General features: G+C 69.7%; 107 protein-coding genes and 4 tRNA genes (2 of these 111 only partly in view). 47 read left to right on the plus strand and 64 right to left on the minus strand.

The window, feature by feature from the left end:
* The 3 genes from thrS to ACQ7HM_RS19310 all read right to left on the minus strand — a co-directional run.
* A protein-coding gene (thrS, locus tag ACQ7HM_RS19300) for a threonine--tRNA ligase (protein WP_434217855.1) crosses the window boundary here: on the minus strand, positions 1 to 922 show its 5' portion. It extends 1,163 nt beyond the left edge of the window; the window shows 922 of its 2,085 coding nt (coding positions 1-922); it begins with the start codon at positions 920 to 922; its stop codon lies beyond the left edge, outside the window.
* A 101-nt stretch (positions 923 to 1,023) separates the two neighbouring features.
* Positions 1,024 to 1,497 (minus strand): TIGR02611 family protein, encoded by a 474-nt coding sequence (locus tag ACQ7HM_RS19305; RefSeq protein ID WP_434217856.1) that lies wholly within the window; start codon positions 1,495 to 1,497, stop codon positions 1,024 to 1,026.
* 121 nt (positions 1,498 to 1,618) lie between these two features.
* Positions 1,619 to 1,690: transfer RNA gene (locus tag ACQ7HM_RS19310), tRNA-Val, on the minus strand.
* 241 nt (positions 1,691 to 1,931) lie between these two features.
* On the opposite strand from ACQ7HM_RS19310, the gene ACQ7HM_RS19315 reads away from it, so the two are divergent.
* From ACQ7HM_RS19315 to ACQ7HM_RS19330, 4 genes are all read left to right on the plus strand, one after another.
* Positions 1,932 to 2,004 (plus strand) — tRNA-Gly (locus ACQ7HM_RS19315).
* A gap of 24 nt (positions 2,005 to 2,028) precedes the next feature.
* Positions 2,029 to 2,102, plus strand: a tRNA-Cys gene (locus tag ACQ7HM_RS19320).
* A 24-nt stretch (positions 2,103 to 2,126) separates the two neighbouring features.
* Positions 2,127 to 2,201: transfer RNA gene (locus ACQ7HM_RS19325), tRNA-Val, on the plus strand.
* A 116-nt stretch (positions 2,202 to 2,317) separates the two neighbouring features.
* Positions 2,318 to 2,836 (plus strand): protein-tyrosine phosphatase family protein, encoded by a 519-nt coding sequence (locus ACQ7HM_RS19330; protein ID WP_434217857.1) that lies wholly within the window; start codon positions 2,318 to 2,320, stop codon positions 2,834 to 2,836.
* Between the two features lie 8 nt (positions 2,837 to 2,844).
* On the opposite strand, the gene ACQ7HM_RS19335 is transcribed toward ACQ7HM_RS19330, so the two are convergent.
* Complete coding sequence (locus tag ACQ7HM_RS19335) at positions 2,845 to 3,306, minus strand: hypothetical protein (protein ID WP_434217858.1); 462 nt, start codon at positions 3,304 to 3,306, stop codon at positions 2,845 to 2,847.
* 172 nt (positions 3,307 to 3,478) lie between these two features.
* On the opposite strand from ACQ7HM_RS19335, the gene ACQ7HM_RS19340 reads away from it, so the two are divergent.
* A complete protein-coding gene (locus tag ACQ7HM_RS19340) occupies positions 3,479 to 4,630 on the plus strand; it encodes a GTP-binding protein (protein ID WP_434217859.1) in 1,152 nt (383 codons plus the stop codon).
* A 10-nt stretch (positions 4,631 to 4,640) separates the two neighbouring features.
* Here the strand turns inward: ACQ7HM_RS19340 and ACQ7HM_RS19345 are convergent, their stop codons facing one another.
* Positions 4,641 to 5,093, minus strand: coding sequence for a hypothetical protein (locus ACQ7HM_RS19345; RefSeq protein ID WP_434217860.1), 453 nt, complete (start codon positions 5,091 to 5,093; stop codon positions 4,641 to 4,643).
* A 150-nt stretch (positions 5,094 to 5,243) separates the two neighbouring features.
* On the opposite strand from ACQ7HM_RS19345, the gene ACQ7HM_RS19350 reads away from it, so the two are divergent.
* Complete coding sequence (locus ACQ7HM_RS19350; RefSeq protein ID WP_434217861.1) at positions 5,244 to 5,786, plus strand: GNAT family N-acetyltransferase; 543 nt, start codon at positions 5,244 to 5,246, stop codon at positions 5,784 to 5,786.
* A 21-nt stretch (positions 5,787 to 5,807) separates the two neighbouring features.
* Here the strand turns inward: ACQ7HM_RS19350 and zapE are convergent, their stop codons facing one another.
* On the minus strand, positions 5,808 to 6,821 hold the full coding sequence (zapE, locus tag ACQ7HM_RS19355) for a cell division protein ZapE (protein WP_434217862.1): 1,014 nt from the start codon (positions 6,819 to 6,821) through the stop codon (positions 5,808 to 5,810).
* 34 nt (positions 6,822 to 6,855) lie between these two features.
* Here zapE and ACQ7HM_RS19360 point away from each other — a divergent pair, with 34 nt between their 5' ends.
* The 4 genes from ACQ7HM_RS19360 to msrB all read left to right on the plus strand — a co-directional run bounded on the left by ACQ7HM_RS19360 (position 6,856) and on the right by msrB (position 10,973).
* Positions 6,856 to 7,611, plus strand: a complete 756-nt coding sequence (locus tag ACQ7HM_RS19360; protein WP_434217863.1) for a pyrimidine reductase family protein — start codon at positions 6,856 to 6,858, stop codon at positions 7,609 to 7,611.
* 31 nt (positions 7,612 to 7,642) lie between these two features.
* Complete coding sequence (locus tag ACQ7HM_RS19365; RefSeq protein WP_434217864.1) at positions 7,643 to 9,235, plus strand: alpha/beta fold hydrolase; 1,593 nt, start codon at positions 7,643 to 7,645, stop codon at positions 9,233 to 9,235.
* Positions 9,236 to 9,375: 140 nt separating this feature from the next.
* A complete protein-coding gene (locus ACQ7HM_RS19370; protein ID WP_434217984.1) occupies positions 9,376 to 10,536 on the plus strand; it encodes a glycosyltransferase family 87 protein in 1,161 nt (386 codons plus the stop codon).
* Positions 10,533 to 10,973, plus strand: coding sequence for a peptide-methionine (R)-S-oxide reductase MsrB (gene msrB, locus ACQ7HM_RS19375; protein ID WP_434217865.1), 441 nt, complete (start codon positions 10,533 to 10,535; stop codon positions 10,971 to 10,973). Before ACQ7HM_RS19370 ends, msrB begins: the two co-directional genes overlap by 4 nt.
* A gap of 24 nt (positions 10,974 to 10,997) precedes the next feature.
* On the opposite strand, the gene hemQ is transcribed toward msrB, so the two are convergent.
* From hemQ to hemE, 3 genes are read right to left on the minus strand one after another with little or no spacing between them, the layout of a single operon-like run.
* Positions 10,998 to 11,693 (minus strand): hydrogen peroxide-dependent heme synthase, encoded by a 696-nt coding sequence (gene hemQ, locus ACQ7HM_RS19380; protein WP_055788771.1) that lies wholly within the window; start codon positions 11,691 to 11,693, stop codon positions 10,998 to 11,000.
* Positions 11,690 to 13,132: an FAD-dependent oxidoreductase gene (locus ACQ7HM_RS19385; protein WP_434217866.1), complete on the minus strand. Its 1,443-nt coding sequence runs from the start codon at positions 13,130 to 13,132 to the stop codon at positions 11,690 to 11,692. Before ACQ7HM_RS19385 ends, hemQ begins: the two co-directional genes overlap by 4 nt.
* Positions 13,129 to 14,187: a uroporphyrinogen decarboxylase gene (gene hemE, locus ACQ7HM_RS19390; protein WP_434217985.1), complete on the minus strand. Its 1,059-nt coding sequence runs from the start codon at positions 14,185 to 14,187 to the stop codon at positions 13,129 to 13,131. The genes ACQ7HM_RS19385 and hemE overlap by 4 nt, the downstream gene beginning before the upstream one ends.
* A gap of 109 nt (positions 14,188 to 14,296) precedes the next feature.
* Here hemE and ACQ7HM_RS19395 point away from each other — a divergent pair, with 109 nt between their 5' ends.
* Positions 14,297 to 14,890, plus strand: a complete 594-nt coding sequence (locus ACQ7HM_RS19395; protein WP_434217867.1) for a DUF3000 domain-containing protein — start codon at positions 14,297 to 14,299, stop codon at positions 14,888 to 14,890.
* 10 nt (positions 14,891 to 14,900) lie between these two features.
* Complete coding sequence (locus ACQ7HM_RS19400) at positions 14,901 to 16,208, plus strand: HRDC domain-containing protein (protein ID WP_434217868.1); 1,308 nt, start codon at positions 14,901 to 14,903, stop codon at positions 16,206 to 16,208.
* 3 nt (positions 16,209 to 16,211) lie between these two features.
* Here ACQ7HM_RS19400 and dxs read toward each other — a convergent pair whose 3' ends face one another.
* The 3 genes from dxs to ACQ7HM_RS19415 are packed head-to-tail and all read right to left on the minus strand — an operon-like array spanning position 16,212 to position 21,608.
* The gene (gene dxs / locus ACQ7HM_RS19405; RefSeq protein ID WP_434217869.1) at positions 16,212 to 18,167 is read right to left on the minus strand and encodes a 1-deoxy-D-xylulose-5-phosphate synthase; all 1,956 of its coding nucleotides are present in this window, start codon (positions 18,165 to 18,167) and stop codon (positions 16,212 to 16,214) included.
* 31 nt (positions 18,168 to 18,198) lie between these two features.
* Complete coding sequence (locus tag ACQ7HM_RS19410; RefSeq protein ID WP_434217870.1) at positions 18,199 to 19,557, minus strand: class I SAM-dependent RNA methyltransferase; 1,359 nt, start codon at positions 19,555 to 19,557, stop codon at positions 18,199 to 18,201.
* Positions 19,554 to 21,608: an APC family permease gene (locus ACQ7HM_RS19415; protein ID WP_434217871.1), complete on the minus strand. Its 2,055-nt coding sequence runs from the start codon at positions 21,606 to 21,608 to the stop codon at positions 19,554 to 19,556. The genes ACQ7HM_RS19410 and ACQ7HM_RS19415 overlap by 4 nt, the downstream gene beginning before the upstream one ends.
* A 90-nt stretch (positions 21,609 to 21,698) precedes the next feature.
* Here ACQ7HM_RS19415 and ACQ7HM_RS19420 point away from each other — a divergent pair, with 90 nt between their 5' ends.
* Both ACQ7HM_RS19420 and ACQ7HM_RS19425 read left to right on the plus strand, forming a co-directional pair.
* Positions 21,699 to 22,361 carry a potassium channel family protein gene (locus ACQ7HM_RS19420; protein ID WP_434217872.1) on the plus strand — a complete coding sequence of 221 codons (663 nt, stop codon included), beginning with the start codon at positions 21,699 to 21,701 and terminating at the stop codon, positions 22,359 to 22,361.
* Between the two features lie 58 nt (positions 22,362 to 22,419).
* Positions 22,420 to 23,079, plus strand: coding sequence for a potassium channel family protein (locus ACQ7HM_RS19425; protein WP_434217873.1), 660 nt, complete (start codon positions 22,420 to 22,422; stop codon positions 23,077 to 23,079).
* Here ACQ7HM_RS19425 and ACQ7HM_RS19430 read toward each other — a convergent pair.
* The gene (locus ACQ7HM_RS19430; RefSeq protein ID WP_434217874.1) at positions 23,069 to 23,779 is read right to left on the minus strand and encodes a DUF3159 domain-containing protein; all 711 of its coding nucleotides are present in this window, start codon (positions 23,777 to 23,779) and stop codon (positions 23,069 to 23,071) included. The two genes, ACQ7HM_RS19425 and ACQ7HM_RS19430, sit on opposite strands and share 11 nt — an antisense overlap.
* Positions 23,769 to 24,143 (minus strand): OB-fold nucleic acid binding domain-containing protein, encoded by a 375-nt coding sequence (locus tag ACQ7HM_RS19435; RefSeq protein ID WP_045822558.1) that lies wholly within the window; start codon positions 24,141 to 24,143, stop codon positions 23,769 to 23,771. The genes ACQ7HM_RS19430 and ACQ7HM_RS19435 overlap by 11 nt, the downstream gene beginning before the upstream one ends.
* A gap of 103 nt (positions 24,144 to 24,246) precedes the next feature.
* On the opposite strand from ACQ7HM_RS19435, the gene ACQ7HM_RS19440 reads away from it, so the two are divergent.
* Positions 24,247 to 24,978, plus strand: coding sequence for an alpha/beta fold hydrolase (locus ACQ7HM_RS19440; protein WP_434217875.1), 732 nt, complete (start codon positions 24,247 to 24,249; stop codon positions 24,976 to 24,978).
* A 37-nt stretch (positions 24,979 to 25,015) separates the two neighbouring features.
* Here the strand turns inward: ACQ7HM_RS19440 and ACQ7HM_RS19445 are convergent, their stop codons facing one another.
* Together ACQ7HM_RS19445 and dut are read right to left on the minus strand one after the other, a co-directional pair.
* Positions 25,016 to 25,885, minus strand: coding sequence for a DUF3710 domain-containing protein (locus tag ACQ7HM_RS19445; protein WP_434217876.1), 870 nt, complete (start codon positions 25,883 to 25,885; stop codon positions 25,016 to 25,018).
* A gap of 5 nt (positions 25,886 to 25,890) precedes the next feature.
* Complete coding sequence (dut, locus tag ACQ7HM_RS19450) at positions 25,891 to 26,376, minus strand: dUTP diphosphatase (protein WP_434217877.1); 486 nt, start codon at positions 26,374 to 26,376, stop codon at positions 25,891 to 25,893.
* A 22-nt stretch (positions 26,377 to 26,398) separates the two neighbouring features.
* Here dut and ACQ7HM_RS19455 point away from each other — a divergent pair, with 22 nt between their 5' ends.
* Positions 26,399 to 26,914, plus strand: a complete 516-nt coding sequence (locus ACQ7HM_RS19455; protein ID WP_434217878.1) for a DUF3093 domain-containing protein — start codon at positions 26,399 to 26,401, stop codon at positions 26,912 to 26,914.
* Positions 26,915 to 27,052: 138 nt separating this feature from the next.
* Here ACQ7HM_RS19455 and ACQ7HM_RS19460 read toward each other — a convergent pair whose 3' ends face one another.
* Positions 27,053 to 27,352, minus strand: a complete 300-nt coding sequence (locus tag ACQ7HM_RS19460) for a DUF4193 domain-containing protein (RefSeq protein ID WP_434217879.1) — start codon at positions 27,350 to 27,352, stop codon at positions 27,053 to 27,055.
* Positions 27,353 to 27,727: 375 nt separating this feature from the next.
* Between ACQ7HM_RS19460 and cei the strand changes: the two genes are divergently transcribed.
* A complete protein-coding gene (gene cei / locus ACQ7HM_RS19465; RefSeq protein ID WP_434217880.1) occupies positions 27,728 to 28,414 on the plus strand; it encodes an envelope integrity protein Cei in 687 nt (228 codons plus the stop codon).
* Between the two features lie 18 nt (positions 28,415 to 28,432).
* On the opposite strand, the gene ACQ7HM_RS19470 is transcribed toward cei, so the two are convergent.
* Positions 28,433 to 29,281, minus strand: coding sequence for an inositol monophosphatase family protein (locus ACQ7HM_RS19470; protein WP_434217881.1), 849 nt, complete (start codon positions 29,279 to 29,281; stop codon positions 28,433 to 28,435).
* Positions 29,282 to 29,516: 235 nt separating this feature from the next.
* Between ACQ7HM_RS19470 and ppgK the strand changes: the two genes are divergently transcribed.
* Both ppgK and ACQ7HM_RS19480 read left to right on the plus strand, forming a co-directional pair.
* Positions 29,517 to 30,344 (plus strand): polyphosphate--glucose phosphotransferase, encoded by an 828-nt coding sequence (gene ppgK, locus ACQ7HM_RS19475; protein WP_434217882.1) that lies wholly within the window; start codon positions 29,517 to 29,519, stop codon positions 30,342 to 30,344.
* 160 nt (positions 30,345 to 30,504) lie between these two features.
* Entirely contained in the window at positions 30,505 to 31,881 is a 1,377-nt protein-coding gene (locus ACQ7HM_RS19480; protein ID WP_434217883.1) for an RNA polymerase sigma factor, read from the plus strand.
* A 67-nt stretch (positions 31,882 to 31,948) separates the two neighbouring features.
* On the opposite strand, the gene ACQ7HM_RS19485 is transcribed toward ACQ7HM_RS19480, so the two are convergent.
* The gene (locus ACQ7HM_RS19485; RefSeq protein WP_434217884.1) at positions 31,949 to 32,500 is read right to left on the minus strand and encodes a hypothetical protein; all 552 of its coding nucleotides are present in this window, start codon (positions 32,498 to 32,500) and stop codon (positions 31,949 to 31,951) included.
* A 125-nt stretch (positions 32,501 to 32,625) separates the two neighbouring features.
* Between ACQ7HM_RS19485 and ACQ7HM_RS19490 the strand changes: the two genes are divergently transcribed.
* Genes ACQ7HM_RS19490 through ACQ7HM_RS19500 form a run of 3 tightly spaced genes read left to right on the plus strand, consistent with a single transcriptional unit; the run spans position 32,626 to position 35,595 of the window.
* Positions 32,626 to 33,855, plus strand: coding sequence for a sensor histidine kinase (locus tag ACQ7HM_RS19490; RefSeq protein ID WP_434217885.1), 1,230 nt, complete (start codon positions 32,626 to 32,628; stop codon positions 33,853 to 33,855).
* Entirely contained in the window at positions 33,804 to 34,493 is a 690-nt protein-coding gene (locus tag ACQ7HM_RS19495) for a response regulator (protein WP_434217886.1), read from the plus strand. Before ACQ7HM_RS19490 ends, ACQ7HM_RS19495 begins: the two co-directional genes overlap by 52 nt.
* A 52-nt stretch (positions 34,494 to 34,545) precedes the next feature.
* Positions 34,546 to 35,595, plus strand: a complete 1,050-nt coding sequence (locus ACQ7HM_RS19500; RefSeq protein WP_434217887.1) for a DUF5685 family protein — start codon at positions 34,546 to 34,548, stop codon at positions 35,593 to 35,595.
* Between the two features lies 1 nt (position 35,596).
* On the opposite strand, the gene ACQ7HM_RS19505 is transcribed toward ACQ7HM_RS19500, so the two are convergent.
* Positions 35,597 to 36,955: a DUF952 domain-containing protein gene (locus ACQ7HM_RS19505; RefSeq protein ID WP_434217888.1), complete on the minus strand. Its 1,359-nt coding sequence runs from the start codon at positions 36,953 to 36,955 to the stop codon at positions 35,597 to 35,599.
* A gap of 159 nt (positions 36,956 to 37,114) precedes the next feature.
* On the opposite strand from ACQ7HM_RS19505, the gene ACQ7HM_RS19510 reads away from it, so the two are divergent.
* Positions 37,115 to 37,321 carry a DUF7455 domain-containing protein gene (locus ACQ7HM_RS19510; RefSeq protein WP_055788822.1) on the plus strand — a complete coding sequence of 69 codons (207 nt, stop codon included), beginning with the start codon at positions 37,115 to 37,117 and terminating at the stop codon, positions 37,319 to 37,321.
* A gap of 95 nt (positions 37,322 to 37,416) precedes the next feature.
* Here ACQ7HM_RS19510 and ACQ7HM_RS19515 read toward each other — a convergent pair whose 3' ends face one another.
* Positions 37,417 to 39,117, minus strand: a complete 1,701-nt coding sequence (locus ACQ7HM_RS19515; protein WP_434217889.1) for a DEAD/DEAH box helicase — start codon at positions 39,115 to 39,117, stop codon at positions 37,417 to 37,419.
* Positions 39,118 to 39,474: 357 nt separating this feature from the next.
* On the opposite strand from ACQ7HM_RS19515, the gene ACQ7HM_RS19520 reads away from it, so the two are divergent.
* Positions 39,475 to 40,476, plus strand: a complete 1,002-nt coding sequence (locus tag ACQ7HM_RS19520; protein ID WP_434217890.1) for a YihY/virulence factor BrkB family protein — start codon at positions 39,475 to 39,477, stop codon at positions 40,474 to 40,476.
* Here the strand turns inward: ACQ7HM_RS19520 and ACQ7HM_RS19525 are convergent, their stop codons facing one another.
* Entirely contained in the window at positions 40,477 to 40,719 is a 243-nt protein-coding gene (locus ACQ7HM_RS19525) for a DUF3039 domain-containing protein (RefSeq protein ID WP_045822545.1), read from the minus strand.
* Positions 40,720 to 40,809: 90 nt separating this feature from the next.
* Here ACQ7HM_RS19525 and ACQ7HM_RS19530 point away from each other — a divergent pair, with 90 nt between their 5' ends.
* The 3 genes from ACQ7HM_RS19530 (at position 40,810) to ACQ7HM_RS19540 (ending at position 43,841) form a co-directional block, all read left to right on the plus strand.
* Positions 40,810 to 41,151: a DUF3099 domain-containing protein gene (locus ACQ7HM_RS19530; protein ID WP_434217891.1), complete on the plus strand. Its 342-nt coding sequence runs from the start codon at positions 40,810 to 40,812 to the stop codon at positions 41,149 to 41,151.
* Between the two features lie 43 nt (positions 41,152 to 41,194).
* Positions 41,195 to 42,697 carry a DUF7782 domain-containing protein gene (locus tag ACQ7HM_RS19535; protein WP_434217892.1) on the plus strand — a complete coding sequence of 501 codons (1,503 nt, stop codon included), beginning with the start codon at positions 41,195 to 41,197 and terminating at the stop codon, positions 42,695 to 42,697.
* A gap of 151 nt (positions 42,698 to 42,848) precedes the next feature.
* On the plus strand, positions 42,849 to 43,841 hold the full coding sequence (locus tag ACQ7HM_RS19540; protein WP_045822634.1) for a sigma-70 family RNA polymerase sigma factor: 993 nt from the start codon (positions 42,849 to 42,851) through the stop codon (positions 43,839 to 43,841).
* Positions 43,842 to 43,873: 32 nt separating this feature from the next.
* Here the strand turns inward: ACQ7HM_RS19540 and ACQ7HM_RS19545 are convergent, their stop codons facing one another.
* Both ACQ7HM_RS19545 and ACQ7HM_RS19550 read right to left on the minus strand, forming a co-directional pair.
* A complete protein-coding gene (locus ACQ7HM_RS19545; protein ID WP_434217893.1) occupies positions 43,874 to 46,636 on the minus strand; it encodes a GNAT family N-acetyltransferase in 2,763 nt (920 codons plus the stop codon).
* Positions 46,629 to 47,912 (minus strand): acetoin utilization protein AcuC, encoded by a 1,284-nt coding sequence (locus ACQ7HM_RS19550; protein ID WP_434217894.1) that lies wholly within the window; start codon positions 47,910 to 47,912, stop codon positions 46,629 to 46,631. The genes ACQ7HM_RS19545 and ACQ7HM_RS19550 overlap by 8 nt, the downstream gene beginning before the upstream one ends.
* Before the next feature lie 124 nt (positions 47,913 to 48,036).
* Between ACQ7HM_RS19550 and ACQ7HM_RS19555 the strand changes: the two genes are divergently transcribed.
* Entirely contained in the window at positions 48,037 to 48,717 is a 681-nt protein-coding gene (locus ACQ7HM_RS19555) for an iron dependent repressor, metal binding and dimerization domain protein (protein ID WP_434217895.1), read from the plus strand.
* Positions 48,718 to 48,733: 16 nt separating this feature from the next.
* On the plus strand, positions 48,734 to 49,720 hold the full coding sequence (gene galE / locus ACQ7HM_RS19560) for a UDP-glucose 4-epimerase GalE (protein WP_434217896.1): 987 nt from the start codon (positions 48,734 to 48,736) through the stop codon (positions 49,718 to 49,720).
* 17 nt (positions 49,721 to 49,737) lie between these two features.
* Here galE and ACQ7HM_RS19565 read toward each other — a convergent pair whose 3' ends face one another.
* The 4 genes from ACQ7HM_RS19565 to ACQ7HM_RS19580 all read right to left on the minus strand — a co-directional run bounded on the left by ACQ7HM_RS19565 (position 49,738) and on the right by ACQ7HM_RS19580 (position 53,369).
* Positions 49,738 to 50,793: a DUF4192 domain-containing protein gene (locus tag ACQ7HM_RS19565; protein WP_434217897.1), complete on the minus strand. Its 1,056-nt coding sequence runs from the start codon at positions 50,791 to 50,793 to the stop codon at positions 49,738 to 49,740.
* An 88-nt stretch (positions 50,794 to 50,881) separates the two neighbouring features.
* The gene (locus ACQ7HM_RS19570) at positions 50,882 to 51,601 is read right to left on the minus strand and encodes a hypothetical protein (RefSeq protein ID WP_434217898.1); all 720 of its coding nucleotides are present in this window, start codon (positions 51,599 to 51,601) and stop codon (positions 50,882 to 50,884) included.
* A gap of 56 nt (positions 51,602 to 51,657) precedes the next feature.
* Positions 51,658 to 52,284 carry an MBL fold metallo-hydrolase gene (locus ACQ7HM_RS19575; RefSeq protein WP_434217899.1) on the minus strand — a complete coding sequence of 209 codons (627 nt, stop codon included), beginning with the start codon at positions 52,282 to 52,284 and terminating at the stop codon, positions 51,658 to 51,660.
* A complete protein-coding gene (locus ACQ7HM_RS19580) occupies positions 52,281 to 53,369 on the minus strand; it encodes an S-(hydroxymethyl)mycothiol dehydrogenase (protein ID WP_434217900.1) in 1,089 nt (362 codons plus the stop codon). Before ACQ7HM_RS19580 ends, ACQ7HM_RS19575 begins: the two co-directional genes overlap by 4 nt.
* A 261-nt stretch (positions 53,370 to 53,630) precedes the next feature.
* Here ACQ7HM_RS19580 and ACQ7HM_RS19585 point away from each other — a divergent pair, with 261 nt between their 5' ends.
* Genes ACQ7HM_RS19585 through ACQ7HM_RS19600 form a run of 4 tightly spaced genes read left to right on the plus strand, consistent with a single transcriptional unit; the run spans position 53,631 to position 58,346 of the window.
* Positions 53,631 to 54,647, plus strand: coding sequence for a proteasome assembly chaperone family protein (locus ACQ7HM_RS19585; RefSeq protein ID WP_434217901.1), 1,017 nt, complete (start codon positions 53,631 to 53,633; stop codon positions 54,645 to 54,647).
* Positions 54,647 to 57,181 (plus strand): DEAD/DEAH box helicase, encoded by a 2,535-nt coding sequence (locus ACQ7HM_RS19590; RefSeq protein ID WP_434217986.1) that lies wholly within the window; start codon positions 54,647 to 54,649, stop codon positions 57,179 to 57,181. The genes ACQ7HM_RS19585 and ACQ7HM_RS19590 overlap by 1 nt, the downstream gene beginning before the upstream one ends.
* 50 nt (positions 57,182 to 57,231) lie before the next feature.
* Positions 57,232 to 57,903, plus strand: a complete 672-nt coding sequence (locus ACQ7HM_RS19595; RefSeq protein WP_434217902.1) for a DJ-1/PfpI family protein — start codon at positions 57,232 to 57,234, stop codon at positions 57,901 to 57,903.
* A complete protein-coding gene (locus ACQ7HM_RS19600; RefSeq protein ID WP_434217903.1) occupies positions 57,900 to 58,346 on the plus strand; it encodes a MarR family winged helix-turn-helix transcriptional regulator in 447 nt (148 codons plus the stop codon). Before ACQ7HM_RS19595 ends, ACQ7HM_RS19600 begins: the two co-directional genes overlap by 4 nt.
* A 15-nt stretch (positions 58,347 to 58,361) precedes the next feature.
* Here ACQ7HM_RS19600 and ACQ7HM_RS19605 read toward each other — a convergent pair whose 3' ends face one another.
* Entirely contained in the window at positions 58,362 to 59,597 is a 1,236-nt protein-coding gene (locus ACQ7HM_RS19605) for an aspartate aminotransferase family protein (RefSeq protein WP_434217904.1), read from the minus strand.
* A 118-nt stretch (positions 59,598 to 59,715) separates the two neighbouring features.
* On the opposite strand from ACQ7HM_RS19605, the gene hrpA reads away from it, so the two are divergent.
* Entirely contained in the window at positions 59,716 to 63,759 is a 4,044-nt protein-coding gene (gene hrpA / locus ACQ7HM_RS19610) for an ATP-dependent RNA helicase HrpA (protein ID WP_434217905.1), read from the plus strand.
* On the opposite strand, the gene nrdR is transcribed toward hrpA, so the two are convergent.
* Together nrdR and ACQ7HM_RS19620 are read right to left on the minus strand one after the other, a co-directional pair.
* Positions 63,697 to 64,197 carry a transcriptional regulator NrdR gene (gene nrdR, locus ACQ7HM_RS19615; protein ID WP_434217906.1) on the minus strand — a complete coding sequence of 167 codons (501 nt, stop codon included), beginning with the start codon at positions 64,195 to 64,197 and terminating at the stop codon, positions 63,697 to 63,699. The two genes, hrpA and nrdR, sit on opposite strands and share 63 nt — an antisense overlap.
* 123 nt (positions 64,198 to 64,320) lie before the next feature.
* Entirely contained in the window at positions 64,321 to 64,812 is a 492-nt protein-coding gene (locus tag ACQ7HM_RS19620) for a LysM peptidoglycan-binding domain-containing protein (RefSeq protein WP_434217907.1), read from the minus strand.
* A 203-nt stretch (positions 64,813 to 65,015) separates the two neighbouring features.
* On the opposite strand from ACQ7HM_RS19620, the gene lexA reads away from it, so the two are divergent.
* Entirely contained in the window at positions 65,016 to 65,696 is a 681-nt protein-coding gene (gene lexA, locus ACQ7HM_RS19625) for a transcriptional repressor LexA (protein ID WP_434217908.1), read from the plus strand.
* A gap of 86 nt (positions 65,697 to 65,782) precedes the next feature.
* Positions 65,783 to 66,646 carry an SDR family NAD(P)-dependent oxidoreductase gene (locus tag ACQ7HM_RS19630; RefSeq protein WP_434217909.1) on the plus strand — a complete coding sequence of 288 codons (864 nt, stop codon included), beginning with the start codon at positions 65,783 to 65,785 and terminating at the stop codon, positions 66,644 to 66,646.
* A gap of 22 nt (positions 66,647 to 66,668) precedes the next feature.
* On the opposite strand, the gene ACQ7HM_RS19635 is transcribed toward ACQ7HM_RS19630, so the two are convergent.
* A complete protein-coding gene (locus tag ACQ7HM_RS19635) occupies positions 66,669 to 68,408 on the minus strand; it encodes a phosphoenolpyruvate--protein phosphotransferase (protein WP_434217910.1) in 1,740 nt (579 codons plus the stop codon).
* A gap of 195 nt (positions 68,409 to 68,603) precedes the next feature.
* On the opposite strand from ACQ7HM_RS19635, the gene ACQ7HM_RS19640 reads away from it, so the two are divergent.
* The 4 genes from ACQ7HM_RS19640 (at position 68,604) to ACQ7HM_RS19655 (ending at position 72,892) form a co-directional block, all read left to right on the plus strand.
* Entirely contained in the window at positions 68,604 to 69,371 is a 768-nt protein-coding gene (locus ACQ7HM_RS19640) for a DeoR/GlpR family DNA-binding transcription regulator (RefSeq protein WP_434217911.1), read from the plus strand.
* Entirely contained in the window at positions 69,368 to 70,342 is a 975-nt protein-coding gene (locus tag ACQ7HM_RS19645; RefSeq protein ID WP_434217912.1) for a 1-phosphofructokinase family hexose kinase, read from the plus strand. Before ACQ7HM_RS19640 ends, ACQ7HM_RS19645 begins: the two co-directional genes overlap by 4 nt.
* Positions 70,343 to 70,444: 102 nt before the next feature.
* Complete coding sequence (locus tag ACQ7HM_RS19650) at positions 70,445 to 72,577, plus strand: PTS fructose transporter subunit IIABC (RefSeq protein WP_434217913.1); 2,133 nt, start codon at positions 70,445 to 70,447, stop codon at positions 72,575 to 72,577.
* A gap of 54 nt (positions 72,578 to 72,631) precedes the next feature.
* Positions 72,632 to 72,892, plus strand: coding sequence for an HPr family phosphocarrier protein (locus tag ACQ7HM_RS19655; protein ID WP_045822527.1), 261 nt, complete (start codon positions 72,632 to 72,634; stop codon positions 72,890 to 72,892).
* Between the two features lie 104 nt (positions 72,893 to 72,996).
* Here the strand turns inward: ACQ7HM_RS19655 and hflX are convergent, their stop codons facing one another.
* The 4 genes from hflX to ACQ7HM_RS19675 all read right to left on the minus strand — a co-directional run bounded on the left by hflX (position 72,997) and on the right by ACQ7HM_RS19675 (position 77,326).
* The gene (hflX, locus tag ACQ7HM_RS19660; protein WP_434217987.1) at positions 72,997 to 74,403 is read right to left on the minus strand and encodes a GTPase HflX; all 1,407 of its coding nucleotides are present in this window, start codon (positions 74,401 to 74,403) and stop codon (positions 72,997 to 72,999) included.
* Between the two features lie 248 nt (positions 74,404 to 74,651).
* Positions 74,652 to 75,572 (minus strand): diaminopimelate epimerase, encoded by a 921-nt coding sequence (dapF, locus tag ACQ7HM_RS19665; RefSeq protein ID WP_434217914.1) that lies wholly within the window; start codon positions 75,570 to 75,572, stop codon positions 74,652 to 74,654.
* A gap of 9 nt (positions 75,573 to 75,581) precedes the next feature.
* Entirely contained in the window at positions 75,582 to 76,577 is a 996-nt protein-coding gene (miaA, locus tag ACQ7HM_RS19670; protein WP_434217915.1) for a tRNA (adenosine(37)-N6)-dimethylallyltransferase MiaA, read from the minus strand.
* Positions 76,574 to 77,326, minus strand: coding sequence for a hypothetical protein (locus ACQ7HM_RS19675; protein WP_434217916.1), 753 nt, complete (start codon positions 77,324 to 77,326; stop codon positions 76,574 to 76,576). The genes miaA and ACQ7HM_RS19675 overlap by 4 nt, the downstream gene beginning before the upstream one ends.
* A 192-nt stretch (positions 77,327 to 77,518) precedes the next feature.
* Here ACQ7HM_RS19675 and ACQ7HM_RS19680 point away from each other — a divergent pair, with 192 nt between their 5' ends.
* Entirely contained in the window at positions 77,519 to 79,093 is a 1,575-nt protein-coding gene (locus ACQ7HM_RS19680; protein WP_434217917.1) for a DUF349 domain-containing protein, read from the plus strand.
* A 30-nt stretch (positions 79,094 to 79,123) separates the two neighbouring features.
* Here ACQ7HM_RS19680 and ACQ7HM_RS19685 read toward each other — a convergent pair whose 3' ends face one another.
* Together ACQ7HM_RS19685 and miaB are read right to left on the minus strand one after the other, a co-directional pair.
* Positions 79,124 to 79,777 (minus strand): Rv2732c family membrane protein, encoded by a 654-nt coding sequence (locus ACQ7HM_RS19685; protein ID WP_434217918.1) that lies wholly within the window; start codon positions 79,775 to 79,777, stop codon positions 79,124 to 79,126.
* Positions 79,774 to 81,327 carry a tRNA (N6-isopentenyl adenosine(37)-C2)-methylthiotransferase MiaB gene (gene miaB / locus ACQ7HM_RS19690; protein WP_434217919.1) on the minus strand — a complete coding sequence of 518 codons (1,554 nt, stop codon included), beginning with the start codon at positions 81,325 to 81,327 and terminating at the stop codon, positions 79,774 to 79,776. The genes ACQ7HM_RS19685 and miaB overlap by 4 nt, the downstream gene beginning before the upstream one ends.
* Positions 81,328 to 81,523: 196 nt before the next feature.
* Here miaB and ACQ7HM_RS19695 point away from each other — a divergent pair, with 196 nt between their 5' ends.
* Genes ACQ7HM_RS19695 through ACQ7HM_RS19710 form a run of 4 tightly spaced genes read left to right on the plus strand, consistent with a single transcriptional unit; the run spans position 81,524 to position 84,874 of the window.
* Positions 81,524 to 82,252, plus strand: coding sequence for an amino acid ABC transporter ATP-binding protein (locus tag ACQ7HM_RS19695; protein WP_434217988.1), 729 nt, complete (start codon positions 81,524 to 81,526; stop codon positions 82,250 to 82,252).
* A gap of 23 nt (positions 82,253 to 82,275) precedes the next feature.
* Complete coding sequence (locus tag ACQ7HM_RS19700; protein ID WP_434217920.1) at positions 82,276 to 83,331, plus strand: glutamate ABC transporter substrate-binding protein; 1,056 nt, start codon at positions 82,276 to 82,278, stop codon at positions 83,329 to 83,331.
* Positions 83,328 to 84,011 carry an amino acid ABC transporter permease gene (locus ACQ7HM_RS19705; protein WP_434217921.1) on the plus strand — a complete coding sequence of 228 codons (684 nt, stop codon included), beginning with the start codon at positions 83,328 to 83,330 and terminating at the stop codon, positions 84,009 to 84,011. Before ACQ7HM_RS19700 ends, ACQ7HM_RS19705 begins: the two co-directional genes overlap by 4 nt.
* Complete coding sequence (locus ACQ7HM_RS19710) at positions 84,008 to 84,874, plus strand: amino acid ABC transporter permease (RefSeq protein WP_434217922.1); 867 nt, start codon at positions 84,008 to 84,010, stop codon at positions 84,872 to 84,874. Before ACQ7HM_RS19705 ends, ACQ7HM_RS19710 begins: the two co-directional genes overlap by 4 nt.
* Positions 84,875 to 84,902: 28 nt before the next feature.
* Here the strand turns inward: ACQ7HM_RS19710 and ACQ7HM_RS19715 are convergent, their stop codons facing one another.
* The 8 genes from ACQ7HM_RS19715 to pgsA all read right to left on the minus strand — a co-directional run bounded on the left by ACQ7HM_RS19715 (position 84,903) and on the right by pgsA (position 90,707).
* A complete protein-coding gene (locus ACQ7HM_RS19715) occupies positions 84,903 to 85,553 on the minus strand; it encodes a regulatory protein RecX (protein WP_434217923.1) in 651 nt (216 codons plus the stop codon).
* Positions 85,522 to 86,562 carry a recombinase RecA gene (gene recA / locus ACQ7HM_RS19720; RefSeq protein WP_434217924.1) on the minus strand — a complete coding sequence of 347 codons (1,041 nt, stop codon included), beginning with the start codon at positions 86,560 to 86,562 and terminating at the stop codon, positions 85,522 to 85,524. The genes ACQ7HM_RS19715 and recA overlap by 32 nt, the downstream gene beginning before the upstream one ends.
* 273 nt (positions 86,563 to 86,835) lie before the next feature.
* Positions 86,836 to 87,030 carry a DUF3046 domain-containing protein gene (locus ACQ7HM_RS19725; RefSeq protein WP_434217925.1) on the minus strand — a complete coding sequence of 65 codons (195 nt, stop codon included), beginning with the start codon at positions 87,028 to 87,030 and terminating at the stop codon, positions 86,836 to 86,838.
* 11 nt (positions 87,031 to 87,041) lie between these two features.
* Positions 87,042 to 88,250: a glycosyltransferase gene (locus tag ACQ7HM_RS19730; protein WP_434217926.1), complete on the minus strand. Its 1,209-nt coding sequence runs from the start codon at positions 88,248 to 88,250 to the stop codon at positions 87,042 to 87,044.
* A 43-nt stretch (positions 88,251 to 88,293) separates the two neighbouring features.
* On the minus strand, positions 88,294 to 88,476 hold the full coding sequence (locus ACQ7HM_RS19735) for a hypothetical protein (RefSeq protein ID WP_434217927.1): 183 nt from the start codon (positions 88,474 to 88,476) through the stop codon (positions 88,294 to 88,296).
* 172 nt (positions 88,477 to 88,648) lie between these two features.
* The gene (locus ACQ7HM_RS19740) at positions 88,649 to 89,452 is read right to left on the minus strand and encodes a PspA/IM30 family protein (RefSeq protein ID WP_434217928.1); all 804 of its coding nucleotides are present in this window, start codon (positions 89,450 to 89,452) and stop codon (positions 88,649 to 88,651) included.
* Positions 89,453 to 89,588: 136 nt separating this feature from the next.
* Positions 89,589 to 89,921, minus strand: a complete 333-nt coding sequence (locus tag ACQ7HM_RS19745) for a helix-turn-helix domain-containing protein (protein ID WP_434217929.1) — start codon at positions 89,919 to 89,921, stop codon at positions 89,589 to 89,591.
* A 162-nt stretch (positions 89,922 to 90,083) separates the two neighbouring features.
* Positions 90,084 to 90,707, minus strand: a complete 624-nt coding sequence (pgsA, locus tag ACQ7HM_RS19750; RefSeq protein WP_434217989.1) for a CDP-diacylglycerol--glycerol-3-phosphate 3-phosphatidyltransferase — start codon at positions 90,705 to 90,707, stop codon at positions 90,084 to 90,086.
* Positions 90,708 to 90,900: 193 nt separating this feature from the next.
* Between pgsA and ACQ7HM_RS19755 the strand changes: the two genes are divergently transcribed.
* Entirely contained in the window at positions 90,901 to 91,446 is a 546-nt protein-coding gene (locus ACQ7HM_RS19755; RefSeq protein WP_434217930.1) for an amino-acid N-acetyltransferase, read from the plus strand.
* A 29-nt stretch (positions 91,447 to 91,475) separates the two neighbouring features.
* A complete protein-coding gene (locus ACQ7HM_RS19760) occupies positions 91,476 to 91,760 on the plus strand; it encodes a YciI family protein (RefSeq protein ID WP_434217931.1) in 285 nt (94 codons plus the stop codon).
* A gap of 61 nt (positions 91,761 to 91,821) precedes the next feature.
* Here the strand turns inward: ACQ7HM_RS19760 and ACQ7HM_RS19765 are convergent, their stop codons facing one another.
* The 18 genes from ACQ7HM_RS19765 to ACQ7HM_RS19850 all read right to left on the minus strand — a co-directional run.
* Positions 91,822 to 92,826, minus strand: coding sequence for a TerC family protein (locus ACQ7HM_RS19765; protein WP_434217932.1), 1,005 nt, complete (start codon positions 92,824 to 92,826; stop codon positions 91,822 to 91,824).
* Between the two features lie 238 nt (positions 92,827 to 93,064).
* Complete coding sequence (locus ACQ7HM_RS19770; RefSeq protein ID WP_434217933.1) at positions 93,065 to 96,031, minus strand: DNA translocase FtsK; 2,967 nt, start codon at positions 96,029 to 96,031, stop codon at positions 93,065 to 93,067.
* 124 nt (positions 96,032 to 96,155) lie between these two features.
* The gene (locus ACQ7HM_RS19775; RefSeq protein WP_434217934.1) at positions 96,156 to 96,776 is read right to left on the minus strand and encodes a TIGR03085 family metal-binding protein; all 621 of its coding nucleotides are present in this window, start codon (positions 96,774 to 96,776) and stop codon (positions 96,156 to 96,158) included.
* A gap of 42 nt (positions 96,777 to 96,818) precedes the next feature.
* On the minus strand, positions 96,819 to 98,879 hold the full coding sequence (locus ACQ7HM_RS19780; RefSeq protein WP_434217935.1) for a ribonuclease J: 2,061 nt from the start codon (positions 98,877 to 98,879) through the stop codon (positions 96,819 to 96,821).
* Positions 98,876 to 99,781 carry a 4-hydroxy-tetrahydrodipicolinate synthase gene (gene dapA, locus ACQ7HM_RS19785; protein ID WP_434217936.1) on the minus strand — a complete coding sequence of 302 codons (906 nt, stop codon included), beginning with the start codon at positions 99,779 to 99,781 and terminating at the stop codon, positions 98,876 to 98,878. The genes ACQ7HM_RS19780 and dapA overlap by 4 nt, the downstream gene beginning before the upstream one ends.
* Positions 99,782 to 99,844: 63 nt before the next feature.
* Positions 99,845 to 100,597 (minus strand): FAD-dependent thymidylate synthase, encoded by a 753-nt coding sequence (gene thyX, locus ACQ7HM_RS19790; RefSeq protein ID WP_434217937.1) that lies wholly within the window; start codon positions 100,595 to 100,597, stop codon positions 99,845 to 99,847.
* A gap of 107 nt (positions 100,598 to 100,704) precedes the next feature.
* Positions 100,705 to 101,946, minus strand: coding sequence for a winged helix-turn-helix domain-containing protein (locus ACQ7HM_RS19795; RefSeq protein WP_434217938.1), 1,242 nt, complete (start codon positions 101,944 to 101,946; stop codon positions 100,705 to 100,707).
* Positions 101,943 to 102,473, minus strand: a complete 531-nt coding sequence (locus ACQ7HM_RS19800; protein WP_434217939.1) for a dihydrofolate reductase — start codon at positions 102,471 to 102,473, stop codon at positions 101,943 to 101,945. The genes ACQ7HM_RS19795 and ACQ7HM_RS19800 overlap by 4 nt, the downstream gene beginning before the upstream one ends.
* Positions 102,470 to 103,267, minus strand: a complete 798-nt coding sequence (locus ACQ7HM_RS19805; protein ID WP_434217940.1) for a thymidylate synthase — start codon at positions 103,265 to 103,267, stop codon at positions 102,470 to 102,472. Before ACQ7HM_RS19805 ends, ACQ7HM_RS19800 begins: the two co-directional genes overlap by 4 nt.
* A 44-nt stretch (positions 103,268 to 103,311) precedes the next feature.
* Complete coding sequence (locus ACQ7HM_RS19810) at positions 103,312 to 103,713, minus strand: flavodoxin family protein (RefSeq protein ID WP_434217990.1); 402 nt, start codon at positions 103,711 to 103,713, stop codon at positions 103,312 to 103,314.
* A gap of 50 nt (positions 103,714 to 103,763) precedes the next feature.
* Positions 103,764 to 104,267, minus strand: a complete 504-nt coding sequence (locus ACQ7HM_RS19815) for a hypothetical protein (RefSeq protein ID WP_434217941.1) — start codon at positions 104,265 to 104,267, stop codon at positions 103,764 to 103,766.
* Positions 104,268 to 104,276: 9 nt separating this feature from the next.
* Positions 104,277 to 105,035, minus strand: a complete 759-nt coding sequence (dapB, locus tag ACQ7HM_RS19820; protein ID WP_434217942.1) for a 4-hydroxy-tetrahydrodipicolinate reductase — start codon at positions 105,033 to 105,035, stop codon at positions 104,277 to 104,279.
* Between the two features lie 24 nt (positions 105,036 to 105,059).
* Complete coding sequence (locus tag ACQ7HM_RS19825) at positions 105,060 to 106,667, minus strand: GMC family oxidoreductase (protein ID WP_434217943.1); 1,608 nt, start codon at positions 106,665 to 106,667, stop codon at positions 105,060 to 105,062.
* Positions 106,668 to 106,671: 4 nt separating this feature from the next.
* On the minus strand, positions 106,672 to 108,231 hold the full coding sequence (locus ACQ7HM_RS19830; RefSeq protein ID WP_434217944.1) for an APC family permease: 1,560 nt from the start codon (positions 108,229 to 108,231) through the stop codon (positions 106,672 to 106,674).
* Positions 108,232 to 108,255: 24 nt separating this feature from the next.
* Complete coding sequence (locus tag ACQ7HM_RS19835) at positions 108,256 to 109,740, minus strand: aldehyde dehydrogenase family protein (RefSeq protein WP_434217945.1); 1,485 nt, start codon at positions 109,738 to 109,740, stop codon at positions 108,256 to 108,258.
* 10 nt (positions 109,741 to 109,750) lie between these two features.
* A complete protein-coding gene (locus ACQ7HM_RS19840) occupies positions 109,751 to 110,899 on the minus strand; it encodes an aromatic ring-hydroxylating oxygenase subunit alpha (protein WP_434217946.1) in 1,149 nt (382 codons plus the stop codon).
* A complete protein-coding gene (gene solA / locus ACQ7HM_RS19845; RefSeq protein WP_434217947.1) occupies positions 110,896 to 112,101 on the minus strand; it encodes an N-methyl-L-tryptophan oxidase in 1,206 nt (401 codons plus the stop codon). Before solA ends, ACQ7HM_RS19840 begins: the two co-directional genes overlap by 4 nt.
* Positions 112,098 to 113,103, minus strand: partial view of a GcvT family protein gene (locus tag ACQ7HM_RS19850; RefSeq protein ID WP_434217948.1) — the 3' portion only. Its footprint extends 1,472 nt past the window's final position; 1,006 of the gene's 2,478 nt are visible here — the last part of the coding sequence; its start codon lies off the right edge, out of view; it ends in the stop codon at positions 112,098 to 112,100. Before ACQ7HM_RS19850 ends, solA begins: the two co-directional genes overlap by 4 nt.

The raw sequence follows: 113,103 nt of genomic DNA on the forward strand, positions 1-113,103 counted from the left end.
CCGCCGAGTGCCGCACCCGCGAGTAGTCCTCGAGTTCCTTGCGGATGATGCCGCCCTTGGGGTGGAACACGGGCAGGCCCGAACCGAGTTCGTCGGGGAAGCTGAACAGGTCGAGCTCGACACCGAGACGGCGGTGATCGCGCTTCTCCGCCTCGGCCAGCAGCTCGAGGTAGGCGTCCTGGGCCTCGGTCGACTCCCACGCCGTGCCGTAGATGCGCTGCAGACCGGCGTTGGCCTGGTCGCCGCGCCAGTACGCGGCCGAGCTGCGGGTGATCTTGAAGGCGGCGATGTACTTCGTCGTCGGCACGTGCGGACCGCGGCACAGATCGCACCAGATCAGTTCACCGGTACGGGGATTGAGGTTGTCGTAGGCGGTGAGCTCTCCCCCGCCGACCTCCATCACCTCGGGGTCGTCGGCCGAACCCTTGTCGTCGACCAGCTCGAGTTTGTAGGGTTCGGAGGCGAGTTCGGCCTTCGCGGCGTCGAGGGAGTCGTAAACGCGACGCGAGAAGCGTTGTCCCGACTTGATGATCTGCTTCATCTTCTTCTCGAGCGCGACCAGATCGTCGGGAGTGAACGGATCGGCGACGTCGAAGTCGTAGTAGAAGCCGTCGGTGATCGGCGGACCGATACCGAGCTTCGCGTTCGGGAAGAGCTCCTGGACGGCCTGCGCCAGCACATGCGCCGCCGAATGCCGGATCACGCTGCGACCGGCCTCGCTGGCCGCGATCACCGGCTCGACGTCGGTGTCGGTGTCGGGTGCCCACGACAGATCGCGCAGGGCACCGCCGGGGTCGCGCACCACGACGACGGCCTCGGGACCCTTGTTCGGGGCGTCCGCCTCACGCAGCGCAGTGCCCGCCGTGGTCCCGGCCGGCACACGGATCGTGGCGGGGCTGGCGACCACAGAATTCTCAGGCACGGACTTGCACTCCTCGACATGGGTGGAGACAGGGGCGAACCCCGTGGGCCGGACGGCCACGGGGGGAACGCCTGTAGATGGTATCGGCGATGGCCGAGCGGTCAGAAGATCGGGCTGTCCAGCCACGACGGGTCGTAGCCGACCCACCCCCCGACCAGCGCGAGAGCGCCGAGCAGCCAGAGCGTGGCCACCACGATCGCGAACGTGAAGATCCCGAACAGTGCCTGCACCGACCAGTGCTGCACCTTGATCCAGTCGGCGAAGGCGTCGTATTTGCCGCGGGCGAAGATCAGGAGGCGATGCGCCCAGGAGAACTCGGTCGCGAGGATGCCGAGGCCGGCGAACACGATCAACCACCCCGGACCGGGGTACGGGATCGCGATGATGCCGACCACCAGGACCGCGGTCCCGATGACACCGACCGCGATGCGGTAGGCGAGGTTGAGGGTCGGCTTCTCGGCGATCTTGTCGCGGCGGCGCTGCAACGCGTCGGGCAGCAGGCCACCGGGGTCGGTCGAGTCGGTGCGCGACGGGTCCGCCGACTGGTCGGGCATCGCAGCAGGCTGGTCGGTCATCGCAGCGTCGTCCTCACTGACTCTTCCGGTGTGCACCACGACGGAACGGTGGCGTCGGGGACAACCCTACGGAATCGGACACTCGCGGTGTCCCGTCCGAAAGGACGAGATGAGACGGGCGTGGTCCCGGCTGGGATCGAACCAGCGACCTTCCCGGTGTGAACGGGACGCTCTTCCACTGAGCCACGGGACCGTGGTCGGCACTGTGTTCCTCGCCGACGACCGCAGAACGTTATCACGACGGCATGGTCGTTCCGCCAATCGACGTCGGACGCACCACGGGTGTCCGCGCGCTGTTTCCGACACCGGCTCGGTGGTGACACGGCGTCGGGGCGTTCCTCCGGACTCGCCGATGACCAGCGGATTTGTTGGGTCGACCGCGATTCGGATAGTGTTTCGCTTCGCACCGCGAGCCCACAAGGTTTGCGGCGCACGCGGACGTGGCGCAGCTGGTAGCGCACAACCTTGCCAAGGTTGGGGTCGCGGGTTCGAATCCCGTCGTCCGCTCGGAAGAGCGATTGAGTCCACCGTGGCGGTGTGGCCGAGTGGTGAGGCAACGGCCTGCAAAGCCGTGCACACGGGTTCGATTCCCGTCGCCGCCTCCACGAGCGTTTCCCAACTAAATACCCGCGCGATTAGCTCAGTGGGAGAGCGCTTCCCTGACACGGAAGAGGTCACTGGTTCAATCCCAGTATCGCGCACCAGAGTTCATCGAGTGAGGCATCCGATTCGGGTGCCTCACTTTTCGTTCGCCCGCTCCTCATGCAGGCGGCCGTCGAACCACCCTGCCTTGCCCCGCGATCGCCGAGCTGGAGACCTCATGACCGCCCTCCCGACCTGGCCGCACGACGCTCGATTACACGCCTGGTGGGTGACGCCTGCGCTGCTCGCGGGCGAGTATCCCGGTGACCCCGACCGTGACGCCGCTCGCGAGAAGGTCGGCCTTCTCGCCGAGGCCGGCGTGTCCACGATCGTCGACCTCACGACGCCCCGGGATCACCTGCGGCCGTACGAGGGTCTGCTTCCGGACACCATCACGCGGTCGGAGTTCCCGATTCCTGACCGCGGCGTCATCGACGATGCGGGCTACGACGACATCGTCGCGCACATCCGTGCCGAGATCGGGTCCGGTGGGCGGGTGTACGTGCACTGCTGGGGTGGTGTGGGGCGCACGAGCACGGTCATCGCCTGCGTTCTCGGGGCCGACGGACTCTCGCACGACCAGGCTCTCGAACGGATAGCCGAGGCGCGGGCGGGCACGCGCAAGGGTCATCGACGGTTCCTGGAGTCCGGACCACAGCGAGAACTGGTCGCGCGTCGACTCGCCACGACCGCCTGAGCCGCCGATCAGGCGACCGCGCGATGCGATACGGGTTGCGCAGGCACGAGGACCACATCGGTGGCGTTCGCGCGGAACACGGGCTCGATATCGACCCCGACGCGCACGGCGGCCGCGGCGAGCAGTCGGGACCACTCGCGATCGGCCGGCGTGGTCGCATCGGTCCCCGGTCGGGTGATGAGGAACGCCACACGCACCGACGACTGCGCGTCGATGATGTCCGCGAGCCGCTCCATCACCTGATCGACGAGTGCCCCGTTCGGCGCGCTCGGCAGAGGTAATTGGTTGAGCGCGGGAATGATCCGACCGTGGAGGTCGACGAACGCGAACCAGAGGACCTGATCGTCGAACCCCAACGGCCCGAGAAGCGCACGCCAGCGATCGCGGAGTTGGTCGGCCGACCCGAACGGGTCCAGTGCGGTGGTGATGTCGGGGATCGGATCGTGGGTGTCGTGCGCAGTCGATGTCATGACCGAAACTCTGCGATATCGCGGCCGGTCCGTCGAATGTGTTGTCCACAGGGCGATCTCCTGTGGACAGTGTGGTTGACGAATCATCGATCGAGGGTGTCCGATCGCGTGTTGCCCATCGATCCACCGTGCCGGTCGGCAGGTCCTTAACGACAATGATTATCATCAAGCGATGACCACTGACCCCCGCCTGCCCGTCACCGTGCTGTCCGGCTTCCTCGGTGCCGGCAAGACCACGTTGCTCAACCACGTCCTCGGCAACCGGGAGGGCCGACGGGTCGCGGTGATCGTCAACGACATGAGCGAGGTGAACATCGATGCCGCCCTGGTCGACGGTCCGCTGGGCGCAGTCGCACTCGATCGGACGGAGGAGAAGCTCGTCGAACTGACCAACGGATGCATCTGCTGCACCTTGCGCGAGGATCTCGTGGAGGCCGTCGGCGACCTGGCTGCGCAGGGCCGCTTCGATCAGATGATCATCGAGTCGACCGGAATCTCCGAACCCATGCCGGTGGCCGCGACCTTCGAATGGGAATTCGCCGGCGGCCGCAGCCTTTCCGACGTGGCGCGGCTCGACACCATGGTGACGGTGGTCGACGCATCGACCCTGCTGGGCGAGATCATGGATGGCGACACCCTCGCCGAACGCTCGCTGCGGGCCGCACCCGAGGACCACCGCACGATCGCCGATCTGCTCGTCGATCAGATCGAGTTCGCCGACGTGATCGTGGTGAACAAGACCGACCTCGTCTCCGAGACGGCCAGCGGCGCGGTGCAGGCCACCATTCGCCGGCTCAATCCCCACGCGAGCATCGTGACGACGTCGAACGGGGTCATCGGTCTGGACCAGGTTCTCGACACCGGGCGTTACGACGCCGATGCTGCGGCGGGACATCCGGACTGGGCGACCGAACTGGCCGTCGGGCACAACCCGGAGACCGAGGATTACGGCATCCGATCGGTGACCTATCGCGCCGACCGCCCCTTTCACCCACGGCGATTGTCCGAGGCGTTGGCGGGTCTCCGCGGAATCCTGCGCAGCAAGGGGTTCCTGTGGGTCGCGACGCGACCGGAGACCGTCGCCATCTGGTCGCAGGCCGGTCCGAACCTGGTGATGGAGCCTGCCGCGCTGTGGGCGTCGCTGCCCGACGAGACACCCGGGCAGGAGATCGTCTTCATCGGCGTCGCACTCGATCTCGACGCGCCCGCGAGAATTCTCGATCCGGCACTGCTCACCGACGACGAGATGGAGGCCGGGCCCCAGGCCTGGCGCCTCTTCGACGACCCGCTGCCCGAGTGGGCAGGGGTGCCCCACACCCACTGACGTGGCGCCGTCAGCATCTGCGTGTGACCGACGGAGGCACCTCGACGACATCGGCGGCATTGGCGCGGAACATCGGCTCCATCGTGAGTCCGAACCGCTCGGACGCGCCGTGGAGCAGGCGCGACCACCCGCGATCCCATGGGGCGATGCCGTCGACACCAGGGCGCGTGAGCAACATCGCCGACCCGGTGACGTCGTGCCTGCCGCAGATCTCGCTGAGTAGATGCACGAGGCCTTCTGCGAGATCAGGATCAGGTGGGCCGGGGACCTCGAGTTGCACCAGCGGACGGAGAAGTGCTCGGGCCCGGTCGACGAAGCCCACCCACACCAAACGTTCAGAAAACCCCAGCGGGCCCATCAGGGCCCGCCACCGGTCCCCCAATTCGGCGGCGGTGTGGAACGGGAGGCCGGCGGTCTCGATGGGTGGAAACGACGCGGGTCGCGCTGAGTTGTCAGTGGTCATCGCGCCACCATCCGGCGACCTGGGCGTTCGATCAAAGGCGTTGTCCACAGACCGATTCGCCTGTGGACGCCGTGTGTGCGGATCGCCGGCCGATCCTGTCCGATGAGGGGTTCGGACTTGCCTGCGACGGATGTGTTGTGATCTACAACCGTGCCTACTGCCGCCATCGTCACGATCGACACCTGCCTCGACGACGCCACCGAAGTCGCCGAGGTGGCGGCGGCGACGTTCCCCCTCGCCTGTCCCCCGGGCACCACCGAGGCCGACACCGCCGATTTCATCGGCAAGAACCTGACCGCAGCGCATTTCCGCGACCACCTCACCGCCGCCGATCGCGACGTCGTCGTCGCGCGGGTCGACGGTGCGATCGTCGGATACTGCCTCGTCGTGCACGGCGAACCCACCGATCCCGAGGTGCAGGCGGTCGTCACGCAGCGGCCCGTGTCGGAGCTGTCGAAGATGTACGTGCTGCCGCAGGCGCACGGGGCCGGGGCGGCGCACCAGCTCATGTCGACCGCGATCGCGGCCTGCGCGGACCGCGGCAGCATTGCGGTGTGGCTGGGCGTCAGCAACGTCAACCTGCGGGCGCAGCGGTTCTACGACAAGGCAGGCTTCACCGAGGTGGGCCGGAAGTCGTTCTGGCTCAACGGCGACGAGCAACGCGATTTCGTGATGGTCCGTTCGCTGCGCTGACCGTGCACCCCGGCCGCGAGGTCAGTTGGTGGTCTCGGCGAACCGCGACAGCGCGAGCAGCCGCGACGTCGCGCGCAGGTACTTCTTCTTGTACCCACCGGCGAGCATCTCCTCGGTGAAGATCTCGTCGAGTTTGGAGCCCGAGACCATCAACGGGATGTTCGCGTCGTAGAGACGGTCGGCGAGCACCACCATCCGCAGGGCCACCGTCTGGTCGGGCGCCGGGTGGACTCCCGACACGCAGACCAGGGTGACGCCGTCGACGAGAGCCTTGTACTTCGAGGGGTGCAACGTCGAGAGGTGCTTGCACAGCTCGTCGAAATCGTCGAGGGTCGCGCCCTCGGTCTTCGCCGCCAACTCGGCCAGCTCGGCGTCGGTGTGCGGCTCCGGCGCGGGCGGCAGGTCGCGGTGGCGGTAGTCGGGGCCGTCGACGCGGACGGTTTCGAAGACCGACGCGAGCTTGCGGATCTCCCGGAGGAAGTCCTGCGCGGCGAACCGGCCCTCGCCGAGCTGGCCGGGCAGGGTGTTCGACGTGGCGACGATGGACACGCCGCGTGCGGTGAGCTCGGTCAGCAGCCGCGACACCAACATGGTGTCGCCCGGGTCGTCGAGTTCGAACTCGTCGATGCAGATCACGCTGTGGTCGGCGAGGCGGTCGACGGCCGCGGTGAAGCCGAGCGCACCGACCACGTGGGTCACCTCGACGAAGGTGGCGAAGGCCTTCGGGCCGGGCATCTCGTGGTAGATCGACGCGAGCAGGTGGGTCTTGCCCACACCGAAGCCACCGTCGAGGTACAGACCGACGCCCTGACCGGGTGTCTTCTTGCCGAAAAGCTTCCGCTTCCCCGCCCGTGCCCCGCGCGCTCGCTCGACGAACTCCCGGCAGCTCGCCACCGCGGCGGACTGCGACGGCTCGTCGGGATCGGGGATGTAGCTGTCGAAGCTGACCTCGTCGAACATCGTCGGCGGGACCATCTCGTCCACCAGTTCCTCCGGGGGAACCTGGGGCGAGCGGTCGCTCAGACGTGCGGTCATGCGCCGACACTAGCGACGACGTAGAAATGACCTGGTGTACCTCTTGCAGAAAGCGACTCAGCTCACAGTCGACCGCGATGCCCTGAGCGACCTCTACGCCTATCCCGACGGTGACCCGTCGACCTCTCCCTGCCATGTGCGGGCGAACATGGTGACCTCGCTCGACGGTGCCGCGGCCGCCGACGGCGTGTCGGCGGGGTTGGGTGGCGACGGTGACAAGCAGGTGTTCGGGCTGCTGCGTGACCTCGCCGAGGTGGTCCTCGTCGGTTCGGCCACGGTCACCCAGGAGGGATACGGCCCGATCGATCCCGGGGGCGACGACCCGTCCACGACGACCCTGGCGATCGTGTCGGGATCGCTGCACCTCGACGCCGAGCAGGACGCGGTCACCGCGGCGAGCACCGTCGTCCTCACCCACGAGGGCGCACCGGCCGACCGGCGGACCCGGCTCGTCGACGCCGGCGCGACACTCCTCGACTGCGGGGAGGACGACGTCGACCTGCGTCGCGCGTTGGCGCATCTCGCCGATCGCGGCCGGACACGCGTCCTGTGTGAGGGCGGGCCCGGGCTGCTCGCCGCGTTGTTCGCCGAGGACCTCGTCGACGAGCTGTGCCTCACCACGGGCCCGACGCTGATCGGTGGCGACGCCGGGCGCATCACCCACGGTGACACCGGTGGCACCCGCCGCCTGCGCCGCGCACACGTGCTCGCCGACGACGAGGGCTTCCTCTTCACCCGGTGGGTCCGTGGCGTGGTCGCCGACGACCCCACCACGTCCGACGGCAACTGAGTGCCGCGCGGCGATGACTAGGCTCGCCCGTATGCGTCGCGTCCCCTTGCCCCGGTCCCCGCGTGCGGTGACCGTGGCCGTGGTCCTCGCGATCGTCGGGGCGCTGATGGCGGGATGTGCGGTGGGCCCCGACACCGGGCCGGGTCTGGTCATCGACAACGGCGGTGGCGGCGCCGGCCCCGCCGCGAGCACCGAGGCGCCCACGGCACCCGACCTGAGCGCACCCCGCACCGACCTCGCCTGGCGCGCCTGTCCCGACGACGTCGCGGGGCGCTATGGGTTGTCGGCGACGGCGGCCGACGTACGCGTCGAGTGTGCGGGCTTCCAGGCCAGCATCACCCCGGGGGTCGCGACCATCGACGCCGTCGACGTAGCGGCGGTCCGCGTGCGACTCACGAGCACCCCGGCGTCGGCCGCTCCGTTGGTGCTGACCTCGGGCAGCGACATCCCGTCGGCGATGACCGCCCTGCTCGTCGCGAACAGCCCGGGCCGCACCCTGCTCACCGCCCATCCCCTCGTCGCGATCGACCGACGCGGTACCGGCGCCAGTTCGCCGCTGGACTGCCTGACCGTTCGCGAACGCAACACCCTGTTGGACAACGGGTTCGACAGCAGCGACGCCGCCGGCGGTGTCGGGCCGCGACAGACCCGACTCGCGACCACCGCGGCCGAGGCCTCCGACGGGTGTTCGGAGACGATCAGTCCGTACCAGCTGGCCTACACCGCCGCCAACGCCGCCGGTGACCTCGAGCGTCTGCGGACGATCTGGGGCGTCGACCGGATCGGCATCGTCGGGGTCGGCGCCGGATCCGACGTCGCCCTGGCCTACGCCGGGCTGTACCGGAACCGGGTCGCGCGCCTGGTGCTCGACACTCCCCCCGCCTATCTGGCGTCGGCACGTGACCGCGCGCAACAGGTCGCCGCGGGCACCGACTCCGCGCTGACGACCTTCGCGACCGACTGTGCGGCGGCGAACTGTTCGCTCGGGACCGGTGCGCGTGCCGCGGTGCTGTCCCTGATCGACCGCGCCGCGGCCGGACGACTGGCCACACTCTCCGACGCCGATGTCCTGAGCGCGATCACCACCGAACTCGCGGTGACGACCACCGACCGGGCGAGCACCGTGACGCGGGTGTCGCGGTTGCTGTCGGCGGCCGCCGCCGGTGACGTCGGCGGGCTCACCCAGGCCGCCACCCGGGCCCGGGCACTGCGTGGGACCGACGGACAACTGCTGTCGCGGTGCAACGACACCTCGCAGCCGGTGGGCCAGAACGAGATCGGCGGCCTCGTCGCGTCGTGGAGCGGGCAGTACCGGTTCACCGGCACCGACACCGCGCTGTCGTTGCTGCGCTGCTCAGGATGGCCGGCCGGTCCCGCCGCGCCGCGACCGGAGGGATTCGACGTCCCCGTCCTGCTGCTCACCAGTGGATACGACACGATCAACGGCGGCACCGGTGCCGGTGCCCTCGAGCCGTTGTTCGTGTCGGCGGGTGCGAAGACCAGCACCGTCACGTGGGACGGTCTTGGCTTCTCGGTGGCCGCCCACTCCGACTGTGCCGCCGACATCGTCACGCGGTACGCCGAGTCCGGCGCCGTCCCCGACACCGGCGCCTGCCCCTCCTGAGCGCACGTCCGGCGACGGGTGCCGCGACGCGGTGGACCGCCCTCGTCCCCCTGCACCCCCGGCCGCCGACGTCGTAGTACGGTTCGTCGGTGCCGGTTGCCCACGAACCTGACCCGACCTCGCGGCGCCTGTTCCCGACGATGGACACCGCCCGGATCGTCTCACTGGTGCTGTGGCCGATCACCGTGTTGCTGGTCATCCACCGCTCACTGATCCTCGGCGTCAACGGCGACCGGACCGACGACTTCACCCCGGTGTACAACGCGGCCCTCGCCTTCCTCCGGGGCCAGGCGGTCTACGGCGAGAACTACAACACCGTCGACCCGCACTATCTCTACCCGCCGTCGGGCACGCTGCTGATGGCACCGCTCGCCTACATCGACCCCGAACGCGCCCGCTGGCTGTTCATCTTCGTGTCGGTGATCGTCCTGATCGCGGCGGCGTACTTCCTCGTGAAGCTGTTCGGCTTCTCCGCGTCGTCGGTGGCCTTCCCCGCGGTGCTCTTCTTCTTCTTCTGCACCGAGACCGTCTCGCACACGCTGATCTTCACGAACTTCAACTCGTTCGTCCTGCTCGGCGAGGTCCTCTTCATGACCCTCGCACTCCGACGCAAGGACCTGTGGGCCGGCGTGCCCATCGGCATCACCCTCGCCGTCAAACCCGTTCTGGCCGTGCTCCTCCTGCTGCCGCTGCTCTCGCGACAGTGGAAGGTCTTCGTCGGCGCCGTCGGGGTGCCGCTGGTGCTGACCGCGCTCGCGTGGCCGCTCACCGCCGATCCGATGGACTTCGTGAAGCGGACCGTGCCCTACCTCGGTGAGGCCCGCGACTACTACAACAGCTCGATCGCCGGCAACGGCGCGTATTTCGGTGTGCAGCCGTGGCTGCTGTACGTGCTGCGCATCGCGTTCGTGCTGATGGCGGCGTTCAGCCTGTGGTTCCTCTACACGCAGTACCGACGCACCGACGAGCTGCTGTGGATGGCGACCTCGTCGGGTGTCCTGCTGACGACGTCGTTCCTGGTGCTGTCGCTGGGCCAGGGCTACTACTCGATGCTGCTGTTCCCGCTGCTCATGACGGTCGTCCGGCCCGGGTCGGTGATGCGCAACTGGCCCGCGTGGCTCGGTGTCGCCGGGTGCATGACGTTCGACTCGTTCCTGTCGAGTCGCTGGGCCGCGTTCGGGCGTGCGATCGAGTACAACAAGGTCACGTGGGGCTGGTCGCTGCTGATGATCGCGGTGTTCTGCGTGCTGCTGTTCCGCTGGCTCGACCTGCGGGAGCAGCGCGCTACCGTGGAGGTATGACCACAGATTCCCACTCCGCCGGTTCGACCCCCGCCGTCTCCGATGCCGCGACGATGACCGACGAGCAGTGGCGCGCCAAGCTCACGCCCGAGGAGTACCGCGTGCTCCGTCAGGCCGGTACCGAAGCCCCGTTCGTGGGCGAGTACACCGACACGAAGACCACCGGGGTGTACCGCTGCCGGGCCTGCGACGCCGAGCTGTTCCGCAGCGACCAGAAGTTCGAATCCCACTGCGGATGGCCGTCGTTCTTCAGTCCCCTCGCCGGTGAGGCGATCATCGAGAAGGTCGACCGCTCGATGGGGATGAAGCGCACCGAGGTGCTCTGCGCCAACTGCCACAGCCACCTCGGCCACGTCTTCGAGGGCGAGGGATACGACACCCCCACCGATCTGCGCTACTGCATCAACAGCATCTCGATGCGGCTCGAGGAGGCCTGACGCCCGGTTCTCGACCCCGCCGGGTCAGGGCAGCGAGCTCACGAGCTGCTCGACCGGCACCCGGGGTCCGGTGAAGAACGGGGTCTCCTCGCGGACGTGCATGCGTGCCTCGGTGGCACGCAGGTCGCGCATGAGATCGACGATCCGGTGCAGCTCGGGCGCCTCGAAGGCCAGCAGCCACTCGTAGTCACCGAGGGCGAACGACGACACCGTGTTGGCGCGGACGTCCTTGTAGGCGCGCGCGGCCATCCCGTGGTCGGCGAGCATCTTGCGGCGCTCGTCGTCAGGCAGCAGGTACCACTCGTACGACCGCACGAACGGGTACACGCAGATGTACGCGCCGGCCTCCTCGCCGGTGATGAACGCGGGCAGGTGGCTCTTGTTGAACTCCGCCGGCCGGTGCAGCGCGACGTTGCTCCAGACCGCGTTGCTGGCGCGTCCCAGAGCCGTGGTGCGCCGGAAGTCGGCGTAGGCGCGCTGCAGGTCCTCGATGTTCTCCGCGTGCCACCAGATCATGAAGTCGGCGTCGGCGCGCATCCCGGCGATGTCGTACAGCCCTCGCACCACCACGCCGGTCGTCTCGAGCTTCTCCACGAACGTCCGCGTCTCGGCGATCACGTCGGCCCGGTCGTCGGGCAGCTCACCCGGGCGCACGGCGAAGACCGAGAACATGAGGTAGCGGACCGTGGAGTTGAGTTCGGCGTAATCGAGTCGCGTCATGACCCCATCGTGCCACCGCCGTGTGGCCCCCGGTCCGCGAGATGGGTCACCACCTGCGCGGCCGCGACACCGGCGCGCGCGATGCACGCCGGCACGCCCACACCGTCGTAGGCGGCGCCGCAGAACACCAGGCCCGGCGGCACGTCGGCGAGCGCCGAGGTCACCAGTTCCCGGTGGCCCGGGGCGTAGCGCGGCAATCCGACCGGCCACCGCTGCACCGTGGCGTCGACGAGGTCGGCGGCGGTGATCGAGCGCGACGCACCGGCCAGCTCGACGACCGTGGACAGATCGGTGACCGCGGCGGCGACGAGGTCGTCGTCGGAGAGGTGATCGACCGGATCGCCGTAGCGCCCGAACGACGCCCGCACCAGACCGGGTCCGCCGGCGGTGGCGAGATGGGCCCACTTCTGCGACGACAGCGTGATCGCCTTCGCCGTCGTCGCCTCGCCGGTGGCCATGAGCACCCCGGAATGGTCGGGCAGCGCGACATCGGGGGCGAGCGCGAGCATGACCAGCGCCGTGCTGGCCGTGGCGACGGTCGCGACACCACGGGCCACGTGCGGGGCCGCGGTCGCGACGACCGCGGCGGCGGCCGGCGCCGGCAGCGCGACGACGACGGCGTCGTGGGAGGTCTGGCGTCCGGAGTCGGTGGTCACCGTCCACCCGGCCCCCTCGGCGTCGACCGACGCGACCGGTGAACCGAGATGCATCGTCGCACCACCGGCTGATACGAGGCGGTCGACCAGCAGGCGGTACCCGCCGTCGAGTGCACCGAACACCGGAGCCGTCGACGGCGGCGGCAGCAGACCGTTCACCGCCGAGGTCAGATCCGGTGCGCCGGAATCGAGACGAGCGGCCAACGCGGGGAGCGATGCTCGCAGCCCGATGTCGTCGGAGCGGCACGAGTACACCCCCGACAGCATCGGGTCGACGCTGCGATCGACGACGGACCGCCCGAAGCGGTCGGCGACGAGCTCGCCCACCGAACGGTCCGACCCTGGCGTCCAGTCCATCGGGCGACCGACATCGCCCCGCATCCGTTCGACGTCGGCGGGCTCGGCGAGGTCGACGACCTGCCCGGCGTTCGCGGGTATGCCCATCAGCGTCGGCCGCGGGAGATCGCGGAGACGGCCGCCGGCCAGGATCGCGGGGCGTCGCGACGTGGGTCTCACCACCCGGTCGGCCAGACCGAGTTCCTCGATGAGCCCGACCGCCTCGGGACGGCGCACGATGAACGACTCGGCACCGGAGTCGAGGAGCTGCCCGTCGAGCCGCCGTGAGGAGAGCAGGCCCCCCGGGGTGTCGGAGGCGTCGAAGACGTCGACCACCGCGGTCGCACCGAGAGCCTGCCGCAGCCGATACGCGGCCACGAGACCGGAGACACCGGCACCGACGACCGCGATCCGCACCGCCCGGCCGGTCGACGCCGACGCGGTCACAGCGTGTGGACGAGCTCGACGATCCGCGTCAGCACATCCGGGTCGGTCGACGGCAGCACGCCGTGACCGAGGTTGACGATGTGGCCCGCCGCACCGGCGGCGACAGCGGCGTCACCCTCAGCGACGATGCGCCGCACGTGGCCCTCGACCACCTCCCACGGCGCGAAGAGCACCGCGGGATCGATGTTGCCCTGCACCGCTTTACCGGCGCCGATACGGCGCGCGGCGACGTCGAGGGGGATACGCCAGTCGACACCGACCACGTCGGCCCCCACCTCACCCATGGCGTGGAGCAACTCCCCCGTACCGACCCCGAAGTGGATGCGCGGACGACCGAAATCGGCCACCTCGGCGAGCACCCGCCTGCTGTGCGGGGCGACGAAACGCTCGTAGTCGGCCAGCGAGAGCATCCCGGCCCACGAATCGAACAGCTGCACCGCGTGCACGCCGGCCTCGAGCTGCACCCGTAGGAACGCGATGGTGATGTCGGCCAGCGCACCGACCAGCTCGTTCCACACCTCCGGCTCGCCGTGCATGAGGGCCTTGGTGCGCTCGTAGTTGCGGCTGGGCCCACCCTCGACGAGATAGGACGCGAGGGTGAACGGTGCGCCGGCGAACCCGATCAGCGCGGTGTGCTCGGGCAGTTCACCCAGGATGTTGCCGATGGCGTGCGCCACCGACCCCACCGATTTCGGGTCCAGCCGGGGCAGGGCGCGCACGGCGGCGCGGTCGCGCACCGGGTGGGCGATCACCGGACCGGTACCGGCCACGATGTCGAGGTCGACGCCCGCGGCCCGCAGCGGCACGACGATGTCGGAGAAGAGGATCGCCGCGTCGACACCGTGGCGGCGGACCGGCTGCAGGGTGATCTCGGTGACGAGATCGGCGTCGAAGCAGGATTCGAGCATCCCGCGGCCCACCCGCAGCTCCCGGTATTCGGGCAGCGAACGCCCGGCCTGACGCATGAACCAGACCGGTCGCCGCGACGGCCGTTCGCCGGTGGCGGCGGCGATCAACGGCATCCGTCGGACGTGGTCGGGGATCAGGGGGCTCATCACGATGTCATGCTGCCATGTGCGACCACCGGTCTCGACGGCGCGCCTCCGGCTCAGAACACGGCGCGCCTCCGGCGTGGGGGAGTCCGTTCGGCCTACCGTCGTACGCGTGACCTCACCCGGGGCTTGCGCGGAGCCTGTCGATTTCCGCAGCGCGGTCGACTCGATGCATGCGGCACGGATCCGTCCCGACATCGAGGTCGGCAGCATCCGTCCGCCGCAGCGCCTCGCGCCCTACAGCCACGCCATCGGCGCCGAGGTCATCCAGCCCGAGCCCGACGGCGAGATCCCCACCGACTCCGACGGCAGCGCCTTCGGTCGGCTCATCCTCCTCTACGACCCCGACGGCCAGGACGCGTGGAACGGGACGATGCGTCTCGTGGCGTTTGTGCAGGCCGAGGTCGAGGCCGCACTGGCCACCGACCCCCTGCTTCCCGAGGTCGCGTGGAGCTGGCTGGCCGACGCCCTGTCGGTCACCGAGATCACCGCCCTCGGCGGCACCGTCACCTCCACGACATCGGTCCGCTACGGCGACATCTCCGGCCCACCCCGCGCCCATCAGCTCGAACTGCGCGCGTCGTGGACCGCGACCGGAACCGACCTCTCCGCCCACGTCGAGGCCTTCTGCGAGGTGCTGTCCTCGGCAGCGGGGCTGCCGCCGACGGGCGTCACCAACCTCGGTGTCGGCGGCGCGGCCACCTGAGTGGTCGACGATGACTGATCCCACCCCGCCCGAGTCGACCCCGGCGGCCGACTCACCCGAGGTCACCGCCGAGCCGGAGATCACACCGCTCACGCAACCCGCCGACGGCGTGCCACCCGTGCTGCGCACCCCGGCCGAGTTCGACGGGGCCGCGGCATTGCTCGCCGCGGGCGAGGGACCCGTCGCGCTCGACACCGAACGCGCGTCGGGCTTCCGCTACTCCGGTCGCGCCTACCTCGTGCAGATCCGCCGGCGAGGGTCGGGATCGTTCCTCATCGACCCGATCGACCACCCCGACGCGCTCGGCGGTGTCATCGCCGCCCTCGACGGGCCACAGTGGGTTCTGCACGCCGCCGATCAGGATCTCCCCTGCCTGCGCGAACTGGGGTTCGTGTGCGCCGATCTGTTCGACACCGAACTCGGCGGGCGCCTGCTCGGTCTGCCCCGGGTCAACCTCGCGGCCATGGTGGCCCACCATCTCGGCCTGGGACTCGTGAAGGGCCACGGTGCCGCCGACTGGTCCCGGCGACCGTTGCCCGACGAGTGGTTGAACTACGCCGCCCTCGACGTCGAGGTGCTGGTGGAGCTCCGCGACGCCGTGGCCGCCGACCTCGTCGCCGCGGGCAAGGACGAATGGGCCGCCGAGGAGTTCGAGTACGTCCGCACCAAGCCCGAACCGCCACCCCGGGTCGACCGGTGGCGCCGTACGTCGTCGCTGCACACCGTGAAGTCGACGCGCGCGCTGGCCATCGTGCGCGAACTGTGGTCGTCGCGGGAGGAACTGGCGATCGAACGCGACATCGCGCCGGGGCGGGTGCTCCCCGATTCGGCGATCGTCGCCGCCGCGCAGGCCTCCCCCGCCACCGCCGATGACCTCACCCGACTCCCCGTCTTCGGTGGCCACCGTCAGCGCCGCCTCGCGCGCCGTTGGTTCGGCGCCATCGACCGCGCCCGCGGGCTCGCCGACGCAGACCTCCCCCCGCGCAACGCAGGCGGGGTGGGGCTACCGGCGGTCAACCGCTGGGCCAACCGCAATCCCGAGGCGGCACAACGGTTGTCGGCGACCCGAACGGCACTCGCGGAGCTCTCCGAGCGCGTGGGCACCCCCGTGGAGAACCTGCTGCAACCGGATCTGATGCGCCAGATCTGCTGGGACGGTGTCGGTGAACCGGTGACTCTCGACGCGATCACCGAACGGCTCACCCGCGGTGGCGCACGACGCTGGCAGCGCGAACTGTGCACACCGCTGCTGTTCACGGCGTTCACGGCGCCGCCGGAACCCGAGCCAGCTGCAGTCGACGCCGAACCGGCGGGCTGAGCCCTACTTCTCGACCGAGATGTCCTTGCCGACCGGGACATTCTTGCCGGCGGTGACGTCGTCGCCCATCGGTGTCATCGACTGCATCGTCGACACCGTGGCGGTGATCGTGCGCGCGAGATCCTGTGCGGTGAGCCCGAGGTCACCGAGGATCTCGTTGCGGCTGCTGTGCGCCAGGAACTCCTGCGTGATGCCCCGCTGTTGCACGGGTACGTCGACGCCCGCGGTGCGGAGCCGGTCGCTGATCGCCGACCCGACTCCGCCGTGTACGCCGTTGTCCTCCAGGGTCACCACGAGGCGGTGGTCGCGCGCGAGGTCGACGATCGAGTCGCTGACCGGCAACACCCACCGGGGGTCGACGACGGTGACGTCGATGCCCTGCTGCGCGAGACGGCCTGCGGTGTCGACGGCGAGCGCGCAGAACGCGCCCACGCCGACGACGAGGACGTCCGCGGGGCCGGTCGTCGACGAGCGGTAGAGGACGTCGGTGCCGTCGGCGAGCCGCTCGATCGACCGGATGTCCTCGGGCACCGCGCCTTTGGAGTAGCGCAGCGCGGTCGGGCCGTCGGCGGTGTCGAGTGCCTCGCCGAGCTCCTCGCGGAGACGGACGGCGTCACGGGGCGCGGCGACCCGCAGCCCGGGCACCAGTGCCATCAGCGACAGATCCCACATCCCGTGGTGGCTCGGGCCGTCGGGACCGGTGACGCCGGACCGGTCCAGGACGAGCGTGACCGGCTGCTTCAGCAACCCCACGTCCATCAGCAGCTGGTCGAACGCACGGTTGAGGAACGTGGAGTAGATGGCGACCACGGGGTGCTTGCCGCCCAACGCGAGTCCGGCCGCCGAGGTCAGCGCGTGCTGCTCGGCGATGCCCACATCGAAGAGCCGGTCGGGGAACCGCGCCCCGAACGGGGCGAGACCGGTGGGCCCGGCCATCGCCGCGGTGATCGCGACGATGTCGTCGCGTCGCGAACCCGCCTCCACGAGCGCCGCGGAGAACACCGAGGTCCAGTCCTGCGGGGGCACGCTCGTCGCGCGACCGGTGAGCGGATCGATGATGCCGATGCCGTGCATCTGGTCGGCCTCGTCGTTCTCGGCGTAGGCGTAACCCATACCTTTACGGGTCACCGCGTGCACGATGACCGGTCCCCCGAACGCCTTCGCGTGGGCCAGTGCACTCTCCATGGCCACACGGTCGTGTCCGTCGACAGGGCCGACGTACTTGATGCCGAGGTCGGTGAACATGGCCTGCGGCGCGAGGAAGTCCTTCACGCCGCTCTTCATGCTGTGCAGGATCGCGTAGGCCAGCGACCCGACCATCGGCATGCCGGTGAGCATCTTGCGGGCCTCGCCGAGCACCTTCTCGTAGCCGGGCTGCAGGCGCAGGGCGGCCAGGTTCTTCGCGAACCCGCCGATGGTCGGTGCGTAGGAACGCCCGTTGTCGTTGACGACCACGACGACCGGTCGGTCACCGGCGGTGATGTTGTTCAGCGCCTCCCAGCACATTCCGCCGGTGAGGGCACCGTCGCCGACGACCGCGACGACGTGGCGGTCGAGGTCGTCGAGTTCGAAGGCCTTGCTCAGACCATCGGCGTAGGACAGTGCCGCCGAGGCGTGCGACGACTCGACCCAGTCGTGTTCGCTCTCCGCACGCTCCTGATAGCCGGTGAGGCCGCCACGCTGGCGGAGAGTGTCGAAGGCGTCGCGGCGACCGGTGACGATCTTGTGGACGTACGACTGGTGACCGGTGTCGAAGATGACCGCGTCCGACGGCGAGTCGAAGACGCGGTGGATGGCCAGGGTGAGTTCGACCACGCCGAGGTTGGGACCGAGGTGTCCACCGGTGGCCGACACCTTGTCGATCAGGAAGGTACGGATCTCGGCGGCGAGCTCCTCGAGCTCCACCGCCGTCAGTCCGGCGAGATCCCGCGGCGAACCGATCCTCTCGAGCACACCCATCGACGCTCCTTCCAGCATTGTCCCGTCGAGTCTACGGAAGGGGGGCGTCCGATCGGCCACTGTCGAGTGTGGGGTCGGGCACCAGGGCCGCGATCGCCTCGACGTGGTGGGTCAGCGGGAAGGCGTCGAGTCCGACGATCTCGGCGGGTCGGTAGCCGTGCTCGCGGTAGGTGCCCAGATCGCGTGCGAACGTCGCGGCGTCGCAGCCGACGTGGACGACCAGGGCGGGTGCAGCGGCACAGATCCCCTCCACGACCGCTCGGCCGGCGCCGCTGCGGGGCGGGTCGGCGACGACGACGTCGGGTGCGGGGAGGTTCACCAACGCGGCGTCGACGGGTCCGCGGTAGACCGCCACCCGTTCGTCATCGGCATAGGTGACTCGCGCCGCAGCGGCCGCTGCCGCGTCGGCCTCGACGACGACCACCGACGTCAGCGTGTCGACGGCGTCGCACAGGGCGCCGGCGAACACCCCGACACCGCCGTAGAGATCCCAGGCCGTCGTCGCGGTCGGCGCATGGCGCGCGGCCATCGCCGCCACCAGCTCGCCGTAGCGGGTCGGCGCGGCGCGGTGGGCCTGCCAGAAACCGGTCACCGGCAACAGCCACGTGCGCGCACCCACGCGGTGCACTGCGACGTCGGATCCGGCCACCACGGTCGCCCGGGACACCGGTCGCCCGGCGCGAGCGCGCTGCGCCCGCCCCCGACGGTCGTCACGGCCGCGTCCGGACCGACCGCGCGTCGGTGTCGTGGGGCTCATCACGAGTTCGGTCAGATGCACGACACCATCGTCGGCGGCCACGGCGACCACCTCGGCACCCGGCGTCCACGTGTGGGTGTCGAGTCCGTCGAGGAGTCCGGCCACCGGCTGCGCGCATCGTGCGCCGGTCACGACCGCATCGGATGCCGGGGCGTGGACACCGACGACACCGTCACTGTCGACGGGCATCCGCACCCGGGTGCGCCACTGCGTCGGGGCCCCCAGGGACACGACCTCGACCCGGTCGACGCCGACGGCCGACAGAGCGTCCGGTGACCAACCGCCGAGACGCTCGAGCTGCTCACCGACGACCGTCGCCTTGATGTCGCGGGCGTGATCGTCGGTGACGAACGACAGGTCGCAGCACCCGGCGCCGGCGGCCGCCGCCGCGCATACGGGATCGATCCGGTGTGCGGAGGGTTCGACGATCTCGACGACGGTCGCGTGGCAGTAGGAGCGGTGACGGTCCTCGGTCACCTCGACCAGGACGCGTTCACCGGGCAGGGCACCGCGCACGAACACCGCGCGGCCCTCGTCGCGACCGACCATCGCTCCGCCGTGCGCCGGACGCAGGTCGCCGAGTTCGCGCCGCGACCCCGCCCAGCCCCCGGACTCGGCGGGCCGTGCGCTCACGGGGTGTCGCCGCCGGAACCGCCGGCACCGGGTGGGGTGCTGCGGGGTTCGACCGCACCGACCATGCCGCGTCGGAGGTCGCCCGGGGCGTTGTAGACGCGGTCCTTGTTCTTGCGACGATCCGACGAACTGAGCTGCCACGGCACCGATGTCACCATCACACCCGGCTCGAACAACAGCCGTCCCTTGAGTCGCAACGCCGACTGGTTGTGCAGGATCTGCTCCCACCAGTGACCGACGACGTATTCGGGGATGAACACGGTGATGACGTCGCGGGGTGATTCGCGACGGAGTCGACGGACGTAATCGATGACCGGACGGGTGATCTCGCGGTAGGGCGATGCGATGACCTTGAGCGGGATGGTGATGTCGCTGCTCTCCCACTCGGCCACGAGGCGCCGGGTGTCGCGGTCGTCGACGTTGACCGTGATCGCCTCGAGTGCATCGGGTCGGGTGGCCCGGGCGAACGCCAGTGCCCGCTTGGTGGGCAGGTGCAGCTTGGAGACCAGCACCACCGAGTGGGTGCGGCTGGGGAGGATGGTCTCGTACTCGCTGTTGTCGAGCTCGGTCTGCACCGACGCGTAGTGCCGGTGGATGAGCTGCATCAACCCGAAGATCGCGACCATCGCCACGATCGCGATCCAGGCGCCGGCGAGGAACTTGGTGATGAGCACGATGACGAGCACGGTGCCGGTCATCGCCAGGCCGATGGAGTTGATGATCCGTGACCGCTGCATCCGCCCCCGCGCACCCGGATCGGTCTCGGTCCGCAGGTGCCGGGTCCAGTGCCGCACCATGCCGATCTGGCTCAGCGTGAACGAGACGAACACACCCACGATGTAGAGCTGGATGAGCGCGGTGACCTGTGCGCCGAACGCGACGACGAACACGATCGCCGACAGCGCGAGGAAGAGGATGCCGTTGCTGAAGGCGAGGCGGTCACCGCGGGTGTGCAGCTGGCGCGGCAGGTAGCGGTCCTGGGCGAGCACCGAACCCAGCACGGGGAAACCGTTGAACGCGGTGTTGGCGGCGAGCACGAGGATCAACGCGGTCACGATGGTGACGAAGTAGAAGCCGGGGGTGAAGTTCGCGAAGACCGCGTGGGCGAGCTGGGCCACCAGAGATTTCTGCTGGTAGCCCTCGGGGGCACCGGTGAGGTCGGCGGCGGGGTTCTCCACGTACTTCGCGCCGATCTTCTGCGCGAGCAGGATGATCCCGAGCAGCAGCACGACCGCGATCGCACCGAGGAGGAACAGCGTGGTGGCGGCGTTGCGCGACTTCGGCTTCTGGAACGCGGGGACACCGTTGCTGATGGCCTCGACACCGGTCAGCGCGGCACACCCCGAGGAGAAGGCGCGGGCGATGAGGAACACGAACGCGATACCGACGAGGTGGTCGTTCTCGGCCTTCACCCCGAAGTCGGCGGTCTCGGAGCTGATGTCGTCGCCGAGGACGAAGATCTGCACGAAACCCCAGATGAGCATGATGACCATGCCGGCGATGAACGCGTAGGTGGGGATCGCGAAGGCGGTGCCGCTCTCGCGGATGCCGCGCAGGTTGACGCTGGTGAGCAACACGATGGCCACCACGCAGAACAGCACCCGGTGCTGCTCGACGAACGGGATGGCCGAGCCGATGTTCTCCGCCGCCGAGGAGATCGAGACCGCGACGGTGAGGATGTAGTCGACGAGCAAAGCGCTGCCGACGGTGAGACCGGCCTTGGGGCCGAGGTTGACCGTCGCCACCTCGTAGTCGCCACCACCGGAGGGATAGGCGTGCACGTTCTGCCGATAGCTCGCCACCACGACGGCCATCACCACCGCGACGGCGACACCGATCCACGGGGTGTAGGTGTAGGCCGACAGTCCCGCCACCGACAGCACCAGGAAGATCTCCTGCGGCGCGTACGCCACCGAGGACATCGCGTCGGAGGCGAAGACCGGCAACGCGATCCGCTTCGGCAGCAACGTCGCGCCGAGGGTGTCGCTCCGGAACGGACGTCCGAGGACGAGCCGTTTCGCCGCTACGGACAGCTTGGACACCGTGGACACTGGGCAACCATAGGACGTGGTGGTCACCGCGGCGACGTGGGGCGGTAGCGTTTTGACGTCGCGGGTCCGGTTGTACCGAGGAGGACGCTGGTGCGGGTAGTGATCATGGGGTGCGGCCGGGTCGGTTCGTCCCTCGCCCTCGCCCTCGAGGGCAAGGGGCACGAGGTGGCGGTCGTCGACCGCGACTCCTCGGCGTTCCGCCGTCTGGGCAGCGGTTTCGGTGGCACCACCGTCAAGGGTGTGGGCTTCGACCGGGACGTGTTGCGGACCGCGGGCATCGCCGACGCCGACGCGTTCGCCGCGGTGTCCTCCGGCGACAACTCGAACATCATCGCCGCGCGTGTCGCGCGCGAGACGTTCGGTGTCGAGAAGGTCGTCGCGCGGATCTATGACGCCAAGCGCGCTGCGGTCTACGAGCGCCTGGGCATCCCCACCGTCGCCACGGTGCCGTGGACCACGCAGCGGTTCGTCGCCGCCCTCGGTGAGGGCAGTGCATCGACCGCGTGGCGGGATCCCTCGGGGTCGGTGCTGGTGACGCTGATCCCGTTCCACGAGAGCTGGATCGGGCAGACCGCGGCGGTGTTCCAGGAGGAGACCGGGGCACGGATCGCGTTCATCAACCGCCTCGGCAACGCACTGCTGCCCGAGCCGCGCACGGTGTTGCAGCAGGACGACAACGTGTTCGTCTCCGTGCTGCGCGACAACCGCGACAACGCCTTCGAGGTCGCTGCCGGCGAACGGGACGCAGGATGACCGGGGCCGCGATCCGGGGCGTGTTCGCAGTCGGTTCCCACGACGGAGGTGGTCAGCGGTGAAGGTCGCCATTGCCGGGGCGGGTGCGGTCGGCCGGTCGATCGCCCGCGAGCTGCTCCACAACAAGCACGAGGTGATGCTGCTCGAGCGGCGTCTCGACAACATCGACGAGGCGTCGGTGCCCGGGGCGACGTGGATCAATGGCGACGCCTGCGAACTCGACAACCTCGAGCAGGCGCAGCTGCACACCTACGACGTGATGGTCGCCGCCACCGGCGACGACAAGGCCAACCTCGTGGTGAGCCTGCTCGCCAAGACCGAGTTCGCCGTGGCCCGTGTGGTGGCCCGCGTGAACGATCCGCGCAACGAGTGGCTCTTCGACGAGGGCTGGGGTGTCGACGTGGCGGTGTCCACGCCGCGCATCCTCGCGTCGCTGGTCGAGGAGGCCGTCTCGGTCGGTGATCTGGTGCGACTCATGACCTTCCGACAGGGTCAGGCGAACCTGGTGGAGATCACGCTGCCGCAGGACACCTCGTTCGCGGGCAAGCCCGTCCGCAAACTGGTGTTGCCGCGCGACGCGGCCCTGGTGGCGATCCTGCGTGGCGGTCGGGTCATCGTGCCCCAGGCCGACGACCCGGTCGAGGGTGGCGACGAACTGGTCTTCATCGCACCGACCGAGGTGGAAGAGGCTCTGCGCGAGGCGATCCTCAGTCTGTAGGCGCGGTGTCGACGACCTCGTCGGGCTCGGTCGATTCCTCGCGCTCGGCCCAGCGGACCAGCAGGACCGTCGCCAGGCCTGCCGCGATCGTGAGCGGCCAGCCCATCCCGATACGCGCCGCGGCGAGCAGACCGGTCTGGTCGGAGTCGTAGAGGAACGACTGGACGAGGTAGCGCACACCGAACAGCACGGCCCACACCGCGGTGGCGAGGTCGTAGGCGAGCAGGGTCCGCCGGTGCTTGCGCCAGGCGGTCCCGTTGCCGTTGACCACGTTCCAGATGACGCCGACCAACGGCCAGCGGACCAGGATCGACAGCAGGAACGCGCCCCCGTAGACCAGCGTCGTCCAGATGCCGACGAGGAAGAAGCCCTTGGCGTCGCCGGTGCGGTGGGCGATGAACACACAGATGGCGACGCCGAACAGTCCGGAGACGGCGGGCTGGATCGGGTCGCGACGGATGAGCCGGTAGGCGAAGATCGCGACCGACACCGCGACCGCGGCGATGATGCCGGGCGTGAGACCGCCGATGGCGTTGGCCGTCACGAACACGACGATCGGCACTGTCGAGAAGATCAGGCCGGGTATGCCGCCCATCTGCTCGAGCAGGGTGGGTGCCGCGGCCTCGACTGTCGTGCCGGTATCCGGGGAGTCGGGTGCGTGATCGGGGTCGGACAGGCCACGCGAGGGATCAGTCGTCACCGAGGAGCTCGTAGTACGGGTTGTAGATCACCTTGGCGCCGTCCTTCTCGCCGAGGCGGCCGCGCACGGTGATCTTGCGTCCCGGCTCGATCCCGGGGATCCGGTTGCGGCCGATCCACTTGAGGACGACCACGTCGGTGCCGTCGAAGAACTCCGCGACCACGCCGGTCTTGGTCGCCTTGGAACAGGTCTGCACCGACCGCAGCTCACCGAGCATGCTGACTTCTTCACCACGCGAGCAGTCGCATGCGCGCTGGGCACCGGTCGCCTGCGACTGCTCCGAGATCTTCTCGGCGTCAGCCTGCTCGAGATCCTCCGTGAGACGCCTGGTGAGGCGCTTGAGGTATCCGGCTCCTGCGGTCATCGCACCCTTTCCGTACTGCTCGTGTGGGGCGAGGAGACCGCCCCTGGATCGCCAGGGTAGACCTCGCCCGATCACCACACCACCCACGGGGCAGGATCATGGGATGGCCGCCGTCACACCCTCCGAGACCAGTGGTCTCACAACACCATCGGTGCTGGTCGCGCTACCGGGGACGGGTTCCGACGCCGACTACGCGAGGCGCGCGTTCGGGCCCCTCGCCGACGAGTTGGGCCTGCATCTGATCGCCGTCGACCCGGGTCCCGACGGTGTCGGCGCCGCCTACCTCCGCGCACTCGAGGACACCGCCGCCGCGAACGGTCCGGTCCTGGTCGCCGGGATCTCCATCGGGGCCTGCGTGGGCGTCGGGTGGGCGCTCGGGTCCGACGCGTGTGCAGGGGTCGTCGCCGCCATGCCGCCCTGGTTGTACGACGAGGAGTCCGCGCCGTCGCCGGCGGCGCGCAGTGCGCTGGCGACCGTCGACCTCATCGACCGCCTCGGGACCGACGGCGCGATCACGGAGATGCGGGCGAACACACCCGCCTGGTTGGGCGCGGAGCTCGGGCGGTCGTGGACGTCGATCGGGGCACCACTGCGCTCCCAGCTCGCCGAGGCGGCGGCCATGCGCACGCCGACCGCACCGATGCTGTCGGCGCTGCGGGTGCCGCTGGCGGTGGTGGGCGTACGCGAGGACCCCATCCATCCGCACGACGTCGCGCGACGGTGGGCCGATCTCGCCCCGCGGTCGGCGATGAGCGCGATCACCTTCGACGACTGGGGCGAGGACGCGGGCACGATCGGGCGGGCGGCCGCCGCGGCCTGGACGGATCTGGCCTGAGCCCCGGGCCGTCTGTTCGCCCGTCTGTTCGCTCGGACTACTTCTTGCCCTGCCGTCGACGCAGACGCTGCAGCGCCGACCCCGACGACCGGCGAGACCGATCGGCCTCCGCCTCCGACGGCTCCTCGGCGGTGGTGTCGGTGGCCTCGATGTCGGGGTGGACGTCGGTCCCCACGGGATCGTCCTCACCGACGACGTGGGCGCGCGCGCTCTGGGCGATCGCACCCTCGGGTGCGACCCCGGTCTCCTCGTCGGACGACACGGACTCGACCGGCGCGGGCGCGGTCTGATCGGCGAGTTCCTCGGGCGGGGCGGCGAACTGGTCCATCACGCCGTCGGCCTGCATCTGCTGCTGGGCGGCGAAGACCTGCTCGGCGAGCACGGGCGGCAGCGACACCGGCAGCGGATCACGAGGAGGATGCGGGTCGGAGCCGCGCCGCACCACCGACTCGCTGAGAACGGCCCGTGCCACCGGCGCGAGGTCGTCGGCCGATTCCGGCGGCCCGCTCGCGACGCAGCGGACCATCCATCGGGGTCCCTCGGCGCCGATGAAGCGGTGCACACCGCCGGGGACGACGGCCACGACCTCACGGCCCCAGTGTCCGTCCTCGGTGGACGCCTCGGCCCCGTCGGTCCGCAGGGTGTCGACCAACTCCCCCACCACCTCTCGCCACAGACCGGGTGAGCGGGGGGCGGCGAACGCCGCGACGCTGATGCGGCCGTGCGGGGTCACCAGATGCACTGCCTGGGGCTGATGGTCGGCGGTCATCTCGACGGTGACCTGTCCGCCCTCGACGACCGGTACGAGCACCGATCCCAGATCCAGATGTGAGTTGGTCAGGTCGACGTCGTCGGCCAGATCCTCGATGTCGTACGGTCCCCGCCCGGTACCGATCTCCTCCGTCATGTCCGTCATCCTTCCCGACGCGGATCGACGAGCGACGCGTGACCACCACTCGAGCCGTGACCGCCGGTCCCGCGACTGGTCTCGTCGAGGCTCTCGACCTCCACGAACTCGGGCAGCTCGACCCGTTGCACCAGCAGCTGGGCGATGCGGTCGCCGCGGCTGATGGTGATGGGCTCGACCGGGTCGAGGTTGATGAGACAGACCTTGATCTCGCCGCGGTAGCCGGCGTCGACGGTGCCGGGGGTGTTGACGATGGAGAGTCCGACACGCAGGGCGAGACCCGAGCGGGGGTGGATCAGTCCGACCGTGCCGACGGGCAGCGCCACGGCGATCCCGGTCGGCACGAGTTCCCGCGCCCCGGGGGCCAGGACCGTGTCGACGGTGCTGCACAGATCGACCCCGGCGTCGGAGTCGTGCGCGCGGCGCGGAGGGGGTACCGAGGGGTCCAGTCGTCGGAATGCAACCGTCTCGACCTGCGCATCGACTGCCACAGGCGAAGACTACGCTGGCCTGGTGGCATCGTTTTCATCGACCGACGAGCGCGGGTTGTCCCCTGTCGCCGACCGTTTCACCGAGCGTCTGAGGGTCCCGTGGTGGTGGTGGCCGGCGGCCGCGGTCGTGGTCGGGGTGTTCGGGTACGAGATCCAGCTCGCCGCCCGGCAGGCGTCGTGGAGCTTCGTCGCCTACCTCGTGGTCGCGGTGCTCGCGGTGTGGATGCTGTGGTCGATGGGTCGCGTCACGGTGCGGGTGACCGCCGACGGCGAGTTGTGGGCCCACAAGGCGCATCTGCCCGTATCGCTGATCGCCCGCGGCGCGACCATCCCGGCGACGGCGAAGAGCGCCGCGCTCGGTCGGCAGCTCGATCCGGCCGCGTTCATGATGCATCGGGCCTGGGTCAAGACGATGGTGCTGCTCGTCCTCGACGACCCCGACGACCCGACCCCCTACTGGCTCGTCAGCACCCGGCACCCGGCCGAGCTGCTCGCCGCCATCGGCCTGTCCGACGCGTCGACCACCGACAAGCCCTGACCGTCGGCGCCGCCCGAGCATCGCCTCCGCCCGACGAACGACGAGCGCCGGTCCACCTCGTCGGCGGATCGGCGCTCGTGGTTCTCGTCGCCGTCATCGGCGACCTCGTTCACTCCCCTGTCGAGAAGACCTTCGTGATCAGGCGCAGTCCACGCAGATCAACGAGTTTCCGTTCTCACGGGCCAGTCGGCTGCGGTGGTACACGAGAAAGCAACTCGTACAGGTGAACTCGTCTGCCTGCTTCGGGACGACCCGCACGGAGAGTTCTTCTCCGGACAGATCGGCACCGGGCAGTTCGAAGGACTCGGCCGTGTCGCTCTCGTCGACGTCGACCGAGGCGGCCTGCGCCTCGCTGCGCCGAGCCTTGAGCTCCTCGAGCGAGTCCTCGCTGAGGTCTTCGGTTTCGGTTCGACGTGGGGCGTCGTAATCAGTAGCCATGTTTCCGCCTTCACTCAATACCTTTGGCCGGCGCTGCTGCGGTCCGCTGGTTTCGCGAGATCGTCGGGCGCCGTGTGTGGACGACCCGTTTGCCTCGAGTCGTCCCGTCCCTCACGGGTGTGCCATGTAGTAACGACACATCCGTCGGTTTTGTTGCCCTCGCCGGAGTGCTGTGCAGTGAGCTTGACCACAGGGGCCGAGTTTCTGAACCACAAGACCAGTTACGCTAAGGCGGCCGAAGCGTAGCTCACCCACCGGACCGGGTCAACTGCGTATGTCGCACCGGCGCGGCACGGTGCCCTCCGCCTATGGTGAGGGTCGCCGCCGGGGACCATCCACCGGACCCGGCCACCTGCGAAGGGAAGTCAGTCGAGCGTGGTTTCGCAGATCACCATCGGATACCCCACCGACGATCACGGTCGTCCTTTCCGACGCCGCCGGTTCATCCCGTTCGTCATCGCCGTCGTCGTGCTGTTGGTCCTGGCGCTCGTCGTGTGGATCAGCGCACTCTCCGACGGTGATTCGTCGTCGGCGACGACGAGCTGCAACCCGCCGCCGGTCCCGTCGTCGGCCGCACCCGCGGGCGGACCGTCGGCCGCTCCGACGACCACGGTCGCCAACAGCGACCTGCTCGAGGTCGCCCCCGGCGCGTTGTCGACGTTCCAGGTCCGCGTGCTCAACGCCTCCGCCGAACGCGGTCAGGCGCGCAGTGTGCTCGACGACCTGACGTCGCAGGGGTTCACACCGGCCACCGACACCCCGTACGCCGACGACACCGTCTACCCCGACCAGAACCTCGACTGCGTCGGGCAGATCCGGTTCGGTCAGGCCAGTCGTGCCGCCGCGGCGGCGCTGTGGGTGGCCGAGCCGTGCGCCCAACTCGTCGACGACGGTCGCGCGGGTTCGGTCGTCGACCTCGTGCTGGGGACGCAGTTCACCAGCCGCGAACAGTCACAGGACGCCCAGGCCGTGCTCGAGGCCCTCCGGCAGGCCGATCCGTCGAACCCGCGCACCGGCGCCGATCCGGCGTTGGTCTCCGCGGTGCACAACGCCTCCTGCTGATCACGCACCACGCATCGGTCAGGTGATCGGGCCCGACGCACCGATCTCGTCGAGCAGCGCCAGGAACTCGGCGGCGATACCCGGTGCGACGGCGATCGTCACCGGCCCCTCGTCGCCCCGTGAGCGCGGCCCGGGTGTGCGGACGACCGCTCCGGCCTCCTCGGCGATGAGTGCACCGGCGGCCCAGTCCCACGGGTTGAGCCCGTGCTCGAAGTGGGCGTCGACCGCGCCCGAGGCGACCATGCAGAGGTCCAACGCCGCCGAACCGACACGACGGATGTCGCGGATGCGCGGGAGCAACTCGGCGATGACGCGGCCCTGTGCGCGCCGTCGATCCTCGCCGTAGCCGAAGCCGGTGGCGACGAGGGCGAGTGACACCGACGAGACCTCGTTCGCCCGCAGGGGTTGCGGTCCGTTGCCGTCGTCGCGCACCGCCCCCTCCCCCCGCGCCGCGGAGTAGACGACCGATCGGGCGACGTCGACGACGGCGCCGGCGACCGACACCCCGTCGATCTGTGCGGCGATCGACACCGAGTAGGCCGGGATCCCGTAGAGGAAGTTGACGGTGCCGTCGATGGGGTCGACCACCCAGCGCACACCCGTGGGCACCTCCACCGACCCACCGTCCTCCTCCCCGAGGAACGCGTCGTCGGGGCGGAGCCGCAGCAGATGGGCACGGATGGCCGCCTCGGCCTCGGTGTCGACGACGGTCACCGGATCGGTGGGAGTGCTCTTCGTCGAGACCGCCGAGGAGTGCATCGGCGCCGCCGCGTGGTCGATGAGGTCCCCGCGGCGGGTGCGGATCAGTTCGGCCGCGTCGCGGGCGACGTCGACGGCGATGGCGGTCAGTTCCACGGCAGAGGTCACACCCCAACCTCAGCACACCCGTCGCGGTGGTGCTGCGGTCGCACCCACCGGTCGATCGGTCACCGACACCCGGATCACCCGACGGATCCGCGAGCCCGCAGCGCGCGGTCGCGGTGATGACTAGCCTTGAGCGCGAGTCGGAGTCGGCCTCCATCGGCGACCCCCGACGGCCACATCCACGAGCCACGCCGGGCGCGAGAGCCGTTCGGACGCCGTCTGCCGAGAGGACCTCGCCATGAGCGACGCGACACCCGCCACCGACCCCGCCGGCCCGTCGACATCGGTGGGCGCCGACGTCCCTCGGGACGGATCCGGTGGTCTGGCCTTCGGCGTCGACGTCGGCGGTTCGGGCATCAAGGGCGGCATCGTCGACCTCTCCACCGGCGAGCTCGTCGGCGAGCGGTTCAAGGTGCTGACCCCCCAGCCGTCGACACCCGCCGCGGTCGTCGGCGGTATCGCCGAGGTCACCGAACACTTCGCCTGGACCGGACCGGTCGGGGTCACGCTGCCCAGCGTGGTGTCGGGCGGGGTGGTGCGCAGCGCGGCCAACATCGACAAGTCGTGGATCGGGACCGACCCCTACCCGCTGCTGGCAGGCGCGCTGGGCGGCCGCGACTTCTCGGTCCTCAACGACGCCGACGCCGCGGGTATGGCCGAGGACGCCTTCGGCGCGGGCAAGGACGCCGCGGGGATGGTCATGCTGCTGACCTTCGGAACAGGTATCGGCTCGGCGATCCTGTTCCACGGGAAGCTGGTCCCCAACACCGAGCTCGGCCACATGGAGGTCGGCGGGGTGGAGGCCGAGCACCAGGCGTCGTCGAAGGTCAAAGAGGACAAGGACATGTCCTACGAGAAGTGGGCCGGCCACGTGTCGAAGGTGCTCACCGCCTACGAGAACCTCTTCTGGCCCGACCTGTTCATCGCGGGCGGTGGGATCAGTCGCAAGGCCCACAAATGGGTCCCGCACCTCACCAACCGCACGCCCGTGGTGCCTGCGACGCTGCTCAACACGGCCGGTATCGTCGGCGCGGCGATGGCCGTCGCCGCCCGTCTGCGCCCCTGATCGGCGGTTATGGCGCCGTCAGGCGTGGTGTGGCGAACGGCGGGGCCGTCGAATCGTTACAATGGGTCGGTCGGCCATCGTGCCGGCCCATCACGCCCCCGCTCCGCCGAGGTGATCTCTCGGTGTGACGCCACATGATTCCAGTCCCGAAAGGTCGTACGTGGCAGCCACCAAAACTCGCCAGGAAACGGACAGCGACGAGTCCTCCGACGTGACCGCCCCGCGAGCAGCAGCAAAGAAGACGACTGCCCGGAAGACGGCCGCCAAGAAGGCACCCGCGAAGAAGGCCCCGGCCAAGAAGGCGGCCCGCAAGGCCACCGCCAAGGCCCCGGCCGCCGCCGATCCCGCCACCGACGGCGACGAGAACCCCGAGTCCATCGACGATCTCGACGCCCCCGAGGGTGAGATCGACGAGGAGATCGTCGTCGACGACATCGAGGTCGAGGAACCGTCCACCGACTCCGACGGCAGCACCGCCAAGGTGAAGCCGGCCGCCAAGGCCGACGCCGAGGAGATCGAGGAACCCACCGAAGAGGACAAGAAGTCCGGCGACTTCGTCTGGGACGAGGACGAGTCCGAGGCACTGCGGCAGGCCCGCAAGGACGCCGAGCTCACCGCCTCCGCCGACTCGGTCCGCGCCTACCTCAAGCAGATCGGCAAGGTCGCGCTGCTCAACGCCGAGGAGGAGGTCGAGCTCGCCAAGCGCATCGAGGCCGGACTCTTCGCCACCGAGCGCATGCGTCGTATCGCCGACGCCGGCGAGAAGCTGACCGTCGCCCAGCGTCGCGACCTGAGCTGGATCTCCCGTGACGGCAACCGCGCCAAGAACCACCTCCTCGAGGCGAACCTGCGTCTCGTCGTCTCGCTGGCCAAGCGCTACACCGGCCGCGGCATGGCGTTCCTGGACCTCATCCAGGAGGGCAACCTCGGTCTGATCCGTGCCGTCGAGAAGTTCGACTACACCAAGGGCTACAAGTTCTCGACCTACGCCACCTGGTGGATCCGTCAGGCGATCACACGCGCCATGGCCGACCAGGCCCGCACCATCCGCATCCCGGTGCACATGGTCGAGGTCATCAACAAGCTCGGTCGCATCCAGCGCGAACTGCTCCAGGATCTGGGCCGCGAGCCCACCCCCGAGGAGCTCGCCAAGGAGATGGACATCACGCCGGAGAAGGTGCTGGAGATCCAGCAGTACGCCCGCGAGCCCATCTCGCTAGACCAGACCATCGGCGACGAGGGCGACAGCCAGCTCGGTGACTTCATCGAGGACAGCGAAGCGGTCGTCGCGGTCGACGCGGTGTCGTTCACGCTGCTGCAGGATCAGCTGCAGTCGGTGCTCGAGACCCTGTCCGAGCGTGAGGCGGGCGTCGTCCGCCTGCGCTTCGGCCTCACCGACGGTCAGCCCCGCACCCTCGACGAGATCGGCCAGGTCTACGGCGTGACGCGGGAGCGCATCCGTCAGATCGAGTCGAAGACGATGTCGAAGCTGCGCCACCCGTCGCGCTCACAGGTGCTGCGCGACTACCTCGACTAGTCACCCCCGTTCCGACCCGACTCGGCCGCCCCGGAGATCTTCCGGGGCGGCCGAGTCGTCTGTGGGGTCACGACCGGGCGCGGTTGCCCTGGTCGAACAGCGCCCACGCCGGACCCGTCGCGAACCAGATCACGGTGATGATGCCCAGCAGCGGGAAGATCCCGAACAGATCGCGCGCCTGATCGTCGTCGGCGACGGTGGCGGCGAGCCCGAGGATGCACCCTCCCGCCACCAGGGCCGCGATCAACCACCTGCCGAATTCGGCGAACTCGCGGCGCACCGCCGCCGGCCCGTGCTTCACCCGGGGCGGTGGTGGCGGCCCGTCGAAGAACCAGTGCGCACACCGCACGTCGGCCCACCGGACGATCGCGTGTCCGAACGCGACGGTGACACCGAGATAGATCCCGGCGATGCGGTGGATCTGCTCGACCTGTGCGCCGGCGTGCAGATCGAGCGCGACGGCCGCGAGCAACACGAGATCGACCGCGGGCACGAGCCGCAGCACGATCGTCGACGCCCGCTGGGCGCGAAGTCCGTAGCGCACGACGAGACCTGCGACGACGACGACCCAGAAGCCGATCTCGCAGCCGATGATGACGAGGAGCACGGGGGAATCCATGTCCGCCAGCATCGTCGGGCGGCACGGGGTGGCGCGTCGGCCGCAGGCGCGATATCGCCCCGTGCAGCTCATCACTTCGGACGATCCGGGCGTCGGGTCGGCCGTGGTGAGATGGGGTCGACCGGGTGAAGGAGGCTGGCGACGTGTGGAGTGCGGTGGCCGATCGGCCGCGGTCACGCGATGCGTGCGTGTCCCTGGCCTTCCTGGCCCTCGGTGTCGTGCTCTACGCCGCAGATCTGAGCGTGATCGGCGGCAACACGGGCACACCGTTCGATCTGCCGCGCTGGCTCGGGCTCGTCACCCTTGCCGCCGCGTGCGGGGCGCAATCGCTGCGTTCCACCGCGCCGGGGATCGCCCTGACCGCCTGCGTCGTCGTGGTCGCGCTCGACACGGCTGTGGCGCAGTCCATCTCGGTGTGGCTGGTGGCCTCGGACGTGGTGTACGCGGTGGCGTTGTACGCCGGCCGTCGCACCGTCCACACGATGTACGCCGCCCTCGGCGCGATCGCCGTCCTCGCGTTCGCATCGGTGGTCGCGGTCGGTGCAGGCTGGCAGACGGTGTTGCTCGCCGGACTGTGGACGCTGGCACTGGTGATCGCACCCATCGGCTACGGCCGCGCCATCGCCGAGCATCGGGTGGCGGCGGCCGGTGAGCGGGAACGGTCGGCGATCCTCGCGCAGCTGGCCGACCGCGACCGCGCCGACGCCGTCGCCGAGGAACGTCGGCGGCTCGCGCGCGATCTCCACGACATCGTCGCCGGGCACCTCTCCGGCATCGCGTTGCAGTCGGCGGCAGCCATGGCGGCGGGCCCCGCCTCCCCCATCACCGCCGAGGTGTTGGCGTCGGTGCGCGCCAACAGCGTCGCCGCCCTCGGCGAGATGCGCGCCATGATCGACGTCCTCGACGGCGACGACCGTGCCGGCGACGTCCTCGACACCGGTTCTCCCGCCGCATCGGTGCGCACCGCCTCGCTCCGTCGCATCGATCATCTCGTCACCACGGCCCGCACCGCGGGATCGCCCGTCGTCGTGACGCCGGAGGTTCCTCCCGATCTTCCGCCGACGATCGACGTGTGTGCCTACCGCATCGTCGCCGAGGCACTCACCAATGCCGCCAGACACGCTCCACGACAACCCATCTCGGTCGCCCTCGACGCCGACGGGGCCGGCCTGACGCTCACGGTCCGCAACGCCGTGCCCGAGGACACCGCCGCGGTGACCGTGGGCGGGCACGGTATCGCCAACATGGCCCTGCGGGCACGGGCAGCCGGGGGCCACTGCACCGCGGCGCGCGTGGGCGACGAATGGGTCGTCACAGCGCATCTGCCGACGGCCGACGGGCAGGACGTGCCGTGACGATATCGGTGGTGATCGCCGACGACCACGCAGCGATCCGGGCCGGACTCGCCATGCTGCTCGGGCAGGCCGACGGCATCGAGGTCGTCGGTGAGGCCCGCGACGGCGACGAGGCCGTCCGCCTCGTGCGGTCGCTGCAGACCGACGTGGTGGTGATGGACATCCGCATGCCGGGTACCGACGGGATCACCGCCACCGCCGAGATCGTGCGGACCGGCCTCGCCGCGGTGCTGGTGCTGACCTCGTTCGACGTCGACGACCACGTGTTCGCCGCGCTCGACGCCGGCGCCGGCGGATTCCTTCTCAAGACCGCCGAGACCGAGACCATCGTCGCGGCGATCGAGGCGGTCGCGCGCGGTGATGCGGTCTTGGCGCCGGAGGTGACCCGCCGTGTCATCGACCGGTTCGTACGACGTCGTGTGAAGGAGCCGTCGTCGTCCGCGGTGGACCTGACGGTCCTCACCGATCGTGAGCGCGAGGTGCTCGACTGCATCGGTGACGGCTTGTCGAACGCCGACATCGCCGCGCGTCTGTTCGTCAGCCCGACGACGGTGAAAACCCATGTGTCACATGTCCTGGCGAAACTCGACGTCCGCTCACGGGTGCAGGCGGCCATCATCGCCCGTGAATCGCGGTAGACACGAACCACTCGTGGTGCGGATGTACAGCCGGGCGTGATCCACTCTCGATGTGCTGGGAATCCTGAGACCGTGCCTGCGTGGATCCGACCCCGACGTCGTCGACCTGTGGCGCGCACACCTGTGCGGCGCCTGCCTCACCCTGCGCGACCGGCACGGGCAGATCGCCCGGGCCACCCTGAACACCGACGCCATCGCCGCGTCGGTTCTCCTCGAGGCGCAGCAGGCCGTCCCGGACTCCCGGGTGCGCGCCGGTCGCTGCGCCCTGCGGGGGATGCGGCCGGCGCAGGTCATCGCGACCGACGCGCTCAGCGTGCGTCTCGCCGCGACGGCGTCGCTGACCCTCGCCGGGGCCAAGGCCACCGACGAGATCGGCGAATCGGAGCTGGACCTCTCCGGCCGGTCACGTCTGCGGGGATCGCTCGCACGCGGCGTCGCGAGGCCGCTGCGGCGCGGCGCTGCCGGCGACGACACCATCGGTCACGTCCTCGACACCACGGCCGTCATCGCACGTGTCGCGGGGCAGGCGGCCGTGGAGAGTGTCTCGACCGACCTCGACGAGATCACCGCCGCGACCGAAGACGCCTGCGCCGCAGTGTTCTCCGCGACCGCCGATCTGGCCGGCCGACCGGAGAACCGTCCTGCCCTGGCCCGGATCGGGGCGGCGTTCGGTCGTTGTGGTCATCTCCTCGACGCGGTCACCGACCTTGCCGCCGACCGGGCCGCCGGCGCCTACAACCTCATCGACGCGACCGATGCCTCGATCGACGACGTGACCACAGAATGTCTGCGGCTGCACCACACCATTGCCGACGAGATCAGCAGGGTGCACCTCCGCGACGGTCGCCTGGTGCGCGCCATGATGATCCGCGGACTCCATCACTCGATTTCCCGGGCATGTGCGGCCACGCCTGCTCCCGGCCGACCGGTTCGCTCGTTGGCTGTGGCCACCGCGGCATCGTGCGCGGTGGCATCGGGCGGTCCCGAGGCCGAAGGATGCTGCACGCTGCGCGGCTGCGCGAACTGTTGTGGCGAGTTCCTCGGCAACTGCTGCTGCCAGGGTGTGTGCGAGGCATGTTGCAGCAGTTGCGACTGCAGCTGACTCAGTGCGCGTCGAGGGTGGTGCGCGGGGCGAAGGTGCCGTCGGGTCCCGGCCGATAGTCGTGTACGCGGATCACCGCCGTCACCGGCAGAGGACCGTAGAGGTGCGGGAACTGAATCCCGTCGGGATGGGGCGGATCGCCGTCCTCCCACACGATGTCGGCGGGGACACGCGACGGATCGATCTCGAGCAGTACGAGATCGGTGCGACCGGCGAACACGGCGTCGGCCGGGATGTGCACGTGGCGGAGATCGGAGAGGTGGATGAACCCGACGCTCGACAACGACTCGGGTTCGAGACGGCCGTGGCTGCTCGCGTGCACCCAGTCGGGTTTCGGACACAGGTGCACGACCGGGCCGCGGTCGTCGACAGGTGGCGATGTCATCGACATCAACGGTGCCACATCGCCACCGTCGGGCGGACGGTGATCCGATGTTCCGGGCGCGGTGGGCCGGGAGCGACCCGCCGAGAGGGCGATGGCCGCGATCACCAGCGCGATGCCGACCAACTCGAGCGGGGCCGGTATCTGGGCGAGGGTGACCGCGCCGACCACGACCGCCGTCGCCGGCAGCAACGAGAGCATCAACGCGAACCGGCCGCGGTCGATGCGGGTGAGGACGATCTGGTCGAGCACGTACGGCACCGCGCTCGACAGGACGCCGACGGCGGCGGCCGCGGCGACGAGCCCGAGGGACAGGTTCGGCGCGCCGGTGACCACACTCACACCGAGGACAAACGGCGCCGAGAGCACCCCGGCGATCGCGAGGCCGACGCCGAGATCCTCGACACCGTGACGCCACCCGCTCACCGCGCTGTGGGCGGCGGCACCGGCCGCGGAGACGCGGGCGCCGAACACGATGTACCCGGCCCAGAGTGCACCGGCGAGCAACGCCCACCCGACGCCGATCGCCGAGCCCTGCAGCGACACACCGCTCACCAGCACGACGCCGACCGCCACCGCGAGGAGGGCGGCCACCGATCGTGCTCCTCGCGCGGCGAGCGCGGCGACGGCGATCGGCCCGATGAACTCGACGGCGACGGCGACACCGAGGTCGACCTGCGAGATCGCCAGATAGAACGCGACGTTCATGGCCGTGGTGACGAGCCCGAAGACCGTCGCGCGGAGAAGCCGCACACGGTCGCCGAGGATCGCGACCGGACGGGTCAGGACGACCAACACCAGCCCGCCCGACAGCGTGCGCAGCCACGCCACGACCTCGGGATCGGTCCGGTCGAAGAGGGGGACGGCGATCGCGGCGCCCATGTACTGGCACACTGCGCCCACCACGAAGAGGATCCAGACGAAGCGGACCCGGTCGGCAGGGGCGTGCCTGAGCCCCTCCCGCGCACGCCGCGTCATCGATCGCTCGTGCGTGTTAACGATGAATGACGACCGGCGTGCAGCGGCGCGGGAACAATACGGGGAGCTGATTCGTCTGAAAGAGTGAGAGAAGCCCACCACTCCTGGTGGGTCAGCTCGCGAAGGGAAGCGTTCGCGCTCGCCCGGGACGGAGGAACCATGTCAGATGTCATCACCACCACCTCGATCTCCATGCCCCTCACCGCTGCCGACCGTTGTGACCGTTGCGGTGCAGCAGCACGTGTACGCGCGACCCTCCCGGCCGGCGGTGAACTGCTCTTCTGCCGCCACCACTACAACGAGCACGAGGCCCGACTCGCTGACATGGGCGCGACGGTGACCCGTTCCGAGGAAGAGCTGGTCTGATCGTCCGACCGCCTCGCGGTCCACAGAGCTGTCGTCAACGGCATCGTCGCATCGCGGCGGTGCCGTTGTCGTGTTCGGAGCCGGCTTCGCCCCGGTCACTTCCATGTGCGCAGCGCGCTGATCCGCTCCTTGAGTTGATCCGCCGTCGCCATCGCGGTGGGCGGCCCGCCGAGACGGCTGCGCAGCTCGTTGTGCACCATGCCGTGGGGCTTGCCGGTCCGATGGTGATGCATCGCGACGAGGCTGTTGAGCTCACGGCGCAGCGCCGAGAGCTGCGCTCCGGTCGACTCGGCCCTCTCCTTCTCTCGCTGCGGCGCCGGAGGTGCCGCGGTCCGTGTCGAGATCTGGTCGGTCTGACGCTGACGCAGCAGGTCGCGTACCTGGTCGGCGTTGAGGAGCCCGGGCAGCCCGAGGTAGTCCGACTCCTCGTCGCTGCCGGAGAAGGTCGCCGTGCCGAACGACGAGCCGTCGAAGATGACCTGGTCGAGTTCGGCGTCGGCATGCAGGGAGATGAACGCGGGATCGTCGTCGCCGGGTTCGTCCTCGGTCTTGTTCGCCTCGGCGATCAGCTCGTCGTCGAAGCCCTCCTTCTCGCGGTGCGGCTTGCCGAGAACGTGGTCGCGCTGCGCCTCGAGCTCGCTGGCCAGGCGCAGCAGCACCGGCACCGACGGCAGGAACACGCTCGCGGTCTCCCCGGGCCGCCGTGACCGCACGAACCGACCGACGGCCTGCGCGAAGTACAGCGGTGTCGATGCACTCGTCGCGTAGACACCGACGGCCAACCGGGGGACGTCGACGCCCTCGGACACCATCCGCACCGCGACCATCCACCGGTCGTCCGACGCCGCGAACTCGTCGATGCGGCTCGACGACGACGCCTCGTCGGAGAGCACGAGCGTCACCGGGGAACCCGAGATCTCCTCGAGCAGTTCGGCGTAGTCGCGGGCCGTCTTCTGGTCGCTCGCGATGACCAGCCCACCGGCGTCGGGCACACCCGAGATCCGCAACTGCCCCAGTCGGGTGTTGGCGGCGGTCAGCACCGCGGGGATCCAGTCGCCGTGCGGATCGAGCGCGGTACGCCAGGCGCGGGCGGTGTGTTCGGCCGACAGCGGCTCGCCGAGGCGCGCCGAGAACTCCTCACCGGCGCTGGTCCGCCAGCTGGCCTGACCCGAGTAGGCGAGGAACACCACCGGCCGCACGACGCCGTCGGCGAGGGCGTCGGCGTACCCGTAACTGTGATCGGCCTTCGACCGCAGCGCGCCGCCGCCATCGGGTTCGTAGGTGACGAAGGGGATCTGCGCGTCGTCGGACCGGAACGGGGTCCCCGTGAGCGACAGTCGCCGGGTCGCGTCGGAGAACGCCTCGGAGATCGCGTCGCCCCACGTCTTCGCGTCGCCACCGTGGTGGATCTCGTCGAGGATCACCAGGGTCCGTCGGTTCTCGGTGCGGACCCGGTGTCGGGACGGGTGGGCGGCGACCTGGGCGTAGGTCAGCACGACCCCGTCGAAGTCGCTGCTCGTGACACCGACGGTGTTGCGGAAGTTGGCGTCGAGGGCGATCCCGACACGCGCGGCGGCCTGGGCCCACTGGAATTTCAGGTGCTCGGTCGGCGCCACCACGGTGATCTGGTCGACGGTGCGGTCACCGAGGAGCTCCCGCGCGATCCGCAGCCCGAACGTCGTCTTGCCGGCACCGGGGGTCGCCACGGCGAGGAAGTCGCGCGGCGCGGTCGCCAGGTACTTGGTCAGCGCACGGCGCTGCCAGGTGCGCAGCGACTCGGTGGCCTGGGGAACCATGACCTCGGAAATCTCAGAACTCCTCGACATGCGCCGAAACGGGGGTGGGCGGTCGTGGTGGGCATTCGGGACGGGCGGGCGGGGTGGGTGTCGACGACGCCGCCACCGGTCACACCGATCGGGTTCGCCGTCGTGGGTGGACCGACGCACCGACCGCATCAGATCGTACCCTCGCGACGACCCCGCGCCTCCCGTCGGCGGCCCCGACACGGTCGCCCCCACGGCCTCCTGCGCCCACTGCGCTGCTCGATCGGGGATGCTGAACCCATCACCCCCATCGGCGACGACCACGACCACGAACCGGCACGCACCGCGTCGCCCGGGCGTCCGCCCGTTCTCCGGTCGCTCCCCCGGGTCATGTGGCGGGCGATCGTGAAGGCGTGGGACGACTCGATCTTCGGCATGTCGGCGCAGGCCGCGTTCTGGCAGACGCTGTCGTTGCCGCCGCTGCTCCTCGGTCTGCTGGGCAGCATCGGCTACATCGGTGGCTGGTTCGGTCCGGGCACCACGGAGATGATCCGTACCCGGATCATCAACTTCGCGGGCCAGACCTTCAGCGACAACATCGTCGACGAGATCATCACCCCGACGGTCAACGACGTCCTCGCCCGCGGTCGCGGCGAGCTCATCTCCCTAGGTTTCGTGTTGTCGCTGTGGTCGGGGTCGTCGGCGATGTCGAGTTTCGTCGACTCGATCAACAAGGCACACGATCAGCACGACGTGCGAAATGCCGTGTGGCAGCGCGTGTTCGCCCTGAACCTCTACATCGCGTTCCTCGTGGTCGCGACGTTCGTGTTGCCGCTCGTCGCCCTCGGGCCGACCTATGCCGCCGACATCGCGCCCGACTCGTGGAGACCGATCAGCACACAACTGATCCACATCGGGTACTACCCCGCTGTCGCGATCCTGCTGATCCTCGGGTTGACCACCCTCTACCGGGTGTCGCTGCCCAAACCGCTCCCCTGGCATCGACTCGTCGGCGGCGCGGTGCTCGCCGGTGTCGTGTTCTGGTTCGCCAGCGCCGGTCTGCGCATCTACCTGGGGTCGATCACGAAGACCGGCTACTCCTACGGAGCGCTGGCCACGCCGATCGCGTTCCTGCTGTTCACGTTCTTCCTGGGGTTCGCCATCGTGATCGGCGCACAGTTCAACGCGTCGGTGCAGGCCACCTGGCCCACCGCGGGGCCGACACACATCGAGCAGGTCAAGGACTGGGTGTCGGCGCAGACCACCGACCTCACCGACCAGCTCAAGTCCGTGCCCAAACGCATCCAGACCGGACCCATCCGCCGCCAGTCCCGGCCGACCGAGGCCGGGATCACCGAGGCCAGGGTCACCGAGCGCCGCGGACCGCGCTGATCACTCGCCCTTCTTGAGCTTCTCGTAGATCTTCTTGCACTTGGGGCACACCGGCGAGCCGGGTTTGGGTGAACGTGTCACCGGGAACACCTCGCCGCACAGCGCGACGACGTGGTTGCCCATGACCGCACTCTCGGCGATCTTGTTCTTCTTGACGTAGTGGAAGAACTTCGGGGTGTCGTCATCGGTGGTCTCGTCGGTGTCGATGTCGACATCGGGGCGTTCGATGGTCTGCGTTCCCATGGCCCCATTCTGCCTGATTCCCGGAGGTGACAAACGTCGTATGTGAGCTGCGTCGATGCATTGTTGGACAGAAAGTGCAACAGTGGAGCAATGGCACACGAAGAGGCACGAGAAGCGATCCTGATCACCCAGGCGCAGGTCTCTCAGGAAGACCAGCACAAGGCCCGGGTCCGTCGCTACCTGAGCCTCATGGCCTTCCGTGTCCCGGCCCTCGTCATCGCAGGAATCGTCTACGGGGCGACCGGCTCCGGACTGCTGGCCCTCGCCGTCATCGCACTGTCCATCCCCATCCCCTGGGTGGCGGTGCTCATCGCCAACGACCGGCCGCCGCGCGAGAAGGGCGAGATCCCCCGCTACAAGTGGTCCGGCGACGCGAACCCGCCCGCGGTCGAGGCGACGCACTTCCGTCAACTCAAGAGCCACGACGACTGATCCGGCCCCGCGCGCCGCGTCGCGGATGTGACACCGTCGTGCCATGAGTGAGCCACTGGAGACCGACGTCTCCGACCTGCACACCGTGGCCGACGATCTGCGTGTCGCGTTCCTCGCCCACCGATACGACGCCGACGGCGTCCTCGATCTCTTGGGCGACGACGCCCACGCCGCGCTGGGTCGTGGTGAACCGGTACCGGTTCGTCGCGCCTGCGCCGGCGGTGGCGAACTGGGGACGTTGACCCGCCTGTTGCTGATCGGGGACACGTGCACCCGGCCGGAGGTCGCGGCCGCACTGGGGTCGCTCGACGTCGACACCGCCGTCGCGGTCGGTCTCCTGCGGCCCGACGGCGACGGGGTGCGTGCGGCCGTCGATGTTCGCCCGCTCGACACCGGGCGCGGCACACGGTGGCTGTTCTCCGATCTTGACGGCGCGACCCGCGAGACCACGATCACCCCCGACCACGTGCTGGGTGTCGGCCAGGCGTCGCTGTCGCTGCTGCGGGCCTCGGTCACCGCGTCGGGGTCGGTGCTCGACCTCGGGACCGGGTGCGGCGTGCAGGCGGTCCACGCTCTCGACACCGCCGACCACGTGGTCGCCACCGACATCACCGCACGCGCGGCTGCGATGACCCGGGCGGGTATGGCCATCAACGGGATCGGCGCCGCCCGCTACGACCTGCGCACCGGACCGTGGTTCGCGCCGGTCGACGGCGAGCGGTTCGACCACGTCGTCGCGAACCCGCCCTTCGTCGTCGGGACACCGACGGTGACCCACAGCTACCGCGACTCCGGGCTCGATCTCGACGGCGCGAGCGAACTCGTCGTGTCGAGGGCCGCCGACCATCTCGCCGACGGTGGCACCGCATGCCTGCTGGCGTCGTGGGTCGACACCGGCGGCGACTGGCGCGAACGAATCGCCGGCTGGATCCCCGACCACGGCGTCGACGCCTGGGTGGTGCAGCGTGACGTCGCCGATCCCGCGCTGTACGTGGGCACGTGGCTGCGCGACGCGGGCCTCGACCCCCGTTCGGGTGCCGGGGCGTCTCGCTCCCAGGAGTGGCTCGAACACCTCGACCGGGCGGGCGTCGAGGGCGTCGGGTTCGGCTTCGTGTTCCTGCGGTCGACGGGCGAGCCGACCGATCTGCTGGCCGAGGAGATGTCGCACGCGATCTCCGATCCCATGGGGCCCGAGGCCGACGCGTACCTCTCCCGTGTCGCGTGGCTGCGTACCCACGACATCGAGGACGCGCGACTGCAGCTCGCCCCCGACGTGGCGCTGGAACAGATCTCGACGATCGGGGCCGACGGCGCCGGCTGGTCGGAGGTGGTGTCCCGACTGCACCGCACCGACGGACCACGCTGGACCCACGAGATCGACGCCTGGGGTCGCTCGTTCGTCGCCGGCCTCTCCCACGGCGGGTTGTCGGTCGCCGGTGTCGCCGATTTGCTCGCCGCGGCCACCGGCGAGTCCCTCGATCCTGCGGTGCTGCGGGGTTTCGTAGGCGACCTCGTGCGCCACGGGATCCTCCTGCCGACCGGCTGACCGGCGAGGCCAGGGGTACTCTCAGCAACTTCTCAGACCGTCCTGGACATCGCCACAGGTCACGGGTGTTTGGTCAGGGGACAGCGGGGAACTATTCGCCTACAGCGAACCGTTGAACCCCATGAAGACACACGCTCGCGAGGAGGCCGACATGCCCAGTTCCACCGCCACGACGATCAGGCCCGCAGACACCATCCGCCCGCAGATGACCGACGCGGATCTCGACGCCCAGAGCCCGGCGGCAGATCTCGTCCGGGTGTACCTCAACGGGATCGGTCGCACCGCTCTCCTCAACGCCGAGCAGGAGGTCGACCTGGCGAAGGCCATCGAGGTCGGTCTCTACGCCAAGCACGTCCTCGCCACGAAGAAGCGGCTCTCGCCCACCAAGAAGCGTGATCTCGCGCAGCTCGTCCGCGAGGGCGAGTCGGCGCGGTCGCACCTTCTCGAGGCGAACCTGCGTCTCGTGGTGTCGCTGGCCAAGCGCTACACCGGACGCGGCATGCCGTTGCTCGACCTCATCCAGGAGGGCAACCTCGGACTGATCCGCGCCATGGAGAAGTTCGACTACGCCAAGGGATTCAAGTTCTCGACCTACGCGACGTGGTGGATCCGTCAGGCCATCACCCGCGGCATGGCCGATCAGAGCCGCACCATCCGGCTCCCCGTCCACCTCGTCGAGCAGGTCAACAAGCTCGCCCGCATCAAGCGCGAACTGCACCAGCAGCTCGGGCGTGAGGCCACCGACGACGAGTTGGCCGAGGAATCGGGTATCCCGGCCGAGAAGATCGCCGATCTGCTCGACCACAGCCGCGACCCGGTGAGCCTGGACATGCCCGTGGGCACCGACGAGGAGGCGCCCCTGGGCGACTTCATCGAGGACGCCGAGGCGACCTCGGCCGAGAGTGCCGTCATCGCCGGCCTGCTCCACACCGACGTGCGCACCGTCCTGGCCACTCTCGACGAGCGGGAGCAGCAGGTCATCCGCCTGCGCTTCGGGCTCGACGACGGTCAGCCCCGCACCCTCGACCAGATCGGTCGCCTGTTCGGGCTCTCGCGGGAGCGCGTGCGCCAGATCGAGCGTGAGGTCATGTCGAAGCTGCGTCAGGGAGATCGCGCCGAGCGTCTGCGCGCCTACGCCAGCTGATCGATCAGACCAGCCTTCCGATCGCGGAGCGATCACACCAATCGTCTCGGCCCGGTATCCGCTCTGGTGGGTACCGGGCCGATGCGTATCCGCCCGGAGAGCACCTCGGCGCCGTGCTCGGAACACAGGATCGGGTCGAGGGCGACCTCGCGGATCTCGGGCAGATCGTCGACGAGCGTCGACACGCGGATCAACAGGTCGGCCAGCGCATCACGATCCACGGCGGCCTGTCCGCGGTAGCCGCTGAGCAGCGGCGCGGACCGCGGCGCGGCGATCAGTTCGTGGGCGTCTGCCTCGGTCAGCGGGATCGCCCGGTGGGCATGATCGCCGAGCAGGTCGAACGTCGCCCCCGACAGCCCGAACGAGATCAGTGAGCCGAACGACGGGTCGTCGCGGACCCTGATGATCGCGGCCACGCCGCGCGCCGCCATCCGTTGCACCTGGAGGTACCGCTCGCCGGTCACCGCGGCGAGCTCGTCGAACGCCGCGCGCACGGTCTCCGCGGTCGAGAGGTCCAGACGGGCACCCTCCCCGTCGAGGCGGCCACGCCACTTGGTCGAGACCGCCTTCACGGCGACCGGGTAGCCGAGGCGCTCGGCGGCGGCCGCAGCGGAGTCGGCGTCGTCCACCTGGACGAAGTCGGTGACGCCGATGCCGTAGGCCGCCAACACCTGCGCCGAACGTCGTTCGTCGAGAGCGACCGTCTCCCGGTGGGTGTCGTCGCCGACGGCGCGCACCGCTGTGCGGGCGGCGTCGGGGTCGACGTCGGCCGGTCGGACCACCGGCGACTCCGGACGGGCGCGCCACTGCGCGTAGCGCCATGCCTGTCCCAGCGCCGTCGCCGCCCGCTCGGGGGCGGGATAGGACGGGATGGAGCCGCGCACCGGTGTGCCGTCGCCGTCGCGCACGGTGAGGTTCGCGGGGATGCCCTCGACCGCGAGGAACGTGGAGACGATGGTCTTCGCGCTGCCGGCGGTGGCGTCGGTGAGGGCACGTGCGTAGCTGTCGGCACCGACCGCGACCGGGGGTACGAACACCGCGACGATGGCGTCGACCCCGTCGTCGGCGACGACCTGACGCAGAGCGGCCGCGAACTCGCCCGCCCCGGCGCCGGCGCCGAGATCGATCTGCTCGACCACGCGCAGCCCGAATCGCTCCCCCGCGCTGCCCGCGAGCACGCCGAGAACCGTCGAGTTGCCGACGATCGCCACCCGTGGGCCCTGCGGCAGCGGTTGATAGGCCAGCACGGTCGCGCAGTCGAAGAGGTCGGCGATCGTGTCGACCTGGATGACGCCCGACTGTTCGAGAACCGCACGCGCACTGGCGTCGTCGAGGGTGGAGTCACGACGCTCCTGCGAGGGCGCCACCGCCGACCGACCGGCCTTCACCGCGACGATCGGCTTGTTGCGCGACACCCTGCGAGCGAGTCGGGAGAACTTGCGCGGGTTACCGAAACTCTCGAGATACAGCAGGATCACGTCGGTGCGCGGGTCGCTGTCCCAGTACTGCAGAAGGTCGTTGCCGGAGAGGTCGGCGCGGTTGCCCGCCGAGACGAAGGTCGACAGCCCGAGGTGTCTGCGTGCCGCGGCGTCGAGGATCGCGATGCCCAGTGCGCCCGACTGGCAGAAGAACCCGACGCGGCCGGGGCCGGGTACGCGGGGGGCGAGGGTCGCGTTGAGGGCGATGTCGGGGTCGGTGTTGATGACGCCGAGGGCGTTGGGGCCGACCAGTCGCATGCCGTGGGCGCGGATCTCGTGCACGAGGGTGCGTTCGGTGACGGCGCCGGCGTCGCCGGACTCGGCGAATCCCGCCGAGACGACGACCATCGTCTTCACGCCCTTCGACAGACAGTCCTGCAGCACGTCGCCGACGGTGTCGGCGGGGACCGCGACGACGGCGAGGTCGACCGGGTCGGGGATGTCGCGGACCGATGCGTAGGCGCGGATACCGCGTACGGCCCGTGCCTCGGCGTTCACCGGGAACACCGGCCCGTTGAACCCGCCCTCGATCACGTTGGCCAGCAACGCGTTACCGACCTTGCGGCGGTCGGCCGAGGCACCGATGATCGCGACCGACGACGGCGTCAGAAGGTTCGAGACGCTGCGCGCCTCCGACCCCACCTCACGGGAGTTGCGCACGGTGAGCAGCGCCTCGGTCGGGTCGATGCGGAACTCGACGTGGACGGTCGAGCCGTCGAAACTGCGCGAGAGTTGATATCCGGCGTCGCGGAACACCGCGAGCATGGCGCGGTTCTCGGTGAGGACCTCGGCCTCGAAACGGTCGAACCCGTTCTCCGCGGCGGCCCCGGCGAGATGTTCGAGCAGCACGGTGCCCAGGCCGCGGCCCTGATGATCGTCGGCGACGACGAAGGCGACCTCCGCGGCGTGCGGTCGACCGGCGAAACGCAGGCTCTCGTAGATCCCGATCGCGATGATGCGGCCGCCGAGCAGCGCGACGAGGGCAACCCGATCGTGGTGGTCGACGGTGGTGACGTGGCGGACGTCGCGTGCCGACATCTCCGGGTACGGGCCGAACCACCGCATGTAGCGGGTGCGCTCGGACAGCGTGGCGTGGAAGGCGACGATCCGATCGGCGTCGTCGGGGACGATCGGTCGCAGGTGCACCGCTCCCCCGTCCGACGCGAGCACGTCCGCGGTCCAGTGCTGCGGGAAATCCCACGGCCCGTTGGCGGTTCCGGCCGATCCGTCCGCAGGCGAGGGTGTGGTGTCGTCCGGCGCCACGGCGGGTCCCGTCGTCGACGACTCGTCCGCCTGTCCCTCATCACGGTCAGTCACGCGGATCCTCCGGGTCGAGGCCGCGCAGCGGGAACACCGCGCGGCGACTGGCGAGGATGGCGGCATCGGTCGCCGTGTGCAGGTGGGCCGAGATCCCGTCGGCGGGTTCCTGTCCCCAGTTGCCCTCCCACCTGTCGAAGTCGACGTTGCCGCCGTCGGACATCGTCTCGGCGGAGACGTCGGTGGCGAAGTCCTCGTGCACCGCCGAGGCCGCGGCGTGCGCCGAGGCACGCCACGCCGTACCGGTGGGGGTCGCCGGGTCGACGTCGCGGTCGAGGGCCGCGGCGATGAGGTGTGTCCAGATGCGTGGCACCACGTCGACCACGCCGTATCCGCCGCCACCGACCGCCAGCCACCGGCCGTCGCAGTGGCGATCGGCGAGGTCGCGCATGGCATGGATCGCGGCGCGCTGACCGTCGATGGTGAGGGCCAGGTCGGTCAGCGGGTCGGCGCGGTGACTGTCGACGCCGCACTGACTCACGATGATCTGCGGCCCGAAATCGGCGACCAGGCTCGGCACGATGGCGTGGAAGGCCCGGAGCCACAACCGGTCCGGTGTCCCCGGCGGGAGCGGCACGTTCGACGTGGTGCCCTCACCGTCGCCCTGCCCGACGTCGCTCGCGTACCCCGTCCCCGGGAAGAGGGTGGTGGGGTGCTGGTGCAGCGACACCGTCAACACGCGCGGGTCGGCGGCGAAACACCGCTCGACACCGTCGCCGTGGTGGGCGTCGATGTCGATGTAGGCGATGCGGTCGAAACCGGCGTCGAGGAGGCGGTGGATGGCGACGGCGCAGTCGTTGTAGATGCAGAAACCCGAGGCCCGTGCGGGCATCGCGTGGTGCATGCCGCCACCGATGTTGACAGCGCGTCGTGCGGCTCCGCGAGCGATGGCGTCGGCCGCGGCGACGGTGCCGCCGACGAGCAGGGACGCCGCCTCGTGCATCGCCGGGAAGACGGGGTTGTCGGCGCCGCCGAGGCCGAAGATCCGTTCGCCGACCGCGGCGGAGTAGCCCGGGACCACGTCACCCGACGCGGTCGCGCCGGCGGCCCGGACGGCCTCGATGTACTCGGCGCGGTGGACGGTGGTGAGCATCTCGGTCGAGGCGGCATCGGGGACGATCGGCTCGACACCGGAGAGGACGCCGAGGTGGTCGGCCAGTGACATCGTCAACGCCAGCCGGATCGGGTTCATGGGGTGACTCGGACTCCACCGGTAACCGAGGAAATCGTCGGTCCAGACCACGAGCGTGTCGGTGCGCGCACCCGTTCCGATCACGTCGGATCCTCGTTCGCCGCCATGGCCCCAGGCTAGAGCGAGTCGCCTCGGCGTGGAGCGACCCGGTTGCGGGTAATCTGTCCCGTGTGACGATGATGCCCCGAGTGGCGGAGGGATGGGCACCGTGAACGATCTGGTGGACACCACCGAGATGTACCTGCGCACCATCTACGACCTCGAGGAGGAGGGCATCGTGCCCCTCCGGGCGCGGATCGCCGAGCGTCTCGAGCAGAGCGGACCGACGGTCTCGCAGACCGTGGCGCGCATGGAGCGCGACGGTCTGTTGCGCGTCGCGGGCGACCGTCAGCTCGAACTCACCGAACAAGGACGTTCGCTGGCCATCGCGGTGATGCGCAAGCACCGCCTCGCCGAGCGGCTACTGGTCGACGTGATCGGCATGCCCTGGGACGAGGTCCACGCCGAGGCGTGCCGCTGGGAGCACGTGATGAGCGAGAACGTCGAGCGCCGTCTGCTCGAGGTGCTCGAGCACCCGACCACCTCGCCGTACGGCAACCCGATCCCCGGGCTCGACCAGCTCGGTGTCGAGGGCGCCACCATGGACAACGCGACGCGGCTCTCGGACCTGCCCGAGGGCGAGCCGGTCGCCGTCATCGTCCGCCGGCTCTCCGAGCACGCCCAGGACGATCGGGACCTGATCAGCAAGCTGCGCGAGGCCGGCGTGGTGCCGAACGCCCGCGTGACCGTCACCAGCGAGCAGGGTGCGGTGATCATCAACGCCCCCGGTCACGGTGGACTGCGACTGTCGTCGGAGATGGCGCACTCGGTCCACGTGGAGAAGGTGTGACGCGCCCGGTGTCGGCATGAAGCTGCTGGTGACCGGCGGCGCCGGATACGTCGGCAGCGTCTGCGCCCGGGTGATGATCGAGGCCGGCCACGAGGTGACCGTCGTCGACAACCTCATCACCGGCAACCGTGATGCCGTCCCCGACACCGCCGAGTTCGTGGAGGGCGACGTCAGTGCCGTCGCCGCGGACGTCCTCGGTGGTTCCCGCTTCGACGGTGTCCTGCACTTCGCGGCCCAGTCGCTGGTCGGCGAGTCGGTCGAGCAGCCCGAGAAGTACTGGTACGGCAACGTCGTCGAGTCGCTCGACCTCCTCGAGGCGATCCGGCGGACGGGGACACCGCGTCTGGTGTTCTCCTCGACCGCGGCGACCTACGGCGAACCCGAGTCGGTCCCGATCCTCGAGTCCTCGCCCACACGACCGACCAATCCGTACGGCGCCACCAAGCTGGCGATCGATCATGCGATCACCTCCTACACCGGCGCCCACGGCCTCGCCGCGGTGAGCCTGCGGTACTTCAACGTCGCGGGCGCCTACGGCGGTGCCGGCGAGAACCGGCGTGTGGAGACACATCTCATCCCCATCGTGTTGCAGGCCGCGCTGGGCCATCGCGACTCGGTGAAGATCTTCGGCACCGACTACCACACCGACGACGGCACCGCGGTCCGCGACTACATCCACGTCTACGACCTCGCGCGGGCGCACGCCCTGGCCCTCGAGTCCGCCGTCGCCGGTCGTCACGAGATCTACAACCTCGGCAGTGGGTCGGGTTTCTCGGTCCGTCAGGTCATCGAGACCTGTGCCGAGGTCACCGGTCTCGACATCCCGGTCGAGGAGGCGCCCCGTCGTGCAGGCGATCCGGCGGTGTTGATCGCATCGAGCGACAAGGCCATCAGCGATCTCGGGTGGTCGCCGACGAACACCGCTCTGCCGACGATCGTCGCCGACGCCTGGGAGTACACCCGGGCCCTCGGCGAGCGGGCGCACTCCGCTCCCCCGGCCTGACCCCGACGCCCCCCGGGTCAGGCGCCACGTCGCATCCGGTGCTGCGTCGGCGGCAGGGCGACACCCAGTCGGCGTGCGAGATCACGACTCGTCGGCAACAGTTCGGCGAGGACGTCGGGTCGCATGCCTGCCCGCAGCGACTCGTCGAGCAGCCTCGCCAACGAGTGCTCGGGATCGGCGGCGAGTGCCGCGTCGAGCGCGATGCCGGCCATCGCGCCGTCACCGGCGACGTAGTGCAGATGGGCCAGCAGTGTCGCCGCCGTGGCCCGTCCGCGTCCACGCAGCCGTCGGGTGAGATCGGCCCACAGGTGCTGCGCGTCGTCGGCGCGATCACTCGAGGCCAGGGCCAGCAGCGCGTCGCGGACGAGAACCGAACGGATCGCGTCGTCGAGGGCGACGACCTCGGCGCAGCGCGGATCGGACCCGAGACCGGACGCGACGGCGGCCAGGACCAGCCGCAACCGCGCGGTGTCGTCGGGCGCCGGGCCCGACACGGTCGCGTCGGCGGGGCAGATCCGTCGCTCGCAATGCTGTCCGGGCTCGACCGCGGCGGTCATCTCCGCGCGGGACGCGGCCATCACCCGTCCGGTCTCGACGGCATGGGCCACGGCCATGGGCGTGAACCGCGGATCGGCCAGCCGACCCCCGGCCAGATGGCGATCGGGGTGCCCCCACGCGGTGTACCACCGGGCGCCCGAGGCGATCTCGTCGGTGGCGAAACCGGCGGCGAGGCCCAGATCGGCCAGGCCGAGATCGATGACGTCGAACAGTGACGCCCATCGCGGGTCGTCGCCGGGGATGCGATCGTCGATCACGACCGCGAACACCGCCGACACACGTTCGCGCAGACAGACACCGCAGAGGTGATCCACGACGGCGCACATCATCTCGCTCGGTTCACCGAACGGATCGAGATCGATGTCGTGGCGCATCGTCACCCCGACCCGCGGTCCGGCGCCGACGAAGGTGATGAGGACCAGGGAACGCTGCGGGATGAAGCCGAGCATCGCGGGTACGGCCGCGATGAGGTCGCCGGGATCGTGGAGGGTGACGGTGGTGGGATCGATGCTCATGCGACGACCGTGGCCCAGCACGCCGACGCCGTCGGACGTGCGCGACGCGATCAGGGGCGGTTGTGCACAGTTCGCCCCGATCCACACGTCACCGACCGCGGGAACGCTCCACGGCCTTGGTGAACACGGCGTCGAGGGCCGCACCGTCGAGGCGGGACCCGGAGAACGAGAGGTAGGAGGCGTACACCCGGATCCCGTCGTTCTGCGCCGCCAGGACGGTCGTGGTCTGTGTGAGGGTCACCGGCGCCTGCCCTGAACTCGACACCCGGCGGAACGCGATGGACGCCTGGGAGTCGACGGGTGAGGCGGGGAGCGCCTCCTGGGTGACGCGGGAGGTGACGCCGCCGATGTCGGCGGTGTAGCTCCCGCACCGCGACACCAGGTCCGACAACTGTGACAGCGGCGTCTGTGCGCGGGTGGTCACGACGGTGAGGTTGCCCCCGGACGTCGACATCCCGGTGACGACGACCGTGTCGCCGGAGCCCGAGGGGATCTGCGGCGGCAGGCACGACGCCGGGTCGACCGTGCCGCCGAGAGGTCGGCCGGCGAGATCGGCGAGGGCGTCACCGGCCTGCTCGCTGCGCAGCCGGGTCGCGGGATAGTCCGAGGGGAAGTCCGACGGTGACAGCGCGAGCCGATCGATGGCCGACGTCCCCCCCGCACCGTCGGTCCCGGGGGCTCCCGACGCCGCGACCGGTGTGCCGTCGACACCCTCGGCGCAGCCCGCGACCAGGCACGCCGCCGCGGCGGCACCGATGAGTGCGGCACCGAGCCGTCTGCGGGTACGGGGGGTGCGCGGGTCGGTCACCGTAACGACTGTGCCATCTCGCCGCGTCGCACCCGCGGACCGACACGACGTCGGCGTCAGCTGCCGCGGGCGATCCACTCCTCGAGGTGCGGGGCCTCCACGCCGACCGACGTCGAGTCGCCGTGCCCGGTCCGTACCTCGGTGCCCGGGTCGAGGGTGAAGATCCGCTCCCGGATGGACTCGATGATCGTCGGGAAACTCGAGAACGAGCGTCCGGTGGCGCCGGGGCCCCCGGAGAACAGGGTGTCGCCGCTGAACAGCACCGCCGCCTCGGGCAGGTACAGGCAGCACGACCCCGGCGAGTGCCCGGGTGTGTTGATGAGCACCAGCTCGGTCCCCGCGACCGGGATTCGTTGCCGGTCCTCGATGTCGCCGTGCGCGGCGTCGGGATGGGTCTCACGCCAGAGCATGTCGTCGCCGGGGTGGAGCAGGACCGGTGCGTCGAGACGCTCCGACAGCTCCGGGGCGACGGTGATGTGGTCGTTGTGGCCGTGGGTGGCGACGATGGCCCGCACGGTCCGGCCCGCGACGGCCTCGATGATCGGTTCGGCCGAGTGCGCCGCGTCGATGATCACGACCTCGTGGTCGTCGCCGACGAGCCAGATGTTGTTGTCGACATCCCAACTGCCGCCGTCGAGTTCGAACTTCCCCGACGTGACGACGTGATCGATGCGGAAGGTCACAGCACGACCACCGAACGCAGGACGTCGCCGGACTCCATCTTGTGGAACGCCGACTCGATGTCGTCGAGCGAGATCCGTTCGGAAACGAACTTCTCGAGCGGCAGGCGTCCCTGCCGGTAGAGATCGACGAGCATCGGGAAGTCGCGCTCGGGCAGGCAGTCGCCGTACCAGGACGATTTCAGGGACCCGCCGCGCGAGAAGAAGTCGACCAGCGGCAGTTCGAGCCGCATCTCGGGGTTCGGGACACCGACGAGGACCACCGTGCCGGCGAGATCACGTGCGTAGAAGGCGGTCTCGTAGGTCTCGGGGCGACCGACCGCGTCGATCACCACGTCGGCGCCGTTGCCGTCGGTGAGTTCCTGGATCGCGGCGACGACGTCGTCGACCTCCGACCCGTCGATGGTGTGGGTGGCCCCGAGATCGGTCGCCCAGGCGAGTTTGCGGGCGTCCCGGTCGACGGCGATGATCGTCGACGCCCCGGCGAGGCGGGCGCCGGCGATGGCGGCGTCGCCCACGCCGCCGCATCCGATCACCGCGACGCTGTCGCCGCGTTCGACGTGGCCGGTGTTCATGGCCGCGCCGAGTCCGGCCATCACGCCGCAGCCCAGCAGCCCGGCGACAGCGGGATCGGCCTCGGGGTCGACCTTCGTGCACTGTCCCTCGTGGACGAGGGTCTTGTCGGCGAACGCGCCGATGCCGAGCGCGGGCGTCAGCTCGGTGCCGTCCTCCAGGGTCATGGGGGCACTGGCGTTGTGGGTGTCGAAGCAGTACCAGGGACGTCCGCGCTTACAGGCGCGGCACTGGCCGCACACCGCGCGCCAGTTGAGGACGACGTAGTCGCCGACGGCCACGTGTGTCACCTCGTCGCCGATCTGCTCCACGGTCCCGGCGGCCTCGTGGCCGAGCAGGAACGGGTACTCGTCGTTGATGCCGCCCTCGCGGTAGGCGAGGTCGGTGTGACACACGCCGCACGCCGCGATCGCGACGACGACGTCCCGGGGTCCGGGATCGGGCAGCGTGATGGTGACGACCTCGGTCGGTGCACCCTTGCTCTTCGCGACTACCCCTCGCACCTGCTGTGGCATGGAACGTCTGACCCTTCGTCGGTGGATGTCGTGTTCGTGCTCTCATGCCGATCTTGGCATGAGTGATCGACGACACGCGATCGGCGCCGCACACGCCCTGTGGGAATCGCCGGTGGTGCCCCGGTCGTTGACGCTGGGGACACCGGCATCCGCCCATCCCGCCGGTCGGCACGATGGTGACCCCCACCGCCGGGATGAGCGACAATGGACAGATGCGACCGAGGGTGGAGCCCTCGCCGTCGCGATCACAGGAGGACACCCATGGACGAGAAGTCCACGCTGTACGAGCTCGAGTTCCCCGTGCCCCAGGTCGCGGGCGAGGAGGGCACGGGCCCGGTGCTGGTGCACGCGATGGAGGGGTTCGCCGACGCCGGACACGCCGTCGCGCTGGCCGCCGAGCACCTGCGCGACAGCCTCGAGTCGGAGCTGGTCGCGACGTTCTCCGCCGACGAACTCATCGACTACCGGTCGCGTCGACCCACCATGACGTTCTCGGGTCAGGAGTTCACCGACGTCGACATGCCGGAGCTGACCATCCACGCGATCCGTGACAACGGCGGACGCCCGTTCCTCCTGCTGGCAGGAAACGAGCCCGACCTGCGATGGGAGCGTTTCGTCGAGGCCGTACGCGGTCTGAGCGACCACTTCAACGTGTCATCCGTCGTGGGCCTCAACGCCATCCCGATGGCGATCCCGCACACCCGACCGTCGACGATCACCGCGCACGGATCGGACGCCTCGTTGCTCGGTGACCTGCCCCGCTGGGGTAGCCCGCTGAAGATCCCGGCGAGCGCGTCGATGCTCGTCGAGTTGCGTCTCGCCGAGCACGGCTACCCGACGGCCGGTCTGTCGGTGCATGTGCCGCACTACCTGTCGCAGGCGCAGTACCCGGGGGCGTCGGCAATGCTCATCGAGTCGCTGGCCACCGTCACCGGACTCGATCTCCCGGTCGCCGCCCTCGAGAACGCCGCGGCGAAGGTGCGCGTGCAGATCGACTCCGAGGTGGAGGGCAACGCCGAGGTCGAGTCGGTCGTGTCGGCGTTGGAGAGCCAGTACGACGCGTTCACCACGTCGCAGACGGAGAAGGCATCGCTGCTCGCCGCCGACGAATCGCTGCCCAGCGGCGATGAACTGGGCGCCGAGCTCGAGGCCTTCCTGGCCGATCAGACCGCGGCCGACGACGTCGACACCGACGGCGCGCGTCGCGAGCTGCCCGACGACCACGACGGTCCCGGCAGCAGCCCCGATGCGACGCCGCCGACCGGAGACGGTGTCTGATCGCCGAGTCGGCCACCCTCCCCACCCCGGCGTCCGCCGACGCCGACGACCTCTTCGACACACTCGGTGAGTGGGTCTCCGCGCGCGGGATCACGTTCTACCCCGCGCAGGAGGAGGCGCTGATCGAACTCGCGTCCGGCGCGAACGTGGTGCTGTCCACGCCCACCGGTTCGGGCAAGTCGCTCGTCGCCACCGGTGCCGCCTACTTCGCCCTCGGTCGCGGTCAACGCACCTTCTACACCGCCCCGATCAAGGCGTTGGTGAGCGAGAAGTTCTTCGACCTCTGCGCGCAGTTCGGGGCCGAGAAGGTCGGCATGATGACCGGCGACGCCACGGTGAACCCGGGTGCGCCGATCATCTGCGCCACCGCGGAGGTGCTGGCGAACCTCGCCCTGCGCACCGGCGCCGAGGCCGACGTCGGCCTGGTGGTGATGGACGAGTTCCACTACTACGGCGACACCGAACGCGGCTGGGCGTGGCAGGTGCCGCTCATCGAACTGCCCCACGCCCAGTTCCTGCTGATGTCTGCGACGTTGGGCGACGTCACCTTCTTCGTCGACGATCTCACCGAACGCACCGGTCGGCCGACCGCCGACATCAGCGGCACCCAGCGACCGGTCCCCCTGGACTACAGCTACGTGCTCACCGCGGTGCACGAGACCATCGAGCGACTCATCGAGGCCGACCGCGCCCCGGTCTACGTCGTGCACTTCACCCAGCAGTCGGCCGTCGAACGCGCACAGGCCCTGCTGAGCGCGAAGATCATCACCCGCGAACAGCGCGACGCGATCGCCGCCGAGATCGGCGACTTCCGGTTCTCCGCGGGCTTCGGTTCGACGCTGTCGAAACTGGTGCGCGCGGGGATAGGCGTCCACCACGCCGGGATGCTGCCCCGCTATCGCCGTCTCGTCGAACGGCTTGCGCAGCAGGGACTCCTGCGGGTGGTCGCCGGCACCGACACCCTCGGCGTCGGTATCAACGTCCCCATCCGCACGGTGCTGCTGACCGGTCTGACCAAGTACGACGGCGTCCGCACCCGTCATCTGCAGGCGCGCGAGTTCCACCAGATCGTGGGCCGGGCAGGCCGTGCGGGCTACGACGATCGCGGCTACGTGGTGGCCCAGGCGCCCGAACACGACGTCGAGAACGCCCGAGCGACGGCCCGCGCGGGCGACGACCCGAAGAAGCTCAAGAAGATCCAGCGGAAGAAGGCCCCCGAGGGCTTCGTCTCGTGGGGCGAGCCCACCTTCGAACGACTCATCGCCGCACCGCCGGAGCCGCTGCGGTCGCACTTCCGGGTGTCGACCTCGATGGTGATCGACGTGATCGCACGTCCCGCCAACTGTTTCACCGCCATGCGCCACCTCCTGGAGTGCAACCACGAGCCGCGAGAACGGCAGCGACGACACATCCTGCGCGCCATCGAGATCTACCGCGGGCTGCTCACCGCCGGACTGGTGGAACCGATCGATCCGTGGACCGCCGAACCCTCCGACACCCCGGGCGGCAAGACCGTCCGGCTCACCGCCGACCTCCCTGCCAACTTCGCCCTGTCGAATCCGTTGTCGTCGTTCGCGATCGCCGCTCTCGAACTCCTCGACCCCGCCGACCCCGGCTACGCGCTCGACGCCCTGTCGGTGATCGAGTCGATCGTGGAGGACCCGCGGCAGGTGCTGCGGGCGCAGCGCTCGGCCGCCCGCGACGTCGCCATCGCCGAGATGAAGGCCGACGGCATCGAGTACGAGGAGCGGATGGAGCTGCTCGAGGAGATCGACCACCCGAAGCCGCTCGCCGACATGCTCGACGCCGCCTTCGAGATGTACCGGCGCGGCCACCCGTGGGTGTCGGGAACTCCCCCGGCGCCGAAATCGATCGTGCGCGAGATGGTCGAGAGCGCCATGGGTTTCACCGATTTCGTCGGCGCCTACAAGCTCGCTCGCAGCGAGGGGGTGGTGCTGCGTTACCTCACCGACGTGTACCGCTCGGCGCGGCACGGGCTGCCCACCGCGCTGCACACCCCCGAACTCGACGACCTCGTCGCATGGCTCGGCGATCTCGTCCGACGGGTCGACTCGAGTCTCATCGACGAGTGGGAGCAGCTGACCCACCCCGACGACACCGGAGACGACCGTGCGCCCGCGCCGCCGACGGCCGGGCCGAACCTGCGCGCGGTCCGCGTCGGGGTGCGCAACCACATGTTCGCGTTGGTCTCGGCCTTCGCGCGCCGCGACCTCGCGTCCCTGTACCGCCGACACCCCGACGTCGAGTGGCGCGACGACGTCGACGACTACTTCGACGAGTACGACGAGGTCGGGATGGGTCCCGACGCGCGCAGCCCGCAGCTGTTCACCCTCGACACGTCCGAGCAACCGTGGCGCGTCCGCCAGACACTCGACGATCCCGAGGGCGACCACGGGTGGGCCATCACCGCGCTGGTCGACCTGCCCGACGCCGACGGTCATCCCGAGGGCACCGACGGCGCGGCGTCCGACGGTCAGCCCGTGATCCGCGATGTCGAGGTCGTCGCGGGCTGAGGACTCCACGGGCGGGATCGTCGCACCGTGATTGACAGTGTGCTGTCATAATGACAGTGTGTTGTCACTCGGTCCCCACGTCAGGAGTTGCCATCAGCACCCCACCGCGTCCCGTCCTCCTCGCCGTCTACGACACACTCGCCGACTGGGAGTTCGGCCTCGCCACCGCACACATCAACTCCGCCGCGCACCAGACCGACCCCGGTCGGTTCACCGTGGTCACCGTCGGGCTGACGGATGCACCCGTGCGGACAATGGGTGGCGTGCGGGTCGTCCCCGACATCACCGTGGCCGACATCGACGAGACGGCCACCGCGGCTCTGATCCTCCCCGGCGCGCAGCTCTTCGCCGACGGCTACGGCACACCGTGGGCCGAACTGGCGGCGCGGCTCCTCGACGCCGGCACCCCGGTCGCGGCGATCTGCGGGGCCACGTCGGCGCTCGCGCGACACGGCGTGCTCGATCGACGCGCCCACACCAGCAACGCGGCCGAGTACCTCGACGCACAGCCCGGATACCGGGGCGCCGAGTTCTACGTCGACGACCTCGCGGTGACCGACGGTGACCTGATCACCGCGAGCGGCATCGCCCCGGTCCACTTCGCGCGGGCCGTGATCGAACGGCTCGGCCTCTACCGACCCGAGACGCTCGACGCGTGGTTCGACCTCTACGAGAACCACGACCCGACGGCCTACCCGCGCCTGATGGCGACACCCGCGTGACGCATCCGCAGCGTCTCCTCAGCGACACCGCTCTGCTGGCGTTCCGGCTCAACGGCCAGTTCCTCGCTCTGGCGGAGGATCTCGCGGCGCCCGCCGGGCTGACCGCGACGCGGTGGCAGGTCCTCGGCGCGGTGGTCGACGAGGCCTTGCCGGTGTCGCAGATCGCGCGAGACATGGGCATCACCCGACAGAGCGTGCAACGCACCGCCGATCTCCTGGCCCGCGACGGCCTGATCGAGTACCTCCCCAACCCTGCACATCGCCGGGCCAAGCTCGTCACCCCCACCGTCGACGGTCGGGCTGCCATGACGCGCATCTCCCCCGGTCACGCGCGTGCAGCAGGTCGACTCACCGACGAGGTGGGCGGGCAACGGTGGGAGACCATCGTCGACGGTCTCCGCACGCTGTCGGCGGCACTCGACGCGATCGAGCTGCAGACCTGAGCGGAGCCGGCGATCTCAGGCGAGCTCGTCGAGCCCGTCGGACACGCGGTGCGCGAGCTCGCGGGTCTGCTCGGTGGTCATCACGAACGCGGGCGAGATCTGCAGCGCACCCGCGCCGGCCGCACGTCCGCTGACCCCGTGGCGGCGCAGCGCGGTGACCGCGGCCGGACCCTGAGCGGGATCGGCCAACTGCACCGCCGCCACGGCGCCGACACCGCTGCGCACCTCCGACACCACGGAGTGCTCGGCCAGGGGTGCGAGGGCGGTGTGCAGATCCGACTCGAGTCGTCGCGCCTCGTCGAGCAGCCCTTCGCGTTCGATGATGTCGAGGTTGGCCATGGCGGCCGCGGCCGCACCGGCGTGGCCACCGTAGGTGTAGCCGTGACGCCACCACACGCCGCCGGAGAAGAACGGCTCGGCGATGTGGGGGGCGACGAACACCGCCCCCATGGGCACATAACCCGACGTCAGCCCCTTCGCGGTGGCCATCATGTCGGGCTGGAGATCGAAACGTTGTGAGGCGAACCAGGATCCGCCGATGCGCCCGAAGCCAGTGACGACCTCGTCGGCGACGAACAGCACGTCGTGGTCGCGGCAGATCTGTCGCACCTCGGCGAGATACCCGTCCGGCGGGGGGTAGATGCCGCCCGCTCCGATGACGGGTTCGCAGAAGAACGCGGCCACCGAGTCGGGGCCGACGCGTTCGAGGAGTCCGAGCAGGCTCTTGGCGTCGTCCCACTCGACGGTGGCGGCGTCCTCCATCAGGGTGCCGTAGCCCTCGCGGTTCGGGGGCAGCCCCGACAACGCCGTACCGGCGACGTGCATGCCGTGGTAGGCCTTCGTGCGCCCGATGATGAGCTTCTTGTCCGGCCGGCCAATCTCGTGCCAGTACCGACGGGCGAGCTTCGCCGCGGTGTCGATCGAGTCGCTGCCACCGGAGGTGAAGAAGACCTTGCTGCCCGCGATCGGGGCGATCGCGCCGAGCCGCTCGGCGAGTTCGATCGTCACCGCGGGCGCGACGTCACCGAATCCGGAGTAGTGCGCCAGCGTCCCGAGCTGGCGTGCCACCGCGTCGGCGATCTCGGTGCGACCGTGGCCGACGTTGGTGAACCACAGTCCCGCGGTCGAGTCGATGTAGCGGTTGTCGTCGGTGTCCCAGATGTACACCCCCGAACCCCGTGCGATCGCGAACGGACCGGAGGAGCTGACCGCCCCCATGTCGGCGAACCCATGCCACAGCGTCGACGTCATGGGGCCCATCATGCCTGTCGGCCATCGGTGCGGCGGGGCCACATCCCCTTGCGTCGTGCGGTGCCGCATGTACGGGGCGGGGCTCGACCGCGCGGGAACGAATATCGTAGGAGACATCATGTCCCGACCCCCTCGCACAGGCTCGACCGACGGCAGGTCGGCACGTCGCCGCCGCAGCGGTCCCCGGGGTCCGCGCACCGACGCGACGACCGGGGCGTCCGAGCCGCGCGTCACCGACGTCGCCGCGCTCCCCACACTCGACGAGAACGAGGTGTCGATCGTCGACGCCCACCGGTTGCGGCGGCGGGTGGCCGACGCCCGCGACGACCGGTCCCGCCACCGTCTGGCCGGTTCGGTCGACGCCGCGCGAGCACGCCTGGCGCGGCGGGCTGCGCTCGTCCCCGAGCTGACCTACCCCGACGAGTTGCCGATCTCGGGGGCGCGCGACGAGATCGCGGCCGCGATCGCGACCCACCAGGTCGTGGTCGTCGCCGGCGAGACCGGATCGGGCAAGACCACCCAGCTGCCGAAGATCTGTCTGGACCTGGGCCGCGGCGTGAGGGGCGCGATCGGTCACACGCAGCCACGCCGGATCGCCGCGCGGGCGGTCGCGACCCGGATCGCCGAGGAGACCGACACCGATCTGGGCGCCGCCGTCGGATTCGCCGTGCGATTCGACGACCGGTCCGGCGCCGACACCCTCGTGAAGGTGATGACCGACGGCATCCTGCTGCGCGAGATCGGACGCGATCCGCTGCTGCTGGCCTACGACACCCTCATCATCGACGAGGCGCACGAACGCAGCCTCAACATCGATTTCATCCTCGGCTTCCTCAGACAACTGTTGCCCCGTCGACCCGACCTCAAGGTCGTGATCACCTCGGCGACGATCGACCCCGGGCGATTCGCCGAACACTTCGGCACACCGGAGCACCCGGTCCCGGTCATCTCGGTGTCCGGCCGCACCTACCCGGTCGAGATCCGCTACCGCCCGCGCGATGCCGCCGGCGAGGAGGACGACGACCACGACGACATCGATCAGATCGCCGCGATCGAGGCCGCCGTCGGAGAGCTCACCCGCGCCGGTCCCGGAGACATCCTCGTGTTCCTGGCCACCGAGCGCGAGATCCGCGACACCGCCGACGCACTGAGGCGCCGCCTCGACGACCGTGTCGACATCCTCCCGCTCTTCTCACGACTGTCCACCGGCGATCAGCAGAAGGTGTTCTCGACGTCGGACCGTCGACGGATCGTGTTGTCCACGAACGTCGCCGAGACCTCGCTCACCGTGCCCGGCATCCGTTACGTGGTCGATGTCGGCACCGCGCGCATCTCCCGGTACTCGTTGCGCACGAAGGTGCAGCGGCTGCCGATCGAGCCCGTCTCCCAGGCCAGCGCCCGGCAGCGGGCGGGTCGCTGTGGACGCGTCGCCGACGGCATCTGCATCCGTCTGTACTCCGAGGACGACTTCGAGGGCCGCCCCGAGTTCACCGAACCGGAGATCCTGCGCACCAACCTCGCATCGGTCATCCTCACGATGACCGCCCTCAACCTCGGCGACATCACCGACTTCCCGTTCGTCGAGGCGCCCGATGCCCGCTCGATCCGCGACGGCATCGGCCTGCTCGAGGAGCTCGGCGCCGTCGACGGGACCGGCACCCGCCGCGGTCTGACGAAGGTCGGGCGCGACATCGCCGACCTGCCGATCGATCCGCGCTGGGCGCGGATGGTGGTCGCGGCGCACGAGAACGGCGCGCTGGCCGAGGTGCTCGTCATCGTCGCGGCGTTGTCGTTACCCGATGTCCGCGAACGTCCCACCGAGAAGCGTCAGGCGGCCGACGAGTCCCATGCGCGATTCGCGGTGGCAGGATCGGATTTCCTGTCGATCCTCGCGCTGTGGCGACACCTCGAGCAGATGCGGGACGAGCTGTCGAACAACCAGTTCCGCAAACGATGCGAACGCGAGTTCCTGCACTGGCTCCGGATTCGCGAATGGCGGGAGCTGGTCCGACAGCTCGAGCGCATCACCGCCGACAAGGGATGGACCCCCAACACCTCCGACGCCTCGCCCACCGCGGTGCACCAGTCGCTGCTCGCCGGCCTCCTCGGGCACATCGGTGTCCGCGACGGCGACACCCGCGAGTTCCTCGGCGCGCGCGGCACGCGGTTCGTGGTGTTCCCGGGCTCTCCGTTGGCCAAGAAACCGCCCCGGTTCGTGATGGCCGGTGAGGTCGTGGAGACCTCGCGACTGTTCGCCCGCACGGTCGCCGGGATCGAGCCCGAGTGGGCCGAGAAGATCGCCGGACCGTTGGTCAAACGCTCCTACAGCGAGCCGCACTGGTCGTCGAAACGGGGTTCGGCGATGGCCTACGAGCGGGTCACGCTCTACGGCGTGCCGCTCGTCGCGCATCGCGCCGTGCCGTTCGGGCGCGTCGACCCGGAGACGTCGCGGGACCTGTTCATCCGGCACGCGCTGGTCGAGGGCGACTGGCGCACGCGGCATCCCTTCTTCGAGCGCAACCGCCAGATGCTCTCCGACGCCCGTGATCTCGAGCACCGTGCCCGCCGCGGCGACCTGGTCATCGATGACGACCAGCTCTTCGACTTCTACGACCAACGCATCGGTCAGGAGGTCGTGTCCGCGGCGCACTTCGACACCTGGTGGAAGTCCGCTCGTCGCGAGAAGCCCGACCTTCTCGACCTCACCCCCGACACGGTGGCCGACCCCGACGCGGTGTCAGCGACCGAGTTCCCCGATCACTGGCAGCAGGGTGAGGCGCGTCTCGACCTGACCTATCAGTTCTCCCCCGGCGCCGAACGGGACGGGGTGACCGTCCACATCCCCCTCGCACTGCTGCCACGGGTCCGTCCGTCGGGTTTCGACTGGCTGGTCCCGGGGTTGCGTACCGAGCTCGCCGTGGCGATGGTGCGGAGTCTGCCGAAATCGGTGCGGCGTCGCCTGGGTCCCGCCGCCGATGTCGGGGCCGCGGCGATGGCGGCGCTCACCCCTCGTAGCGAACCGGTCGCGGTCGGGCTGGCCCGGGAGGTCGGTCGCCAGACCGGGGTCGCGGTGTCACCGAACGATTTCGATCCGGCGGCACTGCCGCGCCACCTGCGGATGACGTACGCGGCGGTCGCCGACGACGGATCGGTCGTCGCCACCGCCGAGTCGCTCGCCGGACTCCGCGAACTCGTCGGGGGCTCCGGTCCGTCGGTGCCGTCCGGCGGTGGTTCCCGCGCGCTCCGGGGTGCTGGGTCCACGGCCCCCACGCCGACACCGATCACCGAGTGGACGGCCGCCGGCATCGGCACCATCGCCTCATCGGTCGTCGAAACCGTTGCCGGTCAGCAGGTCACGAGTCATCCCTACCTGATGGTGGTCGACGGTGGTGTCGTACGTGCTGTCGCGACCACGGCAGCCGAGGCGCAACGGCAGACGCACCGCGCCATCCGACGCCTGCTCGAGATCTCGATCCCCGCGCTCAAGCCCTCGGCGGCCGGTCAGTTGCCGGTCGCGGCGCGCCTGGCGTTGTCGCAGAGTCCCTACCGCTCGATCGACGACCTGCTGCGCGATTGCACGCGGGCGGCGATCGGCGATCTCACGGGGCCGACCGCACAGGTGCGCGACCCGGCGGCTTTCGCGGCGTTACGGGCCGCCGTCGCTCGTGACGCCCCGTCGGTGGCCCGTGCCGCCCTCGCGGCCGCGGCCGATGTGTTGACCCGTGTCGCGCCGATCCGCGCCGAGCTCGATCGGCTCGGTGCGGCTCCGGCCGTCGACGATGTGACCCGACAACTCGACGATCTGGTGTTCGACGGGTTCATCGGCGCCACCGATGCCGAACACCGAGCGCGTGTGGCGGTGTACCTCGACGCCATCCTGGTGCGGCTGGGCAGACTGCCCGCCGCGACGGCGACCGATGCGCGGTCCATGGAAACGCTGGATCGTGTTCTCGACCGGTGGGCGGAGGTGGTCGAGCGGGCGACACCGGCACGGCGCGTCGCCCTCGGGGAGCAGATCCACTGGATGGTGGAGGAGCTACGCATCGGGCTGTTCGCCGAGCGGATCAGACCCGCCTACCCGGTGTCGGAGCAGCGGATCCTACGGGCGATCGACGGGCTCGCCGGCGGCACCGACGGAGGCGGTGGCGGCGCGCGACGGTGACGCCCGCAGGTCGTCGATCTCGCGCTGGAAATCGTCGACCGATTCGAACGACCGGTACACCGAGGCGAAGCGAAGGTAAGCGACCTCGTCGAGCTCGCGCAGGGGTCCCAGAATGGCCAATCCGACCTCGTTGCTGGGGATCTCGGCCGATCCGGAGGCACGCACGGCGTCCTCGACCTGCTGGGCCAGAAGCCGCAACCGGTCCTCGTCGACAGCGCGGCCCTGGCAGGCGCGGCGCACGCCGAGCATCACCTTCTCCCGACTGAACGGCTCGGTGACCCCGTTGCGTTTCACGACGGCGAGCACCGCACTCTCGACGGTGGTGAACCGGCGACCGCAGTTCGAGCACGAACGGCGGCGGCGGATGGCCTGTCCCTCGTCGGCAACCCGCGAGTCGACCACTCGGGTGTCCTCGTGCTTGCAGAAGGGGCAGTGCATCGACGTGTCCTCGAACCTGATCCGCGGGCGACGCGCGTCGAGGACGAGCCCCGTGGCGTCACAGGGTCCGAGGTGGACCCACGGTCGCGAGGATACCGACCCGGGTCGAGCGTCACACACCGGTCAGTTCCGGTAGAGGGGGGCGAGCAGCGGTTGGCCGGCGGTCAGCGCCGATCCGCTCATGTGGTTGAGCTCCTTGATGTCGGCGACCACGGCGGACGTCGACCGGTCCGGGGCGACGCGCGCGGCGAGCTCACCCAACGACTCCCCGCCGCGGACGTGGACGACCGAGGTCCCGGCGATGGGGGCGGCCGTCGACTCGGTGGCGGCCGATCCGCCGAGCACGACCGCCCACACGGCGACCGCGAGAGCGATGCCGGCGACGATCGCCGCGCCCCATCCGATGGGTGCGGGCCGACGCGACACCGGCGCGTGACGACGTCCGTCGGCGCACAGCACACCGGCGGGGCGTGCATCGACCGGCCGACCCGAGGGCCGCCGGCGAGCGGGCACAGGGCGCTGCGCCGGCCGCGGCGCGCGCTCGACGGTGCTCCCGGAGGGGCGGTACCCCGTGTGGGCGGTGGTGCTGCTGTGACGCGTGAGAGTCTGATTCATGACGTGCTCCTCATCGACCAGACGTTCGAGTGAACGTGTGTTCGATTTGTATCACGCGGCTCCGACAATGTCCCGACACGGTCGAACAAATGTTTGAAAGTTGTTATCCGCTGCACTACTGTCCCAGGTGACAGCAGGTCCGCGCGTCGTCCGAACCGTTCGAACAGACCGGTCGGGAGCGGGGCCGCGACAGGAGGGACACCGTGTCCGACACCACCGTCACCACCACCGAGTTCGCCGACGGCCCGATCAGCGAGGCCGATCTGACCCCCCGGCAGGCGAAGGTCCTCGAGGTCATCCGTGCGTCGGTCCGCGAGCGCGGTTATCCCCCGAGCATCCGTGAGATCGGCGACGCGGTCGGCCTCAACTCCACGTCGTCGGTCGCCCACCAGCTGCGCACCCTGGAACGCAAGGGCTTCCTCAAACGCGACGCGAACCGCCCCCGCGCGGTGAACGTCCAGGACGCCGATCCCGGCGACGGCGGCGGCTCCGACGCACTGTCGCTCCCGACGCCGACCTTCGTCCCGGTGCTCGGTCGGATCGCGGCCGGCGGGCCCATCCTCGCCGAGGAGGCGGTGGAAGAGGTGTTCCCGCTCCCCCGCGAACTCGTCGGCGACGGCGCGCTCTTCCTCCTCCGCGTGGTCGGCGAGTCGATGATCGACGCCGCCATCTGCGACGGCGACTGGGTGGTCGTCCGCCAGCAGAACGTCGCCGACAACGGCGACATCGTCGCGGCCATGATCGACGGCGAGGCCACGGTGAAGACCTTCAAACGCACTGACGGACACGTGTGGCTCATGCCCCACAACCCACAGTTCGACCCCATCCCCGGTGACGAGGCGGCCATCCTCGGCAAGGTCGTCACCGTCATGCGTCGCCTCTGATCGCCCGCCCACACCCCGCAGAAGCCATCTGACCACGCCGCGTGTCACACTGGTTCCCCCGCTCGGGGTGGACGACAGGAGACGTGATGGGCGCACAGCGATTGGTCCTCGACGGGGCAGTGGTCGTGGTGACCGGTGCCGCCGGCGGCATCGGACGTGAGGTCGTCCGCGAGGTGCATCGTCGCGGGGCCCGGGTGGTCGCACTCGACCTCGTGCAGTCGGCTGTCGACGACGCCGTGCGCGGACTCGACCCCGAACGCGTGCTCGCCGCGCAAGCCGACGTCACGGTCCCGGCGGATCTCTCCGACGCGGTCGATCGCGCCGTGGATCGGTGGGGCCGGATCGATGTGGTGTTCGCCAATGCCGGTATCTCCAGCGGGGATTCGGCCGACACCGTTGCCAGCGTGGCCGACGGCGTGTTCGAGCGGGTCATCGGCGTGAACCTGATGGGCGTCTGGAACACCGTGCGCGCGGCGCTGCCGCACATCATCGAGGCGCGCGGCCACGTCCTGATCACCTCGTCGACGTACGCCTACCTCAACGGCATGGTGAATGCGCCCTACGCGGCGTCGAAGGCTGCCGTGGAGCAGATCGGTCGGGCGTTGCGAAGCGAGCTGGCGGCCCATGGTGCGACGGCCGGGGTGCTGTACCCGGGATGGGTCGCCACGCCCATCGCCGACGTCGCCTTCGGCAAGGACGAGCTCGCCACCGCATTGATCAAGCGGGCGTTCCCGCGGCCGCTCCTCACACCGATCAAGCCCCGCCGTGTGGGGCTCGCGGTCGCCGACGGCATCGAGACCAGGTCACCCCGGATCCAGGTCCCGCGGCGGTGGATCCCGGTGGCTGCGCTGCGCGGCATCGTCAACCCGCTCTCCGACGCCGCGCTGCAGCGCGACACGACCATGATCGGCCTCGTCCGCGAGGTGGAGGACCGCGCGCACCGGCGGTGAGGTCAGCCGATCCGCGACGTGATCAGCCGTGGAGGGCCGCCGCGGCGGCGACGCGCGCGTCTGCGGGATCCGCGGTCGCCAGGGCCGCCCTGGCCGCGGCCCGGCACTGCTCGGTGGTGACCTGGCCGAGCGCGGCGCCCACCCCGGCCGCGGCCGCGGGCGCACTCGACAGTGACGTGACGCCCATGCCCACCAGCACGCAGGCGAGCAGGGGGTCGGCGGCGGCCTCGCCACACACACCGACCGGTTTGCCCGTCGCCGAGCCCGCCGAGGCGACCATGTGGATCAGCGCGAGAACGGCAGGCTGCCACGGATCGGTGAGGTAGGCCAGTTCGGCGGACATGCGGTCGGCCGCCATCGTGTACTGCGTGAGGTCGTTGGTGCCGATCGACACGAAGTCGACCTCGGCGAGGATCGACGGCGCCAACAGTGCGGCCGAGGGGATCTCGATCATCACGCCGGCGACGAGGCCGCGGTTGCGCACCTTCGCCGCGAAGTCGCGCGCCTCGGTCGCGGTGGCCACCATCGGCGCCATCACCCACGGGGACGACCCGGTCGCCTCGGCGGCGGCCGCGATGGCGTCGAGTTGCCGGTCGAGCAGACCGGGATTGCCGAAGGCCACGCGCAGACCACGCACACCGAGGGCGGGGTTGGCCTCGGTTCCGTTGTCGGCGAACAGCAGTGGCTTGTCGGAGCCGGCGTCGAGGGTGCGGATCACGATCTTGGCGTCGGGCTCCCCCGCGGTCGGCACGAACGCCTCGATGACCTCGCGGTAGAGCGCTGTCTGCTCGGCGGCGTCGGGCTCCTTCGCCCGATCGAGGAAGGCGAGCTCGGTCCGGAACAGACCGACTCCCTGCACCGGGAAGTCGGTGGCCGCGCGGGCGGACACGCCGTCCTGGACGTTGGCGAGGATCGACACGTCGAGACCGTCTGCGGTACGTCCCGGTCCGCTCCACCGTGACACCAGCTCGGCTGCGTCGCGGGAGCGCGCGACGGCATCGCGGGCGGCTTCGGCATCGGGGCCGACGGTGACGGTGCCCGCCTCGCCGTCGAGCATGACCGGGGTGCCCGCGGCCACCGACGTCAGCGCGCCGACGGCGACGACGCAGGGGATCCCCAACTGCCGGGCGATGATCGCGGTGTGACTGGTCGGTCCGCCCAGACGAGTGGCCAGGCCGCGCACGAGGGCGGGGTCGAGCCCGGAGGTGTCGGCGGGGGCGAGGTCGTCGGCGAAGAGGATGACCTCGTGGTCGGGCTGGGCCAGACCGGGTTCGGGATCGCCCGCGAGTTCGGCGAGCACCCGGTCTCGGACGTCGAGCAGATCCGTCACGCGCTCGGCCATCAGACCACCGAGCTTGGTGAACAGGGCGACGAACTGCTCGGTGGCGTCGACCGCCGCGTTCGGGGCGGGCGATCCGGCGCGGATGAGCTTCTCCGCCGAGGAGATCCAGCCGCGGTCCTGCGCGAGCGCCGCGGTGGCCGAGAGGACCTCCGACGCCACACCGGTGCCCGCCGAGGCACGGGCGCGTAGACGGTCGGCGACGGCCGCCGCCGCGGCGACGAACCGCGCGCACTCGGCCTCGACATCCGCCGGCGGGGTTCCCGGGCCGGGAAGCGCGGGTCGCTCACCCGGCCACATCACCGGCGCGAAGGCCACCCCGGACACCACCGGTGTCCCGGTGAGGACCGTCGGAGCCGCGGGGTCGGTGGACGTGGTCACGTCCACCGTGGAGAGGTCGTTCGCTGTCGCGTGGGGAGCCATGGGGTGCCTATCGATCGTTGCGTCTCGGCCGATCATCCGCCGAGACGTCCCGGGGGACTCGCGACGAGGTGATTGTCATTGCGGTGTTGCTCTGTGACTCAAATTACAAGAAAAGCTTGACTTGTCAACATATCCAGGCGTAAACACAACGATATCAACATTCAAAGCCACACATTCCAACCGAAACGGGGACGCGTGTACGCCGAAGAGCGACAGCAGGCCATCGCCGACCAGGTACTCGCCCACGGTCGCGCGTCGGTGACCGCGCTGGCCGAGGAATTCGATGTCACCAGCGAGACCGTGCGTCGTGATCTCGCGTCGCTCGAGCGGGCCGGATTCCTCCGCCGCGTGCACGGGGGCGCCGTCCCGGTCGACGCCGTGCGGGTCACCGAACTCGGGGTCGCCGAGCGTGCCGATGCCCATCCCGACGAGAAGGAGCGCATCGGCACGGCCGCATGCCGCTTCGTGCCGTCCGACGGCGGCAGCCTCGTGATCGACGCAGGCACCACCACCGTGCAGGCCGCAGCCCGACTGCCGCGCGACCGCGGTCTCACCGTGTTCACCAACTCTCTACCCGTCGCGGCGTCGGTCGCCGATCACCCCGGAGCGCAGCTGCATTTCCTCGGCGGCCGCATCCGCGGGCTCACCCAGGCCGCGGTCGGGCCGGCACCCATCACCGCGCTCGCCGCGTTCCGTGTCGACGTCGCGTTCATCGGCACCAACGGCATCACCGAGCGGCACGGGTTGTCCACCCCCGACCCCGACGAGGGGGCGGTGAAGTCGGCCATGATCGCTGCGGCCAACCGCGTTGTAGTGCTGGCTGATTCGTCCAAACTCGGCGCCGAGGACATGACCCGCTTCGCCGGCCTCGAGCAGGTGGACGTCCTCATCACCGACGACGGCATCGACCCCGTCTTCTCCGCCGAGCTGTCCGCCCGCGGCGTCGAGGTCGTGATCGCATGATCGTCACCGTCACCGCCAACCCCAGCGTCGACCGCACCATCGTGCTGCCCGGCGCGCTGGTCCGTGGATCGGTCACCCGCGCCGCCGACGCACGTGTCGAGCCCGGCGGCAAGGGCGTCAACGTCTCCCGCGCCGTGCAGATGGCCGGCGCGACGACGACCGCGATCCTGCCCGCACGCGCCGGTGATCCCCTGCTCGTCGGACTCGATGCCGTGGGACTCGATCACCGCACCGTCGAGGTCGCCGTCGATGTGCGCAGCAACCTGACCATCACCGAACCCGATGGCACCACCACCAAGCTCAACCTGCCCGGTGCGGTGATGTCACCGGCCGAGCTCGCCGAGATGACCCGACTGGTCCTCGAATCGGCGACGCGCGCGACCTGGGTGGCGCTGTGTGGATCGCTGCCGCCGGGGGTGCCCGACGACTGGTACGCCGATCTCGCCGACCGGCTGTCGTCGCTGCCCTGTCGGGTCGCAGTGGACACCTCCGGAGCGCCGCTGAGCGCGGTACGCGCGGCCATGCCGGCCGTGTCGGTGGATCTGCTCAAGCCCAACAGCGAGGAACTGTGCGAGATCACCGGCGCAGACCTCGCCACGCTCGAACAGGCTGCCGACGCAGGCGATCTCGGTCCCACGCACGACGCGGCACGCGCCCTGCACGACCTCGCCGGGTGCGCCGTCCTCGCGACCCTGGGCGCGGCTGGCGCGATGCTGGTGACCGAGGCCGGTGCGTGGCGTGCCACTCCCCCGCCCATGGTCCCCGTGAGCACCGTCGGCGCCGGTGACGCGACGCTCGCCGGCTACCTGCTCGCCACCGCCGACGATGCGGCCCCGGCCGAGGCGCTGCGCCGAGCCGTCGCCTACGGGTCGGCGGCGGCGGCCCTGGCCGGAACCCAACCTCCCCGACCCACCGACCTCGCACTGTCCGCGGTGCGCGTGAGCGAGGTGGCCACACCCCACGCGGTGTGAGGCCTCCGCGCCGCATCCCCCGACCCGACCACCGGCTCTGACGAACACCCAGAAATCGATCAGCCTCCACCGTGGAGGCTCCCACCGAGAAAAGGCACAACGATGTCCGACACCCACATCGGCACCGCTCCGACCGGGGCGACCGAATCCGCCGATCCACCGCAGATCATCGAGGCCGCCACCGTGGCCCTCGACGTCGCTGCCGGATCGGACAACCAGGCGGTGATCACCTACCTTGCCGACCTCCTCGTCCGCAGCGGCCGGGCCACCGACGCCGACACGCTGGTGAGCGCGGCGATGGCGCGCGAGGCCCAGTCGGCCACCGGCCTGCCCGGCGGTATCGCGATCCCGCACTGCCGCACCGAGTCCGCGGTGCGCGCGAGCCTGGCCTTCGCCCGCCTCGCGCCGCCGGTCGACTTCGGCGCCACCGACGCCCCGGCCGATCTGGTGTTCCTCATCTCGGCCCCCTCCTCGGGCGGATCCGAGCACATGAAGCTGCTCAGCGCTCTGGCGCGGGCACTCGTCCGCCCCGATTTCGTCGCGAAGCTGCGGGCCGCCTCCGACGCCGCCGCCGTGGTCGATCTGGTGTCCGAGGTCGTCACCCCGGCCGCGCCGAAGGCCGCGACGGGCACCGCCCCCTCCGCCTCGACCTCTCCGGCGGCGTCGACGGCGACCGCGGCAGGCACCACCCCGCCCGCCGCCGGTGGTTCGGCCGCCGCGACCACGGTCGTGGCCATCACGGCGTGCCCGACGGGTATCGCGCACACCTACATGGCCGCCGACGCCCTCACCTACGCCGCACAGCGCGCCGATGTGGATTTCGTCGTCGAGACCCAGGGATCGTCGAAGACCACGGCCATCGACCCCGCAGTCATCGCCCGCGCCGACGCCGTCATCTTCGCCACCGATGTGGGCGTGAAGGGCCGGGAGCGTTTCGCCGGCAAGCCCGTCATCGAATCGGGCACCAAGCGGGCGATCAACGAGCCCGACACCATGATCGCCGAGGCCGTCGCCGCGGCGAAGAACCCGAACGCCAAGCGCGTGGGCGGCTCGGCCGCCGCGGCCGATGCCGGCGCGTCGGCCGGGTCGAGTGAGCTCGGCTGGGGCACCCGCACCCGGCAGATCCTGCTGACCGGCGTCAGCTACATGATCCCGTTCGTCGCCGCGGGCGGCCTGCTCATCGCGCTGGGCTTCCTGCTCGGCGGCTACGAGATGGCGCTCAAGCCCAACGGTGCCACCGATCCGCTCGGTGCCACCATCGCGCTCAGCAACAGCCTCACCAACCTGCCCTCGGGCGGGTTCGCGCAGTACCTCGGCGGGGTGTTCTTCGAGATCGGGTCCCTGGCGTTCTTCTTCCTGGTCCCCGCGCTCGCCGGCTACATCGCTTTCGCTATCGCCGACCGTCCGGGTCTCGCACCGGGTTTCACCGCCGGCTACATCGCGTCGGTGGTCGGCGCCGGTTTCATCGGTGGCCTGGTGGGCGGTCTCATCGCCGGATTCGTGGCCCTGTGGATCAGCCGGATCCCGTTGCCGCAGTGGGCGCGCGGACTCATGCCCGTCGTCATCATCCCGCTGCTGGCCACACTGATCACCGGTGCGTTGATGTTCATGGTGCTCGGACGCCCGCTGAAGTGGATCACCACCTCACTGCAGGACGCACTCTCGTCGATGTCGGGCAGCTCGGTCATCATCCTCGGCATCATCCTCGGCCTGATGATGTGTTTCGACCTCGGCGGCCCGGTCAACAAGGCGGCCTACGCGTTCGCCGTGCAGGGACTGGCGATCGGCGGCTCGGCCGATCTTCGGATCATGGCGACGGTGATGTGCGCGGGCATGGTGCCGCCGCTGGCCATGGCGCTGGCGACCACCATCCGTCCGAAGCTCTTCACCGAGCCCGAGCGGGAGAACGGCAAGGCGGCCTGGCTGCTCGGTGCGTCGTTCATCTCCGAGGGCGCGATCCCGTTCGCCGCGGCCGACCCGCTGCGCGTGATCCCCTCGATGATGGCCGGCGGCGCCGTCACCGGCGCTCTGACCATGGCGTTCGACGTCGGTCTGCGGGCCCCCCACGGCGGCATCTTCGTGTTCTTCGCGATGAGCAACGTGCTGGGCTTCCTGATCTCGCTCGCCGCGGGCACGATCGTCGGAGCGGTCCTCGTGGTCGCGGCCAAGCAGATGCGGTCCAAGCCGGTCGTCGCGACCTCCGAGGTCGCCCTCGGCGCACCGGTGCCCGCCTGATCCCCGTCCCGTGATCGCTTCCCACCCGTCACCACCCCACAGAAGGAACTGAACATGCCCAGCACCACCATCGCAGTCGGGTCCGCCGTCGGCCTCCACGCCCGTCCCGCCACGATCATCGCCGAGGCCGTAGCCGCGGCCGGCTCGGCGGTAACCCTGGCCGTCGAGGGCGGCGAGCCTGTGGACGCCGGTTCGGCGCTGATGATCATGACCCTCGGCGCCGAGAAGGGCACCCAGGTCGTGGTCAGCGCCGACGATCAGGCCACGCTCGACGAGATCGCCGGGCTGGTCGGCAAGGATCTCGACGCCGAGTGAGCGAGCCGGTGAGCACCGGGTAGGCCGTGTGACTCAGCTGTGAACAGACGACGGCCGGTGGGACATCCCACCGGCCGTCGTCTGTTGCGTGTACCTGCTCGAACTCAGCGCCAGGCGATGTCGACGAGGCCGCCGGCCAGCGCGGCCGGGACCTTCACCCGCATGAGGGTCCCGTCGTCACGGTGTTCGGTCTCGAGGACGTCGCCGTGGGCGTGGATACGCGAGACGAGATCGCCGCGGGAGTACGGCACGAGCACCGACATCTCCACGTCGTCGCGTCCGATGACGTCGCGCACGCGGTCGAACAGCTCCTCGAGCCCCTCGCCGGTGATCGCCGAGACGAAGACGGCGTCGGAGAACTCGCCGCGCAGCGCCGCGAGGGTGAGCGGGTCGGCGGCGTCGATCTTGTTGACCACCAATATCTCCGGCGGTGCCGTCGCCTTCTCGCTGCGCACGACCTCGTCGATCACGGTGCGCACCGTGGAGATCTGCTCCATCGGCAGCGGATCGGATGCGTCGACGACATGCAGCACCAGATCGGCATCGACGACCTCCTCGAGGGTCGACCGGAACGCCTCGACCAGCTGCGTGGGCAGGTGTCGCACGAACCCGACGGTGTCGGTGAAGACGACCTCGCGCCCGTCGTCGAGCGTGGCGCGACGGGTCGTCGGATCAAGGGTCGCGAACAGGGCGTTCTGGACCAGCACCCCCGATCCGGTCATGGCGTTGATGAGGCTGGACTTGCCGGCGTTGGTGTACCCGGCGATGGTCACCGCAGGCACCGACGACCGGCGACGGCCGCTGCGCGACACCGTGCGCGCCGTCTTCATCCCGCGGATCTCGCGACGCAACTTGGCCATCCGCTCGCGGATGCGACGTCGGTCGGTCTCGATCTTCGTCTCACCGGGACCGCGCAGGCCCACGCCGCCGTTGCTGCCCGCCCGGCCGCCGGCCTGACGGGACATCGACTCACCCCAGCCGCGCAGCCGCGGGATCATGTACTCCATCTGCGCCAGCGCGACCTGGGCCTTGCCCTCGCGGGAGGTGGCGTGCTGGGCGAAGATGTCGAGGATCAGGGCGGTGCGGTCGATGACCTTGACCTTCACCACCTTCTCCAGCGCGTTGAGCTGCGCGGGCGTCAGTTCGCCGTCGCAGATCACCGTGTCGGCGCCGGTCGCCAACACCACCTCACGCAGCTCGTGCGCCTTGCCCGACCCGATGTACGTCGCGGGGTCGGGGCGGTCGCGTCGCTGCATGACCGCGTCGAGGATCTCCGATCCCGCGGTCTCGGCGAGTGCGGCCAACTCCGCCATCCGCGCCTGCGCGGTGGAGGCGCTGCCGTCGGTCCACACCCCGACCAGCACGACCCGCTCGAGGCGGAGCTGGCGGTACTCGACCTCGGTGACGTCGGTGAGTTCGGTCGACAGTCCCGGTACGCGCTGCAACGACGATCGCTCGTCGCGCTGCAGCTCACCGGTGGTCGGCGTGCGCCGCCGGAACTGCTCGGTGATGCCGGCGGTCCGGTCCGTGTCGCCGAACGTGTCGGTCTCGTCGGTGTGGTCGATCGTGTTCGTGTCGGTGAAGAAGGTGTTCTCCTCTGTGTCGTGAACTCGGTGGTCGAGATCAGGTCCGTGGTCCGGCGCCGCGGCGTGTTCGGCGTGTGGTGTCAGTGATCTCACGGATCGGGTGCCCCGCGCATCCGATTTTTCGTCGGTCGGGGCGCGGTCGTCGAGGCGCGGGTCGGCTTCTCGCGAGGACGTCACCGGGCGGCGGCCCGGGGTGGGGTCGAGGCCCGGTCCCAACCGGGGCGCAGGACTCCGGAGCCGACGAGTACAGACGGACCGGTCAGGTAGGCGGCGTCGGCCTCGAGACGGACGGTCACTCGCCCACCGGGTACGTCAACGTCGATGCTGCCCCACTGATTCCCGGTCGACGCGAGCAGCGCGGCCGCCGCGGCCGCGACGGTGCCGGTCCCGCAGCTGCGCGTCTCACCCACACCGCGTTCGAGGACGCGCATCGCGACGGCGCCCTTGCGGGGCGGGGTGATGATCTCGATGTTGACCCCGGCCGGGAAGACGTCGGTGTCGAATCGCGCGCCCGAGGCGAGGTCGATCGCGTCGAGGGCGGCGAGGTCGAGATCGGGTACGACACAGGCGAGATGCGGGTTGCCGACGTCGACGGCGACCCCGGCGACGGTGAGATCGCCCAGCGTCGCCTTGCTCTCGACGCCCACGGTGACGGGTCCCATCTCCACGGTGACCGTCGCGGTGGTGACGTCGGCGTCGGTGACGTGCACCGCCCGTGCACCCGCGCGCGACCCGACGACGAAGTCGGGTCCGTCGACCAGTCCGGCGGCGACGAGGTGGTGGGCGAACACCCGGACGCCGTTGCCGCACATCTCGGCGACGGATCCGTCGGCGTTGCGGTAGTCCATGAACCAGTCGCGGGTCCCGACGCCCACGGGCAGCTCGTCGAGCGCCCCGGTCACGCAGAGGGCGTCGGCACGCGCGACACGCAGCACGCCGTCGGCGCCGATGCCGCGCCGACGGTCGCACAGGGCGACCACGAGGTCGGCGGTGAGGTCGAGGCGGGCGTCGGCGTCGGGCAGCAGCACGAAGTCGTTCTGGGTGCCGTGCCCCTTGAGGAACTCGATGCCCTCGATCTCGACGTCTGCTGCCATAGGCCCAGGTTACCGTCCCTGCCGGTCGGCCGCGGGCGGTGCGTCGGGCGAGGAGGCGGTGCCGACCAGGGCCGAGACGGCGTCGAGGAGCGACGGTGCACCGGCGTCGAACCAGTGGATGCGCGGATCGCGACGGAACCACGAGCGTTGCCGGCGGACGTAGCGTCGGGTGCCGGTGAACGTGAGCTCTTGCGCGGTGTCCAAGTCGTGTCGCCCGTCGAGGGCGTCGAGGACCTGCGCGTAGCCGATCGCACGCGGCGCGGTGGTGCCCTCCCGGAGTCCCCGGTCGACGAGCGCGCGCACCTCCTCGACGAGTCCGTCGGCGAACATGGCGTCGGTGCGTCGTCGCAGACGGTCGTCGAGCGCGTCGGTGTCACGGTCGAGGGCGATGATCGTCGTCGACCAACGCGGGGCCCGGCCGATGGGCGGAGCCGACGCGGCGAACGGTTTCCCGGTGATCTCGACGACCTCGAGCGCCCGAACGACGCGACGTCCGTCCGAGGCCAGGATCGACGACGCGGCTGCGGGGTCGACCACCGCGAGACGACGGTGCAGCGACTCCACACCGTCGGCGGCCAGCTCGCCCTCCAACCGCGCGCGCACCTCGGGGTCGGTGGCGGGGAAGGTCCAGTCGTCGAGCAACGACTGGATGTAGAGCATCGACCCACCCACGATGATCGGCCGGCGACCCGCGGCGAGGATTGCCTCGACGTCGGTGCGGGCGGCGCCCTGGTACCGGGCGACGGTCGCGGTCTCGGTGACGTCGAGGACGTCGAGCTGGTGGTGGAGAATCCCGCGGCGCATGTCCCTGGGCACCTTGGCCGTGCCGACGTCCATCCCCCGGTACTGCTGCATCGCGTCGATGTTGACGATCTCGCCGTCGTACCGCTGCGCGAGGTCGAGGGCCAGCTCGGACTTGCCGGTGCCGGTGGGACCGATCACCGCGATCGGTGCGACGACCGCGCCGACGGACCGCGGCGGCGACGACCCCTGTGCCGATGTCACGCCCGGCGTTCCCACCACGCGACCTGGTAGCCCACCCCGAACGGCGCCCCGCGATAGAGCGTCGCCGCGGCCGCGGGCGCGGCGCCGGTAGCGGCCCACAGCGCCGCGGCGACCTGCCAGGCTGCGCGCCCGTCGACGCGCATCTGTGCACATGCACGTTCGTCGAGGCGGGCGAGGGCCTCGGTGTCGGCGGCCGCGAGCGCGTCGTCGACCGCAGCCTGCACCGCGGCGGCTCCGTCGAGGAGACCGGCGGGCGCACGGTCGGTGAGTCCGGTCGAGCCGTCGCCGACGACGAGCAGCCCGATCGGCTCGCCGGCCTCGGTGCAGCGACGGGCGAGTCGACGACCGATCTCGGCGCACTCGACGCCCGCCGTCGACGGGTCGACGAGCACCGGTTCGATGACGACGCTCTCGGCGACACGGCCGCGCACCCACCCGGCGATCAACATGGGCGTGGCCATCGTGTCCCCGCTCGTCCGCCCGTCACCGTCGGTGAATGCGACGGCTCCGGGATCGAGCGACACCGACAGGTCGACACCGAAGCCTGCGAAGGTCCCCGTCCGGGGTGGCGCGGTGTCGTCGTGGGGGGCGGCACCGATCGCGATCCAGGTGCTCGAGCGGGCGGCCAGCCGTCGGCCCGCCTCCAGCACCGCGTCACGGACGGGTGCGACGTCGGCGACCGCTGCGGGACCCGACACCTCCGGGACGATCAGCGGGGCCCCGGGGATGAACGCGACGGCGGTGAGCACACCGCAGACGCTAGTCGACGCGACCGCGTGTCCCGGCGCTCGCGCGCGGCCCACGGCGTTGACGCGACTGCACACGAAATCGGCGCCCGCCTGCTTAGATGGGTCCACGACACACCAGGTGGGCGACGCACCGGGTGGGCTCGGACGACAGTGGCAGCCGTGACGCGCGGCAGGGACGAGGGTGTGACGGACATGAGTGAACCGACAGCGCAGGGCACGGACTCCGTAGCCGAGCCCGCGGAGGCGTCGACCGCGACCGTCCAGGACGCGGTCCCCACCTCCACCGAGCCGGCGGTCGCGCCGGACGCGACACCCGACACCCCGGTCTCGGAGCCGCCGGCCTCCCCGCCCGCCGACCCCGCGCCGGCTGTCGCCGAGTCCTCGCCCGCTGTCGCGGCGCCGAGCGCACCCTCCCCCGGTACCCCGAAGCCCGGACCCCGCCCCGGTCCCCGTCCGGGGCCACGCCCCGGGGCACCCAGGCCGGCCGGCGCGAACCCCGCGGCCGCCGCGGCACCGGCCGTGGAGCACCCGGTGCGCGTGCGGCCGGCGAGTGATCCACGTCTGTTCGGTCGGGTCGACGACGACGGGACGGTGTGGCTCACCGTCGGTGACGAACCCCGACAGATCGGTTCCTGGCAGGCCGGCACCCCCGCCGACGGCCTGGCCCACTACGGCCGACGGTTCGACGACCTCGCCACCGAGGTCGAGATCCTCGAGGAGCGACTCGCGGCGGGAACCGGTGATCCCCGCAAGACGAAGACCGCCGCGGTGGCCCTGCGCGAATCCCTGCCCACGGCCACGGTGATCGGTGACGTGCCGGCCCTCGAGGTGCGGCTGACGGCCATCATCGACGGCGCCGACAGCATCGCCGAGAAGCGCACGAAGGAACGCGACGCCGCCCGTTCCGCCGCGATCGCCCGCAAGGAGACCCTCGCCGCCGAGGCCGAACAGATCGGCGCCGAGACCACGCAGTGGAAGCACGCGGGCGACCGTCTTCGCGAGATCCTCGACGAGTGGAAGACGATCAAGGGCGTCGACCGCAAGACCGACGACGTGCTGTGGAAGCGCTACGCAAAGGCCCGTGACGCGTTCAATCGCCGTCGCGGTGCGCATTTCGCGGATCTCGACCGCGAGCGCGCCGGCGCGAAGGCGCGCAAGGAAGAACTGATCGAGCAGGCGCAGGCCCTGTCGGACTCCACCGACTGGGGTCCCACCGCGGGGAAGTTCCGCGATCTGCTGACCGAGTGGAAGGCGGCCGGTCGCGCGCCCCGAGACACCGACGACGCCCTGTGGGAGCGCTTCAAGGCCGCCCAGGACGTGTTCTTCGCGGCCCGCAACGCGGCGAACTCCGAGCGCGACGAGGAGTTCGGCGCGAACGCGGCGGCCAAGCGCGCACTGCTCGACGAGGCGAAGTCGATGGCCGACCCGGCGAAGGATCTCGACGCCGCGCGCACCCAGTTCCGGTCGCTGCGCGACCGATGGGACGGCATCGGCAAGGTCCCCCGCGAGCAGATGCAGTCGCTCGAGAAGGGCATCCGCGCCATCGAGAAACGCATCGCCGACGCCGAGAACTCGCACTGGCAGCGCACCGATCCGGAGGTCAAGGCCCGCGCCGACCAGTTCGCGTCGCGCGTGGCCCAGCTCGAGGAGCAGGCCGAGAAGGCTGCCGCACGCGGCAAGGACCGTGACGCTGCCGACCTGCGGGCTCAGGCCCAACAGTGGCGTGAGTGGTCACAGGCGGCGCAGAGCGCGGTCTCCGACCTCTAGGAGCCGGGCGACGCTGGGCCCGACGAGGGGTCAGTCGCCGACGGGGTCGGTGGGCGCGGCAGCGTCGTCGGCCGGTCGATCGGACGCGCGGGCCTGCGATGCACGGCGCTGGAGGGCGCGGGCACGATCCTCGGCCTCGGTCGCCTCGCGACGACGTCCCTCCTCGAGTGCGAGCTGGTAGTTGGTGCGCGCCCAGACCACCCGCGCCCAGTGGAACGTGATGACCAGCAACGCGAACCAGCCCAGCACCAACCCGACACCGACGCCGTGCGGCGGGGCGATCCCGTCGACCCCGGGGGTGTTGCGCGACCACCAGGCGAGCATGCCCGCGACGCAGCCGACCGCCGAGCCGCACAGCGCGACCCATGCGATCACCCAGCGCCGGGTCACCAACGCGAGCATCGAGAACCCGATGCCGAAGATGACCAGCAGGTAGATGAAGACACGCGAGGTGATCGTCACCCGCTCCGCGGTCGAGTCGGCGGCGAAGGTGAGCACGTCGATCCCGTTGGCCGAGCCGGTGTGCGGCAGAATCATCGCGAGGATGGCCGCGAGCACGGCGACCGCCACCACGACGGCACGCCCGCCCGGGTCGATCTCGCCGGCCACCTTGCGTTCGGCCTTGCGCAGGTCCCCCTCGAAGGCCGAGAAGCCGTCACCGTCGGTCGATCGTGCATCACTCATGAACCACATCCTCCTCCGCATGACGCGGTATCGGTACCGGGTGCGTCGGTGACCACCGGCACCCCCATCGCCGGCATACCGAGGCCCACACCGATCGGCGGGGTCTGTGCGGTGCGTCCGGCCGCGGAGGCATCGCCCGCGCGGGTCCGTCGATGGGAGAGCACACCGTCGTCGGCGACGAGGTGATGCGGCGCCGCACCGGTCACAACGGTCTCGATGACGTCGCCCGCCCGGATGGCGTCGGACCCGCCCGCCGCGAAATGCACCAGGCGACCGTCGCGGGCGCGACCCGTGCGCCGGTGGGTCGCCGCGCTCTTGCGACCGCTGTCGGCGACCACGAGCAGCTCCACCCGGTTGCCGACCGTCCGGCGGTTCTCCTGAAGGCAGATCTCGTCCTGCAGGGCGGTCAGGCGCAGATACCGTTCGGTGACAACCTCTTTGGGCACCTGATCGGGCATCGTCGCCGCGGGCGTCCCCGGCCGTGGCGAGTACTGGAAGGTGAACGCCGAGGCGAAACGGGCGGTGGCGACCATGTCGAGCGTCTGGGCGAAGTCCTCCTCGGTCTCCCCCGGGAACCCGACGATGATGTCGGTGCTGATCGCGGCGTCGGGGATGCGGTCGCGCACCTCGTCGAGGATCGACAGGAACCGGGTCCGCCGATAACTGCGTCGCATCGACCGCAGCACGCGGTCGGAGCCGGACTGCAGCGGCATGTGCAGCTGCGGACACACCGCGGGGGTCTCCGCCATCGCGTCGATCACGTCGGTGGTGAACTCCGCCGGGTGGGGTGAGGTGAATCTCAGCCGTTCGAGGCCGTCGATGCCGCCGGTGGCCCGCAGCAGATCGGCGAACGCCGAGCGCCGCCGTCCCAGGGCCGGATCCACGAACGACATGCCGTAGGCGTTCACGTTCTGGCCGAGCAACGTCACCTCGAGCACGCCCTCGTCCACGAGCGCCTGCACCTCGGCGAGGACGTCACCGGGCCTACGGTCGACCTCCTTGCCGCGCAGCGCGGGGACGATGCAGAACGTGCAGGTGTTGTTGCATCCGACCGACACCGACACCCACCCCGCGTACGACGACTCGCGGCGCGCGGGCAGCGTGGAGGGGAACTCCTTGAGCGAGTCGAGGATCTCGACCTCGGCGGCGGCATTGTGGCGGGCGCGCTCGAGCAGCACCGGCAGCGACCCCAGGTTGTGGGTGCCGAACACGACGTCGACCCACGGCGCCTTGTCGACCACGGCGCCGCGGTCCTTCTGGGCGAGGCAGCCGCCGACGGCGATCTGCATGTCGGGACGCTGCTGCTTGATCGGCGCGAGATGCGAGAGGTTGCCGTAGAGCTTGTTGTCGGCGTTCTCGCGCACCGCGCACGTGTTGAACACCACCAGGTCGGCGTCGGTGTCGTCGCTCGCGCGCACGTACCCGGCGTCCTCGAGCACGCCCGAGATGCGCTCGGAGTCGTGCACGTTCATCTGACAGCCGTGGGTACGGACCTGGTAGCTGCGGGCGCCCTGCCCGGCGGGTGCGGTCGGGGGTGAATACGCTTTCATCGCAGCCCAGGGTACGTCTGCGCGAGGGCACAACCGGAATCGGCGGCATCGACGAGCCCCGGGGCTCCGCGGGTAAAGATTTCGTTACCCCCGGCCACGCTTTCGGGGCATTTCGGGTCATGGTGACCGTAAGGTGCCCAGCATGACCGCTTCGCAATCCGGACCGGCCGCGTCCGCGACATCGGGCACCACCCCGATGATCTCGCTACACGGTGTCGACAAACACTTCGGTGACCTCCACGTACTCAAGGACATCAACCTCGACGTGCCTGCCGGACAGGTGGTCGTCGTGCTCGGCCCCTCGGGTTCGGGCAAGTCGACGCTGTGTCGCACCATCAACCGCCTCGAGCCGATCGACAACGGTGAGATCCGCATCGACGGCGAGCCCCTGCCGTCGGAGGGCAAGGGACTCGCCGCCCTGCGCGCCGAGGTCGGCATGGTGTTCCAGTCGTTCAACCTGTTCGCCCACAAGACGATCATCGACAACGTCACCCTCGCGCCGATGAAGGTGCGCAGGAAGAGCAAGGACGCCGCGCGGGAGCGTGCGATGGAACTGCTCGAGCGGGTCGGCATCGCCGCGCAGAAGGACAAGTACCCCGCGCAACTCTCCGGCGGTCAGCAGCAGCGCGTGGCCATCGCCCGCTCGCTCGCGATGGACCCCAAGGTGATGCTGTTCGACGAGCCCACCTCGGCCCTCGACCCCGAGATGGTCAACGAGGTCCTCGACGTCATGGTCTCGCTGGCCAAGGAGGGTATGACGATGCTCGTCGTCACCCACGAGATGGGTTTCGCCCGTAAGGCCGCCGATCGCGTCATCTTCATGGCCGACGGCGCCGTCGTCGAGGACACCGACCCGGAGAGCTTCTTCACCCGTCCGGAGTCCGAACGGGCCCGCGATTTCCTCGGCAAGATCCTGGGCCACTGATGGGGGCATCACCGAGGGCGCCGATGCGGGCATCACGCGAACTACTAATGCCGACGGCACACAGACGCCGACGTCGGTGGTCCACCGTGCTCGCGCTGGCCGTGACGCTGACCGTCACCGCGGCGTCGATGACCGCCTGCGGCAACACCAATCCCCGTGACCTCATCGCGTCGATCAAGGACGGCTCGGTCATCCTCGGCACGAAGTACGACCAGCCCGGCCTCGGGCTGCGCGAACCGAACAAGGACTTCACCGGTTTCGACACGCTGGTGTCGCGGTACGTGGTCGATGCGATCGCCGACGACCTCGGTGTGAAACACCCGAAGATCACCTGGCGTGAGACGCCGTCCGCCCAGCGCGAGACGCTCATCGAGAACGGCGAGGTCGACATGATCGCCGCCACGTACTCGATCAACGCCGCGCGCTCGGAACGCGTCGCCTTCGCCGGGCCCTACCTGGTGAACTACCAGGGACTGCTGGTCCGCAAGGACGACGACAGCATCGCGACGCTGACCGACCTCGACAAGGGCAAGAAGCTCTGTTCGGTGACCGGTTCGACGTCGGCCCAGAACGTCAAGGCCCAGCTGCCGCGTATCCAGTTGCAGGAGTACGACTCCTACTCGGGATGCGTCGAGGCCCTGCGGTTGAAGAAGATCGACGCGTTGACCACCGACGAGGTCATCCTCGCGGGCTTCGCCAACTTCGACATCTACGACGACCAGTTCAAGATCGTCGACATGACCTATCCCAAGGACGCGTGCATCACCTCGTCCGGCAAGAAGGTCCTCCGCAAGAAGGGAGCGCCGTTCTCCACCGAGCGGTACGGCATCGGCATGCCGAAGAACTACCCGGCCAACGTCACCGCGGCCAACAAGGCGCTGGACAAGATGCTCACCCCGGACGGATCCGGGTCGTCGCCGTGGGAACGCGCCCTGCGCGAGTCCGTCGGTGACGAGGAGGTCGACACGTTGATGAAGCGGGCCGACGCGCCCGACTCACCGTTCACCTTCACCCCGAAACCCGGCGATCTGTCGTTCCTCGACTCGACGCCGACCCCGTGCCCGGCGGGTCTGTCATGAACGAGCTGTGGTCGGACATCGGCCCTGCGTTGTGGCCCGCGTACTGGGTCACCCTCAAGCTGACCTTCTTCGCCGCCATCGGTTCGCTGGTGTGGGGCACGATCCTCGCCGGCATGCGGGTGTCGCCGGTACCCGTGATGCGGATGTTCGGGACCTGGTACGTCAACATCGTCCGCAACACCCCGCTGACGTTGATCGTCATCTTCTGTTCGATCGGTCTGTACCAGAACCTCGGTCTCACCCTGGCGCCGGAGAACGCGAACTTCATCAAGAACAACAACTTCTGGCTCGCCGTTCTCGGGTTCGTCGTCTACACCTCGACATTCGTGTGCGAGACACTGCGATCCGGCTTCAACACCGTCCCGCTCGGCCAGGCCGAGGCGGCCCGGTCGCTGGGCCTCGGTTTCTCGAAGGTGTTCGCGATCATCGTCCTGCCGCAGGCGATCCGATCGGTCATCGGGCCGATGGGCAGTGTCCTGATCGCGCTGACGAAGAACACGACGATCGCCTCCGCCATCGGTGTCGCCGAGGCGTCGCTGCTGATGAAGGAACAGATCGAGAACCACGCCGATCAGATCGTCGCGATCTTCGCCATCATCGCGGTCGGCTTCATGATCATCACGTTGCTCGAGGGCTACGTGTTCGGCTTCCTCGCGAAGAGATTGGCGGTCCGACGATGAGCGGCAGCGCGACAGTTCTCTACGACGCCCCCGGCCCCAAGGCCCGGCGTCGGTACCAGGCGATCGCCGCCGTGTTCGCCGTGATCCTCATCGCGGCCGTGGTGTTCGTGATCGTCACGCTGGCCGGCAACGAGCAGCTCACCGCCGAGAAGTGGAAGCCGTTCGTCGAGGCCAACACCTGGACCACTTACCTGCTGCCCGGACTGTGGGGCACGCTCAAGGCCGCGGCCCTGTCTATCGTGTTCGCGTTGATCCTCGGTGCCGTCCTGGGCATCGGGCGGCTCTCGGAGCATCGCGCGGTGCGGTGGATCAGCGGTGGTGTGGTCGAGATCTTCCGGGCGATCCCCGTCCTGATCCTGATGATCTTCGCCTACTACCTGTTCGCGCAGTACGCGGTGTTCCCGTCGCAGCAGTTGGCCTTCGCGGCCGTCGTCACCGGGCTCACGCTGTACAACGGCTCGGTGATCGCGGAGATCCTGCGTTCGGGGATCAACTCGTTGCCGTCGGGACAGCTCGAGGCGGCCAACTCGCTGGGGCTGCGCAAGTCGCAGACCATGCGGATCATCCTGCTCCCCCAGGCCATCACCGCGATGCTGCCCGCACTGATCTCGCAGATGGTGATCGCACTCAAGGACAGCGCGCTGGGTTATGCGATCGGCTACATCGAGGTCGTGCGCTCGGGCATCCAGTCCGCCTCGTACTACGGCAACTACCTGCCGGCCCTCGTCGTCGTGGCGATCGTCATGATCATCATCAACTTCGGGTTGTCGGTGCTGGCCACCACGGTCGAGCGCCGCGTGCGTGAGGGACGACGCAAGGACACGACGGCCGCACCGGTCCAGCTCGACAAACTGCCCGTCTGACGTGACGCCTCCGGCCGGGCCGGAGGCGTCAGTCGGGACCCGGTAGGTCGTCGAGCGCCGCGCGGACGATCTCGAAGGCATCGGTCGATCCGTAACCGCGTCGGGCGAGCATGGCGACGAGGCGACGGGTCCGCCGGTCGCGTTCCTCGCGGTCGGTGATCATGTCCGCGGTCCAGCTGCTCACCTTGCGGGCGACGAGATCGGCGGCGCGGATGCGTTCCTCGTCGGCGTCGATCGTGGCGAGTGCGACTTCCGCGACCGACGGGTCGACACCTTTGGTGCGCAGCTCGTGCCGCAGCGCGGTGCGCCCGCGGCCGCTGTGCTCATGTCGGGCGCGCACCCATTGCAGGGCGAAGTCCGCGTCGTCGACGAGTCCGACGGCAGCGAGGCGGTCGAGCACCGAATCCACCTCCGCGGGCTCGAAATCCTTGCCCAGCAGCCGGGTCCGCAGTTCTGATCGGCTGCGGGCGCGCACCCCGAGCAGGCGCAGCGCGCTGTCGTAGGCGGTCGTCTCGGATCGCGATCCGCGTCCTGCCGGCTGCTTCTCGGGCGGAGGAGGGGCCGGCGACGAACGGGAGAGGATCTCGCGGGTCGCACCCTGCAGGCGCGCCCGGACATCCTCTCCCGTTCGGGAGTCGTGGAACCGGTCAGAAGTCAACGGGCGCGGGCGCCACGTCATCGGTCAGGACCGCACCGATGCCGAGCTTCTCCTTGATCTTCTTCTCGATCTCGTCGCGCACGTCGATGTTCTCGAGCAGGAACTTGCGGGCGTTCTCCTTGCCCTGGCCGAGCTGGTCACCCTCGTAGGTGAACCACGAACCGGACTTGCGGATGAAGCCCTCGTTGACGCCGAGGTCGATCAGCGAGCCCTCCTTGCTGATGCCGTGGCCGTAGAGGATGTCGAACTCGGCCTGCTTGAACGGCGGTGAGACCTTGTTCTTGACGACCTTGACCCGGGTGCGGTTGCCCACCGCGTCGGTGCCGTCCTTCAGGGTCTCGATGCGACGGATGTCGAGGCGCACCGACGCGTAGAACTTCAGAGCCTTACCGCCCGTGGTGGTCTCGGGCGAGCCGAACATGACGCCGATCTTCTCGCGCAGCTGGTTGATGAAGATGACCGTGGTGCCCGAGTTGCTCATGGCGCCGGTGATCTTGCGCAGCGCCTGGCTCATCAGGCGGGCCTGGAGGCCGACGTGGCTGTCGCCCATCTCGCCCTCGATCTCCGCGCGGGGCACCAGTGCGGCCACCGAGTCGACGACCAGGATGTCGAGCGCGCCGGAGCGGATCAGCATGTCCGCGATCTCGAGCGCCTGCTCACCGGTGTCGGGCTGCGACACCAGCAGGGCGTCGGTGTCGACACCGAGCTTCTGCGCGTAATCGGGGTCGAGAGCGTGCTCGGCGTCGATGAAGGCCGCGATGCCGCCGTTGGCCTGCGCGTTGGCGACCGCGTGCAGTGCCACGGTGGTCTTACCCGAGGACTCCGGACCGTAGATCTCCACGACGCGGCCGCGCGGCAGACCGCCGATGCCCAGCGCGACGTCGAGTGCGATCGACCCGGTGGGGATCACCTCGATCGGTGCGCGCACCTCGTCGCCCAGGCGCATCACCGAGCCCTTGCCGAAGTTCTTGTCGATCTGCGCGAGTGCGAGGTCGAGCGCCTTCTCGCGATCCTGCGGTGCTGCTGCCATGGGGTTCTCCTGTGTCTGGGAGGCCGATCCTGTACGTGTCTACAGGCCGGTGACCTCGGTGTGCGCCACGCTAGACGGGCCCACCGACAACGACATCGATCGTGCGTGCCGCCCTGTGCACCGACGTCATCTGTGGATCGATCCACTCGATCGGGATCGCCTCGCGTACTCGAACAGGGTCCAGATTAGACGAACATCTGTTCGATGCGGGTATTCGCCGCGCCGACACGCCGTGGGACCCGACGGCGCATCACGGTGTGACCGGGTGATGCGTCACCAGCGGTCGCGGGGGACGTCGAAATCGCGGCAGTAGGCCTGCCACACCTGTTTCGGGTCGTATCCCGCGTCGACGGCGTCGGCACCGTTGCGCCCGCCGAAGTCGGGGAAGACATGGTCACGCAACATGGAGTACGCGGCGGTGGAGCCGAACTCGGTCTCCATCAATTCGGTGAACTCGGTCAGACGCATCACCGGCCAGCCTAGCGACGATCCCCCGCCGGGTCGTCACGGTGGGCACGGACCACGGCGCGGCACACCTGGACCGGATCGGTCAGACCGCGTGCCTCGCCGGCCGAGCGCGCGGCGGCGCGGATCGCGGGATCGTCGAGGACCTGCTCGACGGCCGAGCGCAGTGTGGCCGGCGTCAGCGGCCGGACACAGACACCGACGCCGGCCCGCTCGACGCGGTTGGCGAGCTCCCACTGGTCGCCACCGCCCGGGACGGTGACCACCGGAATCCCCGCGGTGAGGCATTTGGCGAGCATGCCGTGGCCGCCCCCGCAGATGGCCACCGACGCCGTCGCCAGCAACGTGTCCTGGCGGCCGGTCGTGGCGGTCGCCCAGTCCGGCAACGGGATCGACGGTGCGGTGAGTGCGGAGACGACGAGCCGTAGCGGTCGGCCGGTCGTGGCCGGATCGAGAGCCTGCAGCGCAGTGGCGACGAGGTCGGCGACACCGGTGTGCGCGGTCGAGGGGGCCACCACGACCAGCGGACCGTCGCCGGCCGGGGGTTCGGCGGTGGCATCGGTCGGTTCCCACAGCAGTGGACCGACCACGTGGGCGGAGTCGGGCCAGTCGGGCCGCGGCACCTCCAACGCGGGCAGCGTCGCGACCAGACGCGCGTCGGGCCCGGGATCGTCGGCGGGCAGACCGACCGACACCCGCGCCACCCCGCGCTGCCGTTCGCCGAGTCGGCGCGAGCGCGCCGTGGCGGCCCGCATCAGCGTGTCGCGCAGACGTCCGCCCACCCCGGTCCCCGGCGCCAGCCCGCTGCCGATCGGCGGCAGTCCGCGCGACGGCTCGTAGAGCGGGTGCGGCGAGAGTTCGATCCAGGGCAGACCCAGCAGTCGTGCCGACCATCCGCCGCAGACGGTGATCACATCGCACACCACGAGGTCGACGCGCGCGATCTCGAGCAGCGGGGTGAGCGCCGTCGTCATCCGTGCGGCCCGCACACTCAGTCGCGCACCGGCGTCGGTGTCGTCGCCGTCGGTGTCGACCAGGTCGAGTCCGGGCAGCTCCGCCATCTCGACCGCGGGGACCGCATCGGCGCGGTCGCTACGGATGTCGGCCCACCGTGGACCGGTGAACACGACGACCTCGTCACCCGCCCGCGCCAGCCGCTCCGCCAGCGCGATCGCCGGGATCGCATGCCCCGCATCGGGACCCGCGACGACGGCGACGCGCACGTGAGGACTCCTCGCTGTCGGTTCGTCGGTCTCCGCGGCCGGTCTAGCGATCGGCGGGCGTGTCGGCCGAGTGCTCATCCGACCGGGTGAACCACTTGACCACCGTCAGGACACCCACGGCCAGCAGGCCCAGGACGGCCAGCGCCGCGACACCCTTCGCGAGCGCCACGATCAACCCGAACGCCAACCACACCACGACGACCGCCACCGCAATCTTCCACCACATGTCCCGCACCTCTCCGTTCCGATGTCCGGGCCGATCGACGTGCCGACCCGTCACCGTCGACGATGCCGCCCGTGGAGATGGCTTGTCAGCACCTCACGTCGTGATCGGGGGAAAGATCCGGGATGACCCCGACACCGCAGGCCGCGGTCTCAGGGCAGCGTAAATCGTCAGATCAGGATTGCTCGGGACGCTTGTTCAGATCGGGGGTGGCGGGGTCGATGGCCGCGTTCGACGACGAACCGCCGGGCAGGGCGTCGTTCTTCATGCCCGCGCGGATCTGCTCGAGGCGCGAGTGCCCCGCCATCTGCACCGAGGCCTGCTGGACCTCCATCATGCGACCGCCGACGGTGTTGCGGGAGAGCTCCGCCGAACCGAGGGCGGTGGCGTAGCGGCGCTCGATCTTCTCGCGCACCTGCTCGAGGTTGGGGGTGTTGCCCGGCGCCGACAGCTCGCTCATCTGCTGCAGCGAGGAGCTGACCTGCTCCTGCATCTTCGCCTGCTCGAGCTGGCTGAGCAGCTTGGTGCGCTCGGCGAGCTTCTGCTGCAACATCATCGAGTTCTGCTCGACGGCCTGCTTGGCCTGGGCCGCGGCCTGCAGCGACTGGTCGTGCAGCGTCTTGAGGTCCTCGACGCCCTGCTCGGCGGTGACGAGTTGGGCGGCGAACGCCTCCGCGGCGTTGGTGTACTCCCCCGCCTTCGCCGAGTCGCCGTTCGACGCCGCCTGGTCGGCCAGGGTCAGTGCCTGCCGGGTGTTGGCGTTGAGCTTCTCGACGTCCTCGAGCTGGCGGTTGAGCTTCATCTCGAGCTGGCGCTGGTTGCCGATGACCGCCGCGGCCTGCTGCGACAACGCCTGGTGCTGACGCTGCGCGTCCTCGATCGCCTGCTGGATCTGGATCTTGGGATCGGCACGCTCGTCGATCGTGGCGTTGCCCGCGGCCATGAGGTAGCGCCAGGCCTTCACGAATGGGTTCGGCATCTTGTCCCTGTCGTCGGTGCTCGTACGTGATGTCGTGCCCGGCCGATCTCCCCGGGAGTCGCGCCGTGCGGTGGACACCAATCTAGCCGCTGGCGTCACCTCGGGGGGCGACGTCGCGCCCCGCGGGTGGTGCGGGTCAGGCCGCCGACAGGGCCGAACTGCCCCGCGCGCGGCCGACACCGGCCGAGTCGGCGGGCGGCGGGATGACGACCTTGGTGTCCTCGGCGATGGTGGTGCGCCGGCGCATCGCGGTGCTGACGTCGAGGAGCACGTCGGCGATCTCGACGTCGAGGGCGTCACAGATGGCGGAGAGCAACTCGCTCGACGCCTCCTTCTGTCCACGCTCGATCTCGGACAGGTAGCCCAGGCTCACCCGCGCGTCGGTCGAGACCTCACGCAACGTACGGCCCTGATCCGTCCGGACCCGCCGCAGACTGCCACCGAGAGCCTCACGAAGTAGTGCTGCCATTGGAGTCCTCCTCACCTACTGACGTACAACGCGACGACACCCCGCGGAAGTTCCCGATCAGGTCGTACCGGCGATCGCCGGGGAGTTCCGACGACCCTAATCGACGACCGGCGACACCGCCGGTCGGTTGTCCTGCTGCGGGTCCGGACGCGGTCGTGTCGTCTACGCCGCGCGCCCGGCCGCCCGCAGCTGCAGTGCGCGCCAGACGTAGTCGAGACCGGTGACGACGGTCGCGATGATCGCGGCGACCATCACCACGATCGCGACCCAGTGCACCGCACCGGGAAGCGGGAGGATGTAGAGGCCGATCGCGATGACCTGCAGGAGCGTCTTGAACTTGCCGCCGCGACTGGCCGGTATGACGCCGTGCCGGATCACCCAGAACCGCAGCAGGGTGACGCCGACCTCGCGGGCGATGATCACCGCGGTGATCCACCACGACAGGTCGCCGAGGAGCGACAGGCCGATCAACGCCGACCCGATGAGCGCCTTGTCGGCGATCGGATCGGCCATCTTGCCGAAGTCGGTGATGAGCCCGCGGTTGCGCGCGATGCGTCCGTCGTAGCGGTCGGTGATCGCGGCGACCGCGAACACGACCCAGGCGGCGATCCGCCAGCCCGGTTCGTGGCCGTCGCCGGCGAAGAGGGCGGCGAGGAACACCGGCACGAGCACGATGCGGAACACGGTGAGGATGTTGGCGATGTTGACGATCGGGACGTTGCTGACCGGATCGGCGATCGGGTCGTCGGCGACGGGCTTGATCGAGTTGCGCAACCGCTCGGCCACCGGCGAATCCTCGCCTGCCGACCGACCGATGCCGCCACGGCGCCGATCATCGGTGCGTCCTGGATCACCCACGCCCATGACGATATCGGTCACACGGGCACGACCCGAGCGCAGGTCACACGAGCGCGCCGAACGCGTGTCGCGGGCCCACGCGACGGGCGCCGCCCCGAGGCCGACGTATTAGTGTTTCCCCATGGCAGCCGACGAGGGGTACGCCGCCACCGACGGCGTCACCGATGCCGTGTCGGTGACGATCCGGCGGGCTCGGACCTCCGACGTCCCGCGCATCAAGGCGGTGATCGACATGTACGCCGGACGCATCCTGCTCGAGAAGAACCTGGTGACCTTGTACGAGGCCGTCCAGGAGTTCTGGGTCGCCGAGATCGCCGGCGAGGTGGTGGGATGCGGTGCGCTGCACGTGCTCTGGGCCGATCTCGGCGAGGTCCGCACGGTGGCCGTCGACCCGGCGTGGGCGGGACACGGCATCGGCCATCGTCTCGTCGGCCGACTCATGGACGTCGCACGCGATCTCCAACTGACCCGCGTGTTCGTGCTGACGTTCGAGACCCACTTCTTCGCCCGACACGGTTTCGCCGAGATCGACGGCACCCCGGTCACCGCGGAGGTCTACGAGGAGATGTGCCGGTCGTACGACGCGGGCGTGGCCGAGTTCCTCGACCTCAGCTACGTCAAGCCGAACACGTTGGGCAACACCCGGATGTTGGCCTCCCTGCGCTGAGATCCCCTGTCCCCACCCCGAGGAGCACCATGACCGTCTTCGCCGTCGAGTACACCTACGTCGACGCCACCTCCGACCTTCGCGACACCCACCGGGCGTCGCACCGCGACTGGTTGAAGGGGCTCGTCGACACCGGGGTCGTGCTCGAGTCGGGCCCCTACCCCGACGGCACCGGTGCGCTGCTGATCTTCCGTGCCGACGACGCCGACGCACTCGCGGGGATCCTCGCGCGGGACCCCTTCCACGCGGCCGACGCCATCACGGCCACCCGCGTGACGGAGTGGAAGCCCATCTTCGGTCCGTTCGCGGCCTGAGACGGGCGAACCCCGCACCACCGGTGGGTGCGCGGGGTCCGCGAAGTGAACGAAATGCAGGTCAGGCGCTCGGTATCGAGTCCTGTTCCTTCTTGTCGTTCGATTTCGCCTTGATGAGGCTGGCCACCGTGGTGACCACCAGGACACCGACGATGATGCTCAGCGACAGCCCTGTCGAGATCTCCGGGACCTTGATGTGCTCGCCACCGTTGAGGAACGGCAGCGTGTTCTCGTGCAGTGCGTGCAGCACGAGCTTCACACCGATGAAGCCGAGGATGATCGACAGACCCCACGAGAGGTACACGAGGCGGTCGAGCAGGCCGTCGAGCAGGAAGAACAGCTGACGCAGACCCATCAGCGCGAAGGCGTTCGCGGTGAAGACGATGTAGGGCTCGGTGGTGAGGCCGTAGATCGCCGGGATCGAGTCGAGCGCGAACAGCACGTCGGTGAAGCCGATGACGATGAGCACCATGAGCATCGGGGTCGCGAGACGCTTGCCGTTGGCCTTGGTGAACAGCTTGTCGCCGTTGTACTCGTCGGTGGTGCGCAGGTACTTCTTGACGAACTTCATGATCGCGCTGTCCTCGTCGTCGTCCTCGTCCTCCGAGGCCGTGGCCTCGCGGATGAGCTTGACGGCGGTGTAGATGAGGAACGCGCCGAAGAGGTAGAACACCCAGCTGTAGGCGTTGATCGCGGCGGCGCCGACGGCGATGAACCCACCGCGCATGACCAGTGCCATCACGATGCCGAGCAGCAGCACCTTCTGCTGGTATTCACGGGGAACCGCGAACTTCGCCATGATGATGACGAACACGAAGAGGTTGTCGACCGACAGGGCCTTCTCGGTGATGAACCCGGCGTAGTACTCACCGCCGTAGGTGCCGCCCCACTGCCACCAGACGTAGCCGCCGAAGATCAGGGCGATGGTGATGTAGACCGCCGACCAGGCCCCGGACTCCTTGAGGGACGGGGCGTGTGGGGTGCGTACGTGGGCGAAGAAGTCGAAGATGAACAACCCCAGGATCACTACGAGGGTGATGATCCAGGTTGTCGCGGACACGTTCATGCGGCAAATCCTCCAGCTGACCGAACACGGGTGCCAGAGGTCTCTCCCGCCGTGTGGACGACCACACGGCCGACGTCCCGGAACGTCATACGAACCCGGTGATGGCACCGGCTCGATGACGAACGTATTGACGAGATCGCCGTGACAGGGATACTCCCCTCGAAAGCAAAATTTACTTTACCTTTGCCGTGGGGGGCTCGCCATTGTCGCAGGTCAGCGAGTTTGCGTTCCGGACAATTCAGTCGCCGACCGTCGCGCCGTTGATCGAGGCGATGACACCGGCGAGGTCTTCGGGCTTGACGAGGACCTCCCGGGCCTTCGAGCCCTCGCTCGGTCCCACGACGCCGCGGGTCTCCATCAGGTCCATGAGTCGACCGGCCTTGGCGAACCCGACACGGAGCTTGCGCTGCAGCATCGACGTCGACCCGAACTGACTGCTCACCACGAGCTCGATGGCCTGCAGCAGGTCGTCGAGATCGCCACCGATGTCGCCGTCGATGTCCTTGGAGTCCGACACCTTCTGCGCGGTGACGCCCTCCTGATATTGCGGATCGCCCTGTTCCTTCGCGAACTCGACGACCGCCGAGATCTCCTCGTCGGTGATGAACGCGCCCTGCATGCGGATCGGGCGGTTCGAGCCCATCGGGATGAACAGCCCGTCACCCATGCCGATCAGCTTCTCGGCACCGGGCTGGTCGAGGATGACCCTCGAGTCGGTCAGCGACGACGTCGCGAACGCCAGACGAGACGGGACGTTCGTCTTGATCAGACCCGTGACCACGTCGACCGACGGGCGCTGTGTCGCCAGCACCAGGTGGATGCCGGCCGCACGCGCCTTCTGCGTGATGCGGACGATCGCGTCCTCGACGTCCTTCGGCGCGGTCATCATGAGGTCGGCGAGCTCGTCGACGATGGCGAGGATGTACGGGTACGGCCGGTACACACGTTCCGATCCCAACGGCGTGCTGATCTCACCCGACCGGACCTTCGCGTTGAAGTCGTCGATGTGCCGGACGCGCGACGCCTTCATGTCCTGGTAGCGCTGCTCCATCTCCTCGACGAGCCACGCGAGGGCGGCCGCGGCCTTCTTCGGCTCGGTGATGATGGGCGTGATGAGGTGCGGGATCCCCTCGTAGGGCGTCAGTTCCACCATCTTGGGGTCGATGAGGATCATCCGGACGTCGTCGGGGGTCGCGCGGGTCAGCAGCGACACCAGCATCGAGTTCACGAAACTCGACTTGCCCGAACCGGTGGAACCGGCCACCAGGAGGTGCGGCATCTTCGCGAGGTTGGCACTCACGAAGTCGCCCTCGATGTCCTTGCCGAGACCGATCACCAACGGGTGCGCGTCTTTTCGGGTGCTCGGCGACTTGAGGACGTCGGCGAGGCGAACCATCTCACGGTCGCTGTTGGGCACCTCGATGCCGACCGCGGACTTGCCGGGGATGGGCGCGAGGAGCCGCACGTTGTCGGTGGCCGCGGCGTAGGCGATGTTGCGGGCCAGCGCGGTGATCTTCTCGACCTTGACGCCGGGCCCCAGCTCGACCTCGTAGCGCGTGACCGTCGGCCCGCGCGTGAAACCGGTGACGGCAGCGTCGATCTTGAACTGCTCGAGCACCGCGGTGATGCGGTCGATCATGTCGTCGTTGGAGGCGCTGCCCATCTTCGGCGGGTCGCCGTCGATCAACAACGACGCGGGCGGCAGACGGTAGTCGCCCTCGACGGTGCGCTCGACGAGTTCGGTGAAGTCGTCGGCCGCCGGGGCGGGGGCGGGCGGCGTCTTCTTCGGTGTGGCAGCGCGGCGCGGTTTCGCGACGACCTCGGTGGGTCGTGTGGCGAGCGCATCGGCCGGGTCGACGTCGGTGATCAGCGGTTCGGTCAGTGCCTCGTTCGCGGTCACCCCGGCGGGCCGACGCATGCGCGTCGTCGGTGCGGGGATCTCCTCGACGTCGTCGGGCGGGTAGTTCTCCCATGGGTCTCCGCCACGGCCCGTTGCGAACCCGGGGTCGTACCCGTCGTCGTCGAGATCGTCGAACCCGGCGGGTTCGTAGGCGTCGTGCCGCGCCGTGTGCCCCACGCCGAAATAGTCCGACGCGAGCGTGACGACCTCACGCACGGTCATACGTACCGCCAGCAGGATCCCGGCCAGGATGCAGACGACCAGGATGGGCACCGACACCCAGGCGGTGAGCCCGGTCGTCAGTGGCCCGGCCGCGGCGAAGCCGAGGAAGCCACCGGCGTCGAGGCGGCCGTCGAAGTCGACCGGGGCGCCGGCGACGAGATGCCAGATCCCCAGCACCGGCAGACCGATCAACGCGCACGCGCCGATGTTGCGGCCACGGCTGCGCGGGTCGGGTCCGCGGCGCATCAGCCGGACGGCGACGGCCGTGGCCAGCACGGGGACGACGACCGCGGCCGCACCGACGATGGCCCGCACGGCGGTGTCGATGAAGGCGCCGATCGGGCCGGCGGCGTGGAACCAGACGCCGACCGCGACCAGCACTGCCACGGCGATCAGCGCCAGGGCCGCTCCGTCGCGACGACGTCCCTCGTCGGAGGATCGATCGAACGGGGGCGGGGTCTCGCGTCGCGACCGGCGGACGGGCGCGTCATCGAACGCCTCGATGTCATCGGGGTCGTCGAGGTAGCCGTCGTCGACGAGGTCGTCGGCGAAGCGGGCGTCGGCGTGGTCACGATCGGGGTCGAAACGTTCCGGACCCAGTTCATCGGCGTAGCGGTCGTCGGAGTCGAGATCGTCGGCATATCGGTCGCGCACCCGGGATGTCCCCGAGCCGACGCGGGCGAGCCCGCCCACCCCGCGGGCGAGCAGGACCCAGCTGGTGCCCACTCCCCGACCGATCGCACGGACCACCGAACCGTGGTCTGCGGTCTGCTCCACCGCGGTGGCCCGGGTGGTGGCGGTCGCGCGCGACCGCGTCGTTCCCGCCGAGGCGGAGGTCGAACGTGAGGTGGCGCGACCCGACGTGGCCGATCGCGACGTCGCGCCGCGATTGCCGGTCGAGGACTTCGAGGACTTCGTCGCGGTGCCACCGGACTTCCGGGCGCCCGCCTTCTTCGCGGCTCCGCCACGGGTGGCAGTGCGGGTCGTCGCGGACGACGTCCCACCGGCTCGACGCGCCGAGGAACCCGACGAGGTGCGCTTCGCGGCCGCGCGGGAACCCCGGGCCGTGGACTTGGAGCTCATGCGCTCACCATAAACCGCATCAACCCCATACGCCTCGTGCACCTCACCGGCCCCATCGAAGGCGTGTCTCTATCGTGACCGAGCACGGTCGCGACGGACCCGAACCGGGTCCGGTGGGGTGGCGTCAGAGGCCGCGCTCGGACGCCTTCACCGATGCGACGGCGCCGGGATCGCCGTCGAAGGCCAGGTCGACCTGATCGCGACCGAAGACGAAGAGGACCAGTTCCCCCAGATCACCGGTGACGGTGACCGACGGACCCGAACCGGCGGTGAGCACCGTGGCACCGTCTCCGGTGGTCAGGGCGACACGCGCTCCTGCCGAACGCAGGCCCTTCTTGCCGATCATCGTGAGAGGGGCCATCAGCGCCGATTCCAGCGCCGGGTCGAGGACGCGCGGCGTCCACCCCGCCGACGCTCGGCGGACGTCCTCGTGGTGGACGAAGAACTCGGCCGGGTTGGCGAACCGATCGAGGACCGCGAACGGCGAGTACCACGGCGGGCCGGAAGCGAACTGATCGACGAGTCGGTCGTAGTCGCGCCGCGCGTAGGAGTTCTGCACGTGCTCGGTGTATCCCGCCAGCGGCGGGATCACGATGCCCGCGGACGCGTCGAGTCGCGCCTCGCGGACCACCATGTGGGCGGTCAGATCACGCGCGGTCCAGCCGTCGCAGAGGGTGGGGGCATCGGGTCCCACCGAACGCAGGGTCTCGGCGAGGGCGGCGCGTTCGGTGCGTGCAGCGGTCATCCCCCGAGCCTATCGACTCGCCGCGCCCTCGCGACCCCTGCGCTACCGCGGCGACTTCGCGCGCACCGACAACACGGTCGGCACGATCATGGGCCGGCGACGGTAGGTGTCGGCCACCCACTTGCCCACCACGCGACGGATCAACTGGGCGATCCGGTGGGTGTCGGTGACACCGTCGGCGGCGAGATCCGACAGCGACGAGTGGACCAGATCGGCCGCATCCTTGAGCGCCGCCGGGTCGTCGGAGAACCCGCGCCCCGACACCTCCGGGGGACTGATCAGTCGGCCGTCGACCGCGTCGATCACCACGGTGATGGCGATGAAACCGCCCTCTCCCAGCACCAGGCGCTCCGACAGGGTCGATTCGCCGACGTCACCGACCGACAGCCCGTCGACGTAGACGTACCCCACGGGCACGCGGCCGACGATGCTCGCGCGACCGTCGACGAGATCGACGACCACTCCGTCCTCGGCCAGCACCACCCGGTCGGGGGCGACACCGGTCGCCTCGGCGAGCGCGGCGTTGGCGCGCAGGTGCCGCCACTCGCCGTGCACCGGCATCGCGTTCGACGGTCGGACGGCGTTGTAGAGATAGAGGAGCTCGCCGGCCGACGCGTGTCCGGAGACGTGCACCTTCGCGCTCTGCTGGGTGACGACCGTGGCGCCTCGTTTGGCGAGTCCGTTCACCACCGCGAACACCGAGTTCTCGTTACCCGGGATCAACGACGACGCCAGCACGACGAGGTCGTCGGCCCGGATGTTGATCTGCCGGTGTTCGCCGCGCGCCATCCGCGACAGCGCCGAGAGCGGCTCGCCCTGCGACCCCGTGGACACCAGGACCACGCGGTGGTCGGGAAGCGATGCGGCGGCGTCCATCTCGACGATCACGCCGTCGGGGACGCGCAGATAATCGAGTTCCTGGGCGATCTGCATGTTGCGGACCATCGACCGCCCGACGAAGCACACCTTGCGGTCGTGAGCCGCTGCGACATCGACGACCTGCTGGATGCGATGCACGTGGCTGGCGAACGACGCCACGATCACCCGTTGCTTCGCCTTGCCGATCACGGTGTCGAGAACGGTGCCGATGTTGCGTTCGGGTGTCACGAACCCGGGGACCTCGGCGTTGGTGGAGTCGACGAGGAACAGGTCGACACCCTCGTCGCCGAGGCGGCTGAACCCGGCGAGGTCGGTGAGGCGACCGTCGAGGGGCAGCTGGTCGAGCTTGATGTCGCCGGTGTGCAGCACAAGACCGGCCGGCGTGCGGATCGCGACGGCGATGGCGTCGGGGATCGAGTGGTTGACCGCGAAGTACTCGAGGTCGAACGGCCCGAAATGAGAGCGCTCACCCTCGGTGACCTGCACCAGCTTCGGCCGCTGACGGTGCTCACGGCACTTTGCGGCCAGCAGGGCGAGGGTGAAACGCGAACCGATGACCGGGATGTCGCCGCGCAGTCGCAGCAGGAACGGCACGGCGCCGATGTGGTCCTCGTGGCCGTGGGTCAGGACGATCGCCTCGACGTCGTCCATCCGGTCCTCGATGTAGCGGAAGTCCGGGAGGATGAGGTCGACGCCGGGCTGCTGGTCCTCGGGGAAGAGCACGCCACAGTCGACGATGAGGAGCTTGCCGTCGTACTCGAAGACGGTCATGTTGCGACCGATCTCACCGATGCCGCCGAGTGCCACCACTCGTAATCCGCCGCGGGGCAGCTTCTTCGGCAGGCCGAGACGGTCGGTGACGTCGCCGACGGGCTGCGAGGCGACCTGCGGTGACCGGTCGCGACGGGGCTCCGACGAGCCGCCGCCACCGGATCCGCGGGAGTTCTTGCCGCGACGGCGTCCACCGCCGGAGGAGTCCGCCGACCGATTCGTGTCCTTCGACGCGGTGTCGTTCCCGGCGGGGCCGGACTTCTTCTGCTGGGGAGCCGACTTCTGTTGCGGCGGCGCGGCGTTCGTCTCCACCGGCGTCTCGGCGGCCTGGCGTTGCTCGTGGGCCGGCGGCGTCGGGGCCGCCGGTTCGGGTGGACCGCTGCGACGGGTCGCGGCGCGACGGCGACGCTTCGGGGCGGCCGACTCGCCCGCCGGTTGCTCGGGGCCGGTCACGAGAGCACCTGCGCTGCACGCAGATCGGCGATCAGCGACTCGATCTGCGGTCCGGTGGCCGGCATCTGCGGCAGGCGGGGTTCCCCGACGTCGAGGCCGGTGATCCGCAGTGCGGCCTTCACCATCGTCACACCGCCGAGCCGCCCCATCGCGTTCACCAACGGGATGAGCGAGAGGTTGATCTCCCGTGCACGAATCATGTCACCCTTTTCCACAGCATCGAGCAGATCTCTGAGCCGCTCCGGCACCAGGTGGCCGATCACCGAGACGAATCCCGACGCACCCACCGCCAGCCACGGCAGGTTGAGCGCGTCCTCACCGGACAGGTACTGCAGGCCGGCGTCGGCGATGAGCGACGCGGCGGAGTTCAGATCGCCCTTGGCGTCCTTGACGCCGACGATGTTCGGGTGCCGCGCCAGCTCCAGCAGCGTGCGGTGCTCGATCGGCACCACCGATCGCGGCGGGATGTCGTAGAGCAGGACGGGCAGGTCGGTCGCGTCGGCGATGGCCGTGAAATGCGCGAGCAGACCGGTCTGCGGTGGCCGCGAGTAGTACGGCGTCACCACCAACAGCCCGTGCGCCCCGCGCTTGGCCGACTCGACGGCGAACCGCACGCTCTCGGCGGTGTCGTAGCTGCCGGCGCCCTGGGTGATGCGCGCACGGTCGCCGACGGCGTCGAGCACCGCGCTGAGCAGGTCGAGCTTCTCGGTCACGGTGGTGGTCGGTGACTCCCCGGTGGTCCCCGAGATCACCAGGCCGTCGACCCCGCGGTCGACGAGATGGGTCGCGAGTTCGACTGCCCGGTCGAGGTCGAGGCTGCCGTCGGCGGCGAAAGGCGTCACCATCGCGACACCCACGGTTCCGAACGGATGCAGCCCGCGCTGCGTCTGGCCGCTGTTCATGGTGGTCAGGCTACCGTCCGGGGGTGGGCCCGAACCGCACAACCCACCTCCTCCCCGCGTCGCTCAGCTGTCGACGACGTACGGGGAGGTCGCGACCTCGGTGCCGTCGGCCAGGGTGCCGATCTCGAAATCGCCGAAGACGGTCGGAGCGATGCCCGACAGCTGCCGCAGACACTCGATCGCGAGTTGCCGGATCTCGACGTCGGCATGTTCGGTGGCTCGCATCCCGACGAAGTGACGCCAGGCACGCAGGTTGCCGCTGACCACGATCTTGGTCTCGGTCGCGTTCGGCAGCACCGAGCGCGCGGCCTGCCGTGCCTGCTTGCGACGGAGAATCGCATTCGGGACGTCGGCGAACTTGGCCTCGAGCGCCTCGAGCAGTTCGGAGTAGGCCGCACGTGCGGCGTCGGTGGCGGTCACGAACAGGTCCTCGAGTTCGGCGTCGCCGCGGATCGCCGGCGGTGGGACGACGTTCGAGTCGTGTTCGGGGACGAAGCGTTGGGACAGCTGCGAGTAGGAGAAGTGCCGATGCCGGATCAGTTCGTGTGTGCACGACCGGGAGATACCGGTGATGTAGAAGGTGACGGTCGCGTGCTCGAGGAGCGACAGATGGCCGACCTCGAGGATGTGGCGCAGGTATCCGGCGTTGGTCGCCGTACGCGGGTTCGGTTTGTCCCAGCTCTGGTAGCAGGCCCGGCCCGCGAACTCGACCAACGCCTCTCCCCCGTCGACGTCGGTCGACCAGGGGATGTCCTCCGGGGGGTGGAACTCGGTGTGCGCGATCATGTGCACCTGCAACGGAACCAACTGCGACACCTGACTGCACTCCTCGTATCTCTTCGCCGGCCCGACGGGTCGAACCAGGTCCGATTGTCCCGTGCCGCCCCGGGACGTCGTCCGCGGGTGCCGGATGTCGGAGGTGTTCAGCGCAGCGCGCGCGTGAGGTGACCCGCGAGGTCGCCCCGCCCCCCGGAGTCGGTACCCCCGATCACGACCCCGTCCATCCCCAACCACTGCGCCATCGATCGCAGGTCGGCGGCGAGGCGGGTGGCGACATGATCGCGGTCGACCCCGTCCTCGGAGAACGCACCGAGCACCCGCAGCACCCCGGCGGATCGATCGGTCTTGAGGTCCACGCGGGCGGGTATCTCCTCGTCGAGCAGATACGGGAACACGTAATAGCCGTGTACGCGTTGCGGTTCGGGAACGTAGATCTCGATGCGGTAGTGCATGTCGAACAGGCGGTGCAGCCGGGGTCGGAAGAACACCAACGGATCGAACGGGGCGAGCAGGGCCGATGCCGTCACCCGTCGTGGGGTGCGGGCACCGGGATCGAGATAGGCGGTGCGGTCCCAGCCCGCCACGGTCACCGGCGTCACCTCGCCCGCGTCGACCAGTTCGGCGACCGCGCGGCGCGCGTCGGCGACGGGCAGCCGGTAGTAGTCGCGCAGGTCGGTCTCCGTCGCGATGCCGAGCGCACCGATCGACCGCCGGACCAGCTCGCGGACGGCGACGTCGCGGTCGATGGCGGTGTTCGCGAGGTCCGGACCGACGATGTTCGACGCGAGGTCGTAGTGACGCGCGAAGTTGCCCCGCCGGATCGCGGAGAGGTCTCCGGCGGCGAGCATCACCTCGCACGCGTGCTTCACCTCGCTGCGATCCCACCAGCTCCCCCGACGCGGTTGGTCGCGGCGGCGGCCGAGGAGCTCCTCGAGCTCGCCGCCGGTGGTCGGCCCCCGCTCGGCGAGGACGCGTGCGATCTCGACGCGCAATGCTGTGCGGTCGGCAGACTCGGTCACGGGGTTGCCGTAACGGCCGTACCGGTAGTCGTCCATGCGCCAGCCGAACAACGGCCAGTCCTCGACCGGGATCAGTGCGGCCTCGTGCGCCCAGTACTCCGCGAGCATTCGCGGTGCCCGGACGGTCGAGTCGGCCGCCGCGCGGTCGAGCAGCGCCGGGTCGTAGGGACCGAGCCGGCTGAACAGCGGCATGTAGTGCGCGCGGACCACGATGTTCACCGAGTCCATCTGCAGGAAGCGGATGCGTCCGAGAACGCGTTGCAGGTGCCGGCGGGTGACCGCCCCGGTGGGTGCCGGGTCGGCGAAACCCTGTGCTGCCAGAGCGATCCGACGCGCTCGGGCGATGGGGAGGGCGGCCGCGCTCACGACGTCGTCGACGCGGGTGTCGACCCGTCGGATCGCAGCCGGTACTCGAGGAATCGGAACCGCAGTCCACTCGACGACACCTGCCACACACCGGCGTGGGTGGCCACCCACCGTTCCGGGTCGATCTCCGGGGCGTGGGCATCGGCGCCGTCGACGTCGACATCGATCTCGGTGACGTGCAGCATGTCGGCGAACGCCAGTGCGGCGTCGTAGATCTGGCTTCCGCCCATCACCATGACCGTGTCGTCCGGGCCGACGTCGGTGTCGAGTGCGTCGCGCAGGTCGTGGGCGACGACCGCCCCGGTCGACGACCAGGTGCGGTCGGTGGTCAGCACGACGTTGACCCGATCGGGCAGCGGACGAAACCGTTCGGGAAGCGAGTCCCAGGTGGCGCGACCCATCACCACACGGTGTCCGCGGGTGAGATCACGGAAGTGCCGGGCGTCCTCCGGCACGCGCCACGGGATGGTGTTGTCGCGCCCGATCGCCCGATCGTTGCCCTGCGCCCAGATCAACGCGACCGTCATACGGCGACGGGTGCCTTGATACCGGGGTGATGCTGGTAGTCGACGACCTCGATGTCGGAGAACTCGTAGTCGAACAACGACTCTCGCGGGGCGAGCCGCAGGGTCGGGTACGGGAAAGGGTCGCGGGAGAGCTGCAACTGCACCTGGTCGACGTGGTTGTCGTAGATGTGACAGTCGCCGCCGGTCCACACGAACTCGCCGACCTCGAGGCCCGCCTGCGCGGCCATCATGTGCGTCAGCAGGGCGTAGGACGCGATGTTGAACGGCACGCCGAGGAACAGGTCGGCGCTGCGCTGGTAGAGCTGGCACGAGAGCCTGCCGTCGGCGACATAGAACTGGAAGAACGCATGGCAGGGCGGCAGGGCCATCTGCGGGATCTCCCCCACGTTCCACGCCGAGACGATGTTGCGGCGCGAGTCGGGATCCGACCGCAGGAGCGCCAACGCGTTCGAGATCTGGTCGATGTGCTCACCCGAGGGCGTCGGCCAGCTGCGCCACTGGACGCCGTAGACCGGCCCGAGGTCGCCCGAGGGGTCGGCCCACTCGTCCCAGATCGTCACGCCGCGTTCCTGGAGCCACCGCACGTTCGAGTCGCCGCGCAGGAACCACAGCAATTCGTAGAACACCGACTTCACGTGCACCCGTTTGGTCGTGATGAGCGGGAAACCGGCCGCCAGGTCATACCGGAGCTGATGCCCGAACAGGCTGCGCGTCCCGGTACCGGTGCGGTCGGCCTTGGGTGTCCCCTCGGCCAACACCTTCGCCAGCAGGTCCTCGTACGGGGTGTCGATCACGGGTCGAGTCTAGGACTCCCCGCCGACGACGGCGCGCAGGCCGTTCAACCCATCAACTGCGCGGCGACGACGCCGCCGAGTTCGTGACATGCCGCGAGGGAGTCGGCGTCCGGTTTGTTCGACGCGATGACGTGTTCGGAGACGCGGGTCCAGCCGAGTCCTGTGGTGATCGAGTCGATGGCCCGGATGGCGCCCTCGGCGCCCTCGTTGCCGTGCAGATAGGCCCCGAACGGGCGGCCCCGGGTGGCGTCGAGGATCTGGTAGTAGCTGGTGTCGAAGGCGTGTTTGAGGGCGCCCGCGATGTAGCCGAGGTTCACCGGACAACCGAGTACGTATCCGTCGGCCTCCAGGAAATCCGACGCGCTGACCGACAGTGCGGGTCGGCGGACCACCTCGACGTCGGTGATCTCGGGGTCGGTCGCCCCGGCGAGGACCGCCTCGAACATCGCCTGGGTGTGCGGCGAAGGGGTGTGGTGCACGATGATGAGTCGAGAGGTCACTTCGACGGTCCGTCGTGCTCGACCTTCTCCTGCGCGACAGCACGTTTCATCATCTCGCGAGCGCGGGATCGGTCACCGGCGAAGTCGTAGGCGCGGGCGATGCGATAGGTGTTGCGCCAGTTCTCGGGGTCGGCTTCCCACTCGGTCTTCACCGTCGCGAACAGCTCGTCGGCGGCATCGCGCTCGAGGCGGCCCGAGGGTCGCCGAGGTAGGTCGGAGACGTCGAGTTCGCGCCCCTCCTCACGCATCCGCCGGCCCAGGCGCTGATGGGCGATACCCGCACGCACGGTCGTGAACGCCATCCACACACCGAGGAACGGCAGGATCAGCACCCCGACTCCGAGGCCGATCCCGACCACCGAACCGTCCTGGATCAGCTGGACCCCGCGGACCCCGAGCAACCCGATGTAGAAGGCCAGCAGGATGAGGATCACGACTATGACTCCCACGATCGGCCGTGCGTCGCGTGAGTAGAAGTCGCGCTTGGAACGCTCGCCCATCACCCCGCCCTACAGGTCGAGCAGGTCGTCGAGGCCGACGGTGAGACCCGGCCGGTCACCGATCTGACGCACACCGAGGAGCACACCCGGGGCGAACGAGGTGCGGTCGAGGGAGTCGTGTCGGATGGTCAGCGTCTCCCCCTCCGTACCGAGGAGCACCTCCTGGTGCGCGACGAGCCCGGCGAGCCGCACCGAGTGCACGCGGACCCCGTCGACGTCGGCACCGCGGGCGCCGTCGAGCGAGGTCGTCGTCGCATCGGGCATCGGTGGCGTACCGGCGTCGGCGCGGGCCTCGGCGATCATCCGGGCGGTGCGGTAGGCGGTGCCCGACGGTGCGTCGGCCTTGTGCGGGTGGTGGAGCTCGATGACCTCCACCGAGTCGTAGAACCGGGCCGCCGCCGCCGCGAAACGCATGCTGAGGACCGCGCCGATCGCGAAGTTGGGGGCGATGAGCACGCCGACACCGGGAGCGTCGTCGAGCCACCCGCGGACCTGCTTGAGACGGTCGTCGTCGAACCCGGTCGTGCCGACGACGGCGTGGATGCCGTTGCCGATGAGGTACTCGAGGTTGTCCATCACCACCGACGGGTGGGTGAAGTCGACGACGACCTGCGTGCCGGAGTCGACCAGCGACGACCGGTCGTCGTCCTTGTCGACGCCGACGGTGAAGGTCAGGTCGTCGGCGGCGGTGACCGCATCGACGATCGCCTGACCGACCTTGCCGCCACTCCCGAACACCCCGACGCGCAGTCGGTCACCACCAGCCATGACGACCATGATCCCCTAGCCCGGTCAGGTGGCGCGCAGCAGGTCCGCGCACTTCTCGGCCATGGCCATCACCGAGATGTTGGGGTTGACCGTCGGCAGTTTCGGCATCGCCGAGGCATCGACCACCCGCAGGCGCTGCGTACCCCGGACACGCAGTTGCGGGTCGAGGACGGCCATCGGGTCGGCGTCGGTACCCATCTTCGCAGTCGCCGCCGGGTGATAGACGGTGTTGTGGGTCTTGTGCATGTAGTCGACGAGGTCCTCGTCGGTCACGGCATCGGGGCCGGGTGCGAGTTCCCGGGCGATCCACGGCCGCAGCGGTTCCTGGGCCGCGATCTCGCGGGCGAGGCGGATCCCGGCGAGCATCACCGTCTCGTCGTGGTGGCCGGCGTCGGTGAAGTAGCGCGGATCCACCCGTGGCCGGTCGCGGAAGTCACGGCTGCGCAGCCGCACCGTTCCGCGGGACAGGCCCTGCGTGACGTTCGGGGTCAGGCAGAACCCGTTGTCCGTCGTCGGGTATCCCCAGCGCAGGGTGTTCATGTCGAACGGCACACTGCCGTAATGCATCATCAGGTCCGGTAGGCCCAGGGCGTCGGTCTCGGGGGAATGCCCGGTCGAGGCGAACAGGCCGATCTCCCACCACTGACTCGACGTGGTGACCATGGGCTGCGCCGCCTCCCAGAACACGAGCCCCTCAACGTGATCGTCGAGATTCGAGCCCACCCCAGGGGAGTCGACTCGCACATCGATGCCCATCGAGCGCAGATGGTCGGCCGGACCGATTCCCGAGAGCATCAGCAGTTTCGGGGTGTCGATGGCGCCGGCGGTCACGATGACCTCGCGGTCGGCGCCCACCACGTCGAACCCGGTGAGGTCGGGGCGCTGGTAGCGGGCACCGATGGCGGTGGTGCCCGCGCCGTCATCACCGTCGAACAGGATCTCCTGGGCCCAGCAGCCGGTGCGGACCTCGAGGTTGGGCCGCGTGCCGATGATCGGGTGCAGGTAGGCGTGGGATGTCGACATCCGCAGGCCGTCCTCACCGGCGTTGATCTGGAACCATCCGGCGCCGGTGCGCACCGTCTCGCCGCGGTTGAACCCCACGGTGGGTAGGCCCGCGGCGGCAGCCGCGTCGAGAACTGCCGCGCCGCAGGGATCCTCGGCGGGGATGTCGCGCAGGCGCACCGGCCCGTCGTGTCCGTGGTCACCGGGGGCGTCGTTGTTCTCCAGCCGCCGCACCAGCGGGTGCACGTCGGCGGCACCCCACCCGGTCAACCCCATGCGTTCCCACTCGTCGAGGCTCTCGGCGGGCGGCCAGAAGGCGATGCAGGAGTTGTGCGAGGAACACCCACCGAGCACCTTGGCGCGTGCGTGCCGCATGAAGTCGTTGCCGCGCTCCTGCGGTTCGATCGGGTAGTCCCAGTCGTATCCCGAGTCGAGCAGGTGCATCCATTCGCTCAGCACCAGCACGTCGTCGTTGCCGACGTCGGTGGGGCCCGCCTCGATGAGACAGACGGTCACCTCGGGGTCCTCGCTCAGACGGGCGGCGAGCGCGCATCCCGCCGTACCGCCGCCGACGATGACGTAGTCGAACCGGCCCGCGGTCACCGCGGTGTCGTGCAATGGGTCGGCCATGTGGTCAGACTCCCTCGGGTCCGCGGAACGGTTCGGCAGTCACGGCGTCGGACTTCGTCTCCGACGCATGCGATCTCAGGGTCCCCATGCCCCGACTGCCGACGGTGAAGTACCAGATCAACCCGACGCCGCCGATGACGCCGATGTAGAGGAACGCGGCCCAGGTGTTGTACCAGCCGAATCCGTAGACCGCCGTGCGCGGCCAGGCCAGGTTCAGGGCCATGCCGATACCCCACACGACGGCGACGATGTTCACCGGCAGACCCCAGCGGCCCATCGAGAAGTAACCGCCCTCCTTCAGATCCTCGGGTGGCCACTCGCCTCTGAGTCGTTTCAGGAGCAGCGGTCCGGTGACCATCAGGTACGCGATGTAGATCATGATGATCGCCACCGAGGTCAGAAGCAGGAAGATCGTCGGCTGATTGATGTTGATGACCAGGATGAGGATCGACAGCACACCGATCAGCACGGCCGGGATGACCGGGGCCTGCGTCTTCGGGTGGACCCTGGCCAGCGACTCGCCGAAGGGCAGTGCGTTGTCTCGGGCCATGGCGAAGGTGAGCCGGATGGCCGCGGTGTGCACCGCGAGGGTGCACACGAACACCGCCACGACGATGCACATCAGGAAGATCTTGCCGACCGGGCCGTACATGACGTCGAGAACGATCTGTTGGAGCCCACCCTGGACGCCGAGCGCCGGGTCGGACAGGTTGGGAGCGGCCAGGATCGCGAACACCAGGATCGCGCCGCCGATGACGAACGAGGCCAGGATCGCGCGCAGGATGGCCGTCGGTGCGGTCTTGCGGGGGTTGACCGTCTCCTCGCCGAGCGATGAGGCGGTGTCGAACCCGTACATGACGTAACCCGATGCGAGAGAGGCGATGAGGAAGGCGCCCAGATATCCGCCGCTCTCACCGGCCCCGTACCCGTTCGTGGAGAAGAACACCGCAGGCGTGCGCTCGATGTTGAAGGCGAGGATCACCGCGATGAGGACCGCGGCGATGAGTTCGATGAATACCCCGGTGCTGTTGATGATCGACATCAGGCGGACACCGAAGGCGTTGATCGCCGTGGTGACGACCACCAGGATCGATCCCAGCAGAACGGCGTTCGACGGCGAGACCACGGCCAGGTCATCAGACCCGATGAGGCGGAAGCCACTCCAGATCTTGGGCAGCGTCGAATCGATCGCGAGCACCACCGCCGACATCGTGACGATCGACGCCGTGAGCATCATCCAACCGGAGAACCACCCGACCACCTTGTTGCCCAGGATCTTCGCCCAGTTGTAGACCGACCCGGCGATCGGATACTTCGCGGCCAGTTCCATGAAACACAGTGCGACGGCGAGCTGTCCGACGAACACGATGGGCCAGCTCCACAGGTAGGCCGCACCGGCGGTGCCGAACCCGAAGTAGAAGAGCTGGAAGGTGCCGGTGAGGATGGAGATGTAGCTGACACCCGCGGCGAAGCTGGCGAACTTGCCGATACTGCGGTCGAGGCTCTCCTTGTAGCCGAAGTGTTCCATCCCGTTGTCGGGATCGACGGATTTCTCGATGGTCATGGCAACCCCTTACCTCGGTATCGACTACTGGGGGAACCAGCCGGCCGGCGGCGCGGTGGTGTTGGTCCAGATGTGTTTGAGCTCCTGGTATTCGGCGAGTCCGGACGGTCCCAGCTCGCGACCGTTCCCGGAGCGGCCGAAGCCACCCCACTCCGCGGCCGGGGTGTAGTAGCCGAAGTCGTTGACCCACACCGTGCCGTGTCGCAGGCCGCGCGCCATGCGTTCGCCGCGTGCGGCGTCCGCGGTACGGACGCCGGCGGCGAGGCCGTAGGCGGTGTCGTTGCCGAGCTCGAGGGCCTGCGCCTCGGTGCTGAACCGTTCGACGGTGAGGATCGGGCCGAAGGTCTCCTCGGAGACGATGCGCATCGTGCGGTCGCAGTGGTCGAACACGGTGGGTTCGAAGAAATATCCGTCGGCCAACCGCGGAGCGGATGCGCGGTGGCCCCCGGTGACGAGGGTGGCCCCCTCGGCGACACCCACGGCCACGAAGTCGGTGATCTTGTCGAGTTGCTGCGCCGACACGAGCGGTCCGGTGAGGCTGGCCGGATCGACACCGGGTCCCATCGGGATCCGGCCCGCGCGGTCGGCGACGGCGGCGACGAGGTCGTCGGCGACCGATTCCTCGACGATCAGGCGGGTGCCCGCCGAACACACCTGACCCGAGTGCAGGAACACCCCGGTGAGGACCTGATCGACCGTCGCCGCCATGGCCTCGGGGGTCGCGCACGCATCGGCGAAGACCACGTGCGGGTTCTTGCCGCCGAGCTCGACGAGAACCCGGGTGATGTGTTCGGCGGCGGTGCGGCCGATGACCTTCCCGGTCGCGAGTCCACCGGTGAAGGAGATGAGATCGACGTCCGGGTCGTCGGTGAGCGCGGGACCGAGGTCGGATCCGGCGCCGAGCACGAGGTTCACGACACCGGCGGGAACGCCGGCCTCGGCGATGAGCCGGGTCAGTTCGATCGTCGACAGCGGGGTGACCTCGCTGGGCTTGAGGACCATGGTGGCGCCGGCCGCCAACGCGGGGGCGATCTTCCAGGAGATCTGCAGAAGCGGGTAGTTCCAGGGCGCGATCATCACGCAGACACCGACCGGTTCGGCGACCACCCGGCTGATCACCGCCGGGTTGCCGACGTCGACGAGGCGGTCGGCGGTGGTGGTGACCAGGTCGGCGTAGTAGCGGAACACCGACACGACGTCGGTGATGTCGATTCGACTCTCCGCGAGCGTCTTCCCGGTGTCGCGGGTCTCGATCAACGCGAGCGACTCGATGTCGCGCAGGAGCAGGTCGGCGATGCGGTCGAGGAGCGCCGACCGGTCGGCGGCGGTCGTCGACCGCCACGACGAGTCGTCGAAGGCGGTGCGCGCGGCGACGATCGCCGCACGGACGTCCGCCGCCGACGCCTCGTCGACCGACCGGATCACCGTCCCGTCGGCCGGATCGATGCAGTCGCGGGTGCGGCCGGATGTCGCCGCGGTCCACGCGCCGTCGATGAAGAGGTCACTCACCTCCCCATCCTCACCCCCCGGCGCACATTTCGTTGATCCAATCGTGGAATTGCGCGATGTGGTGCTCGGCGGGCACCAGGACACCGCCGGAGGCGTAGGCGCGCGACGACATTCCGGGTTGGGTCCGTTCACACGCGTCGAAATCCTGCACGTTCACGCGGTGGAACAGTTCCACCCCGCCTCGGGTGTCACCTCCCGAGGCGACCACGTCGGGGTGGTAGAGCCAGTCGCAGACGACGACCGTGCGGTCGACCGCGGCGGGGAACATACGGTGCACGATCACGTGGTCGGGCACCAGGTTGACGAACACCGTCGGGTTGATCGTGATCGCGTAGTAGCGACGGTCCTGCTCGGCGGTCAGATCCGGGAGCGGCGCGAACCCGGACGATCCGTCGACGGTGAATCCGTCGATCGCCCCGCCGAACTCGGCGCCGTGGCCCACGTAGTACTGGGCGGCGAGCCCGTCTGCGAACTCCGGCAGCACCTCGGTGAGCTCGGGGTGGATGGTCGCGCAGTGGTAGCACTCCATGAAGTTCTCGACGATCAGTTTCCAGTTGGCCGCCACCTCGTAGGTCTCACGGTGTGCCAGTGCGAGATCGGCCACCCGGTAGCGGTCGATCTGTTCGGGTTCTCCCAGACGTGCTGTGACCGCGCCGATCACGGTGTCGTCGAACGACGGTGGGTCGTCGGCCAGGCACACCCACAGGTAGCCCAGCCATTCGTGGGCGGCGACTCCGATGAGTCCGTAGCGGGTGCGATCGATGTCGCCCATGCTGCTGAGGTTGGGGGCGGCGACGAGCGCTCCGTCGAGCCCGTAGGTCCAGGCGTGGTAGGGACACTGCAGGTTTCGCCGGACGGCCCCGTCGCTCTCGGTGCAGATCAGCGCTCCGCGGTGGCGACAGCTGTTGAGGAACGCGCGCAGCGCACCGTCGCGGCCCCGGACCACCAACACGCTCTCGCGGCCGATGTCGACGGTCGCGAACCGTCCGGGTGCGTCGAGGTCGGCGCTGCGGACCGCGCACATCCATCGGCGTTCGAGTATCGCCTCCTGTTCGCGGGTGAACGCGGCGACATCGGTGTAGGCGCCGCCGGGCAGGGTCGCCACGAGGGTGTCGGGTGCGGCCGGGTCGGTCCGTCCCGTGGCATCGACGGCGGTCATCGCACACCTGCCGTCGCGACCGGATCCTGGCCGCCGGCGACGAGCGATACGCGCGTCGGGTCGAAGATGTCGATCGGGTGGTCGGTGTGACCGTCGACGACCAGGTCGGCGAGGATCTCCCCGACCACCGGGACGAACTTGAAGCCGTGACCGGAGAACCCGCAGGCCACCGTGACCCGGGCGTGCCGGGGATGTCGTGCGATCACGAAGTTGTGGTCCGGGGTGGTCGAGTACATGCAGGTGGCGGCGTCGAGGGCGGGTCCGGTGACACCGGGCAGGAGTTGTCGCACCCTGGTCCGCATCCGCTCGGTCTCGGCGTCGTGCACCACACGGTCGATGGTGTCCGGTGAGCAGACGTCACCCCGGCGGAAGAAGGCGACCTTCACTCCCCCGTCGGGACCGTCGATCGCGGGGAACCCGTAGATCTGTTCCACGTCGGCGTTCTCCTGGATGTAGATCGGTGCGTCCACCATCGTCGCGGCGTCGCTCGTCGAGCCGGCGTCGAGGCCGAACCAGTACATGACCTGCCGTTCGATCTCGATCGTGACACCGAGGTCGGCGAGGATCTCCGGCGCCCAGGCCCCGGGGCAGACCACCAGTTCCCGGGCACGAAAACGCCCCGAGTCGGTGACGACCTCCACGTGGTCGCCGTCATCGCTCCAGGACCGCACCGTCTCACCGAAACGGAGGTCGGCGCCCTCGCGCACCGCGAGATCGATGTGGGCGGCGACGGTCTCCTCCGGTCGGGCGAACCCGGCGAGCGGCTCGTAGACCGCGATCTGCCCGGTCTCGGGCGCGAATCCCGGGAACCGCCGGGCGATCTCGTCGGCGTCGAGCACCTCGTGGTCGAGGCCCCACAGCTGCGCGGCGTGCAACGACCCCGACACGGTGGCGCACTCCGGTGGCCCGATGAACAGTCCCCCGGTGATCCGGTACACCTCTCGCTTCGATTCCCGGGCGAGTTCCTCCCACAGCTCGTAGGCCCGCAGCAGCAGCGGCACATAGGCGGGATCCTCGAAGTACGACTGTCTGATGATGCGCGAGCCGCCGTGGGACGATCCGCGATCGTGCGCCGGGGTGAACCGTTCTAGGCCGAGCACCGACACCCCGCGGCGTGCGAGGTGGTACGCCGCGGCAGATCCCATGCCGCCGAGACCGATGACGATCACCTCGGCGTCGATGTCGATCCCCGTGTCGGTCATGGTGTGCGTCCTTTCAGGCGTGCGTTCTCCGGGTCGACGGTGATCGTCGGTGACACCGTGAACGTCGAGGTCGTCGTGAGGTGGTCGACCTGCACCTGTTCACCGACGCGCAGTTCGGGTGCGCCCCAGGCGTAGGCGATGGTGCGGTGCACCGCGGGCGAGAACGCCGCCGACGTCACGTGGCCGACGGTCCCGTCGGGGCCGGTGACCGGTTCTCGACCGAGCAGCATCGTGTCTGGGTCGTCGGCGACGAGTGTGTGCAGGCGTCGTCGCACGGAACGCTGCGTCATCGCCGCGCGGCCGACGAAATCGTGGTTCTTCGCGACGGCGAACGCCAGCCCGGCCTCGTCGGGGGTGTGCACCGCGGTCATGTCGGTCCCCCAGGACCGGTATCCCTTCTCGATGCGGAGGGTGTCGAGCGCGCCGCGACCGGCCCACACCGCGCCGAGAGACGCACCCGCGGTGGTGAGTTCGTCGGCCAGCGTGACGGCGTCGTCGGCGGCCATGTAGAGCTCCCAGCCGAACTCGCCGACATAGGACACCCGCATCGCGAAGACGTCGACGTCGGCGATCCTGGTGCGCAGGGTGCGGTAGAACCCGAGCGCGTCGGGGTCGAGCGGGGAGGCGCTCAGCGGACTCACGACGGCGAGCGCGGCGGGTCCCCAGACGCCGAGACACGCTGTCTCCCTAGTGGTCTCGCGAACCTCCACCTCGGCGCCGTCACGGCGGGCGACACGGGCGAGCGAGGCCAGGCGCGAGAGGTCGAGCGGGCCGTTGACACCTATCTGGAACCGGTCGGCGGCGGTGCGCGCGACGGTGACGTCACTGAGCACCCCACCCGAGTCGTTCAGCATGAGTGCGTAGACCACCGTCCCGACCGCGCGATCGGGATCACGCGTCAGGATCGGGGCGAGGAAGGCCGCCGCGTCGGGGCCGCTGACCTCCACCCGCATCAGCGATGTCATGTCGAAGAATCCGACACCCGCCCGGGTGGCCGCCGCC

It is taken from the genome of Williamsia sp. MIQD14 (assembly GCF_051025635.1).
GTDB lineage: Bacteria > Actinomycetota > Actinomycetes > Mycobacteriales > Mycobacteriaceae > Williamsia_A.

What these genes read in the sequence shown, in the direction of transcription:
- ACQ7HM_RS19305 (WP_434217856.1), bottom strand. Translation starts at nt 1,497, where the DNA reads ATGACCGACCAGCCTGCTGCGATGCCCGACCAGTCGGCGGACCCGTCG.
- ACQ7HM_RS19330 (WP_434217857.1), top strand. Translation starts at nt 2,318, where the DNA reads ATGACCGCCCTCCCGACCTGGCCGCACGACGCTCGATTACACGCCTGG.
- ACQ7HM_RS19335 (WP_434217858.1), bottom strand. Translation starts at nt 3,306, where the DNA reads ATGACATCGACTGCGCACGACACCCACGATCCGATCCCCGACATCACC.
- ACQ7HM_RS19340 (WP_434217859.1), top strand. Translation starts at nt 3,479, where the DNA reads ATGACCACTGACCCCCGCCTGCCCGTCACCGTGCTGTCCGGCTTCCTC.
- ACQ7HM_RS19345 (WP_434217860.1), bottom strand. Translation starts at nt 5,093, where the DNA reads ATGACCACTGACAACTCAGCGCGACCCGCGTCGTTTCCACCCATCGAG.
- zapE (WP_434217862.1), bottom strand. Translation starts at nt 6,821, where the DNA reads ATGACCGCACGTCTGAGCGACCGCTCGCCCCAGGTTCCCCCGGAGGAA.
- ACQ7HM_RS19365 (WP_434217864.1), top strand. Translation starts at nt 7,643, where the DNA reads ATGCGTCGCGTCCCCTTGCCCCGGTCCCCGCGTGCGGTGACCGTGGCC.
- ACQ7HM_RS19370 (WP_434217984.1), top strand. Translation starts at nt 9,376, where the DNA reads ATGGACACCGCCCGGATCGTCTCACTGGTGCTGTGGCCGATCACCGTG.
- msrB (WP_434217865.1), top strand. Translation starts at nt 10,533, where the DNA reads ATGACCACAGATTCCCACTCCGCCGGTTCGACCCCCGCCGTCTCCGAT.
- hemQ (WP_055788771.1), bottom strand. Translation starts at nt 11,693, where the DNA reads ATGACGCGACTCGATTACGCCGAACTCAACTCCACGGTCCGCTACCTC.
- hemE (WP_434217985.1), bottom strand. Translation starts at nt 14,187, where the DNA reads ATGAGCCCCCTGATCCCCGACCACGTCCGACGGATGCCGTTGATCGCC.
- ACQ7HM_RS19400 (WP_434217868.1), top strand. Translation starts at nt 14,901, where the DNA reads ATGACTGATCCCACCCCGCCCGAGTCGACCCCGGCGGCCGACTCACCC.
- dxs (WP_434217869.1), bottom strand. Translation starts at nt 18,167, where the DNA reads ATGGGTGTGCTCGAGAGGATCGGTTCGCCGCGGGATCTCGCCGGACTG.
- ACQ7HM_RS19435 (WP_045822558.1), bottom strand. Translation starts at nt 24,143, where the DNA reads ATGACCGCAGGAGCCGGATACCTCAAGCGCCTCACCAGGCGTCTCACG.
- ACQ7HM_RS19440 (WP_434217875.1), top strand. Translation starts at nt 24,247, where the DNA reads ATGGCCGCCGTCACACCCTCCGAGACCAGTGGTCTCACAACACCATCG.
- ACQ7HM_RS19445 (WP_434217876.1), bottom strand. Translation starts at nt 25,885, where the DNA reads ATGACGGAGGAGATCGGTACCGGGCGGGGACCGTACGACATCGAGGAT.
- ACQ7HM_RS19460 (WP_434217879.1), bottom strand. Translation starts at nt 27,352, where the DNA reads ATGGCTACTGATTACGACGCCCCACGTCGAACCGAAACCGAAGACCTC.
- ppgK (WP_434217882.1), top strand. Translation starts at nt 29,517, where the DNA reads ATGAGCGACGCGACACCCGCCACCGACCCCGCCGGCCCGTCGACATCG.
- ACQ7HM_RS19485 (WP_434217884.1), bottom strand. Translation starts at nt 32,500, where the DNA reads ATGGATTCCCCCGTGCTCCTCGTCATCATCGGCTGCGAGATCGGCTTC.
- ACQ7HM_RS19495 (WP_434217886.1), top strand. Translation starts at nt 33,804, where the DNA reads ATGGGTCGTCACAGCGCATCTGCCGACGGCCGACGGGCAGGACGTGCC.
- ACQ7HM_RS19505 (WP_434217888.1), bottom strand. Translation starts at nt 36,955, where the DNA reads ATGACGCGGCGTGCGCGGGAGGGGCTCAGGCACGCCCCTGCCGACCGG.
- ACQ7HM_RS19510 (WP_055788822.1), top strand. Translation starts at nt 37,115, where the DNA reads ATGTCAGATGTCATCACCACCACCTCGATCTCCATGCCCCTCACCGCT.
- ACQ7HM_RS19515 (WP_434217889.1), bottom strand. Translation starts at nt 39,117, where the DNA reads ATGGTTCCCCAGGCCACCGAGTCGCTGCGCACCTGGCAGCGCCGTGCG.
- ACQ7HM_RS19520 (WP_434217890.1), top strand. Translation starts at nt 39,475, where the DNA reads ATGTGGCGGGCGATCGTGAAGGCGTGGGACGACTCGATCTTCGGCATG.
- ACQ7HM_RS19525 (WP_045822545.1), bottom strand. Translation starts at nt 40,719, where the DNA reads ATGGGAACGCAGACCATCGAACGCCCCGATGTCGACATCGACACCGAC.
- ACQ7HM_RS19530 (WP_434217891.1), top strand. Translation starts at nt 40,810, where the DNA reads ATGGCACACGAAGAGGCACGAGAAGCGATCCTGATCACCCAGGCGCAG.
- ACQ7HM_RS19535 (WP_434217892.1), top strand. Translation starts at nt 41,195, where the DNA reads ATGAGTGAGCCACTGGAGACCGACGTCTCCGACCTGCACACCGTGGCC.
- ACQ7HM_RS19540 (WP_045822634.1), top strand. Translation starts at nt 42,849, where the DNA reads ATGCCCAGTTCCACCGCCACGACGATCAGGCCCGCAGACACCATCCGC.
- galE (WP_434217896.1), top strand. Translation starts at nt 48,734, where the DNA reads ATGAAGCTGCTGGTGACCGGCGGCGCCGGATACGTCGGCAGCGTCTGC.
- ACQ7HM_RS19565 (WP_434217897.1), bottom strand. Translation starts at nt 50,793, where the DNA reads ATGAGCATCGATCCCACCACCGTCACCCTCCACGATCCCGGCGACCTC.
- ACQ7HM_RS19580 (WP_434217900.1), bottom strand. Translation starts at nt 53,369, where the DNA reads ATGCCACAGCAGGTGCGAGGGGTAGTCGCGAAGAGCAAGGGTGCACCG.
- ACQ7HM_RS19585 (WP_434217901.1), top strand. Translation starts at nt 53,631, where the DNA reads ATGGACGAGAAGTCCACGCTGTACGAGCTCGAGTTCCCCGTGCCCCAG.
- ACQ7HM_RS19595 (WP_434217902.1), top strand. Translation starts at nt 57,232, where the DNA reads ATGACAGTGTGTTGTCACTCGGTCCCCACGTCAGGAGTTGCCATCAGC.
- ACQ7HM_RS19605 (WP_434217904.1), bottom strand. Translation starts at nt 59,597, where the DNA reads ATGACGTCGACGCTGTGGCATGGGTTCGCCGACATGGGGGCGGTCAGC.
- hrpA (WP_434217905.1), top strand. Translation starts at nt 59,716, where the DNA reads ATGTCCCGACCCCCTCGCACAGGCTCGACCGACGGCAGGTCGGCACGT.
- nrdR (WP_434217906.1), bottom strand. Translation starts at nt 64,197, where the DNA reads ATGCACTGCCCCTTCTGCAAGCACGAGGACACCCGAGTGGTCGACTCG.
- ACQ7HM_RS19620 (WP_434217907.1), bottom strand. Translation starts at nt 64,812, where the DNA reads ATGAATCAGACTCTCACGCGTCACAGCAGCACCACCGCCCACACGGGG.
- ACQ7HM_RS19630 (WP_434217909.1), top strand. Translation starts at nt 65,783, where the DNA reads ATGGGCGCACAGCGATTGGTCCTCGACGGGGCAGTGGTCGTGGTGACC.
- ACQ7HM_RS19635 (WP_434217910.1), bottom strand. Translation starts at nt 68,408, where the DNA reads ATGGCTCCCCACGCGACAGCGAACGACCTCTCCACGGTGGACGTGACC.
- ACQ7HM_RS19645 (WP_434217912.1), top strand. Translation starts at nt 69,368, where the DNA reads ATGATCGTCACCGTCACCGCCAACCCCAGCGTCGACCGCACCATCGTG.
- ACQ7HM_RS19650 (WP_434217913.1), top strand. Translation starts at nt 70,445, where the DNA reads ATGTCCGACACCCACATCGGCACCGCTCCGACCGGGGCGACCGAATCC.
- ACQ7HM_RS19655 (WP_045822527.1), top strand. Translation starts at nt 72,632, where the DNA reads ATGCCCAGCACCACCATCGCAGTCGGGTCCGCCGTCGGCCTCCACGCC.
- dapF (WP_434217914.1), bottom strand. Translation starts at nt 75,572, where the DNA reads ATGGCAGCAGACGTCGAGATCGAGGGCATCGAGTTCCTCAAGGGGCAC.
- ACQ7HM_RS19680 (WP_434217917.1), top strand. Translation starts at nt 77,519, where the DNA reads ATGAGTGAACCGACAGCGCAGGGCACGGACTCCGTAGCCGAGCCCGCG.
- ACQ7HM_RS19685 (WP_434217918.1), bottom strand. Translation starts at nt 79,777, where the DNA reads ATGAGTGATGCACGATCGACCGACGGTGACGGCTTCTCGGCCTTCGAG.
- miaB (WP_434217919.1), bottom strand. Translation starts at nt 81,327, where the DNA reads ATGAAAGCGTATTCACCCCCGACCGCACCCGCCGGGCAGGGCGCCCGC.
- ACQ7HM_RS19695 (WP_434217988.1), top strand. Translation starts at nt 81,524, where the DNA reads ATGATCTCGCTACACGGTGTCGACAAACACTTCGGTGACCTCCACGTA.
- ACQ7HM_RS19700 (WP_434217920.1), top strand. Translation starts at nt 82,276, where the DNA reads ATGCGGGCATCACGCGAACTACTAATGCCGACGGCACACAGACGCCGA.
- ACQ7HM_RS19705 (WP_434217921.1), top strand. Translation starts at nt 83,328, where the DNA reads ATGAACGAGCTGTGGTCGGACATCGGCCCTGCGTTGTGGCCCGCGTAC.
- ACQ7HM_RS19710 (WP_434217922.1), top strand. Translation starts at nt 84,008, where the DNA reads ATGAGCGGCAGCGCGACAGTTCTCTACGACGCCCCCGGCCCCAAGGCC.
- ACQ7HM_RS19715 (WP_434217923.1), bottom strand. Translation starts at nt 85,553, where the DNA reads ATGACGTGGCGCCCGCGCCCGTTGACTTCTGACCGGTTCCACGACTCC.
- recA (WP_434217924.1), bottom strand. Translation starts at nt 86,562, where the DNA reads ATGGCAGCAGCACCGCAGGATCGCGAGAAGGCGCTCGACCTCGCACTC.
- ACQ7HM_RS19725 (WP_434217925.1), bottom strand. Translation starts at nt 87,030, where the DNA reads ATGCGTCTGACCGAGTTCACCGAATTGATGGAGACCGAGTTCGGCTCC.
- ACQ7HM_RS19735 (WP_434217927.1), bottom strand. Translation starts at nt 88,476, where the DNA reads ATGTGGTGGAAGATTGCGGTGGCGGTCGTCGTGGTGTGGTTGGCGTTC.
- ACQ7HM_RS19740 (WP_434217928.1), bottom strand. Translation starts at nt 89,452, where the DNA reads ATGCCGAACCCATTCGTGAAGGCCTGGCGCTACCTCATGGCCGCGGGC.
- ACQ7HM_RS19745 (WP_434217929.1), bottom strand. Translation starts at nt 89,921, where the DNA reads ATGGCAGCACTACTTCGTGAGGCTCTCGGTGGCAGTCTGCGGCGGGTC.
- ACQ7HM_RS19755 (WP_434217930.1), top strand. Translation starts at nt 90,901, where the DNA reads ATGGCAGCCGACGAGGGGTACGCCGCCACCGACGGCGTCACCGATGCC.
- ACQ7HM_RS19760 (WP_434217931.1), top strand. Translation starts at nt 91,476, where the DNA reads ATGACCGTCTTCGCCGTCGAGTACACCTACGTCGACGCCACCTCCGAC.
- ACQ7HM_RS19765 (WP_434217932.1), bottom strand. Translation starts at nt 92,826, where the DNA reads ATGAACGTGTCCGCGACAACCTGGATCATCACCCTCGTAGTGATCCTG.
- ACQ7HM_RS19770 (WP_434217933.1), bottom strand. Translation starts at nt 96,031, where the DNA reads ATGAGCTCCAAGTCCACGGCCCGGGGTTCCCGCGCGGCCGCGAAGCGC.
- ACQ7HM_RS19775 (WP_434217934.1), bottom strand. Translation starts at nt 96,776, where the DNA reads ATGACCGCTGCACGCACCGAACGCGCCGCCCTCGCCGAGACCCTGCGT.
- dapA (WP_434217936.1), bottom strand. Translation starts at nt 99,781, where the DNA reads ATGAACAGCGGCCAGACGCAGCGCGGGCTGCATCCGTTCGGAACCGTG.
- ACQ7HM_RS19800 (WP_434217939.1), bottom strand. Translation starts at nt 102,473, where the DNA reads ATGACGGTCGCGTTGATCTGGGCGCAGGGCAACGATCGGGCGATCGGG.
- ACQ7HM_RS19810 (WP_434217990.1), bottom strand. Translation starts at nt 103,713, where the DNA reads ATGTTCGAGGCGGTCCTCGCCGGGGCGACCGACCCCGAGATCACCGAC.
- ACQ7HM_RS19815 (WP_434217941.1), bottom strand. Translation starts at nt 104,267, where the DNA reads ATGGGCGAGCGTTCCAAGCGCGACTTCTACTCACGCGACGCACGGCCG.
- dapB (WP_434217942.1), bottom strand. Translation starts at nt 105,035, where the DNA reads ATGGCTGGTGGTGACCGACTGCGCGTCGGGGTGTTCGGGAGTGGCGGC.
- ACQ7HM_RS19825 (WP_434217943.1), bottom strand. Translation starts at nt 106,667, where the DNA reads ATGGCCGACCCATTGCACGACACCGCGGTGACCGCGGGCCGGTTCGAC.
- ACQ7HM_RS19830 (WP_434217944.1), bottom strand. Translation starts at nt 108,231, where the DNA reads ATGACCATCGAGAAATCCGTCGATCCCGACAACGGGATGGAACACTTC.
- ACQ7HM_RS19840 (WP_434217946.1), bottom strand. Translation starts at nt 110,899, where the DNA reads ATGACCGCCGTCGATGCCACGGGACGGACCGACCCGGCCGCACCCGAC.
- solA (WP_434217947.1), bottom strand. Translation starts at nt 112,101, where the DNA reads ATGACCGACACGGGGATCGACATCGACGCCGAGGTGATCGTCATCGGT.